Here is a 111,792-nt window from a genome sequence, read left to right on the forward strand (position 1 = left end):
GTGGCCCTAAGCGTTTCTTGCCCCTCTCAGAGCCTATGCAGGCGCACCGGGCTGCCTTTGGCGCGGGCGATGACCTTTTTTGATTCCAGGTCCAGGTGAACTGCCTTGAGCCACCAGCCGGCCTTGTCGCCGCCCGGGAAGAGATCCGGGGAGAGGTGCGGCAGCAGTGCTTCCTTGGCCTCGGCGACGGTCAAGCCCGGCGGTTCGGTGGGCAGGATGGCCATCAGCGCGTCGTGCATGGCCATATATTTGGCGCGGTCCACCCGTTCGCTGTGGTCGGGGTGGTTCACATTGCCGATGGTGATCTTGTCGCCGGCGTCAGGCATTGATCTTCTCCTCGATGGTGATCCTGGGGGATTTGAAGCCCATGGCGATCCATTCGCCGAGCAGCCTTGCGTAAAAGCCGGCGGTTGTCATGGTTCCGGCGGGCAGGGAATCGTCGAGCGTCACGCCGTCTGGAACATCGCCGGTCTGGGTGCGGATCTGCGGGGTAGGCCGCAGGGACTCTGGCCAGAGGCCGGTAAAAAAGCTGACCCAGTGACCGCCTTCGAACTCCAGAAAGACAGGGGTGTTGCAGCAGGTGGTGAGGACCCGGCGCGTTGGCGCGGTGTCGCTGAGCCGAAATTCGGCGAGATTGGCTGTCCCGTCAGGGAAGCCAATCCGATCCTTGCGGTAGAGCGCATAGGGCACACCGCCATTTCCGGCGGCGATAGGAAAGGCCGGGGGCAGGATCGACAAACGCTGCGCGGCGCTGCGGCAGGACCTGCAATGACATTCCGATGCGCTGAACGGATCTCCGATCAGTTCGAGGTGGAACTGGCCGCAGTCGCAGCTCAGCGTCGTGGTCGTTTTTGGCATGGTGGGTTGGTCCCTTCTGCGTCTGGCTCTTTCCGGTGCCACATGCGGTCCAATTGAACCAGACCATCGGCTCCGGGTGTCGTCGTCGCAACGTCCAGCAAGGCGCTGGTGTGTCGATTCTTTCCCGTTGCTCTGACCACGACGAGAGGGCGCAGGCCATTTCGACATGGTGACGAGATGAAAATGATTTGCGGGAGCGAGGGCGATTGTGCGTTCAAACGAACTTTTTGCCCATCAATGTGAACCGTCATCCAAGCGTCATCAAAGCTTCAAGTGAACGTCAAGCAAGCTCAATAGAGGGGACGGGCAGGTCGGTGCCCGAGGGCGGACGGCCTGTGCGCCGAGCCTTTCGGTTTGTTTCGTATTGTTTCGAACATTCGGGCCGGTGCTCACACACACAATACAGGTCTGGCTGGAGCCGGGCGGCCCGATGCGGTCGCACCGGCCCATTGGGAGACAACCATGAAGACTCTGAACCGCGTGGGCCTTGCTGCCCTTTCGCTGATGCTTTCCACCTCCGTGGCTTTTGCGCAAACCGAAGTGACCTGGTGGCACGCCATGGGTGGCGAGCTGGGCGAAAAGCTCGAAGAAATCGTGGCCGGCTACAATGCCAGCCAGTCCGACTATGTCGTGACCCCGGTCTATAAGGGCTCCTATGCCGAAACCATGACCGCTGCCATTGCCGCCTTCCGCGCTGGCGAGCAGCCCGAAATCGTGCAGGTGTTCGAAGTCGGCACCGGCACCATGATGGCCGCCAAGGGCGCCGTCTACCCCGTTTATCAGCTCATGGCCGACATGGGCGCCGATTTTGACCCGAGCGCATTCCTGCCGACCGTTGTGGGCTACTACACCGACACCGAAGGCAATATGCTTTCGATGCCGTTCAACTCCTCCACCCCGATCATGTACTACAACAAGGACGTGTTCGCGGCCGCTGGTCTTGATCCTGAAATGCCGCCCAAGACCTGGGAAGAGCTGGAAGCCTTCTCGCGCCAGATCATGGAATCGGGCGCTGCCACCTGTGGTTTCACCTCCGGCTGGATCTCCTGGGCACAGCTTGAAAACTTCTCGGCCTGGCACAACCAGCCGATCGGCACGCTGGAAAACGGCTTTGGCGGTCTGGATACCGAATTCGTCGTCAATGGCCCGCTCCAGGCCAAGCACTGGGAAAACCTCAAGAACTGGCAGGATGAAGGCGTCTTCCAGTATGGTGGCCCGGGCGGCGGTGCGGATGCTCCGTCCAAGTTCTACACCGGCGAATGCGCCATCTACATGAACTCCTCGGCCTCGCGTGCCGGCGTTCTGGCCAATGCCGAAGGCTTTGAAGTCGGCTTCGGCATGCTGCCGCACTATGAAGAAGTCGAGCCGCAGAACTCGATCATCGGCGGCGCGACCCTGTGGGTCCTGCAGGGCGCCGACGAAGCCCAGTATCAGGGCGTTGCGGATTTCTTCTCTTACCTCTCCTCGGCTGAGGTTCAGGCTGATTGGCACCAGTTCTCGGGCTATCTGCCAATCACCCAGGCTGCCTACGAGCTGGGTCAGGAGCAGGGCTATTACGAAGCCAATCCGGGTTCGGACGTGGCCATCAAGCAGATGACCCTGAACGCCCCGACCGAAAACTCCAAGGGCCTGCGTTTCGGCAACTACGTCCAGATCCGTGACGTGATCGACCAGGAATTCCAGGCTCTGCTGACCGGCGACAAGTCGGCCCAGCAGGCGCTCGACGATCTGGTCAGCCGCGGCAACCAGATGCTGCGCGACTTCCAGGCTGCCAATCAGTAAGGCGGACTGACACTACCGGGCGGTGGCAGCTTGTCTGCCCCGCCCATTCGTCTTTTTCGGAGTAGCTGTTCTCGGCGCTTCCGCGGATCGGGTCGATGGATACCAAACGCACAATCTTTCCCTCGCAGGGCCTGCCATATCTCCTGGTAGCGCCGCAGTTGATCATTACGATCATCTTTTTCATCTGGCCGGCCGGACAGGCGGTCAAATCGTCTTTCGAGCGGGAAGATCCGTTCGGGCTTTCGACCAGTTTCGTGGGCCTGCTGCATTATCTGCGCCTGTTCCAGGAGCCTGACTATCTGGCCTCGGTTGGCCGTACGGCCCTGTTTGCCCTGGCGGTCACGATCATCTCGATGGGCCTGGCGCTGGTGCTGGCAGTGGCGGTGAACCGGCTGATCCGCGCGGGCACGGCCTATTCGACCATGCTGCTCTGGCCCTATGCGGTCTCGCCCGTGGTGGCCGGCATATTGTGGTGGTTCATCTTCAATTCCTCGACCGGCATCCTGCCCTATATGCTCGAATTCTTCGGGCTGGACTGGAACCACCAGCTCAATGGCACGCATGCGATGATCCTGATCATCGTTGCGGCGAGCTGGAAGCAGATTTCCTATAACTTCCTGTTTTTCCTGGCCGGACTGCAGTCCGTGCCGCAATCGCTCAATGAAGCGGCGGCCATCGACGGGGCAGGGCCATTCAAGCGCTTCTGGACCATCGTGTTTCCGCTGCTCTCGCCGACCACGTTCTTCCTGATGATCGTCAATCTCAACTACACCATGTTCGACACCTTTGGCGTGATCGACGCGACCACAGCGGGCGGCCCGAACCAGGCCACCAATACGCTGGTCTACAAGGTCTATACCGACGGCTATCTGGGCCTGAACCTGGGCTCCAGCTCGGCCCAGTCGGTCATTCTCATGCTCTTCGTCATCGTGCTCACCGTGATCCAGTTCCGCTATGTGGAACGCCGGGTCCAGTATTAGGAGGGCGGGTCAATGGTCGAAAATCGTCCCTGGCTGACATTTCTCACCCATTTCGTGCTGATCTGCGGCGTAGTGATCGTGGTGTTCCCGGTCTATATCGCGCTCATTGCCTCGACCCATGGTCCCACGGCGCTTTCGTCAGGCATGATGCCGCTGCTGCCCGGTGCCGAGTTGTGGAACAATGTGGTGCAGGTGCTGACCGAAGAGCGCCGCGGCGTCGCGCCGTTCTGGCTGATGGCCTGGAACTCGCTCTGGATGGCGATCATCATCACGGTGGGCAAGATCGCCATTTCCATCATCTCTGCCTATGCCATTGTCTATTTCCGGTTTCCCGGACGAGTGCTGGCGTTCTGGCTGATCTTCATCACGCTGATGCTGCCCGTCGAAGTGCGTATCATCCCCACCTTCGCGGTGGTGGCGAACCTGGGCATGCTCAATTCCTATCTCGGCCTGACCATTCCGCTGATCGCCTCGGCGACGGCAACGTTCCTGTTCCGCCAGTTCTTCATGACGGTGCCTGATGAAATGATGGAAGCGGCGCGCGTCGACGGGGCCGGTCCGATCAAATTCTTCCGCGATATCCTGTTGCCGCTCTCGCGGACCAATATCGCGGCGCTCTGTGTCATCCTCTTCATCTATGGCTGGATGCAGTATCTGTGGCCGCTGCTGGTGACCACCGACCCGAAATACTACACATTGATGATGGGCGTGAAACGCATGGCCGCCGTGGCCGACGCCGATCCGCAATGGAACACCATCATGGCGGCCGTGGTCATGGCCATGCTGCCGCCGGTCCTCATTGTCATCTTCATGCAGCGCCTGTTCGTTAAAGGCCTGGTCGAAACGGAGAAGTAAGAAAAATGGCAAGTATCGATCTCAAGGGCGTTCGCAAGGTCTATCAGGGCAATGTCACGGCCATCCATGCGCTGGATCTTTCGATCGCCGATGGCGAACTGGTTGTGCTGGTCGGGCCGTCAGGCTGCGGCAAGTCCACCCTGCTGCGCATGATTGCCGGGCTCGAAACCATCACCGATGGCACGATTTCCATCGGCGACGACGTGGTCAACAAGAAGGAGCCGGCCGAGCGCGACATCGCCATGGTGTTCCAGAACTACGCGCTTTACCCGCATATGAGCGTGCGTCAGAACCTGGAATATGGCCTGAAGAACCGGGGCACGCCGCGTGACGAAATTGATCGCCGCGTCAATGAGGCGGCCCGGATCCTGGAAATCACGCCATTCCTGGATCGCAAGCCGCGCCAGCTTTCGGGTGGCCAGCGCCAGCGCGTGGCCATGGGCCGGGCGATTGTGCGCCAGCCCAAGGCATTCCTGTTTGATGAACCGCTGTCGAACCTGGACGCCAAGCTGCGCGGGCAGATGCGCATCGAAATCCGCCGTCTGCAGCGTTCGCTCAAGACCACCAGTGTCTATGTGACCCATGACCAGCTCGAAGCCATGACCCTGGCCGACCGGCTGGTGGTGATGAATGGCGGGCGGATCGAGCAGGTCGGCAAGCCGATCGAGCTGTATGACAAGCCGGCCTCCCTGTTCGTGGCCGGCTTCATCGGCTCGCCGCCGATGAACCTGCTGCCCATTGCGGCGCTGCAGGCGATCGCGGGCGGCACCATGCCCAGCCTGCCGGCGGGCACGGACATAGTCGGTATTCGTCCCGACCAGGTGGTTGTCGGGTCCGGCGAGGGCATTGCGCTTTCCGGAACGGTCGAGCTGATCGAACCGGTGGGCGGCGAAAGCCATCTCTACGTCCGGGTCGAGGGCCTCGATCAGACGCTGATCCTGGTGCAGCAGGGCCGCGCCAGTGTCGGCGAAGCCGACAAGGTCGACTTCGTGCTGCCGCTGGCGGCGCTGCATGGCTTCAACAAGGAAAGCGGGCTGCGGGTGGACTGACCACTGGCGTCCGGCTAACGGAAATTTTTCAAGCCGCCCCTGGCCAGCAGCCGGGGGCGGTTTCGTCTTTTTGGCGCGGCGCTAATCGACATATTTGCGCAGATTGTCCGGCGCGACATATTCCCAGGCATCATGCAGGCGCAAGGAGAGCTCCTCGTCATCGATCCTGTCGAGATGGACCAAGACGATGTTCTGGCCAATCTGCTGATCGGTCTCGAAATAGACTTTTGGCGAGATGTCCATGAGCAGCACTTTCTGGTGCCGGGGGCAGGCCAGCGCGAGCACGGTTTCGTCTTGCAATTCTGCCAGGGTCGCATCCGCAACCAGCAGGGCCGGGGAGGCGCCGCTTGATCGGGACACACCGGGCAGGCCGCGTTGATCGACAAGCTGGACAATTCGGGCAAAGGCGCGTTCGAGGTCTCTGGCTTCGGTCATTCGCGCATCGTCTCCGCAATTGCTGAAAAAGCCTCGCTTGCACTCTGGCGCATCACAGGGTGATTGGCTACAGCTTTACTTGCCCCTGAAACCCCCAGAAACACAAAGGGCTCCCGATGAGCGAAGAATTTGATCCGGCGCCCGGTTTCGACACCGGGAATGACAGCAATGTGTTCCGCGATGCGGACGGCCGGATCAGTGCGCTCTGGCTTGAGCGGCTGCGCGCCTTTCTGGAGGCGGGCAGAAATGACGATGTCGCGCTGGTCATGGAGCCGCTGCATCATTCCGAGGTCGGCGACGTGCTCGAGCAGCTCTATGCTGCCGAGCGCCTGGCGCTGGTCCACGCGCTGGGCGAGAAGTTCGATTTCTCGGCCCTGACCGAGGTGGATGAGAGCATCCGCCTCGAAATCATGGAAGCCCTGCCCAATGCGGCGATTGCCCGCGGCGTGGCCGAACTCGACAATGACGACGCGGTCTATCTGCTGGAGGACCTCGAACAGGTCGACCGCGACGAAATCCTTTCGGCGCTGCCGACTTTCGAGCGGCTGACGCTGAAGCGGAGCCTCGATTTTCCCGAGGATTCGGCCGGACGCCGGATGCAGACCGATTTCATCGCCATTCCACCGTTCTGGACGGTGGGGCAGGTGATCGACTATCTGCGCTCCGAAAAGGACCTGCCGGACGAGTTCTACCAGCTCTATGTGGTCGATGCGTCCTATACCGTGCTGGGCACCCTGCCGCTGGACAAGTTCCTGCGCACGCCACGCGCGACCAAGATCGACAGCATCATGAATACCAATTTCGTGCTGGTGAATGCTGAAGAAGACCAGGAAGAGGCGGCGCGCAGCTTCGAGCGCTACGATCTTGTCGAAGTCGGTGTCGTGGATGAGAGCGGCCGGCTGGTCGGCGTCTTGACCATCGACGACATTGTCGACGTGATCCAGGAAGAAGCGGAAGAAGACATTCGCCTGATGGCCGGCGTGGGCGATGAGGACGTGTCCGACACGACCCTTGATACGGTGAAGAGCCGCGTGCCCTGGCTGGTGGTCAATCTGGTCACCGCCGTGCTGGTGTCCCTGGTCATCGGGCTGTTCAACGCCACGATCGAACAGATGGTGGCGCTAGCCGTGCTGATGCCCATCGTTGCCTCGATGGGGGGCAATGCCGGGGCGCAGACCATGACTGTGACGGTGCGGGCCCTGGCGATGCGCGAACTGGATGGCGGGCGCCTGAGACGCCTGATCCGCCGCGAAATGGTGGTGGGCGTGGTCAATGGGGTGATCTTTGCCGTGCTGATCGGCATCGTCACGGCGTTCCGCTATGGCGATGTGCAGCTTGGAATCGTCATCGGGCTGGCCATGGTCATCAACATGATCGTGGCCGGGACGTTCGGAATTCTTATTCCGCTGACCCTGGACAAGCTCAAGGCCGACCCGGCCATCGCCTCGGCGGTGTTTGTCACTACAATCACCGATGTCATTGGTTTCTTTGCGTTTTTGGGAATCGCGGGGCTCTGGTTCGGCCTGTTCTGACACCGAAGTGTCATTTTCCACAGGGCCGGAGTGTTGCAGTTTGGTCGCTTGCTTCCCATCTGCGACACGGCTAACGATTCATTACCGACCCAACCCGGTCGGTGTGGACGACTGACAAGGAGCGATCTATGCGCAGTCAAACCAAGACCTCAGCCTGGCAGACGATGAGCTGGGCGCTGGTATGCCTCGTCTCTGTGGGGCTGGTTTTCTCCGTGGTTGCTAGCGTCTAGAAGGGACGTTGGAGTTATTCACTGGCAAAGAGTTTAGGGGAGGGCGCCCGGCCACTGGGCGCCCTTCTTCTTTGATGGGCTTGGTGAGCGCTCCGCTTGCTTGACTGCTGCGGGTTCGAACCGCAAAACGTTGCGCTCCTGTGTGTGAGGACATTCGATGAAGCTCTTGATCGGGAATCGTAATTACTCGACCTGGTCGCTGCGGCCCTGGCTGGTGCTGCGGCATTTCGAAATTCCGTTCGAGGATGAAGTGCTGCAATTGTCCGGGCCCGGCTGGCGGGAAAACCTTGCCGCGCGGTCTCCGACAGCCAAGGTGCCGGTGTTGTTCGACGGCGAGCTGGTGGTGCCCGAAACCATCGCCATCATCGAATATCTGGCCGACAGCTTTCCGGACAAGGCGATCTGGCCACGCGACCGCGCCGAACGTGCGCTGGCCCGCGCGGCCGCGGCGGAAATGCATGCCGGGTTCGGCGCCTTGCGCAATCACGCACCGATGAATTTGCGCGCCAGCCATCCGGGCAAGGTCGATCTTGATGCCGTGCGTAAGGATCTCCATCGCGTGGAGACGCTGTGGGGTGATTTGCTGGCGCGTTCGGATGGGCCATATCTGTTCGGTGCGTTCTCCGCCGCTGACGCCATGTTTGCGCCGCTGGCGACGCGATTGCGCACCTATGAACTTCCCGTCTCGGATGTGGCCCAATGCTATGTCGAGGCGATCTATGCGCTGCCGGCCTTTCAGGACTGGCGGGCGCTGGCCCTGCAGGAACCCTGGATCGTGGATGATGACGAGATCGACGTCATCCAGGGCCGCGTGGCGCCGGGGACGCTGGCATGATCCATATGGTCAAGCTCTGCGTTGGCGTTTCCAGCGTGGAGGAATTGGAGAGCTACCGGGACCAGCGCGCCCATTGGTGGGGCGCGGACTATGGCGAGGACGTGCATGTGCATCGCACACGCATGATGCCCAAGCGTAGCGCCGAAATGGAGGGGCAGGGCTCGATCTACTGGGTGATGTCTGGCGCGATTTGCTGCCGGCAGCCCATCCTGCGGCTGGCGCCCTATACCGATGCCGAGGGCAAGGATTTTTGCGACATCATCATGTCGCCGGACATTATCCGCACCGTGCCTTACCCCAAACGCCCGTTCCAGGGCTGGCGCTATCTGCGCGTCGAAGATGCGCCGCCGGACCTGGAGGCGGGGGCAAATGAGAACTCAGCCGAGATTGCGGCTGAGTTGGCCCGCATGGGGTTGATTTAGGGACCGGAAAGTCCGCGTTTGTGAAATCACCCCACCCTTAATCCCTCCCCTTGAGGGGGATTAAGGGTGGGGTGACCACCAGGTGGGAACCCGGCTACTCCGCCGCTTTGGTCTCGTAATGCGGGCGGCGTTCCATGACTTGCTTCAAATAAATGCCGGTATGCGAGCGCGGGTTATCCGCGACGGCTTCGGGCGTACCGATGGCCACGATCTCGCCGCCGCCATCGCCGCCTTCCGGGCCGAGATCGATGATCCAGTCGGCGGTCTTGATGACTTCCAGGTTGTGTTCGATGACCACGACCGTATTGCCGCCCTCGACCAGCTCGTGCAGCACTTCAAGCAGCTTGGCGACATCATGGAAATGCAGGCCGGTGGTCGGCTCGTCGAGCATGTAGAGCGTGCGGCCGGTGGCGCGCTTCGAAAGCTCCTTGGAGAGTTTTACACGCTGGGCCTCGCCGCCCGAGAGGGTCGTGGCAGGCTGGCCGATCTTCACATAGCCCAGGCCGACGCGTTGGAGGGTGGCGAACTTGTCGCGAATGGTCGGGACCGCCGAGAAGAACTCGACGCCCTCGTCGATCGTCATGTCGAGCACGTCGGAGATCGACTTGCCCTTGAACTGGACCTCCAGCGTCTCGCGGTTGTAGCGCTTGCCCTTGCAGACGTCGCAGGTGACATAGACATCGGGCAGGAAGTGCATCTCGATCTTGAGAACGCCGTCGCCCTCGCATTTCTCGCAGCGGCCGCCCTTGACGTTGAAGCTGAAGCGGCCCGGGCCATAGCCGCGGGTCTTGGCTTCGGGCAGCCCTGCAAACCATTCGCGCAGCGGGGTGAAGGCGCCGGTATAGGTGGCCGGGTTGGAACGCGGGGTGCGGCCGATGGGTGACTGGTCGATGTCGATGACCTTGTCGAGAAATTCAAGGCCAGTCAGGCTTTCATGCGGGGCGGGGACGACGCGGGCACCGTTCAGCCGCCGGGCGATGGCCTGGTACATGGTGTCGATCATCAGTGTCGACTTGCCGCCGCCCGAAACCCCGGTGATGGCAACGAACATGCCGAGCGGCACATCCACCGACACATTCTTGAGATTGTTGCCGGTGGCGCCCTTGATCGACAGTGCCTTGCCCTTCCTGCCCTCGCGGCGCTCGGCCGGCAGGGGGATGCCCATGCGGCCCGAGAGATATTTGCCGGTCAGGGAATCGGGGTGGTTGAGAATATCCTGGGGCGAGCCCTCGGCCACGATGCGTCCGCCATTGACGCCGGCGCCGGGGCCGATATCGAGCACATAGTCAGCGGTGAGGATCGCGTCCTCATCATGTTCGACCACGATGACGGTATTGCCCAGGTCGCGCAGGCGCTGCAGCGTTTCGAGCAGGCGTGAATTGTCGCGCTGATGCAGGCCGATGGAGGGCTCGTCGAGCACGTAAAGCACGCCGGTCAGGCCCGAGCCGATCTGGCTGGCCAGGCGGATGCGCTGGCTCTCGCCGCCTGACAGGGTGCCGGAATTGCGCGACATGGAGAGATATTCCAGGCCCACATCGTTGAGGAATTTCAGGCGCTCGCGGATTTCCTTGAGGATGCGTTCGCCGATCTGGCTCTGGGTGGGCGTGAGCTTGGCCGAAAGCTCGTTGAACCACTGGCTGGCATTGCGAATGGACATTTCGCTGACCTTGCCGACATGCAGGCCATCGATCTTGACCGCCAGCGCCTCGGGCTTGAGCCGATAGCCGCCACAGGCCACGCAGGGCTTGGCCGACATGTATTTCTCGATCTCCTCGCGCATGCCGGCGCTCTCGGTTTCCCGGTAGCGGCGCTCGAGATTGCCGATCACCCCTTCGAAGGGCTTGGTCGTCTTGTATTGCCGCAGGCCATCGTCATAGACGAAATTGATCGGGGTCTTGTCGGTGCCATAGAGCACGGCATGCTGAACGTCGAAGGGCAGCTCGTTCCAGGCGGTGCCGGTCGAAGCCCCGAAATGCTTCACCACGGCCTGAAGGGTCTGCTGGTAATAGGGAGCGCTGGTTTTGGACCAGGGCAGGATGGCGCCGTCGCGCAGCGACAGGGTGGCGTCCGGCACGATCTGGTCGGGGTCGATCTTCTGTTCCGTCCCCAGGCCATCGCAGACCGGGCAGGCGCCAAAGGGATTGTTGAACGAGAACAGCCGCGGCTCGATTTCGGCGATGGTGAAGCCGGAGACCGGGCAGGCGAATTTTTCCGAAAAGGTGATGCGGCGTGGATCGCCATTATCGTCTTTCTCATCGGCGAATTCGACCAGCGCAATGCCATCGGCCAACTTCAGCGCAGTCTCGAAGCTTTCGGCCAGGCGGCCCATAATATCTTTCGATACAACAAGGCGATCGACGACGACTTCAATGTCATGCTTGAACTTCTTGTCGAGCGCCGGGGCGTCCTCGATCTCGTGATACTCGCCGTCGATTTTGACGCGCTGGAAGCCCTTGCGCATCAGGTCGGCCAACTCCTTCTTGAACTCGCCCTTGCGGCCGCGCGCGATCGGGGCCAGCAAATAGAGGCGGGTGCCTTCGGGCAGTTCAAGCGTGCGATCGACCATCTGGGAGACGGTCTGGCTCTCGATGGGCAGGCCGGTGGCGGGCGAATAGGGCACGCCAACGCGCGCGTAGAGCAGGCGCAGATAGTCGTAGATTTCGGTGACGGTGCCGACCGTGGAGCGCGGATTGCGGCTGGTGGTCTTCTGTTCGATGGAAATGGCGGGCGAAAGCCCCTCGATGTGCTCGACATCGGGCTTCTGCATCATTTCCAGGAACTGGCGCGCATAGGCCGAGAGGCTCTCCACATAGCGGCGCTGCCCTTCGGCATAGATGGTGTCGAAGGCCAGGGACGACTTGCCCGAGCCGCTGAGCCCGGTCATCACGATCAGGCTGTCGCGCGGCAGCTTGACGTCGATACCCTTGAGATTGTGCTCGCGGGCGCCGCGCACAATGATTTCGCGGTTCAGGCTGGGCTTTTCGGTCATATCGGGTCCATAGCAAGTCGCGCCGGCGGTGGGAGGGGGCGGCGAAGGCCAAGAAATAGGCCTTCGTGATGCTGCCCGCAAGTCAACTCGGCCGCTCAAGGTTTTGTGAACGTAACCAGAACAAGGCGGATTCGGTCAAGCGTGGGATAGGGCAGACTGCTGACATAGGCTGTCAGCAGGGGGTGGGGGCTTGACTTCTGCTCGACAAAATAGAACATAACAGGAACACACGCCCGTACCTAGGCCCTGAGCGTCCTGTGCAGAACCGCAATTGTCAGGTGAATGGCGCACAGAAAGGTCTATGGTGCGGCGAAACGGGTTGAAGGCCGCGCGCCGGGCGGCAGCAGGACCCATGAGAGAAAGCGTCCCGTAACCGGGCAGACCGGGACTGAATTGGAAGGATATGCGCCATGGCTGGCAGCGTGAACAAGGTCATTCTGGTGGGCAATCTGGGCAATGACCCGGATGTGCGGAACCTGCCGAGCGGCGGCAAGGTGGTCAATCTGAGTGTGGCGACGTCGGAACGCTGGCGCGACCGCACCAGTGGCGAGCAGCGCGAAAAGACCGAATGGCACCGCGTGGTGATCTTCTCGGAAGGCCTGGCGCGCGTCGCCGAGCAATATCTCAAGAAGGGCTCCAAGGTTTATCTGGAAGGCCAGTTGCAGACCCGCAAGTGGCAGGACCAGTCCGGCCAGGACAAATATTCCACCGAGGTGGTGCTGCAGAACTTCAACTCGTCCATGGTGCTGCTGGACGGCCGGGGCGAGGGGGCCGGTGACAGCGGTGGCTATGGCGGCGGCGACGGCGGTTTCCGCGGCGTGCGCGACAGTTCCGGCGGCGGCGGTGGTGGCGGCGGACGCCGTCCTTCGGCCAATGCCCCGGCCTTTGAGCCGGGCGGCATGGATGACGACATCCCGTTCTGAGCGGGCAGGATATCCAAGGGCGGCCAGGAGCCGCCCTTTTTTGTATCCAGATCAGGCCGCGAAGCGGTCGCGATAGGCTTGCGGGGTGACGCCGAGTTTCCTGAGAAAGGCGCGGCGCAGTGTTTCCTCGCTGCCGAAACCGCAGCGGCCGGCCACGCGGGCGATTGGCAGATCCTGCTCCAGCAGGCGCCTTGCCGTCTCGATCCGCAAGTTCTCGACGGCACGGGCGGGGGTCTGGCCGGTTTCCTGCCGATAGCGACGGGAGAAATTGCGCTCGCTCATGCCGGCGGCGGCGGCCAGGTCCGGCAGGGCCAGCGGGCGGTGCAGATTTTCCATCATCCAGCCGTGCAGGCCATCGAAACGACCGCCTTGATCCTGCAAGGTCAGGGCCGCGCTGAACTGGGACTGGCCGCCGGGGCGCTTGAGGAAAACCACCAATTGCCGCGCGACGGCCAGGGCGAGATCGCGGCCAAGATCGGCTTCGACCAGCGCCAGGGCCAGATCGATCCCGGCGGTGACACCGGCTGAGGTCCAGAACTGGCCATCCTGGATGAAGATCGGATCCGGATCGAGCCGGACGCGCGGGAAGCGCGCGGCAAATTCCTTGCAGCGCCACCAATGGGTGACCGCGCGGCGGCCATCAAGCAGGCCCGTGCTGGCCAATAGAAACGCGCCACTGCACACCGATGCCGTGCGGCGCGCAATGGCGGCGCGTGCCGTGATCCAGTCGGTCAGGCTTGTATCGTCACAGGCGTCGTAGACGCCCCAGCCGCCGGCAATGACCAGCGTGTCCACGGGCTCCGTGGCGGATGAAAGGGTTTGGGCTTCCAGCACCAGGCCGGACGAGGTGACCAGACGCGGCTGCGCGGCGACCACTACGGGCGTGTAAGGCAGCGGCAGACCCTGTGCACGGGACAGGTCATTGGCCGAGGCAAACACCTGCAACGGCCCGGTCACGTCGAGCAATTGGCAATCGGCGAAACCGAGAACTTCGATGCGTCGGGTCATTTGGCGTAAAACGAGGGTTGATTGGCAGTTCGGCCAAACTGTTCTGCCATAGACTGGCCGCCGTCAACCCTGGAGGTGGTCCATGACGCTCAATATCGGATTTCTCGTCTTTCCCAATGTGCAGCAGCTCGACCTGACCGGCCCCTATGAGGTGTTCGCCTCGGCGGCCGACGTAGCGGTGCATCTTTTGTGGAAGGACCTGGCCCCGCTGCGCAGCGCCACCGGGCTAATGCTGTCGCCAACCATGACACTCGGGGATTGCCCGCAACTGGATCTGATCTGCATTCCCGGCGGTGCCGGGGTCAATGCGCTGCTCAACGACCGGCAAGTCCTCGATTTCGTGCGGACCCAGGCGGCCGGGGCGCAATTCGTGACATCGGTCTGCACCGGTTCGCTGGTCCTGGGCATGGCAGGGCTGCTGGAAGGCCGCCGGGCGACGTCGCACTGGAATGCTGTGGACCTCTTGCCACGCCTTGGCGCCATTCCGACTCCGGGCCGGGTGGTACGCGACGGCAATGTCATCACGGCAGGCGGGGTGACCTCGGGAATTGATTTCGGGTTGACGGTATTGGCCGAATTGCAGGGTGAAGTGGCGGCGCGTCGGGTGCAACTGGCGCTCGAATATGCGCCGGCGCCGCCCTTTGACAGCGGGACGCCCGAGGCCTGCGATGCGGACCTGGTGGCAACGGTGCGCCAGGGCATGGCGCGCGCGCGTTCGGAAAGGGAGGTTTTGCTGCCGCCGGTCAGGCCGCAGTAAAATAGCGCCAGGTGCCGCGACCTTCGGATTTTGCCTGATAGAGCGCGCTATCGGCATCGCGGTACAGCGCCTCCGCGTCCTGGCCAGAATTGCGCGCCATGCCGATCGAGGCGCCGATCTGATGGGACTGCCCGCCGAGCACAAAGGGTTCGCGGAACGCCTCGACGATGCTGGCGCAGAGGTTTTCCGGTCCCGGCGCGGCGCCCTGGCTCAGAATGATGGCGAATTCATCGCCGCCGATACGGGCCACCAGCGCCTCAGACGTACAACAGGCCGTCAGCCGGCGTCCGGCCTCGATCAGGCAGGCATCGCCCTGGGCGTGGCCCAGAGTGTCATTGATGGATTTGAAACGGTCCAGATCGATCAGGATCAGCGCGCCGATGGGCCTGGCGTGGCTGTCATCTCGCAGGTCATCCAGCCGGGTCTGGAACAGGCTGCGATTGGCCAGACCGGTCAGGGCATCTGTCTCGGCCATGCGCCGGGTCCGCTCGGCGAGCAGTTTTTCCTCGGTGACGTCCTGTTTCATGCCAAAAATGCGGCGCGCCTGTCCGTCCACGCCATCAACGGTTGCGGTGATCCGCATCCAGCGATGCTTGCCGGTACTGGTGACGATTTCGGCATCGAAATTGAAGTCGCCAAGCGTTTTTATCGCGCGTGCCCGCAGGGCCTGCATGCGGCGGCGCGAGTGGGGCATGTACATTTTCAGGGTCTGAGCCCGGCTGACCGCCGAGCCGCGCGGCAGTTCGAACAGGTCATAGACACCGTCGGACCAGGACAATTGCTCGTCGGGCAGGGAGCAGGACCAGATACCAATACGGGCCGTCGCCGACGCCCGCTCGATCAGGTATTGCCGGTGCTGTTCGGCGGCGCGGCGGCGGTCCATCGCGGCATGACCAACCAGTTCGGTCACCCTTGCGAGCAGGAAACCGGCATCAGCATGGCTTCTCTGGGCCTGGTCCCAGAGCACCAGCCATTGCTGTCGCGCCGCGTCGATTCCGGGCACCGGCACGGTCAATACGAACCTGGCGATGGGGTCGTCGTTCATGCTGACGCGGCCGGTCGGGGCGAGCAAGTGTGCCGCAATCCCCGTGGGTGGCGTGGCCCCGTCCATGTCGATCCAGTGCATGCCGCTGGTCGCAAACCCCGCGCCGGCCATGCCGGTCAGTGCCCGCAAACGGGACAGAAATCCGCCCGCCGACGGCGTGGCGCCGGGCGGAACCATAGGTTGCTCTGCACACGGCCAGCTTTCTGTGAGGGGCTGCACAAACATGCGCGGACCCTAGCAGTGCCTTCTTAAAACATTGTTTTCTTGGAGGGATTTAGTTCGACAAAAAAGAGCGGCGATTTTGATCGCCGCTCTGGAAATGTCTTCTACGTCATTAGCGCGAGAACGGCACTTCGGCGCGCAGGCTGTCGCCGGATTCGACATAGACGACTTCGAATACCACCTGAATGGCGTCGCCATTGAGCTGAATCTGCGCGGAGATGTTGAGGTCCTTGCCTTCCTCGTCCTGGTCGCGTTCGCGCAGGTTGAAAACCAGGCCCGAACCGCGCTTCTGTCCGACGGCGATGCCTGTAAAGGTGGCATTTGAGGTCATGGCGGCTTCAAAGCGCCGGCTGGCGTCGACATAGGCCAGGGTTCCGGCAACCGAGAGATTGGTGCCGGCCAAGGCGCAGCGGCCATTATAGTTGACCTTGTCCTGATTGCCCTGGCTCAGGGACAGGCGACAGACCACGGATTCTTCGCTGGCGCCATAGAGCGTGCCGCGCCCGCGCCATTCGCCGATATAGGACTTGAGCAGGGCAACATCTGCCGGCGCAGCCAGAACGGGCGTGACACCCGCCATGGAAGAAAACAGGAGTCCTGACAGTGCAGCGGCACGGGTCAGGGTTCCGAAACTGGTCATGGCGCTATGCCTCCAACAAGCAAAACAAGCCCCCCGGCATGTCTTCGCAGGCCAAGATTACCGATTGTCGGCCAGGGATGTGGCCGGTTCTCGCGAAAGTGATCGCGCCACAAGCGGTCCGGCCGGAATCACTGCACGCATGGTAGCTTTGGCGACCCATTTGCGGCAAGCGGCTCCCTCAGGGCGTGCGGCCGGCGCCGACGCGGGTGTCGGTGTTGCCGGTCGGATCGTCCGGCGTGGCGACATGGTCGGCTGTCTGGACATGGATGCCGGTGAGGTTTTCCAGCATGCGCGATGCCGCCACCAGCAGCGAGGGCAGCATGAACAGGTCGCCCACCAGGGCCAGCGACAGGGATAGCACGAAGAGCGAGCCGAACAGGGCCACCTGCGGCAATTCGGAGAAGGCCACGATGATGGTACCGGCGCAGAGGATAACGGTGGTCGCGACAATTGCGCCGCCGATACGCCGCAGCGTGTGATGCACGGAATCTAGGTGACTGCGCTGCTCTTCGCGCCGCCCGTGCATGTAATGGGAGAGCATATGGATAGTATCATTGACGGCGATGCCGAAGGCGATGGTCAGCGCCATGACTGTGGTCAACTGCAGACCCGCACCGGTGGCCCAGAGCCAGGCCTGGGTGCCCAGTATGGGGAACATGTTGGGGATGGCGGAGACCAGAGCCATGCGCAGCGAACCAAAGGCAACGCCGATCAGCACCAGGTTGAGCAGCACGCTGGCCGCCAGGGATATCTGCAGCGAGCGCACGATGTCGTCCGTGGCAAATGTCGTCAGGATGCGGAAGCCGCCCAGCTCGGCCTGGGGAATGCCGGCCTCCGCCATGCGGGTCTCGATGCGCGCCACCATGTCCTTGAGCGCCTGGCTCTCCAGGATTGTCGGCATGAAGCCGGTGACCAGGGCCTGGCTGCCATCTTCGGTGATGAAGCGCTTGCGCATGAAGGGGCCGACGGCGTCAAACACTTCTTGGCGGGTGAAACCGCTGTCGGTGTAGTTGGTCAGGCTGGCGGCCGAGATGACCTTGTTTTCACCCAGCTCGGACTCGACGATCTCGTGCACGATGCGGATGGTTTCGAAGTCCTCGGCGGCGACATTGGGATCCATCTGCGTGAGCGGCACGCGCACATAGAGAGGGGCAACTCCGCCCACACCCTCATCGATGCTCTCTGCCGTGCTGAGCGCGGTCGAATCCTTGGCCATGAAGTCTTCGAATGAGAACCGTGGCTGGATGAGGAAGAAGGGGATGATCAGGAGAATGGTGAGCAGGATTGCGAGCACGCTGACCGGGCGGCCGAATCTCATCGCCAGGCCAAGCGCGGCAGGCAGGGGCGCATTGAGCGCGAAGTTCGGCGCCTTGGGCAGTTTGAAGCCGAGCCGCAGGGCCAGCTTGAGCAGAAGCGGCATCACCGTCATCAGGCAGACGAACATGATCGCGCTGCCGGCGGCGCCGGCCAAGGCAAATTCCTGGACGCCCTGGCCTGGCGAGAAATAGAGCGAGGCGAAGGCGACGAGCGTCGTCAGGGTCGTCAGCGCTGTCGCAGGGCCCACCAGCTTGAGCGTGGTATCGACGGCCTTGTTGGGCTCCATCCCGTCGCGCCAATAGGCTAGCCAGTTGAAAATGAAGAACATCGACTCGGCAAAGGCCATGACCAGCACAAGCGTGGTCACGATAATGGTGAGGAAAGAGAAAGAGCCAAACAGCAGCAGCACCGTGCCGATGGACCACATGACCGCCACGAAGGGGGTGGCAGCGACGATGATGGCGCCCCAGAATGAGCGCAGGGCGAACAGGGCGATGAAAGCGCCCAAGCCAAAGCCATAGACCGTGAACTTGATCTGGTCATCGACGGCCGCATTGAGCATTTCCGAGGTCCAGACCGGCGGGCCGGTCAACTCGATCTCAAGGCCGGTATCGTCATAAAAGGCCAGGGTTTCGCGCAGGCTGGCGATCATCGCCTTGGTGCCGTCCTGGTTCACCAGTTCCTGGTTGGGGAACATGATGAGGACCACGCCGGTCAGATCAGGCGTGATGAGGTTGCGCATCATGGGATCGTTCTGTTGCAGATCCATCAGCGCCATGGCGACTTCGTCGGCGTTCAGCATGCCCTCGGGCACGGCCGGCACGGAGCCGCCGCTGCCATTGGGCTTGCGCAGGGTAAAGGGCGACATGGTGCCCACGGCGTATTCATTGAGCTCGAGATCGAAGGCGAGGCTGCGGATGTCCTCGAGAACATCGGGATCGACGAGATTGGGCGAATTGACCATGACATAGATGTCGTTCTCGAAGGTGCCGAAGGTCTTCGAGAGATTGTCATAGGCGTCGTAATAGTGCCCGGAATGGGCGTAGACACGCAGCAGATCGCCGTCGACATTGGCTTTGGGGATCTGCCAGAAACAGAGGATCGTGAACAGCAGCACGATCACGGACATGATGCGCGGATAGCGCAGGGTTGCCACGCCCAGATACTCAAAGCCGAAACCAATGGATCGCCGGTTGGTGAACCAGTCGACGAAACGCGACACCACAGAACCCGAAGACACCAGAACCCGACTCCCCCTTGGGCGGCAATTGGTTCAATTTTCTACGGGTTTGTGGGCAATGCGTCCAGCTTGGGGGCCGGCAAACTGTCTGGGCGGTAAATGCCGGGTCCGGATCAGGCCGGACCCGACGCTGCTTCAGGCGCCCAGGGCGGCCTTGTTGGATGCGAGGAAATCGGCCAAAGCCTCGGGCCGGCGGCCGGAATAACGCTCGACCACATCGGTCACCACGCCATGATGACCGCTGACGGCGTCGCGCTCGAAGGCAGTCAGGGCTTCGGCAAATCCTTCAGGCAGGCCGGCGGCGATCATGCCGGCCTTGAGGTCGGCAGGGGACAGAGTGACAACGGCGACAGGCCGGCCGGTGAGGTCCGAAGCGATCCGGGCGCGCTCGATATTGGTCACCGGGGCTGGCCCGGTGACATCCTCTATTGCCTTGCCCTGGGCGGACAGCAGGGCGCCCGCAGCCGTGCGGGCGGTATCGGCCCGGGTGACATAGCTGGTGCCGCGATCACCGATCAGGCCGTAAAGCTGACCGCTGGCGACGGCCTGGGGCAGGCTCATCAGATTGTTTTCCGAGTACATGTGATTGCGCAGGATGGTGAAGTCGAGGCCCGAGGCCGCGATCGCGACTTCCGTCCAGAAATGTTCCGGATTGAGACCGGCATCGGCATTGGGCCGGGCGGCGGGGGCAGAGGTATAGACGATATGCTTGACCCCGGCAGTCTTGGCGGCCTCGACGGCGGCGGTCTGCTGGGCGATGCGGGTGCCTATGCCATCGGTCGAGACGATCAGCAGGCGATCGACCCCGGCAAAGGCGGCGGGTAGGCCGGCGGGGTCGTTGAAGTCGACCTTGCGGATTTCGACGCCCCTTTCCGCCAGGTCGGCGAGCTTTGCGGGATCGCGGGTGCCGGCGATGACCTTGCTGGCGCCGCGCGCAAGGAGCTCCTCAACCGCCGCGCGGCCGAGATGGCCGGATGCGCCGGTCACGAGAAGGGAGGCATTGGTGAAATCTGTCATGGCACGAACTCCTGAATAGGGCTTCGATCCTTGTCTCTCGCTGTCCTGGAGAGTAAGTATCGAAAAGAGAGTGCCTATCTAGTCTCCTCAAAGCAGGCTGAAAAGGAGGCACTTTTTCGGCCATAGATTACCTGGAGGTAAGTGCGTGCAGCAGGATCAGGACATTGCAGCGGTGTTTGTGGACCGCTGGAACCAGGCGGCAAGCTTTGAGCAGACCGGAACCTGTCCGGTGCGCGATGTGCTCGACAAGATCGGGGACAAATGGAGCATGCTGATCGTGATGTACCTTGCGGCAGGGCCGAAGCGTTTCAACCAGTTGCACCGCGAAGTGCCGGACATCTCGCAGAAAATGCTGACCCAGACACTGCGGGACCTGCAGCGGGACGGGCTGGTATCCCGCCATGTCTTCGACACCAAGCCCCCATCGGTGGAGTATCGCCTGACCGGGCTGGGCCAATCGCTGATCGTGCCCTTCGGTTATCTGATCGACTGGGCCAATCAGAGCATCCCGAGCATTGAGGCGGCGCGGGCCAGTTATGACAAGGCAGCCTGAAATGGCTGACTTCGCAACACCAAATCTGCCATCGCGTAACTTTGATGTTACAGAACAATTCTACGCTGCGTTGGGATTTGAGCGCAGTTGGCGCGACGAAGGCTGGATGATCCTCAAGCGCGGGACGCTGGTGATCGAGTTCTTCCCGCATAAGGACCTTGACCCTGCAAATAGCTGGTTCAGTTGCTGCCTTCGCTTTGATGATGTCGATGGCTTCTTTGCAGTGTGCCAGGCGGCCGGGGTTCCAGAGCGCAAGACCGGGTGGCCACGGCTGATTGCGCCGGAAGAACAGCCCTGGGGTGGACGGCTGGGCTATCTTGTCGATCCCGATTGCACACTGGTGCGGTTGATCCAGGATTGAGCGTCGATCTCTCCACAGCTCAAACCTCCTGAAAATTGGCAATCGGGTGCGGAATCGCCTATCTATCGGGGATCAAGAACCAACGTAGAATCACCCCGTGACAGATACGCCTGATGATGTGAGCGGTGGACCCTCGTCCTCCGACATCGCCCCGATCTTCATTACCGAGGAAATGCGCAAGAGTTATCTCGATTACGCCATGAGCGTGATCGTGAGCCGTGCGCTCCCCGACGTGCGGGACGGGTTGAAGCCGGTGCACCGGCGCATCCTGTTCTCGATGAGCGAGAACGGCTACGAATATAACAAGCCCTATCGCAAATCGGCACGCGTCGTCGGCGACGTTATCGGTAAATACCATCCGCATGGTGACAGCGCCGTCTATATGGCTTTGGTGCGCATGGCCCAGTCGTTTTCGATGGGGCAGATGCTGGTCGAGGGCCAGGGCAATTTCGGCTCGGTGGACGGCGATATGCCGGCCGCCATGCGTTACACCGAAGTGCGCATGCAGCGGATCACCAATTCGCTGCTGGACGATCTGGACAAGGACACGGTCGATTTCCGCGACAATTATGACGGCTCAGAACATGAGCCGACGGTGTTGCCGGCGCGGTTCCCCAACATGCTGGTCAATGGCGGCGGCGGCATTGCCGTGGGCATGGCCACCAATATTCCGACCCATAATCTGACCGAGACCATCAACGCCGCGCTGGCGGTGCTGGACAATCCGTTCGCCACGACCGAGGACTTGCTCGAGCACCTGCCGGGGCCGGACTTCCCGACGGGCGGTATTATCCTGGGGCGCGCCGGTATCCGGCAGGCCTATGAGACGGGCCGTGGCTCGATCATGGTGCGTGGCCGTTCCAGCATCGAGGAAGTGCGCAAGGAACGCGAAGCCATCATCATCACCGAGATTCCCTATCAGGTGAACAAGGCCTCGCTGGTCGAAAAGATCGCCGAGCTGGTGCGCGACAAGCGCATTGAAGGCGTGGCCGATCTGCGCGACGAATCCAGCCGCGAAGGCATGCGCATCGTGGTCGAGGTCAAGCGCGATGCGCTGCCCGACGTGGTGCTGAACCAGCTCTATCGCTTCACGCAGCTGCAAAGCTCGTTCGGGTGCAATTTCGTGGCGCTCAATGGCGGCAAGCCCGAGCTGATGAATCTCAAGCAGATTCTGGATGCCTTCATCGATTTCCGTGAGCAGGTGGTTACGCGTCGCGCCCGGTTCCTGCTCAACAAGGCGCGTGATCGTGCCCATGTGCTGGTGGGTCTGGCCGTCGCCGTGGCCAATATTGACGAGGTCATTGCGCTGATCCGTACCGCGCCCGATCCGGCGACGGCGCGCGAGCAGTTGATGACCCGCCGCTGGCCGGCAGCCGATGTGGCGCCGCTGATCGCGCTGATCGACGATCCGCGCCACCGCATCAATGACGACGGCACCTTCAACCTTTCCGAAGAACAGGCCCGTGCCATTCTCGAATTGCGCCTGGCCCGCCTGACGGCACTTGGCCGGGACGAAATCGGCGAAGAGCTCAACGGTCTTGGCGCAGAGATCGAGGACTATCTCGATATCCTGCGCAGCCGTGATCGCGTTCGGGCGATCATTCGTGAAGAGCTTGAAGCTGTTCGCGAGCAGTTCGGCACGCCGCGCCGGACCGAGATTTCCGATCACGCCGCCGACTTTGACGATGAAGATCTCATCGCGCGCGAGGACATGGTGGTGACCGTCAGCCATGGCGGCTACATCAAGCGCGTGCCGCTCTCGACCTATCGGGCACAGAACCGGGGCGGCAAGGGCCGCTCGGGCATGGCGACGCGTGATGAGGATTTCGTGGCGCGGCTGTTCGTGGCCAATACGCATACGCCGGTGCTGTTCTTCACCAGCCGCGGCATTGCCTACAAGCTCAAGGTCTGGCGTCTGCCGCTGGCGGCTGCCAATGCCCGTGGCAAGGCGCTGATCAACATCCTGCCGCTCGAGCAGGGTGAACGCATCACCTCCATCATGCCGCTCCCCGAGGACGAAAGCTCCTGGGGCAATCTCGACATCATGTTCGCCACGACGCGCGGCACGGTCCGCCGCAATTCGCTGGCTGACTTTGTGGAAGTGCGCCAGAACGGCAAGATCGCCATGAAGCTCGATGAGGGCGATGCGATCGTGGGCGTGGACACCTGCACGGTCAATACCGACGTGCTGATGACCACGGCGCTGGGCCAGGCGATCCGCTTCCGGGCCGATGATGTACGCCTGTTCAAGGGCCGTGACTCCATGGGCGTGCGTGGCATCCAGCTCGCCGAAGGCGACACGGTCATCTCCATGGCCATCATCAACCACTCGGACGCAACATCGGAACAGCGCGCGGCCTATCTCAAGATGAGCCGTGCAGTGCGCGGGGAGGCGGAGGGCGAGGATGCGGGTTCGGACGAGGCCGATGTGGTCGCCGGCGAATTGAGCCCCGAGCTTTATGCGCAGATGAGCGCCACCGAGCAGTTCATTCTGACCATTTCCGAGAATGGCTATGGCAAACGGACCTCAAGCCATGAATACCGGATCACCGGGCGTGGCGGCAAAGGCATTGTCGCCATGGCGGTCAACAAGCGCAATGGCAATCTGGTGGCCAGCTTCCCGGTGGAGGATGACGACCAGATCATGCTGATCAGCGATGGCGGGCAGACCATTCGCCTGCCGGTGGGTGGCGACAAGCCGATCCGCATCGTCGGACGGTCCAGCCAGGGCGTCATCGTGTTCGATACGGCCGAGGACGAGAAGGTGGTTTCGGTGGAACGCATCAGCGAGCCTGAAGCCGAAGAGGATGACCTGCCGCCTGACGCGTCGGCGGACGGCGCTCCCGAAACGCCGCCCGATGGCGACGGTGAGGGCGAAAGCCCCGGCGAGCCGAACGGCGAATGAGATTGAAAGGGGCGCTGCGGCGCCCCTTTTTGCGTCAGATGAAGCGCTGGATGTCGCCCGCGTCGTTTCGGCGGATCCGGTCCCTGGCGGCGCTGCTGCCCATCCGGACCTGTCGCGGAATGGTCGTGCGCGGCGTTCTGGCCCAGCTTGCTTGCGCCCGCGCGCCGCGCGGATCAGGCCCGAAATCATTCTCGCCCCCTTCGGGCGGCCACATCATCCAAATCAGCATCGCTATGCTCCCAATAACGGGCACAAGTGGAATGAAGTACCACCAGCCCGAATGACCGGTATCGTGCAGGCGACGGACGGTTACGGTGATCCCCGGTATGAAGTGGAAAAGCCCGGCAAACAGTGTGAATGGCCCATATTCGCCTTCGGCGAGATTGGCGCCATCAATCGTGTAGTCGGCAAAGAGCCCGACCCCACAGGCGATTGTCGCGAACAAAAAGAAAAGCCAGTATTGACGCCGGGTGCTGCGACCCGAAAACTCGAAATAGCGCAGCATGCTGTCAAAATAGGATATCACGACTTTATTTCCTGCGTTATTGACCTGCAATATTACCACGACTTCAACTGACCTTCGCTGGCAAGTGTTGGCAGGCTTAGCGAATGGTCAACACGCTTGCCAATTCCGGCGGCGCATGGCTTGCTCGGGCCGCAAGGAGCAGCGGTCATGGTCGATCTTTCAGTTCTCATCCCCTATGTCGGCGCCTGCTTTGTGCTGGCGGTGGTACCCGGACCAACGGTGACGGTCATCGTTGCCAATGCGCTGTCGCGCGGCACGGGTGCGGGCCTTGCCATTGTGGCCGGCACCCAGGCCGGCGTGCTGATAATGACGCTGATTGTCGCCCTGGGAATGCAGGCGCTGGTGGCCTTCATGGGCGCGGCCTTCGACTGGATCAAGCTGATCGGGGCGGCTTATCTCATCTGGCTGGGCTACAAGATGCTGCGCAGCGACGGGAACCTCGGGACCGTTCGGGCGGAGCGTGGCAAGTCCAACGGTCGCATTGCGCTTGAGGGGTTCCTTGTCATTCTCTCGAACCCGAAGCTGCTGATTTTCCTGGGCGCGTTCCTGCCTCAATTCGTTGACGTGACCCAGCCGACATTCCCGCAGGTGATGGTGTTGGGACTTGTCTTCATGTTCGTCGCCGGGGCGACAGATGCGGTCTATGCATTGGTGGCCGGTCGCGCACGGGGTCTGCTGAGCGCGGCGCGGGTGCGTGTGGTGTCTCGACTTGCTGGCGTCATTCTGATGGCGGGCGGCGTCTGGCTGGCGCTGCAGCAGCGGGCGTGACGGCGGGTTTGAACATCCGCGACCTGCGCGAAGTTCCGCAGTACTTCGACGAGGTTGCAGATCGAATCTGGCGGGCCTGGTGGGAACCAGACGGGCGGACGCTGGCGGAGGTCGAGGCCGCGTTGCGAGACGTGATCGCCAGACCGGGTTTTCCCTTTTCCCTCGTGGCCACGTATGGGGACCAGTTCGCCGGCACGATCACAAGCATTTCGTCCGATATCGCGGCCCGTCCGGCGTTGGGCCCTTGCCTGGCGGCGCTCTGGGTAGAGCCAGGCGTGCGCGGGCAGGGTGTGGCGGGTCAGCTTTTGGAGACGGCTCAACAAAGGTTGATCGAACAAGGCTTTGAGCGGGTCTATCTCACTGCCAAGCCGCGCTTGCGCGGCTACTACCAGCCACGCGGCTGGACCAGAATCGAGGGCGATATCGACGCGGACCATCTCGACGTCTATGTCCGGACGTTGCGATAGGGGCCGGCTTGGTTTGTTCGATCGGCGATTGTGCGCCTGGCAAAAGTATCTCCGGAACAAAGATATCCCCGCATGAAAATCCTGTTCCATACTCTCCCCATCACTCCCGCGCGGACGGACTGCAGCGAACTTTTGCGGGGGGAGCCGGTTGGGTGCTGGGTCGCTCCAGGGCCTGCCTGCTCGTTGGGTCACCTTGCGACGAGCGATCAATAGGGGCCACGACAGCAGGAGAAACCCGGTGTTCCGAGGCGGCGACGTCTCTATTACTTAGTTTTACCGAGACGCACGTGCCTCGGAACACGTCCACAATGACCGGAGGCCGAACAGGCTGGCCGGATCTTCCGCATGGCTCGGCCTTGCCTCAAGGCGGCCTGCGTGACAAAACCTTTGTAACTACAAGGGGAAGGGGGATGCCATGACGCAACTGGTTGGATTTTATCCGGGGTCGTTCGACCCGCTGACCAATGGGCATCTCGACGTCATCGAGCGGGCCTGCAAGCTGGTGGATACGCTGGTCGTGGCGGTGGGCATCAGCGCCACAAAGAAAAACCCGCTGTTCACCCATGAGGACCGTATCGAAATCCTCAAGCAGGTCTTGCCGGCCGTCGGCACGCGGACCAATACCGAGTTCCGGATTGTCGATTTCTCCGGCTTGATGGTCAATGCGGCGCGGACCAATGGTGCAAAGCTGATCATTCGCGGCCTGCGCGACACCACTGACTACAATTACGAAATGCAGATGGTGGGGATGAACGCCCAGATGGCGCCCGACCTGCAGACCGTGTTCCTGCCTTCCAGCCCGCCGGTGCGGCATATCTCGGCCACATTGGTGCGGCAGATCGCTGAAATGGGCGGGGATATCTCCGCCTTTGTCCCACAAATCGTTCTCAAGGCTCTTAAGAACAAATGATCAAGCTGACCCGCCGCCATTTCGCCGCCCTCGCTCTGGGTGCGACCCTTGTCGCCGCTCCGGCCTTTGCCCAGGAGGGGACACCGCACCTGCTGCTGACGCTTGAGGATGGTGTCGTCGATATCGAGCTGCTCCCCGAGATTGCGCCCAAGCATGTCGAGCGCGTGGTGACGCTGACCGAGGCGGGCGAATATGACGGGGTGGTGTTCCACCGCGTGATTGATGGGTTCATGGCCCAGACCGGCGACGTCGCAAATGGCGACTCGGACGATGCAAGCTACAATTTGGCCATGGCCGGTACCGGTGGTTCGGACCTGCCCGATGTTGAGGCCGAATTCAATTCGGAAAGCTTCGGGCGCGGTGTTCTTGGTGCGGCGCGCTCGCAGGATCCCAATTCGTTCAACTCGCAATTCTTCATCACCACCGCCGATGCCAGCTTCCTTGATGGCCAGTACACCGTGTTCGGCAAGGTCGTTTCCGGCATGGAAGCGGTCGATGCCCTGGAAAAAGGCCCGCAGGAAGCCAATGGCGCCGTAGCCAATCCGGACAAGATCGTTTCGGCGATGATCGAGTATCGCTAACAGGTTCCAATGCCAGGGGCGGGTGGCCGTGAGGCTTGCACCTTGCGCGCATTCGCCCTACACCCCGGCCACATTCTGAACCGAAAGAGACCTCTCATGGCCTATGCAGATCCCGAAAACACCCTCGTCATCGAAACCTCCAAGGGCAAGGTCGTCATTGCCATGAAGCCGGACGTGGCGCCGGGCCATGTCGATCATATCAAGAAGCTGGCCCGTGAAGGCGCCTATGACGGCGTGGTGTTCCATCGTGTGATCGAGGGCTTCATGGCCCAGACCGGTGACGTCAAGTTCGGCAATTCCAATCTGCCTGAGTTCAACCCGTCGCGCGCGGGCACCGGTGGCTCGAAATATCCGAACATCAAGGCCGAGTTCAACGCCGAGCCGCACAAGCGCGGTACCGCCTCGATGGCCCGCGCCCAGGACCCCAACAGCGCCAATTCGCAGTTCTTCATCTGCTTTGCCGACGCCCCGTTCCTCAACCGCCAGTACACTGTCTGGGGTGAGGTGATCGAAGGCATGGAGAATGTCGACCAGATCAAGCGCGGCGAGCCGGTGACCGATCCGGACAAGATGGTCTCGGTCAAGGTTGCGGCCGACATCACCGAGTAAGACTTCAAACCGGCGGCTTCGACCGCCGGTTTTCTTTTGGGTGATCGGTTGACGCGAGGGGCCGGGTCGGGATGACTTCGCGCATTCTCCCGGGCTCAATCGAGTCGTCATTCGGATCGTTACTTTGAAAATGGATAGTCTTCTCTGGGCGCTGATGGGCGTCATCGCCGGCGCTTGTATCGCTGCCCAAGCCCCGATCAATGCCAGCCTGGGCAGGGCGCTCGAAGTGCCGATTGCAGCGGCGGCGGTGTCGTTCCTGGCGGGTGGCGTGGTGCTGTGGGCATTGGCATTCCTGTTCAGCCACCTCACCAGCACGCCGATCAATTACGGCGCGCCTGCGCCCTGGACCTTCATTGCCGGTGGATTGCTCGGCGCGTTTTATGTGTTCTCCAACATCACCCTGACCCCCCTGATGGGCGCGGCCGCCGTGATGGCGCTGTCTGTGACCGGGCAATTGATCGGCGGTCTGTTTCTCGACAAGATCGGTTTCATGGGCATGGCGGTGCGGGAAATTTCTGTCGGACGGATCGCCGGCGCCGTGTTGCTGGTGGCCGGTGCGGTGATGATCCGCGTTCTTTAGGGCACACTGGGGAGGCGTTCTGGCGGCCCGGAGCAACCGGTATGCGTTTTGGCCCGTTCCCGACAACACAGACCCATGCTAACGAGCGGCTATGCGCGTTACAGAATTTGACTTCTACCTGCCCGAGAACCTGATCGCCCTGCATCCGGCAGAGCCGCGCGACAGCGCGCGCCTGCTGGTGGTGCGTCCTGGCGAGCCTTTTGCCGATCAACATATTCCCGACCTCAAGACGCTGTTGCGGCCAGGCGATGTGCTGGTCGTCAACGACACGCGGGTCTTGCCCGCAGAGCTCAAGGGCGTTCGGCTGCGCGGCGATGTGCGCGCCAATGTCTCGTTCAACCTGCACAAGCGCGTTGATGCGAAGACCTGGCGGGCTTTTGCGCGGCCAGCCAAGAAGCTGCACCTCCTCGACCGGCTGGAACTGGGCAATGGCGAAGCTGAACCGCTGGTGGCACGGGTCGCTGGCAAGGGCGAGACGGGGGAGGTCACGCTGGAGTTCGAGTTGGGCGGGGCACAACTGGACGAAGCGATCAAATCGCATGGCGCCATGCCCCTGCCGCCCTATATCGGGGCCAAGCGTCCGGTCGAAGAGCGTGACAAGATCGACTATCAGACCGTCTATGCGGCCGAGGACGGCGCTGTTGCCGCACCAACGGCTGGCCTGCATTTCACCGAGAAATTGCTGCAAGAGCTGGCCAATATGGACGTCGCAATGGAGCGCGTGACGCTGCATGTCGGCGCGGGCACCTTCCTGCCGATGAAGGCGGACGACACCGACGACCATGTGATGCATTCGGAATGGGGTGAGATCGACCAGGCGACGGTCGAGCGCATCAATGCGCGACGCGCGGCCGGGGGCAGGGTGATCGCGGTGGGAACAACCAGCCTGAGGCTTTTGGAAACGGCTTCGCGGGCAACTGGCGAGCTGAAGCCGTTCATGGGTGACACCGATATCTTCATCACACCAGGGTTCCGGTTCCGCACGGTCGATGTGCTGATGACCAATTTCCACCTGCCCAAGTCCACGCTGTTCATGCTGGTCAGTGCCTTTTCGGGGCTAGACACGATGAAGGCGGCCTATGCCCATGCCATTGCCAATGGCTATCGCTTCTATTCCTACGGCGACTCCTCGCTGCTGCACCGCGTGCCACATCCTGAGGATGATGCGTGAGCGCGCGGCCGGCGCCAATCACCCGCTATACGCGCCGCATTGCCGCTTCACTGAAGCGGGCGGCTGAACAGGACCAGTCGCATCTGACGCTGTCGCGCCTGGTTGAAATATTGGGGCCGCGGGCGCATCGACTGCTGCTCCTGGTGGTATCGCTGTTCAACATGATCCCAGGTCCACCGGGCTATGGCGGCACTATCGCCTGGACGACCTGCGCCATTGCCGTGGGCATGCTGACCGGTCGTCCAATCCAGCTGCCGCGTATTATCGGCAAACGCAAGCTGCCGCTCGATTTGATGGTCAAGGCGAGCAACCAAGTGGTGAAGGTGGCCGGTATCCTGGCGCGGTTTTCCAGGCCGCGTATGCGCTGGCTGACCGGGGCAGCCGCGAACAGGCCCTACGCCGTTCTCGTGATTTGCGTCAGCGTCGTGATGTCGCTGCCCATCCCCTTCATCAATGCCATTCCCAATGTGGGGCTGTGCATCATTGCCTTTTCAATGCTTAACAGGGATGGGGCCGGGGTGATTGTTGGACTGGTGGCGACGGCCATCGGGCTGGCGATTGCCATTGCGATTTTTATCGGCGCGTTCCATCTGGGCATGGCCGCAGTCAATTCAATGGCCGCCTGATCGGGCCACTTTCGCAAGCGCTCACAACCGGCTAGAACCCGCGCCATGAAGCAAGTCAATTTCTCCCTTATCGCCAGCGATGGCATGGCGCGCCGCGGCCGGATCGATACGCCGCGCGGCGAAATCAACACACCTGCCTTCATGCCCGTGGGCACGGCCGGCACCGTCAAGGCGATGTATCCTGAGCAGGTGCGCGAGACCGGCGCAGATATCCTATTGGGCAATACCTATCACTTGATGCTGCGGCCAGGCGCCGAACGCGTCGCCTCGCTCGGTGGGCTGCACGAATTCATGGACTGGCAAAGGCCGATCCTGACCGATAGCGGCGGTTTCCAGGTGATGTCGCTGGCCAAGTTGCGCAAGCTCACTGAGAAGGGTGTGACCTTCAAATCGCATATCGACGGCTCGAGCCATGAGCTGACGCCGGAGCGCTCCATCGAGATCCAGACGCTGCTGGATAGCGACATCATCATGCAGCTCGACGAGTGCATTGCCTTGCCGGCGGAGCGCAAGGAGATGGAACGGGCCATGGAGCTCTCCATTCGGTGGGCCGACCGTTCCAAGACGGCGTTCAACAACCAGCAGAACCGGGCGCTGTTCGGGATTGTGCAGGGTGGGGACGACGCCGAATTGCGCGGGCGCTCGGCCGACGGGCTCAAAGGCATAGGGTTTGATGGTTATGCGGTGGGAGGGCTCGCTGTCGGTGAGCCGCAGGAGGTGATGTTCCGCGTGCTCAACGAGATCACGCCGGAACTGCCGACCGATCGGCCGCGCTATCTGATGGGCGTGGGCAAGCCCGACGACATCCTGGGCGGGATTGAGCGGGGCATCGACATGTTCGATTGCGTGCATCCCACGCGGGCGGGACGCCATGGCCACGCCTATACGCGGTTCGGCGTCATCAACCTGAAGAATGCCCGGCATAAGGACGATTATCGACCTTTGGACGAGGCGTCGCCCAACCCCAATTGCCGCCGCTGGAGCAGGGCCTACCTGCACCATCTGGTTCGGACCGAAGAGATATTGGGCGCCATGGTGCTTTCGCAGATCAACCTGGCCTACTATCAGGAACTGACGGCGGGGTGCCGGGCGGCGATTGAAGCGGGCCGGATGAAGGATTTTGCGGCAGAGACGCGCGCGGCATGGGCCGCTGGCGACCTGCCGGTTTTGTAAGGGGACAAGGAATGGCCAAGGACGCGGGTTTCAAAGCGCTGAGCAAACATCGCAAGCGCATTGCAGAAACCGATATGCGCGCGATGTTCGCACTCGATCCGAACCGCTTCCAACGGTTTTCGGCGACCGGGGCAGATATTCTGCTCGATTATTCCAAGAACCGGATCGACGAAGAGGTGATGGGCGCGCTGTTTGAGCTGGCGCGCGCCGCCGGCGTCGAGGAACGTCGCACTCAGATGTGCGAGGGCGAGCACATCAATATGACCGAAGACCGCGCCGTCATGCACATGGCGCTGCGTTATCAAGGTGAGCACCCGGTCGAGGTCGATGGCAAGGATGTGATGCCGGACGTGCGTGCGGTGCTCAAGGCCATCGAGACCTATTCCAACGCCGTGCGTTCAGGTGAAATCCGTGGCCACGGCGGCGAGCAGATCACCGATGTGGTCAATATCGGCATTGGCGGCTCGGATCTCGGCCCCGCCATGGTGACGCTGGCGCTGGAGCCCTATACCCGCGCTGATCTGCGCGCGCATTACGTCTCCAATGTCGATGGCGCGCATATTCACGATGTGCTTAAGCGCCTCGATCCGAAAAAGACCCTGTTCATCGTCGCTTCGAAGACCTTCACGACTGACGAGACCATGACCAACGCCAATTCGGCGCGGGCCTGGATCGCCGAGGCGCTGGGTGAAGAGGCGGTGCCAAACCACTTCGCGGCGGTTTCGACCAATATCGAGGCCTGCGCCGGTTTCGGCATTCGCGAAGACCGAATCTTTGGCTTCTGGGACTGGGTGGGTGGCCGCTATTCGGTGTGGTCGGCCATCGGTCTGCCCATTGCCCTGGCCGTTGGCTATGACAATTTTGCCAAGTTCCTGGCCGGGGCCGATGCCATGGACAGACATTTCCTGGAAACACCGCTCGAGCGCAATCTGCCAGTGATCATGGCGCTGCTCGGCGTCTGGTATCGCAATGCCTGGGGGTTCTCTACCCATGCGGTGCTACCCTATGACCAGCGGATGAGCCGTTTTGCTGCCTATCTACAGCAGCAGGACATGGAATCGAACGGCAAGTCGGTGACGCTGGACGGCAAGAAGGTCGACTGGCCGACCGGGCCGATCGTCTGGGGCGAACCGGGGACCAACGGTCAACACGCCTTCTACCAGCTCATCCACCAGGGCACCGATGTCATTCCGTGCGATTTCCTGATTGCTGCGCGGCCGCATGAGAGCCTGCCGCCGCATCACGACAAGCTAGTGGCCAATGTGCTGGCGCAATCCGAAGCGCTGATGCTGGGCAAGACCAAGGACGAGGTTGTGGCCGAACTCAGGGCACAGGGTCTCGAAAAGGCCGAGATCAAGGCGCTGGCGCCGCACAAGGTGTTCCCGGGCAATCGCCCGTCCAACACGCTATTCTACAAGCAGCTTACGCCCGAGACGCTGGGTTCGCTGATTGCGCTCTACGAGCACAAGGTGTTCGTGCAGGGGGTGATCTGGAACGTCAATTCCTATGATCAATGGGGCGTGGAACTGGGCAAGCAACTGGCCAAGGCGCTGCTACCAAAGGTGAAGGGCGAACAGGGTGGCGAGGGGCATGATGCCTCGACGCAGGGCTTGCTCGGCTACTACCTCGCCAACAAGGCCTGACGCTTGATTATCACGACAGACGAGCAACTCGGGAAGCTCAAGGAAATCGGACGCATTTGTGCCATGGCTCGCGAGGTCATGGCAGAAGCGATGCGACCGGGCATGACCACGCTTGAGCTGGATGATATTGGCGCCAAGTTCCTTGCCGACCATGGCGCGGTATCAGCGCCGATCATCACCTATGAGTTTCCCGGAGCCACCTGCATTTCGGTCAATGAGGAAATTGCCCACGGCATTCCAGGGGACCGGGTGCTCAGGGATGGCGACCTGGTCAATATCGATGTGTCGGCGGCCAAGGATGGCGTTTATGCCGATTGCGGGGCGTCCTATATTCTGGGCAAGGGCGACCCGCGGCTGGAAAAGCTGTGCCGCGACGGCAAGAAGGCGATGTGGGCCGGGATCAAGGCGGTCAAGGCCGGGGCACCGCTGGCCGATATCGGCATGGCCATCGGCAAGGTCGCCAAGAAAGGCGGCTATACGCTGATCCGCAACCTTGCCAGCCACGGGGTCGGCGACAGCCTGCATGACGAGCCGGGCGAGGTGCCGACCTGGCCGGACAAGACGGAGCGGCGAAGAATCGGCAACGGGCTGGTTTTCACCATTGAACCGTTCCTCTCGCTGGGCGGGCAGATGGCCGAGCAGATGTATGATGACGATGAATGGACGCTGACGGCCGAGCCGCTGGCGCCAACGGTGCAGTATGAACATACGATTGTTGCGACGCCACGTGGGCCTGTGGTGGTGACGCTGGCAGGGTAGGGCGCGTCAGCGCTGCGCAGTGGTTCAGGCTAGAGCCAGACCAGCAGAAGCGGGCCGAGAATGATCAGGCCAATGCCCACCGCGTAGCGTAGATTGCCCAAACGTCGCAGGGCGGGCACGCTGAGCACAGTGGACAGTACCAGGAAGCCGATCAGGCCAACCAGCGCGGGCAGCAGCGGATTGAGGTTCAGCGCCGCGTTCTCGGTGATTTGCAAATAGACCATATGCCCGCCGGCAAAGCCGAGCAGGGCCATGATGACCACGGTGACAGCCTTGGCGGTGATGAGCAGTGCCATGTCGATTGTGGTGCTGGTGAGCAGCAGCGCGATGCCGGAGCCGGTAACGTGAACGGCGGCCAGGGTTGCGAACACGCCGCTGCCGGTCAGGACAGGGACCAGTTCAGGCGGCGCATTAAGGGGCAGGGATCCGACCATGGGCAGGTCGGCGCCATATTGGGCCAGAAGCAAAATGCCATAGAGCATGACAAATGTGCTGGCCGCAAAGACCAGCAAAGTGACCGCCAGGACCTTGAGCAGGTCTGTCGTCTCCTGAGACATGTGTATCCCCCAAACGCTGTGCCTGTTGCCGATAGTACGGCATAGCGCTGATTCTCAAACGGGAATGCGGCGTCCAGGAGCGCCCAGGCGCGTCTGGGTGGTGCGGGACGCGGGCCCGCGGGCGCGATGGATCCGCGTAGGCTTGCGAAAATCCTCGGATAGCTCGAAGGCATCGGCCCGGTTGTCGAGCTCGGCATATGGGTCGGGATCTATGCAGGTCTGGGACATGGCCGCGCACTGGTTGAGACGTGCATCAATATGCCTTCATACCGGGGCGGTTTCGCGACGATAGCGTGATGCATTGAGGAAAAGTGGTACGCCGGGTGGGGGTCGAACCCACGACCATTCGATTAAAAGTCGAATGCTCTACCACTGAGCTACCGGCGCCTACATTTTTGAATGTCACGTTTCAGATCAAGCGGGATAGCCCAAATTTCCGGAAACGCTCCGTGAACGCCCTTCGGCATCGCGGCGGAACATAGCCAGACTTGTCGGCCTGTCAACCGAATTTGGTCGCTAACGCGACATGTCCAGGGGAGTGCCGGAATACGGCATCGGGATGCAGGCAATTGAAACCCGTTCGAAGCGCTGACAAAGGGAGCGCGCTTCAGCCAGTTCCTCGATGGGGCCCACAACGATGCGCTTGCCCTCGCCATTGGCCTCATCCACCACCAGCGGAGACAGGCCAAACAGCAGCGGGCCCAGCTTGAGGGTCAAGTCGCTCCAGAGGGCCGGCGTCTGCTCAAAGGGCACGGCCGCGCCGACAGCGATGCCATAGGCATTCTCATTTGGCATCGCCAAGGCCGCGGTCTGCTCAGTCGCCACGGGTGCGGGCAGGGGCTGATTGACTGGGGCAGGCACTGAAGCCTGGGGCAAGGCGGACTGCCGAACGGCGACCGTGCCGCCTTCGGCCTCGAAGGTCAGCGTCTGATTGCTGCCGATGGAGGCCGTAACGTTAGCGCGGTCAACGGAGGTGCCGTTGGGCAGGTTTTCGAGAATTTGCGGCACGGTGGTCTCAAGGGCCCCGACCCGGCGGGTAATGTCGTTGCCAGAGCGCTCCTGCATGGAGAAACGTGTCACCAGAAGCTCGTTTTCGCGCTTGAGCCGTGTGGTCTCGTCGCGAAGATCGGATACCTGCAGGCGCAGTGTCTCGATCGACGCGCCTGCCACACGTGGCTGATGCAGGCCGCCAATGATGGATTGCGGCACAAGCAAAGAGATATTGGAGCCAAAAACCGCCAGAGCGACACAGACGAGAGCAACCACGCCCCAGACCGTTACGTCGGATTGCCGGAACTGTTCGGATGCTTTAGCCAAGCGAGGATCCTCTGAGACGCCCGAATCGCCGGGTGTATCGTGGTTAGAGTGGTCCCAATGTTATCGGTTCGCCAACTGTTGGCTGCCATAAATTTGTGTAAATGCCGGGGGAAAACCGGTGGGTCGGGGAGAGCGTGATGGCCGAACTGCTTTCGATCATTCTTGCAGCGGGCGAAGGCACGCGGATGAAGTCCGCCCTGCCCAAGGTGTTGCATCCGGTCGGGGGCTTGCCCGTGGTCAGCCATGTGCTGCGGACGGTGCAGGGATTTGGCTCGAAAGTCGCGGTTGTCGTCGGGCCCGGCCACGAAGCGGTCGAGGCAGCGGTAACCCGATTTGAGGCGATGGCGCATATCGCGCGACAGGAGCATCGGCTGGGGACGGCCCATGCGGTGCAGCAGGCGCGCGGGGCCTATGAGGCGGCGCCCGGACATGTGCTGGTGCTCTATGCCGACACGCCGCTTGTGACCGCACAAACCATCAGCAGCATCGTTGCCAAGCTCGATGATGGCGCCGACATGGTGGTTGTGGGGTTCCGCCCTGGTGATCCGACAGGCTATGGTCGATTGCTGACGGAGGGCGGCCAGGTGCGCGCCATTCGGGAGCACAAGGATGCGACCGAGGCCGAGCGGGAGATCGGCTTGTGCAATTCGGGGATTATCGGTTTTCGGGGCGATGCGCTGCGCGGCGTGATCGACCGCATCGGCAACCAAAATGCCAAGGGCGAATATTATCTGACCGACGCTGTCGAACTGGCAACGGGTGATGGCAAGCGCGTCGACTTTATCGAGGCGGATGCCGCCGAACTGGTCGGTGTGGACAATCGCGAGAAACTGGCCGAGGCCGAAGCAACCTTCCAGCAGTTCAAGCGCAAGGAAATCATGGCGGCTGGTGTCACGCTGCGCGATCCGAACAGCGTGTGGTTCTCCTGGGATACCGAGATCGGGCGCGATGTGACGATTTTTCCCAATGTAGTGTTCGGGCCAGGTGTGAAAATTGCCGATAATGTCGAGATCCGCGCTTTTTGCGACATTGAGGATGCCGTAATCGGCGAAGGGTCGAGCATTGGGCCGTTTGCGCGCATTCGCGGCGGGGCCGAACTGGGGCCTGAAGTGCACTTGGGCAATTTCGTCGAGGTCAAAAAAAGCAAAATCGGGGCCGGCACCAAGGCGGGGCATCTGAGCTATCTCGGCGACGCCGAAATCGGGACCAAGACCAATATCGGGGCGGGAACCATCACCTGCAATTATGATGGCGTGAACAAGGACAAGACGATCATTGGGGACAATGTGTTCATTGGCTCCAATGCGTCGCTGGTGGCGCCGGTCAATATTGGCGATGGCGCCTACACCGCATCGGGCAGCGTGATTACCCAGGATGTGCCTGCAGATGCGCTGGCGCTGGGGCGGGCACGGCAGGAAAATAAGCCGGGTTATGCGCCGAAATTGCGGGAACGAGCCCTGGCCAAGAAGGCGGCGAAAGGAAAATAGCATGTGCGGAATCGTTGGAATTGTCGGCGATGCGCCGGTGGCCGGTCGCCTTGTGGATGCGCTGAAGCGCCTCGAATATCGCGGCTATGACAGCGCTGGCGTGGCGACGCTGGAGGATGGCGCGATTGCCCGCCGCCGCGCTGAGGGCAAGCTGGGCAATCTGGCCAGCAAGCTGGGCATGGAACCGCTCGAGGGGCATATCGGCATCGGCCACACACGATGGGCAACGCATGGCGCACCCACCGAAACCAATGCGCATCCGCATGCCACCGAGCGCGTCGCTATCGTGCACAATGGCATTATCGAGAATTTCCGGGAATTGCTGGAAGATCTCGCCAGGGATGGGTATCGGCCCCAGACGCAGACCGACACTGAATCGGTGGCGCTTTGGGTTAGCCGTGAGCTTGAAAATGGCGCCGAGCCGGAGCTGGCGGTGGCGCGGACGCTCAAAAAGCTCAAAGGTGCCTTTGCCCTGGCTTTCATGTTCAAGGGCGAGGACGGGCTGCTGATTGCCGCGCGCCATGGTGCGCCGCTGGCCGTCGGCTATGGCGCGACCGAGATGTATCTGGGCTCCGACGCGATGGCCCTGGCGCCGTTCACCTCGCGCCTGACTTATCTCGAGGATGGCGACTGGGCCGTCATTACCCCCCAGGGCGTGACTATCCGCGACGGCAAGGATGCGCTGGTGGAACGCGAGCAGATGGTCTCGCAAGCTTCGGCCCTGCTGGTGGACAAGGGCAATCATCGCCATTTCATGGCCAAGGAAATCTATGAGCAGCCCGAGACCATTTCGCATACGCTGAGCCACTATGTGGACATGGGTGCCGAGAAGGTGGCCGTTCGCGAGACGCTGCCATTTGACTTCGCCGACCTGTCGCGCCTGACCATGAGCGCTTGCGGGACGGCCTACTATGCGGGCGCCATCGCAAAATACTGGTTCGAGCGTTATGCACGGCTGCCTGTGGATATCGATGTTGCCAGCGAGTTTCGCTATCGCGAGCCACCGCTGGAAAAGGGCGGGTTGTCGCTGTTCATTTCGCAATCAGGTGAGACGGCCGATACGCTGGCGGCACTGCGCTATTGCGCCGGGCAGGGACAGCATGTGGCGAGCCTGGTCAATACGGTGGAATCGACCATTGCGCGCGAATCCGGCGTGGTCTTTCCGATCCTGTGCGGGCCGGAAATCGGGGTGGCTTCCACCAAGGCTCTGACAGCACAGCTTACGGCACTGGCCAGCCTGGCGATTGCTGCCGGGCGGGCGCGCGGGGTGGTGTCTGCCGAGCAGGAGACGGAGCTGGTGCGGGCGATGACCGCGTTGCCTTCGGCGGTCTCGGCGGCCCTAGCTGCCGAAGAGCAGATCATGGACATTTCCAAGCGGCTCTCCAAGGCCAAGGATGTGCTTTATCTCGGGCGCGGTGCGATGTTCCCTGTGGCGATGGAGGGCGCGCTAAAGCTCAAGGAAATCAGCTATATCCATGCCGAAGGTTATGCAGCGGGTGAGCTAAAGCATGGCCCCATCGCTCTGGTGGACGAGGCCATGCCGGTGATCGTGGTGGCGCCGTCCGATGAGCTGGTCGACAAGACGCTCTCCAATATGCAGGAAGTGGCGGCGCGCGGCGGGAACATCATCCTGATCACCGACCCAGAAGGGGCGCGGACAGTTGGGCGCGGCGTTGCCGACATTATCGAGATCCCGCATGTGCATAATTTCGTCGCGCCGATCCTGGCGACCATTCCGGTGCAATTGTTGGCCTATCATACCGCCGTATTCATGGGCACCGACGTGGATCAGCCGCGAAACCTGGCGAAGTCGGTAACGGTGGAGTAGGGCGGTCTACCCCGCCCGGATCAGCGGGATCGCGAGGTCCTTGCGGAACAGATAGAGCAGGGTACGAGCGGCCTCTCCTTCGGGACCCGTCAGCGCGGGGTTGCGCTGCATCAGTTCTTTTGCCTCGTCATGGGCAAATTCGAGCAGGTGCCGGTGCACATCCGGCACGGCCAGACGGTAGCCGGGCATGCCGGACTGGCGCGTACCCAGCACATCGCCCTGGCCGCGCAGTTCAAGGTCGCGCTCGGCAATCAAGAACCCGTCCTCGGTGGATTTGATGGTTTCGAGGCGTGCCTTGGCGGTTTCGGAAAGCGGGTCCTTGTAGAGTAGCAGGCAGGCCGAACGCTGGGAGCCACGGCCGACTCGGCCACGCAACTGGTGCAGTTGGGCCAGTCCGAAGCGTTCGGCATGCTCAATTATCATGATGGTGGCGTTGGGAACGTCGACACCGACTTCGATGACCGTGGTGGCTACCAGCAGCTTTATTTCGTTGTCCTTGAAGCGCTGCATGACGTCCTGTTTGGCGGCGGCGGACATGCGGCCATGAACCAGAGCAACCTGTTCGCCGAAGACGTTCTTGAGCTCCGCGAAGCGATCTTCGGCTGAAACCACTTCCAGCGTCTCGCTTTCTTCCACCAACGGGCAGACCCAATAGGCCTGGGCGCCTTCGGCAAGGCGCGACTGCAGACGGGAGACAACACGGTCATAGTCGCCAATCGACATGACGGCGGTGTCGATCGGCTGGCGGCCGCGCGGCTTCTCGCGGAGCACGCTGACCGCCATGTCACCGAAGTGGGTCAGTACCAGGGTGCGTGGAATGGGGGTGGCGGTCATCACCAGCAGATCGGTGTGGCGACCCTTGTCAGACAGGGCGAGACGCTGGTGCACGCCGAAGCGATGCTGTTCATCCACCACTGTCAGGCCCAGATCGTGAAAGACAATATCGGACTGGAACAGGGCGTGGGTACCAACAGCAATGGATATGGATCCATCTTCCAACCCGGCACGGATAGTGCGCCGCTCGGCTGCCGGCATTTTTCCAGTGAGGAGGGCACATTTCAGTCCCGCAGACTCGCAAAGGGGCTGGATGGTCCGGTAGTGCTGCGAGGCCAGAAGTTCGGTGGGGGCCATCAGGGCGGACTGGGCACCGCTTTCGGCAATGGCCGCCATGGCCATGAGGGCGACGACGGTCTTGCCGGAGCCGACATCCCCCTGCAAAAGGCGCGACATGCGCTCGGGCGCTGCGAGGTCGGCATGGATTTCCACCAGGGCTTGTTGCTGGCCGTCGGTGAGAGAGAAGGGCAGGGCGGCGGCGATCTTGTCCGAGATTGCGCCGGTGAAGCTGCGAGCGACACCGCGGGCCGAGACCATGCTTGAGCGGACCAATTGCAGCGTGATCTGGCCGGCCAGATATTCGTCATAGGCCAGGCGCTGTCGAGCTGGCGACCAGAGCTCGGCTTGGTCGGGACTTTCGGGGAGGTGCACCGTGCGCATTGCTCGGGCAAAGCCGGGCCAGTTCCGCTTCTCCATGGTTTCAGCTGCAATCCATTCGGGCAGGTCGGGCACCGAGTCGACGGCCTGCCGCACCAGCTTGGCAAGGGCCTTTGAGCTCAGGCCATTGGTGAGCGGATAGACTGGTTCGACCAGCGGCAGGGTTTCGAATTTGTCCGGTTCGACCACGTAGTCGGGGTGGGTGATCTGCTTTTCGCCATTGAAGAAGCCGATTTGGCCGGAGACGTAGCGCTCCTCGCCGATGGGTAAAGCGCGTTCGACCCAACCGCCCTGGGCGCGAAAAAAGACAAGCTGCATGTCTCCGCTGTCGTCATGGGCGAACACCCGGTGCGGGACATGCGGCTTGCCGCGTGGCGGTGGCTGGTGCCGGTCGATGTGGAGGCGGAGCGTGACGATCTGGTTGAGGTAGGCTTCAGCAATACCAACTTGCCGCCGACGGTCGACAACACCGGACGGCATGTGCATGAGCACATCGAGAACGATGGCCTCCTGTCCATCCGGCGCGCCGAAATAGCGGGTCAGCAGCGCGGCCAGCTTGTCGCCGACACCCTTGATGGTGTGCAGCGACCGGAACAGTGGCAAAAGGTTCTGTGGGCGGGACATGGCACCTATCTTGCCTCGATTCCTGGCAATGGGGCAGTCGTCGGCCATCTGGGAGCGAGAATAGTGTGGAGGAAAGCGAGAAAGTTAAGATTGCCTCTATCCAAGCAAGGGTCAGTTAGTGTGGTGCATGATCAATGCCGGTCAGGAGGCCGCATGGATCGCGTATTATCCTTTTTGCTCACCATTGGTATGCCAAGCCGCCTGATTGACGGGCTGCGCCAACGCCCCTTTCTGGTGATCCTGCTGCTTGGCATTTTGGCCTGGGTGCCTGTGCTCCTACTGGTCTGGTTGTTCCTGCGCTTGCTGGGCTGACAAGCCAGGACTTTGCGCGTAAAGAACCTGTCCAAATCGCGAACATTTTTCAATCATGGGTGTCCAGATGACGGCCGGTGAGGACATTGCTATTCGGCGCAAGCGCCTGCGCTACAGGGCCTGGCATCGTGGCACAAAGGAAATGGACCTGATTCTAGGGCCGTTTGCCGACGCCAATGTCGAGGCCTTCGACGGCCCAGCCCTGGATCGGCTCGAATCTCTGATGAGCGAGGAAGACCCTCCGCTACTCAAATGGGTGATGCGGCAGGAAGAACCGCCGGCCCACATCGACATAGATTTTCTCAATCTGGTGATAGCCGACCACCAGTCCCGGATCGAAAAATGAACGACATTGCTGGGGTGGCACCAGATGTGCGCACCATCTCCAATGTGCCAGACGGCATGCAACCCATGGTGCTGGCGCGGTTGGTTGAGCAACGCCTGAAGGATGCGCCGCAGGATCCCGCCAGCCTCGTCTTTGTGGCGCGAGACGGCCGGCGCATGCAGCGCATGGCGGAAATTCTGGGCGCGATACTGCCCGGGCACACCGTCCTGACGCTGCCGGCCTGGGACTGTCTGCCATACGACCGTGTCTCGCCCAATACGGTGACCATCGCAGCGCGCATGAACGCGCTTGCAGCCCTCACCAGCGGCGCAAGCGGGGCCATTGTGCTTACCGCAGTCAATGCGCTGATCCAGAAGCTGCCGCCGCGCGATCTGGTCGAAACGATGAGCTTTTCGGCCGCCGTCGGCCGCATGGTCGACAGCGACAGGCTGATCGCCTGGGCGGCCAATAATGGCTATCTGCGCGTGCCGACAGTTCGCGAAAGTGGCGAATTTGCCGTCCGTGGTGGCCTGGTCGACCTGTTTCCGGCCGGATCAGACGCGCCCTTGCGGTTCGATTTCTTCGGCAGCCAGCTCGAATCGATCCGGACGTTCGATCCTGACAGCCAACGCACCACTGGTACACTCAAGCGCATCGACCTGACACCGATGAGTGAAGTGGTGCTCAATGAAGAGACCATACGGCGGTTTCGGCAGAATTATACTGCGGCCTTTGGCGGCAATACCGTGGACGACACGCTCTATGCCTCGGTCAGCGGCGGGTCGCGCTATTCGGGCACCGAGCATTGGCTTCCGTTCTTCTACGATCACATGGACCGCCTCGCCGATTATGTCGGGGATGCGCCATTTGTGTTCGACGATCAGGTGGCTGAGGCCTTTGCCGAACGGGCCGAGCAGATTCGAGACTATTACGAGGCGCGCGAAACGGCCCGGCAGGAGCCCAAAGTCGCGGGGGGCGGGGCGCCCTACAAGCCGATCAAGCCAGAGCTGCTCTATGATCTTGAGGCCGTGCCAACCGAATTGGCGGGCGCTTCAGTGGTGCGGCTTTCGCCGTTCCTAGCACCTGACACGGCGCGTGGCGACGATGCGGGCGGGCATATCGCGCCGAGCTTTGCGGCGGAACGGGCGGCATCCGACGTCAATCTGTTCCAGGCGGTGGTCGACCGGTTGCTGGCCGAACGGCGCCAAGGGCGCAGGGTGATCGTAGCGTGCTGGAGCATGGGCACGCGCGATCGCATGGTGCAGGTCCTCAAGGACCATGGCCTGACCAATCCGCGGTTGGCCGAAAACTGGCGTGATGCCGAGACCACGAGCGCGGCAACCACCTCGCTGGTGGTGCTGCCGCTTGAAACCGGGTTCGAGACCAAGGATCTGCTGGTCCTTTCCGAACAAGACATTCTGGGCGAACGCATTCTCCGGCCGCAGCGGCGGAAGAAAGCATCCGACGCTCTGACCGAGGCGGCAAGTCTGAGCGCAGGCGACTTGGTGGTGCACGTCGACCATGGTATCGGGCGGTTCCTGGGGCTCAAGGTTATAGAGGCGGGTGGGGCGCCGCATGAATGCGTGGAGCTGCAATATGCCGGTGACACCAAGCTGTACCTGCCGGTCGAAAATATCGAGCTACTGACCCGCTATGGCTCCGATGATGCTTCGGTAGCGCTGGACAAGCTGGGCGGCGTTGCCTGGCAGGCCAAGAAGGGCAAGCTCAAGAAACGTATCCGCGAGATGGCGGAGCAGCTGATCAAGCTGGCGGCACAGCGGCTGCTTACCAAGGCCGACGTAGTCGATATCAATACCGGCGCCTATGACGAGTTCGCGGCGCGTTTCCCGTATGAGGAGACTGAAGACCAGCTCAATGCCATCGAGGCGGTGTTTGACGACATCTCCTCGGGCAAGGTCATGGACCGGCTGGTCTGCGGCGATGTGGGCTTTGGCAAGACCGAAGTGGCCCTCAGAGCGGCCTTTGCGGTGGCTTTGAGCGGCAAGCAAGTGGCCGTGGTTGTGCCGACGACTCTGTTGGCTCGGCAGCATTTCAAGACCTTCTCCGAACGCTTCAACGGCCTGCCGGTGAGGGTGCGCCATGCCTCGCGCATGGTGTCCTCGGCCGAGTTGAAGTCCACCAAGGAGGGATTGGCGGACGGCCAGGTCGACATCGTGGTAGGCACTCATGCCCTGCTGTCGAAATCGATCAAGTTCAACGATCTGGGGCTTCTCATCATCGATGAGGAGCAGCATTTCGGCGTGGGCCACAAGGAGCGCCTGAAGGAGCTCAAGGCCAATGTGCATGTGCTTACGCTGACCGCGACGCCGATTCCGCGGACGCTGCAGCTTGCACTGACGGGTGTACGCGACCTCTCTCTGTTGGCGACGCCGCCCGTGGATCGCCTGGCCATTCGCACCTTTATTTCGCCGTTCGATCCTCTCTCGATCCGGGAAGCGCTGCTGCGCGAGAAGTATCGCGGTGGGCAGAGCTTCTATGTCGTTCCGCGGATCAAGGACCAGCCCGATATTGCCGAGTTCCTGCGCCAACAGGTGCCGGAGGTGAGCTTCGTGGTCGCCAATGGGCAGATGCCGCCGGGTGAACTCGATGACATCATGAATGCGTTCTACGACAACAAGTTCGATGTGCTGCTGGCAACGACAATCGTGGAATCGGGGCTCGATATCCCCAATGCCAATACCCTGATCGTACATCGTGCCGATCAGTTCGGGCTGGCGCAGCTTTACCAAATCCGGGGCCGCATTGGCCGGGCCAAGCAGCGCGCCTATGCACTGTTCACCGTGCCGCCTGACCGCAAGCTGACCGATACGGCCGAGCGGCGCCTTGGTGTGCTGCAATCGCTCGAAAGTCTGGGCGCCGGCTTCCAGCTTGCCAGCCACGACCTCGACATCCGCGGGGCAGGGAACTTGCTTGGTGACGAGCAGTCCGGCCATATCCGCGAGGTCGGTTTCGAACTCTACCAGGCAATGCTGGAGGAAGCCGTCGCCAACCTCAAGAGCGGCGAGGAAGAATACGAAGACCGCAACGAGTGGAGCCCGCAAATCTCGCTGGGCATGCCGGTGATGATTCCGGAGAGCTATGTGCCCGATCTGCAATTGCGTATGCAGCTCTATCGCAAACTCGGCGATCTGAACGAGGTGCGCGATATCGACGCGGCAGGTGCAGAGCTGATCGACAGGTTTGGTCCTTTGCCCGAGGAGGTGGAGGCCTTGCTCAAGGTGATCCTGGTCAAGTCGCTGTGCCGCCAGGCCAATGTCGAGAAGGTCGATGCCGGCCCAAAAGGTGCGGTCATCAGCTTGCGCAACAATGAGTTTCCCAATCCGGCCGGTCTGGTGAAGCTGGTGAGCGATCCGGGTAATCAGGTCCGGATCAAGCCTGATCAGAAACTCGTGTTCGCCCGTAATTGGCCCAGCGCCGAGCAGCGGCTCAAGGGGGCGGCAGCAATCCTGTCAAAGCTTGCAAAACTGGCGGAAACCGGCGCTTGAGGGCCACAGTGTCAACGATATAACTCATAATGTTTTGGCAAGGCTGATCGGTCATGTTATTGCCCGATTTGAGCCCTTGAAGGGCAGTTCGAATTTACGGGCGGTTTTGCGCCGCCGGGACCGCCAAGGAAGGCAAGGACATTCTATGACTTTCAGGAAACCCCTCGTCGCCAGTGTTGCGGTAGCTGCACTGATGCTCTCCCCGATTGCTTCGATTGCGCAGGAGACGACGACCGAGGCGCCGGCTGCCGAAGCAGCGCCTGCCGACGACTCCGCGAGTGAAGGCGTGGCCGCCGCCGTTGATGAGCTGGCCTCGCAAAACTGGCTGAAGGTCTGTGATCCGCTGCCCGACGGGCAGAAGGCCTGTCTGATGCGTCAGGTAGTGCTGGCCAATGGCCAGTTCCTTGGTTCGTTCCTGCTGCGCGACGATCCCGGTCAGGAAAGCCGCCTGTTGGCAGTGGCTGCTGTCCCGCTTGGCGTCTTGCTACCGTTTGGCCTGACCTGGCAGATCGACAATGCCGACCCGGTTCGCGTGCCCTACATGCTGTGCGACGTGCAGTCGTGCTCAACCCAGCTCGTGATCAATGAGCAGTATGTTAATTCGCTCAAGCGCGGCGCCAAGCTGACCCTGACCGCGAAGAACCGGCAGAATCAGGACCTATCGGTCGAGATCGACCTGGCCGGCTTCACCGCCACATATGATGGAGATGCCGCGCTGACGTTTGAGCAGTTGCAGCAGCAGGAATCGGGCCAGAACGCCCTTGAGCAGGTGCTGCAGGATCGGGCCGAACAGCTTCGCCAGGAATTGTCCGGTGAGGGTGCCGCGGCTCCTGCCGATGGGGATGCCGTCACGGAAGAGGCACCGGCGCAATAAGCCAGTCAAGATCCGGTTTCAGGAGGGCGCGGGTGACCGCGCCCTTTTTTCGCGCTCAGTTCCGCGCGCCCATGCCCAGCGCGAAGGCTTGCCGACGGAGTGGTGGCAGCAGCTTGAGGGCCCAGAGACCGCCGGCACGCATGGCCTGGCTGGGTAGCATATCGGCCAGCAGCGAGCGAAAGAGGGTATCAACCATGCCGCCGGTGCGGGCCAGATCGGGCGCGCGGCTAACGGCATAGCTGTGGCTTGCCTCAATCCCCCAATTGGACCGGGTGCGATCGGCAGTGCGGATAGATGCGAGCAGGTCGGCGACATCCCGCAACCCGAGATTGAGCCCTTGGGCGCCAATTGGCGGGAAAGCGTGGGCCGCTTCGCCAATTAGGGCGAGTCCGTCGCGTCCGGCGGTTTCAACAGTCAATGTCGAGAGCGGAAAAACGAAGCTGGGGGAAGAAAGCACTATCGCGCCGAACAGGTGTTGGGAGCGTTGAGAAATTGCGGATGCCAGCGCCTCGGGCCCGCCTGACTGGACTTGTCGCAGAACCGGTTCTTCATCGATCCATACCAGATTGACCTTGTTCCCGCCGGCTGGAACAAGGGTGAAAGGGCCGTGGGTATAGTGAAACTCGATAGACGTTTCATCGATAGGACGACCCAACTCCAGGTCACATACCAGGGCGGCCTGGGAAAAGTGGTGTTCTCGGGTGGTAATTTTGGCGGCTGCGCGAAGCAGTGATTTCTTGCCATCCGCCCCGACGACGAGTGGGGCACCGAGGATTGTGCCGTCTGCAAGCGTGACCACGCCGAGATCTCCGTCGCGGCGATAATCAGCAACGGCGGCATTGCGAATATCGGGGGCGTTCACTGGCGCGGCCGCCTGAAAGCGGTTGAGCAGGGCAGCATTGGGAAAGTTCCAGCCGAATGCGGGGAGCCCGGCTTCCCTGGCTTCGAACAGGGTTTCGGGTGCTCGGATCAGACGGGGCGTTGCATCGATGATCCGGATCGCAGTGAGCGGGTGTCCAATTTCTCCTGGGTCCGCAATCAGGCCGGCTTGGCGCATGAAATCCACGCTAGGTATCATCAGGGCCGACGTGCGGCGGTCAGGCGGCGCTGTCGGGGCAAGGTGGATGACCTTGAGATTGTTGCGGGCGAGGGAAACTGCGGCTGCGGAGCCGGCAAGTCCACCCCCGACCACGATAATGTCTGCATCCTGTTTCAAACTGCTCTCCAAACCTTGCGGCATGTCAACTGTCCAGTGGCTGGATGCATGTCGCCATAGCAGGGGCGGCGCGGGAGAGGGAGCCGGTTTGATGCCGCACGCTCGCAGAATCCGCATTTACGCCCTTCACCGCAAGCCGGGCGGCCCATAGATTGAACCGCGCGACGACTCGCAATTGCGGAGCTAATGATGCTTGAACTGCTTGCCGACCCCAATGTCTGGATCGCCTTTGCCACGCTCACCGTGATGGAGATCGTGCTGGGCATCGACAACATCGTGTTTATCTCGGTTCTGGTATCGCGCCTGCCGCGTGAGCAGGCCGAGTTCGCCCGCAAGCTCGGCATCGGGCTGGCATTGGTGTTCCGGATCATTTTGCTGCTGCTGATCAGTGTGATCGTGCAGTTGCAGGACCCGGTATTCGAAGCCTTCGGACACGGCTTTTCCTGGAAAGATATCATCCTGATCGCCGGTGGCGGGTTCCTGATCTACAAAGCCACCCACGAAATGCATGCGGCCATCGAAGAGCCGCACGAAGTGGGGTTGGCCGATGCTGCCAAGGCGAGCCTGCAGGCCATTCTGGTGCAGATTGTTATCATCGACATGGTGTTTTCCATCGACTCGATCATTACGGCAGTGGGGATGGTCCCGGCCGATCAGGTGATCGTGATGATCGCGGCGGTGCTGGTGGCTGTTGCGGTGATGTTCTTTGCTTCCGGGCCGATCGCCAAGTTCGTGGCTGACCATCCCACCACCAAGATGCTGGCCCTGGCCTTCCTTCTGCTGATCGGCGTGACGCTGGTGGCTGACGGCCTCGGCTTCCACATTCCCAAGGGCTACATCTATTCGGCGATGGCATTCTCTGTGCTGGTCGAGGCCATCAATATCTTTGCCAAGGGGCGCAGGGCGCGGGCCGGCGGAGACAAGGGCGGCAAGGTAGAGTTCACGCCATTTACCGGTGATACCGGATCGGTGTCGGCTCAGGTTGCCATTGCGGCGATTGACGGGACGGCGGCCGTGACGGTAACGCCAAGCGTGGAAACCGCGTCGGCCAGGCCGCGCACCAAATCGAGCAATGCCAGTCGGTCGCAGTCGCGACCAAAGTCGGCACCGCGCAAGCCAAGGACGCCCAAATGACCAGAGTAGTCGCCGTCAATACAGTCGGTGGACCCGAGCAATTGTCCATTGAAGAGTGGGATGTAGGCGCCCCGGGACCGGGCCAGGTTCGCCTGCGCCAGACAGCCATTGGACTCAATTTCATCGATACCTATCAGCGTTCGGGACTTTATCCGCTGCCGCTGCCCTTTGTGGCCGGCAATGAGGCTGCTGGCGAGGTGGTGGCGGTCGGAGAAGACGTGACGGTTGTCAAGGTCGGCGACCGCGTTTGCTATCAGGGCTCGCCCGGCTCTTATGCCGACGAGCGCCTGATGCCGGTGGAAAAGCTGGTGCCCATTCCCGATGGTGTCGACGACCAGACGGCGGCAGCGGTTCTGCTCAAGGGGCTGACGGCCTATTACCTATTGTTCAAGACTTGGCCAGTGCAGGCAGGTCAAACTATCCTCTGGCATGCGGCGGCGGGCGGCACGGGGCTGATCGCCACCCAGTGGGCGCGGGCCCTGGGGGCAACCGTGATTGGCACAGCCGGTGGACCGGACAAGGTGCAGAAGGCGCTCGATCATGGCTGTCATCATGTCATTGACTACAGCATTGAGGACTTTCCGCGTCTGGTGAAGGAATTCACCGGGGGCAGGGGTGTCGATGTCGTTTATGACGGTGTCGGCAAAGCCACCTTCGAAGGATCGCTCGATTGTTTGCGCCCACGCGGCCTGCTGGCCAGTTTCGGCAATGCTTCGGGCGTGGTCAGCGTCCCTGATCTTGGCATCTTGGCGCGCAAGGGCTCGCTGTTCGTTACGCGTCCGACAGGCGTGCATTACTTTGCAAAGCGGGACGATCTGCTCGAGGGTGCCAAGGCGCTGTTCGATGCGGTGCTGGCCGGTGATATCAAGGTGGAAATTGGCCGGACCTATCCGCTGGCCGATGTGGCCGAGGCGCATCGGGCCCTTGAAGGCCGTGAAACCACCGGGTCGGTGGTGCTGCTGCCATAAGGTGCGATTGGGCGGCGCTAGCCTCTAGACAGGTGGCGCCGCCGCCGCTAAACGCACAGGCAATGGGCAGGTGGCAGAGTGGTCGATTGCTCCGGTCTTGAAAACCGGCGAGGGTGCAAGCCTTCCGGGGGTTCGAATCCCTCCCTGCCCGCCACTCGACCGGGACCACGCAGATGAGCCGCAAGGAACTGGACAATTCGCGCATGCGGCGCATGAAGCGGGCGGCGGCACGCCGCGGATTGACGATTCTGACCTCGGAAAAGGCCAAAGTGCTCGGACAGCCGGGCGGCCATGCCGTGCGCGACGATGAGAGCTTCAAGATTGTCTACGGGGATGAGCCCAAGCCATTTTCGGCGACGCTGGACGATATCGAGTCCTGGCTAGATGGGCTTGATGACGAATCGGAATAGCGCGGCGAAGGCCGCATTGGGTCCCAAGTCGTTGCGGAAAATGGTGTTTCCCGCTCGTACGACAAAATTGTGAAAGCGCGCGAAGCGTAAGCGAGGCTGACCTTGTCGGCAAGACCGGTTCTGCCCCATCAGGGTGGTTTCCGTTATTTAAGCGGTAACGGAATCGACGCACACTCATATTCGTAGGCTCGTCTGGAGCCAGTCTGGTTCCAGACTATTGTGGTCGCGGGCTCCTGCGGAAACCGTCTCCCTACTTCCGCATCCCGCTCCAGTGTGGAGGCGCGTTCCTCATGTTTACCCTGATCAACGCCGACGCCGACGAAGACGACGCCGAAATCACCGATCCCCAGGAAATCGCGGAGCTGTTTGCAGCCATTGCCGCCGTGGCCATCGAGGCCATCGGGGCAGGGCAGGCCCGCACCCTGTTCGAGGCGGTGATCGAGCAGGAGGGGCGCGACCCAAACTGACCGATTGGACCACCCCGATCTCGCATCAAAGATCTTTGGCATTCTGCTGACGCAGGGCTGCTGATGACTATCCTCTTGACGGCATGCAGTTCCATCTGAACGACTGCATGTCCCATGGAACAGCCATCAAACCAGTCCCTGCCCGGCGATGACCGCCACTGGCCAACTTTGCCCCAAATCGTGCTGCTGGGCGATTCCGCCTTGCTGGTCCGCTTCGGTCAAAGCCTTGATGATGCCGCCAACCGGGCCGCGCTGGTGTTTGCAGCACGGTTAGAGGCTGATGGCATTGTCGGCGTTGTCGAGATCGTGCCGAGCCTTGTTTCGGTATTGGTGCGCTATGACCCTGCACAGGTCGGTGTGGCGCGCCTTTCCGGTGAGCTGGCTTTGCGCCTGAGTGGCGATGGTGCGTTCGGCGAGAGCCGAACGCATCGCATCGCGGTGCGCTTTGACGGTCCGGATATCGGTGAAGTTGCGGCCTTGCTAGGCCTGTCGATCGACGGATTCGTCGAAGCGCATAATCGCGGCGGCATGCGCGTGCTTGCGACAGGCTTTGCACCTGGCTTCGTTTATTGCGGGTTTCACGAACAGGCGCTGGCGGTGCCGCGGCGCACTCTCGTGCGGCCCCAGGTGTCGGCCGGGAGTGTATTGTTTGCTGCCGGGCAAACGGCCATTGCGGCGACCGACATACCCACCGGCTGGCACGTTATCGGGCACACTCAGTTTCGCAATTTCGACCCGACGGTCAATCCGCCGACGCAGTTGCGCGCTGGGGACCAGATCATCTTTGAGGTGGTCCTTTGAGCAGCAGCTTGAGAGTAGAACGGGCGGGACCGCTGTGCACAGTGCAGGATGGTGGGCGACAGGGTTTGCTCGCACACGGGATCAGCGCCTCCGGGCCAATGGATATTGATGCACACCGGCTGGCCGGTGCATTGGCGGGTGCAAGTGACAAGACCGGGATCGAGCTGACCCGGGCGGGGCTCGACTTGCTGGTGGAGTCCGGGGGCCTGACTGTGGGCTGGGCGGGTGGCGCGTTCGATGTGCAATTGAACGGAGAACGACGGCCTTGGCCTGGCAGCGCCAGCATTGCGGCCGGTGACCGGCTGTGCATAGCGCCAGGCGCCGCTGGAAATTATGGCTATCTGCGCTTTGGCAAGAAGTTGGACTTGCCGATGGTGCTGGGAAGCAGGGCGACCAGCACAAGGGCAAGGCTGGGTGGCCTGGAGGGGCGCGCCCTGCGCGCGGGCGATGTTCTGAATTTTTCGGAGGAAGGCGGAACGGTGCAATCGGTGTGTTCGCCGGATCCGCCGGAGGCCGGACCTGTCCGGTTCGTCTGGGGAATCCATGCTGATAAGTTTGCGGCGGGCATTCGCCGCAAGTTTGTCGAGACACCGTTTCGCGTGACCAGTGCCATGGACAGGATGGGGGTGCGGCTGGCCGATGAAGGTGGGGTGTTCGCCGGGTCCAGCATATTGTCGCTGATTTCTGATCCGATCCTGCCGGGCGACATCCAGATCCTGGGGGATGGCACGCCGATCGTCCTGATGCGCGATCACCAGCCGACCGGTGGCTATCCGCGGATCGGCACTATCGTGAGCGCGGATCTCGGCCGGTTTGCACAAATCCGTTCCGGTGAGGCCGTTGTATTTGCGCCTGTCAGTGTGGACCATGCGCACCAACTGATGCGGAGCGGCAGGCCATGACTTCTATCGACCTCAACGCGGATCTGGGCGAAGGCATGGGCTCTGATGATGCCTTGTTGCGGATCGTTTCGAGCGCTTCGATCGCTTGTGGCGGACATGCCGGGGATGCTGCTACGATTCGGAGAATTCTCGAGCTATGCAAGGCGAATGGCGTGCGTGCGGGTGCGCATCCAGGTTATGTCGATCCCAAGCGCTTCGGACGGTTTCGCATCGTGATGCCGCTTGAGCAATTGCTTGGCCAGATCAGGGGGCAGCTCCTGTTGGCGCGGCACATTGCCGATGATGTCGGCGTGGCGCTTTCCTATGTCAAACTGCATGGAGCACTCGCCAACCAGACAGCAGAAGAACTGGCCTTTGCCGTGGGCATTTTCGCCAGCATTCAGGCCATGGATCCGCAGATTGCGGTGCTGGCACTGGACAACAGCCAACAGGTGCGCGCCGCCAAGGCGGTTGGCTTGCCGCTGATCCGCGAGGCCTATGCCGACCGGGCCTATACGGCAGAGGGACTATTGGTGTCCCGCAAGGAAGAGGGTGCAGTGATCCACGATGCCGGGGCGGTTATTGCGCGGTGCCTGCGACTGGCTGAGGCAGGCGAGATCGTCGCTATTGACGGCACTGTGCTGAAATCCTCTGCGCGATCCATCTGCCTGCATGGCGACACGCCCGGGGCGGTCGAGCTAGCCCGCGGTGTGCGTTCGGCGCTGGAAGATGCGGGTGTCGAGATTACGCCAACGGCGCCGGAGACGGATGCGATCACCCAACTTTGAAGGCGGGCGACTTGTGGTGCGGGGTAAGTGATAGCTTCTGCCACTCAAGCGTAGCGTTCGTGGCCTTCTCACCTAGAATGGCTCCACTGGAGCGACTTTGCGGCTGCGCCGCCGGCTCGAAGTACCCTGGGCCCCGTGAGGGGGAGAGGGTGAGATCGGCATCATGCCTTGGTTCTCACAGGACCCAGGGTAGCTGGTGCGCCGGTTCAGATTGCCAGATACTCGTGGCGGAGGTCGGCGTTCTCGAGGACCTCCTTGGCTGAACCGGCAAAGGCGACTTCGCCTGTATCCAGAATGACCGCGCGATCTGCCAGCTTGAGCGCCGCCACCGCGTTCTGCTCAACAATCACTGTCGTGATACCCATTGGCTTGATCGAATGAAGAATGCGTTCGATTTCCTGCACGATTACCGGCGCCAGCCCTTCATAGGGCTCGTCGAGCAGCAAGAGTTTGAGGTCGCGCGCCAAGGCCCTTGCGATCGCCAGCATCTGCTGTTCGCCACCCGACAAGGTGACCCCTTCCTGGGTGCGGCGTTCGGCGAGACGCGGGAAGCTTTCATAGATCTGTTCAAGGCTCCACCCATTGCCGGGCGCGACCTTGGCCAGAGTGATGTTCTCCTCGACAGTCAGACCCTGGATGATCCGGCGATCTTCGGGAACGAGCTGAATGCCGGCGCGCGCGGCCTGAAAGCTGCTCATCTGGTGGATCGGCATGCCATCGAGCCAGATTTCGCCCTGCCGCATCTGCGGATTGTCGGTGCGGGCGATGGTGCGCAATGTGGACGTCTTGCCCGCGCCGTTGCGGCCGAGCAAGGCGAGGATTTCGCCCTTTCGGACATCAAGTGAGATTCCCTGCACGATGTAGCTCTCGCCGTAATAGGCGTGCATGTCGCGCACCGAAAAGAAGGGGCGGGTGGTTTCCAGTTCTGCGGCATTGCTGCCGATGGCCGTTTCAGATTGCATGGCGACTGAACTCATCAGTGAGCTCCTCCGAGATAGGCTTCCTGGACCTTGGGGTTGCCGCGCACTTCGTCCGGGGTGCCGTCGGCGATGATGCGACCCTGGGCGAGTACGGAGATCTTGTCGGCAAGCGAGAACACCACATGCATATCATGCTCGATGATCACCTTGGTCATGCCACGGCTTTTGATCTTCTTGAGAAGCTCGATGGTGGTATTGGTGTCATGGCGGCTCATACCGGCCGTTGGTTCGTCGAGCAACAGCAGGCGCGGGTGCTGGATCAGGCACATGGCCAGTTCCATGCGGCGTTTGTCACCGCGGCTGAGGCTGCCAGCCTGCATGTCCCGGCGGTTAAGCATGCCCACATCCTCAAGCATGTGTTCGGCCTCCTCACGGATGGTCGTTTCGCTGTCCAGGGCGCGCAGCATGTTGAGTGTGAAGGTACCATCGCGCTTGGCAAAGGCAGGGATCATGACATTGTGCAAGACTGACAGATCGGAGAAGATTTCCGGCGTCTGGAAGACGCGGGCAATGCCGAGCTGGTTGATCTGGTAGGGCTTGCGACCGGTCAGAATGGCGCCGTCGAATACCACCTGGCCGCTGGACGGCGCCAGCTTGCCGATGATGACGTTGAGCAGGGTCGACTTGCCCGCTCCGTTGGGGCCGATGATGGCGTGGGTCTTGCCCTCCTCGACCTGCAGGTCGATGTCTGCCAGCGCATGAAGACCCCCGAACCGCTTGTGAACGTCCGCCACGTGCAGGACAATATTGGAATTTGCCATATCGCTTGTCCTTATTCTGCGGGCTGATGCTGATGTGACTTGGCGCCAGGCGGGTCGGAGCGGCGGGCGGTCGCCGCCATGCGGCGCACGCCTTCCATGATCCCGCCGGGCAGGAAGATCACGATGATCACAAAGACCAGGCCAAGGGTGAGGTGCCAGCCATCACCTACGAACTTGCTGGTCACCTTGACCACGATTTCGGCGAGCCCTTCGGGCAAGAAGCTCCAGAACTGGGTCAGGATGTTATCATTGAGGGCCGAAAGAATGTTCTCGAAGTATTTTATGATCCAGGCCCCGATCACCGGGCCGACCAGCGTTCCCACGCCGCCCAGAATAGTCATCAGCACGACTTCGCCCGAGGCTGTCCATTGCATGCGTTCGGCACCAGCCAACGGGTCGGTAACGGCGAGCAGGGCGCCGGCCAGGCCAGCATACATTCCCGAAATCACGAACGCAGACAGGGCATAGGGCCGCGTGTTGAACCCGGTGAACTGCATGCGCGTCTGATTGGACTTGATGGATTTGAGCATCATGCCGAATGGCGAGCCAGCAACACGTTGTGCGAAAAAGAACGAGAGGATCAGGAAGCCGGCGCAGAAGTAGAAGCCAGCATAGCCGCCCAGTTGTTGACCCAGCAAGGTGGGGACAGGTTGGCCGACAAATGTTTGCCCGATCGCCGCGTCAAGGACGCGGGGGTCGTTCAGGGTGAGTTGGAGCCCGGTTTCGCCATTGGTAATCGGGGTGAGCACCGAATAGGCCAGATTGTAGCTCATCTGGGCGAAGGCAAGGGTCAGGATCGAGAAGTAGATGCCCGAGCGTCGCAGCGAGAGGAAGCCGATGATCAGGGCGAACAGGCCCGAGATCAGAACGGCAAAGATCATGGCGGGAATGGCGTCCAGTGTCAGCAGCTTGAATGACCAGACTGCCGCATATGAGCCGACGCCGAAGAAAGCGGCGTGGCCGAAGCTGAGATAGCCGGTGAGACCAAACAGGATATTGAAGCCGACGGCGAAGATGCCGAAGATCATGAAGCGCTGCAGCAGGTCCGGATAGCCGGCGCCGAAAGGCGTGAGCCAGATCGGCATGGTCAGCACCACGACGGTGAAGCCCAGAAGAAGCAACAGATCATTGCGGGACATGAAGTTGGCCATGTCAGCTCTCCATCACACCGCGGCGGCCCATCAGACCACGCGGGCGAACCAGTAGAATAACGACGGCAACGAGATAGATGATGATCTGATCGATGCCGGGAATGACGTCCTTGACCTGGGTCATGGACGCAAAGGACTGCAGAATGCCCAGCAGGAAGCCAGCGGCGACGGCGCCGGGCAGGGAGCCCATGCCGCCCACGACCACCACCACAAAGGAAAGGACCAGGAAATCCATGCCGAGATGGTAATTGGGTGGGAGCAGGGGCGTGTACATCACGCCCGCCATGCCTGCGACGACCGCAGCCAGGCCGAACATGATGGTGAAGCGCCGATCAATATTGATCCCCAGTAGCCCCACTGTCTCACGATCCGCCATGCCGGCGCGCACCACCATGCCGAAGGTCGTGAACTGGAGGAAGGCAAAGACGCCGCCAATGACAATGGCCGAGAAGAGGAAATAGATCAGGCGCCAAAGCGGGTAGGTGATGACGTTGGCCTGGAACCCAATCCAGGAGCCGATGTCAGCCGCGCCGCGCAGATCGGTGGGCATGGGCTGGGGGATGGGGTTGGGTCCGAAGATTGACTTGATCACTTCCTGCGCCACGATGGCCAGGCCGAAGGTCACCAGGATCTGCTCGGCGTGGGGGCGCTTGTAGAAGTGCTTGATGATGCCGCGTTCCAGCGCGATGCCGAGAAGCAGCATGATCGGGATGGTGATCAGGATCGAGAAGGGTACGGAGTAATTGACCAGTACCGCGCCGAAATCTCCAAACCAAGCCTGCACCAGCGGGGTGCGGATTTCCAGTGGGGCGCCCCAGGGTGATGTCTGGGTCGGGTCGATGGTGACGGTTTCAAGGGTCAGGAACTGACGGAACATAACGGCACAAAAGGCACCAAGCATGAACAAGGCGCCATGGGCAAAATTCACGACCCCAAGCGTGCCGAACACCAGGGTGAGACCAAGGGCGATCAGCGCATATGCGGCGCCTTTGTCGAGCCCGTTGAGAAATTGCAGAAAGATGACTTCGAACATTTGATGCTCCGCTAGTGGCGAGGTCCTCACGATCCCCGCGCGACGCCGTCACCGGATGCTCCGAAGACCCCGTTCTGCAGGTGTGCAGGCGGGAGCACCCGGCGGACCGGGCACTGGCGGACCTGAAGGGGCAAGGATCGCTCCCTGCCCCCTTGCTGGTTTAGGCGCAGACAGGGGCCGGTTCTGCCGGGCCGAGTTCGCCGCCGAAGATGGAGGGGTCGTAGTCGACGGTTGCAGCGTCGACTTCCTCGACCACGTTGAGCACGTCGTATTCGCTGGTGGGGGCATCATTGCCCTGCACCACGAGCACGGACTTCATGCATTGGTGATCTTCGGCGCGATAGAGCGTGCGGCCATTGCCCATGCCGTCGAACTCGTGGCCTTCCAGCGCCTTGATGACTTCGGGCGGATAGAAGGTGCCTGCGCGTTCCACTGCGTCTGCATAGAGCAGCGTCTGCACGTAGCACGTGTGCGCGGCCTGCGAGGGCGGGGAGCCATAGGCAGCACCGAACGACTTGGTAAAGGCGATGGAGCCAGGGTCCTGCAGGTTCCAGTGCCAGTTCGACGTGCCAAAGATGCCCTTGATGTTCTCACCGGCGCCCTTGGCCATCAGTTCGGAGAACAGCGGCACGACGATCTGGAAATCCTTTCCGTTGGCCTGACGATCGCGCATGCCGAACTGGACCGCCTGGGTCAGCGAATTCACCATGTCATTGCCGTAGTGGTTCAGGATCAGGACATCCGCACCGGAGTTGAGAACCGGGGTGAGGAACTGCGAGAAGTCGCCTGCACCAAGCGGGGTGCGCACGGCCTCCACAGTGTCCCAACCAAGGGCCTCGGTGGTGTTCTTGATCGATTCTTCCTGGGTCCAGCCCCAAGTGTAGTCGGCAGTCAGGTGATAGGCGCGACGGTCATTGCCATAGGCATTGCTTAGCACCGGACCCAACGCCGTGCCGGACTGATAAGCATTGAAGAAATGACGGAAGCCGTAGCGCCGCTTGTCCTTGCCGGTGGTGTCATTGGAATGGGTCAGGCCCGCCATGAAGATGACGCCCATTTCCTGGCACAGGCCCTGCACGGCAACGGCTTCGCCCGAGGACGAACCGCCGGTGATCATGATGGCGCCATCGCGTTCGATCATGCGAGTGGCACCGGCACGGGCCACGTCGGACTTGGTCTGGCTGTCGGATGTGACATAGCCGACCTTCTTGCCCAGGATACCATTGCCTGTCAGTGCAGATGGGGTCAGGACGTTGAGCAGACCACCGTCGCCTTCACCATTGAGATGGGCAATGGCCAGCTCATAGGCTTTCTGTTCGTCTGCGCCTTCTTCTGCGTAGGCACCTGTCAAAGGCAGATTGAGGCCAAGGGTAACCGTGTCGCCAGTCGGATTGTTGCAGAATTCCTGCGCCCAGGCGCCTTTGGTGAACATCATGGGGGCCACGCCCGAACCGATAATGCCGGCCATACCTGTCTGCAGAAGCCTGCGGCGGGACATCCCGCTCTTCAGAATTGTCATCGATCTCCTCCTTATGGCGCGGGGCGACCGATACTTTGCCAGTCACTCACCGCCTGCCCAGTATTCGACATATTTGAAAACGCCTGCAATAGAGCATTGTAATTCCTATGGAAAATTGTAAATTGTTGTTCTTGTGATTGGGTCTTGTTGTCAATTCGTTGACAACTTGGTGGATCAAGGGAGGTTGGCCATGCGTGCACCAATCGGGTTCCGGATCAGCAACAGGCGGAAATCACTCAAGATTTCCCAGGCGGCGCTGGCCCGATTGGTGGGCATATCGCCGAGCTATCTCAATCTAATTGAAAACAACAAACGCGACGTTGGCGGAGCGCTATTGCAGCGCGTGGCACTGCATCTGAACATCGACATCGACGATCTGACAGGGCAGGCCGAACAGAAACTGTTACAAGACCTGGAAGAGGCCTATGCCGAACCTATGGTCGAGTCGCTGCCATTTCAGCCCGACGAGCGGCGGCAAATGGTTGCGCAGTATCCCGCCAGCGCGCAGGCTATGGCGCGATTGCATCGTGCCTATGCCGAGGCGGTGGCCAGTGCTGACGCCTTTGCCGACCGTTTGCGTTCTGATCCCTTGCTGAGCCAATTGCTGCACCAGGTGCTTTCCGGGGTTACCGCAGTGCGCTCGAGCGCGGAAATTCTTGAAGAGGTGGTCGACCTGGACGAGGGCGAGCGCGGGCGGTTTCTTGCCTCGATCGGGCGGGAGACCCGCAATCTTGGCGCGGTAGCGCGCAATCTGATCGGCCATTTCGAGAATGCCAGCGCCAGCCGGCGCAGCGTTTCGGCGGCGCGCGAGATCGATGACCTGCTCATCGAGCGGACGAATTATTTTCCAGCACTGGAAGTCGCCGCAGAAGGCCTGCGGCTGGACGTTGAGCGACACGGAATATTTGGGCCGGAAAGCCTTGTGGCGGCGCTCGAGACGCAGTTCGGCGTGCGGATCGCCATCGGCGGGCCGCCGCCATCAGGTCCGGCAGATTTTCCGGGGCAGTATCGCTATTTTCCTGAGCTGGCGACCATGTGGCTGCAGGGCGCGACGACGCTGGCTACGCGACAGTTCCAGCTTTCCCGGCTCTACGGCGAGCTGGCCGCCGGATCGACTATTGATGCGGAGCTGGCCGAGTCCAACCTAGCGTCTCCTGCGGCTCTGCGGTTAGCGCGACGGGCGCTTGGATCTTATCTGGCCGGCGCGATGGTGTTTCCCTATTCCCGTTTCCTGGAGCAGGCAGAGACGACGCGCTATGACATCGACCAGCTTCGTCAAGTTTATTATGCCAGCTACGAACAGGTTGCCCATCGTCTGGTCTCGCTTCGCCGCCCCGGTGAGGAGGGTGTCCCGTTCGGCTTTCTGCGCTCAGATCCAGCCGGCCGGCTGACCAAACATTTTCCGTTGCCCGGCTTGCTGCTGCCCTATTCGGGGCACGCCTGCCCCCTATGGGCGATCTATGGCGCTTTTCGTACGCCTGACATGCCGGTGCGCCAGGTGGTGCGGTTCTCGGACGGCTCGCGTTATCTCTTTGTCGCCCGTACGGTGCAGCGCCGGGCTGCGGCATTTCACGAACCACCTGTGATGGCCTCGGTCATGCTGGCCTGCAATGTGTTGCATGCGGACAAGACGGTCTATGCGCAAGGCCTGGACCTGGGCAATACCGGTGCCGATGTGGAAGTTGGCCCAACCTGCCGGCTGTGCACGCGTTCGAACTGTGCCAGCCGGCAGGAAGAGCCCTTGGCGCCGGCTCCGGGCCGCGAAAATCTGCGCACCGCCCTGGTCCCCAATGGTTTTGCCCTTGGCGAGGGCGGGTGATTGCGATTTAGTAGCGCCATTCGCGGAGGGGAGACCGCGAATAATGGGGGGAACATTGGCCATCGATATTTTGATCGCCGAAGATGAGCCTAGCATTCTGGAGTCGCTCGACTTTATTCTGCGCCGGGCAGGGTGGAGCGTGGAATCGGTCACCGATGGCGAGGCTGTGCTTGAGCATGTGCGCCGAGAGTCGCCGCGCATCCTGGTTCTTGATGTCATGCTGCCCAAGCGCAGCGGCTTCGACGTGCTCAAACAATTGCGCTCCGAAGAGCTGACCAGGGTCTTGCCGGTCTTGATCCTGACCGCCAAAGGGCAGCAGCAAGACCGGCGCATAGCCGAGGAATTGGGAGCCGATGGTTTTGTGACCAAGCCCTATTCCAACGCTGAAGTAGTGGGAGCAGTACGCCAATTGCTGGGTGATGATGACCGCGCGGCGTAAGCTGGAGAGCGGTGTTTTCGTCTTTGCGGTGTTCGGTGCGCTGCTGATTATTCCGCCGTTGGTATATATCTTCAATCACCCGATCCTGTTTTTCGGGATTCCACAGATCGTCGTTTATCTGTTCGGGGTCTGGGCGCTGATGGTCATCGGCGCCGGCATTCTGACGCATTATCTGCCCCATGCCTCTGACGAGGATAGCCACGAAGGGGACGAGTGATGCTTTCGGCCGACTTCGTCATTGTGACAGCTATCGTCTATGTGGGGCTGCTGTTCATTCTGGCCTATTTCGGCGACCGGCATACGCGCGCCAACAAGTCGTCTTTCCTGCGCTCGCCGGCAGTCTACACACTCTCGATTTCGGTCTATTGCACGAGTTGGACCTTTTACGGAGCCGTCGGCAATGCCGCGCGTGGCGGGCTCGAGTTCCTGACCATCTATCTTGGGCCCACTATTGTTTTTGTCGGCTGGTGGTTCATATTGCGCAAGCTGGTCCGGATTGGACGCATGCAGGCCATTACCTCGATCGCCGATCTGTTGTCGTCGCGCTATGGCAAGTCGAGCCGGTTGGCCGTGCTGGTGACGCTGATCGCCGTGATTGGCATCACTCCTTATATTGCGCTGCAGCTCAAGGCCATTACGGCCTCTATCCAGGTGGTGGCAGAATCAGCCGAGGGAGCGCGTGGCAGTCTTGTGGGTGTGGACGATGGTGCCCTGGCGTTCGGTATCGCTGCGGGCATGGCGCTGTTCACCATTCTGTTCGGCACGCGGAATGTCGATGCTAAGGAGCAGCACCATGGCGTGGTTGCCGCCATTGCGTTCGAGGCAGTGGTCAAACTCGCGGCGCTGCTGGCTGTCGGCGTATTCGTCACTTTCGGGCTGGGTGGCGGCTTTGAGTCGATCTATCGCGGCGCTGAGGCGGCAGGTATCGCGATCTATGAAGACGACCCTTTCGGCCCGCGCTGGGTGGCGATGACGGTGCTGTCGGCCGCTGCGATCATCTGCCTGCCGCGCCAGTTCCAGATCACCGTGGTCGAAAACGCCAATGAGGATCACCTGCGCGTCGCAGGCTGGGCCTTCCCCGCCTATTTGCTGCTGATGAGCGTGTTTACGCTGCCCATTGCGCTTTATGGCATGACCGTCATGCCAGAGGGTGCCAATCCGGACATGTTCGTGCTGACGTTGCCACTGTCCGAAGGGCAATCCGGTATTGCATTGCTTGCCTTTATCGGCGGTTTCTCATCTGCGACATCAATGATTATCGTGGCCTCGATCGCCTTGTCGATCATGGTGTCGAACCACATCATCATGCCGATCATCCTGCGCTCGTCCAATGTTGGGCAGGGCGACGGGCAGGGCGTGCGCCGCCTGCTGCTGCTGAGCCGCCGAGTGTCGATCGGGGTGATCCTGACCCTGGGCTTTCTCTATTTCTCGCTGACTGGCGATGATGCGCTGGCGCCAATCGGACTTATTTCCTTTGCTGGTGTCGCGCAGTTTCTGCCGGCTATCCTGGCAGGTCTCTACTGGCGCGAGGCCGCACAACGCGGGGCGGCGAGTGGTATCCTGGTTGGATTTGTTGTCTGGGCCTGGACTATGTTTCTGCCCAGTTTTGAAACGGTGTTGCCCTGGGTGTCGGACGTCATGGAAAGTGGCCCATGGGGCATTGGTTTCCTGCGGCCGGAAAACCTGTTCGGTCTGAATGGACTCGATCCTCTGGTGCACTCGGTGTTCTGGAGCCTGCTGCTCAACAGCGTCTTTCTGGTCATCGGTTCGCTTGTATCAAACCAGTCTGCGCTCGAGCGGATCCAGGCGGCTGCCTTTGTCGATGTGTTCCGCCGCCGCCCCTTTGCCCATCGCGGATTTATGCCCGGATCGGCGACGGCGAATGACCTCTATTTCGTGGCCGAGCGCGTGCTGGGTGAAAAGCGGGCCGCGACGCTGTTCGAGACTGCAGCGCAGGAACGGGGTGTCGAACCGGCGATGCTGGAGCCCACGCCCGAGTTCATCTCCCGGCTTGAGCGCGAGTTGGCCGGATCCATCGGTTCGGCCTCGGCGCATGTGATGCTGGCAAAAGTGGTGGCTGGCGGCGACGTGTCGCTCGAAGAGATGATGCAGATGGCCGATGAAACCCAGCAGGTGATCGAGTACTCCCAGGAGTTGGAAAAGACCTCCGCGGAGTTGCGGGTCACTGCACGCAAGCTGGAAGACGCCAATGCGCAATTGCGCGAGCTGGACAGCCAGAAGGACGAGTTTCTCAGCCAGGTGAGCCACGAAGTGCGCACACCGATGACCTCAATCCGTTCGTTCTCCGAAATCCTGATGGAGCCGGGGGAGCTCAATGACGGGCAGCGGCAAAGGTTTATCTCCACGATTCACAATGAGAGCCTGCGCCTGACCAGGCTTCTCGACGAAATACTGGACCTTAGTGCACTTGAGCGAGGAGAGCGTAGCTGGCAGAACGCGCCGGTGGATGCAGAGGAGGCCCTGGATCGGGCTGTCGCCGTCTGTGACGCCTTGCTGCGGCAGAAGGGCATGCGGGTGGAGTTTGGCGACAGGGCGCACACCACCATGGTCGACGGTGACAGCGACCGGCTCTGTCAGGTGTTCATCAACCTGATATCTAATGCGGTAAAGTACAATGATGCCGATCATCCCATCGTTCGGGTGAGTTCGGCGGTGCGAGCAGGTCAGTTCGTGGTCGAGGTGGCCGATAATGGCCCGGGTATTTCCAAGACGGATAGGAAGCTCATTTTCGAGAAGTTCTGGCGTGGCGTAGAAGGCGGCGGAGATCAAGGTGGTGCTGGCCTAGGCCTGGCCATCAGCCGGCAGATAGTGGCCCGGATGAACGGGACGCTGGAACTGGTGCCCGGACCCCTGCCAGGGGCGTGTTTCCGGGTGCGGCTGCCGGTCATTAAATAGGGGCGGTCAGCCCTGGCCTTCGTCCGGAATGTTAAGTAGGTGGCCGCAGGCCTTGCAGTGAACAGCGTCTGGCTCATGGCGATGCAAACCGCATTGGGGGCAAGAGAAATTCACCTTGGCCGGACGGAAGATGAGCTGGGCAAGCCGAACAAACAACGAAATTCCGACGATCATGACAACAACCGAGACCAGCTTGCCGAAGGTGCCCGGCAGAACGATGTCGCCAAAGCCGGTCGTGGTCATGGTGGTGACGGTGAAATAGAGTGCATCGACATAGCCGGCGATGCCGGAATCGCGGCGTGCAAAGGCGGTATAGACGAAGCCGGTGACCACGAAGATAAAGACCAGCAGGTTGATGACGGCCTGCACGGTGTCGCGATATGCGCCCAAGCCCCGTTTTTCGAGAGGCCGCCAAACCATGCTGGAGCGGGACAATGTCCAGAGGCGCAGGATGCGCAAGAATCCCAAGTTGAACAGCCAAGTGGGTGCAAGCAGTGTGATCAGGATGAAGACGTCAATGATCACCGGCAATTGCCTTAGCCAGCGCATGGGATGGGTCGCGGCGAGGCCCCTCGCGATCAGATCAAGGGCCAGGATCGCGGCGATCGAATAATCGATCCAGAGAAAAGTTTCGGTTTCCCGAAGCAGCGGCGTGGCGATGAAAAAGGCAATTATGGCCAAGTCGACAAGCAGGATGATGCTCTGAAAGCGCAAGGCTTTGGCCGACTGGCCATGATAGAGGAGCCGCAATCTGGAGCGGAGCCGGTCAAAGCGAGATTCTTCAGCGTCTTCTATGGGGGATCGTTCGGAGGAGGCCACTCTGGCTCACTTCTTGTCGGCCGGTCGAGCAGACAAGAAAGGATGTTTTGCCCGACAGTTCAAGTGGCTGCGTTCTGCCGGTGCAGGTTGGGCGTCAGCAGTTTTGTGGATCTGTGCAAGGCTGGTTCTGGGCCGGAGCAGGGCGGCCGGTTGATCCGTCCACCAGCGAGTCGGAGGCAGATTGCGGCGGTGGAGCCAGGCAGGCCTGGCCACCGGAAACCCGGAAGGGGGGCAGAAAGCTCGATTGAACATTGGACAGCGGGAAATTGGGCGACACACGGTCGCGCTCGTCATCCTGCCAAGTCAGAAGATTGGCGCCGCCGCCGGCCACGGCGCCGATATCACAGCGATTGGTGAGATCGACGCAATTGGAGCCCCGGCAAATGGTCAGGGCGCCGTCATAGAGCAGGACGAAGCTCTGGCCACCACCGACCGTCAGATCGAATTCGGTCCCCCGCACGGCGATTGAGGCCGTGGGTGTGTCGATGGAGTAAGCCGATTTTGGACTAGTGCCGGAAATGAAGCGGAAGGTCCCGGCCAAGGCGTTCACGGCGAATGTGTCGGCGCCTGATCCAGCTAACAGGTAGGTTTCGATTTCCAGCGTGCTACCCGGTCCGACGACCAGCCTGGTCTGGTCGTCAAACAACAGTTGGACATTGCCCCTGGGGCCGGTGACGATGGTCTCGCCCACCGATACATCGGCACCGACAACGAGAACGCGCTCGTCCGACGCGGCGCGGGCCAGGGCATCTGGCCTGACGCCAACGGCAGTGCCCTCAGCGGCGGCAAGTGCCGTGCCGTTCAGGCAGAGTGAAGAAATGGCGAAATATGCAGCAAGTCTGTTCATGGTGGTATCCATTCAACTTTGCCGCTGAACGGGACATGAACCGTTCAGGCCTGAGAACATCTTAGCAGATTAGAGGACCTGGCGGAACGGGCGAGGTCTCAACCGGCTGATTGACGCAGGATTGGTGCCATTGGTTGCCGCAGGCGGCGTTGCGCGCTATGTGCAGCACAAACAAGAACCGGCGCGAGGCCGGGCAAAGGGGATCCCCATGAAGCTGGCCTTCGTCATTCCCGCCTATAATGAAGAAGCGCTGATCGGCAAATGCCTTGAATCGGTGCTGGCGGAAATCAAGCGCTCCGGCGCAGATGCCGACGTGATCGTCGTCAACAATGCCTCGACCGACCGGACCGGAGAAATCGCGCGCAGCTATGAGGGTGTGCGGGTAGTGGATGAGCCCAAAAAGGGACTGGTGAATGCCCGCGACGCCGGCTTTGCGGCGAGCGAAGGCTATGAGCTGGTGGCCAATATCGATAGCGACACCATTGTGCCCGAAGGGTGGCTCGATGTCGTGCTGCGCGAATTCGGCAAGGATAGCAAGCTGGTCTGCCTTTCCGGCCCCTATGTCTATTATGACATGGCCATGCACAATCGCTTCCTGATTAGTCTGTTCTATGGGTTGACCTACCTGATCTACATTCTCAACCGCTTCATTCTGCGTGTTGGATCGGTCGTGCAGGGCGGAAATTTCGTGTTCAAGCGCGCGGCCTGGGCCGCTGTTGGCGGATATGATCGCAGCATCGAATTCTTTGGCGAGGATACTGACGTTGCGGTGCGTCTGTCCAAGGTCGGCGGGGTCAAATGGACCTATGCGCTCAAGATGAAAACCTCAGGCAGGCGGTTGGAAAAGGAAGGTGTGTTCCGTACCGCCGGTACCTATACGCTGAATTTTTTCTGGGTGACCTTCAAGGGCAAGCCCATGACCAAGGACTATACGGACATCCGGCCGCAATAGGTTGATCACCAAGCCAAGCGTCGATGGCTGGCGCTGAACCCGCAATGCGCTAAACTCGGCGTAGCCACATGACGTGGCTGGAGTCGCCAGGCCGATGAGCATATCGTCCCAGCTTCCGCCGATCCCGCTGGCCATGGCCGGTGCCAGTCTGCGCGCCCTGGCCCAGGCGGCCGGCCAAACCGTGGAAGCCCGTGTGCTGTCGCAGGCCGGCAATGGCGCAACACAGGTGCAGATCGGGCGGCAGGTCTTGACCCTCAACTTACCGCAAAGTCAGCCGGTAGGTGCAACGCTGACCCTTGCGGTGCAGCGGGCCGATGGGCATTTGCAGCTTACGCTTGAAGGCGTGCGTCCACCGGCTGGGGGGACAACGCCGATATCCGGTGCAGGCCAGAATGCGCCGGCAACAAAGGTTCAGCTTTCTGCAATCGCGCTTTCCGGGGGGCAGGTCGATCTGGCTCCAGCGAACAGACCAGCGCAGCAAGGGGCGGCGCCAGCGTCTGCGAGTAATTTGAGCATGCCGTCGGCGTCCGTTTCGGCGCCTTCCATGGCGCCGCTGGCAGCATATGGGGCAAGTGCAGTTCTGCAGACCAGTCCTGCCAGCACGGCACCTGTTACCTCTGTCGTCGGCAATGCGACATCTGCTCCAGTCACAGTCGCACCGGCGGCGCCGGGTGCATCTGCACCGCCGCAGGCTGTGACCGTGGCATCACCCTCCTCGCCGGTTGCTGCAGAAAATGGACCGGCGACGCAGGTGGCGAGTGGCAATCCAACAGCTCTGGCAGCGGGCAATGTTGGGCCGGAGGCGACAGACGCTGGTCTTCGCGTGTCCCGGCAACCTACCGCTCCCCCGCCGTCTACAACGGCAGCTGCAGGCATTTCAACACCTTCTACGGCGGCATTGGCAACGCCGCTGGCACCCGCGGCGTCGCATGTGTCCCGACCCGAGATTCCCTATGCGGTTGCGGCGCCTGTGAGCGCGACCGGGCGACCGATGGTGGGCGTTGCCGCGTCGGCAAGCACGGCCCTCCCGCCTGTGGGGCAGGCGCTTTCATCGAGCGTTGTGGGGCAGCATGCGCCACCGCTAAATATGGCTGGCGCGGCGGCAGCACAGGCGAGCCAAGCGCGTCCTGTTCCGGTACAGCCGCAATCCCCGGTACCGGCAAATCCGCAGGCTGCTCTGGCGCAGATGGTGCAGCAGGCGCTGCCGCGACAAGATAGTGTGGTCGGGCTGACGACCGCGCTCGGTGCTGCCATTGGAAAATTTGCGCTGCCCGAGCCGGTTACCAAGGCTGCCCAGAAAGTGTTGGCGGCGCGGGTTCCATTGGATAGTCCGCAAGTCAGCGGTGCTATCCTGAAAAATGCCGTGCTGAAGTCCGGAGTATTTCAGGAGGCCTTGCTGGCGTCGGGGCAGGGCGCCCAGGCGGCGGGCGATGCCAAATCTGCCTTGTTGGGATTGCGACAGAGCCTGGGGGCGTGGTTGGGACAGCAGGCGCCAGTAGCACAGGTCGCAGCCGTGGCGCCGCCATTGCGCGGTCTGCCCCCACGCGCCAGGGCAGGCGATGTCAGCACGTCAAACTTGCCTGATGACCTGCTGGAGGTGGGAAGGATGCTGCTGGAGCGGACCGAAGCGGCGCTGTCGCGGGTGCGGCTGCACCAAAGTGCGTCCTTGCCCGACCAGAACGTGGCGCGGCACGACGCACAGTGGAGCCTTGACCTTCCCGTGGTGGTGGCGGGCCAGCAGCACTTGCTGCAGATGCAGATACACAAGGACCCCGACAGCGAGGATGAGCGGACAGAGGAGCGCGGCTGGCAGATCCGGTTTGCCATTAATCTTTCCGACGCGGGTGAAATCGGCGCGCAAATTTCACTGCGAACCGGAAGTGCGGGCGTTCTGCTCTGGGCGGAACGGCCTGAAACGAGTGCCGCTTTGTCGGCGGATGTCGAAGCTCTCAAGTCGGATCTTGCTGCGCTCGGGTTGAAACCGGGTGCGGTGGTGATCCGAACGGGTGCGCCGGCCCCTCCACCCAAGTCGCCGTCCGCTTCTGGGCAGCATCTGGATGCCACGCGATGAGCTCTGATGAAGCCAAGGCCCGCGCTCTAGCCGTCGCGTTGCATTATGAGGAAGGGTCACGGGAAGCGCCGCGCGTCGTCGCCAAGGGGCGCGGGCTGGTGGCCGAAAAGATTGTCGCTTTGGCGCAAGAGAACGGGGTGGTGATCGAGGCCAATCCTGTTCTTGCCGAGGCGCTGAGCGGTGTGGAACTCGACGATAGCATCCCGATCGAACTCTATGACGCAATGGCCGTGGTGATCGGCTATGTGCTGCGTCAGACCCGGCAGTGACCTTGCGGGAGTGAGGCAAGCTTCCCATGTCTGTGACCGACGATGATGGGAGAATGTCATGCTGCGAGACGAAGACAAACACGCCATTGAAGACTTGTTTGAGCGCCTGCGCCGGGTGGAGCGCAATAGCGGGCCGCGCGATCTGGATGCTGAAGCGCTGATCAGCCAGCGCTTGTCCGAGAATCCCGCGGCTGCTTACTACATGGCCCAAACGATAATCGTGCAGGAAGCGGCCTTGCGGGACCAGCAGGCCAGGATCGAAGCGCTGGAGGCCGACGACAAACGCGGTTCGTCAGGGTTCCTGGGCAGCATTTTTGGTGATGTTCCTGAAGAGCGACGGTCGCCGTCAGCGCCCGAGCAACGGCAAAGAGGGCCTTGGGACCGGCCGGCCTCAGGCGGGTTTCTGGCTGGTGCCGCGCAGACCGCGCTGGGCGTGACCGGCGGCGTGCTTCTGGGGTCGGCAATTGCCGGCGTGTTCAGCGCCCCGGCCCAGGCCGCCGAGGCCCCGGCAGCACCTGAAGAACCGCCGGCCGATGATGGTTTTGACGGCGGAGACGATTGGGGTGGGTTCGATATTGGCGGCGACTTCTAGGCGCTAGCGTACACGGCGCTTTTCATAGAATTCGTTGCCGCCTGCTTCGAGGACGTAGAACATATTGTTGTATGGGAACCGCAGGCCTGCGGTGTGGAAATGCTGGGCGGCCTGAACGCCCGGATGTCGGGCGCCGGACAGAACCTGGTCAGCGACCTGTGACGCAAGCATTGCGCCGCTATCGGTCATTGGCCTTGTAAGAACGCCTTGGGCGAATTGATTTTTCTGGCCCACGACGCCGCAAACCGATTTCGGATAGCGCGGATCGTTGAGACGATTCATCACCACAGTGCCAACGGCCAGCATGCCCTCGGCGCTGGATCGGTTGGATTCGAAATACATGGCGCGCATCATGCATTCCTTCTCGCTCAACCGCGCCATGCCGAAATTCATCCCGGCAACGCCGCAGGCTGCAAGACTGACAACGGCCACAGCCGCTACCGACAGACGCAGAAGGGCTTTGCAGAACTGGCGCATTAGGGCGCTCCGGGATGGTGACGAAATGGTCGATTAATCCCGAAAATGCGCGCGCAGGCTTAAGGAAACGCTGTCTGGGAAGGTTAATCAGTGCTTAGCGTCGGCTGAGCAGTCGCATAAGCAGCAGAGCCGTGCCCGCCAGAGCAAGGGCTGGCAAAGGATCTCTCCGGATCATTCTGGCGCCTTTTCGGGCCTCTTGGCCGGCCAGTTGGGCGAACTCACCAGTCTGGGTGGCGACGGCCGAGCCAATTTCGTGCAACTGGTCACCCCAATGGTGCGTAGCCTGACCGGTCTGTCGGGACAGTGATTGCCTAAGATGCTGGACGTCGCGCCGCATAGCGTGCAATTGGGCTTCCAGACTATGCGGGTCGTGCCGCTGGAGGCCGATTTGGGTCAGCAAAGTATTGAGGGACATGGTCAGCTCCGTAATTGCTGGTCAACGGTTGGACTATTCGGGCGGTTCCATGCCCTTGAACCGCCGGATGTCAGCGCCATCTTGTTGAGATGGAAGGGAACCGCATGAGCAAGAGCACAGATCGCCTGAATCGACTGTTTGATCGCCTGGAACGGCGTATCCCCAGTCTGGCCGCTGGCTGGCTATCACGGCTGCGACGCCCGGGCGCGCGTTGGGTGCGCATTCCACTCGGTATTGTTCTGGTGCTGGGCGGTATCTTCAGCTTCTTGCCGGTGCTTGGCATCTGGATGCTGCCACTCGGCCTGTTGCTGTTGGCGGTTGATTTGATCTTCCTGCAGGGGCCGGTGAACACGGCTGTGCTGCGTGGTAGCCGCTGGTGGACGAACTGGCAGCGTTCGCGGCGCGATAAGAAGCGCGATGGAAAGTAGCCGTCAGGCCTTCAGGGCGTAGTGGGCCTCGATGAGCTCCACCGCAGCGGCAAGGCGCTCATCGACGATATGCAGATATTGCGTCCAGTCCGCCATGCCGGAAACCTCCGCCTTGCCGTCGGAAATCCCTCGCAGTGCCAATAGGGGGATACCAAATGCCTGGCAGGCCCGTAATATGGCAAAGGTTTCCATGTCGACCATGTCTTCAGGCACAGAATCATAGGCCGCGCCAGAGACGACATTGGCGCCAGTGGACAGTGTGGCGGGCACCAGCCCAGGCACAAGTGGCTCCAGCGGCAGTGTCGCCGGCAGGTCGAGAAATGGTGTTACGCCCGTGGGAAAACCGAGAGCCGAGGCGTCCATATCGCGGTACGACACCGAGATGGCCTGATAGACCTCACATTGCTCAAGGCGGCGTGAGCCAGCGGAACCGAGCGACACCACTATGTCAGGCAGATCGTCCACCATGGACGCCAGGATGCGGGTGGCGTTAACGGCAGCCTCTACCGGACCCACACCAATCATCTGCGGCTTGATGCGGGCACGCAGGTGTGGGCCGTATTCCGGCTCCGCGGCCATGAGGTAAAGGATCGTCATGGCTCAATTTCTAGCACGGTATTAGGTTTCGCCAAGCCAGTTCGCCTTGTCATCGGCACCTCGTCATTGGCTGGGCGCGATTGGCCGCGAGATGCGTAGACCCGCGGCCACCCGAAACGGCAATCAAGCGGCCTTGCTGGTTTTGGCCGCTCTTGTTGTGCGTTTGCGCGGCGGCTTAATTGTCTTGGCGGCCTCGGAAGCGATCTCTGAAACGGCCTTGAACCAATAGGCCTGGTCCTGACCTTCGGGGCGGCCATCGGCCTCCCACATCGCATAGGCTCGGCGTTGGACTTGCTCGTGCATTTCAGCACTCCTTGATGGATTGGGCGAGAGAAGCGTGCGCGTGCATGGTTTATGAATGGTAAACGCGCTTGTTGCGCGGATGCATGGCGCCTGTGCCGACAGCGCGTGCTAGGACTTGTTCTTGAGGTGTCGAAGTTGCCCGCGATGGCTCGTCGGTGATGTGCCGATGCTGAGCTGGGTTGCTGACAGTAGTGGTCAGCGGACACTGCTAAGCATCGCACCAGGATCCGGGCCTGCCCCTATGGTGGGTCGGACTTCAGCATGGATGGGTCGAAAATGAAGCCGTTTCACCAGATTCTCGCCAATAATCTTGTGGCCAATGTCACCAATTTCACGGTGTGGTTTGCCATAACCTTCTGGGTGTTTCTCGAAACCAAGTCGGTTTTCGCCACGGGCATGATCGCTGGATTCTACCTGGTATTCACGGCCGGGTTCGGCTTCTGGTTCGGCTCGATTGTGGATCATAACGCCAAGAAGCACGCCATGCTGGCCTCCAGCGTAGCTTCGGCCTTCTTCTACCTGCTGGCGCTGGGGATTTTGCTGGCCGAGCCGGAAGGGGCGTTCCGGGACCCCTATGGCTGGTATCTGTGGGGCTTTGTCCTGCTGGTCATGCTGGGTGTTATCGCGGGTAACATCCGATCAATCGCATTGCCGACGCTGGTGACCATCCTGATCGCCGAGGACCAGCGCGACAAGGCAAACGGGTTGGTTGGCATGGTGACCGGCATCGGTTTTCTGACGACTTCGGTGATATCGGGGTTCCTGGTGGCCTATGCCGGCATGTTCGGGGTAATGGTGCTGGCCCTTGTCGCGACGGGGCTGGTGTTCCTGCATCTGAGCCTGGTTCAGATCGATGAGGGCAGGGTGGCGCCCAATCCCGATGTGCCGGCAGAGCCCAAGCGGGTCGACATTGCCGGAACCATAAAAGTTGTGGCCGCTGTGCCGGGGCTGTTCGCCCTGATCTTTTTTGCCTGCTTCAACAATTTCCTGGGTGGCATCTTCATGGCGCTGCTTGACGCCTATGGCCTGTCGCTGGTGCCGGTGGAAGTGTGGGGGCTGACCTTCGGCGTGCTGTCGATCGCCTTCATCCTGAGCGGAATCATCATTTCCAGAACAGGCCTGGGCAAAAATCCACTGCGCACGCTGCTCATGGTCAATGCCATCACCTGGGCGGTGTGTAGCGTGTTCACCATTCAGTCCTCGTTCTGGCTGCTGGCCGCTGGATGCTTCGTATGGATGCTGCTTGGCCCTTATGCCGAAGCGGCCGAACATACGACGCTGCAAAAGGTGGTGCCGCTGGAGCGACAGGGGCGGGTGTTCGGCTTTGCCCAATCGGTCGAACAGTCCGCTTCACCGCTGACGGCGTTCCTCATTGGTCCGCTGACGCAGTTCGTGGTCATTCCCTTCATGACGGACGGCGCCGGGGCCGAAGCGATTGGAGGGTGGTTCGGCACCGGTCCGGAGCGTGGCATGGCGCTGGTATTTACCATTGCTGGCCTGGTTGGCCTGCTGGTCACCATCATCGCGTTCAACTCCCGCTATTACCGGGACCTCTCTGCCGCTTATGCGCGGGGCAAGGATGATGACGGGGAAGGCGGCGGGGCGACCGTGGCCAGCCTTGCCTGATCGGTAAGGGCCCCGTTACGCGGGCAGGGCGTCCTTGGGTGCCGCATCCTCGGTCTTTGGTGGGAAGGCCAGGGCAAGCATGGCTGCGGCCAGACCAATGGCGGCCGAAGCGATATAGAGCCAGTGATAGTCACCAAAAGTATCGAAGAGATAGCCGCCACCGACAGGTCCAAAGGCCATTCCGATTGCCGAGGTCATGGTAATGCCACCAAGGACGGTGCCCATGACCTGGGGGCCGAAATAGTCACGCGCCAGCACGGAATAGAGGGGCATTACGCCGCCATAGACAAGGCCCAGCACGACGGCCAGCAGGTAGAAGTGGGTCAACTCGGAGACATAGATATAGGCATAGATGCCGGCTGCCTGCAGCAGCAACCCGCCGATAATGACCCGCTTGACCCCGATGCGGTCGGCTAACAGGCCGAAGATGACACGGCCAAAAAGCCCGGCAAGGCCCTCCACACTATAGATACTGGCGGCCGCCAGCGCAGATGCACCGCCAGCATGGCATAGCTGACCGTGTGAAAGATCGGGCCGGAATGGGCGCCGCAGCACAGGAAGAATACGGCGGCCAGAACGATGAATTGCGGTGTGCGCAGGAGGATCCCGATGCTGGTGGGTGGCTTGGCAGACGGTACGACGTCGCTCCCCGGCGTCGGCGCTTCGGCCAGAACCTCTGGCGCCCTGCGGATTAGAAAAGCTGCCGGAATGATGAACATCGTTGCCGCGAATGCCGTCATCATCATGGCGGCGCGCCAGCCAAAATTCTCGATCAACACGGTGGCCAGTGGGGTCATGGTCATTGGCGCGACACCGGCACCCAGCGAGACAAGCGAGACTGCCAGGCTGCGATGTTTGTCGAACCAACCCAACGTCGTGGCGATCAAGGGAGCAAAGAAAGCACCACCGGAAGCACCGACCAAGCCGCCATATGCTAGCTGGAAGACCAGAAGGTCATTGGCCCGGCTCGCGATGAACAGTCCAACGCCGAGCATTGCCGCTGCCGCCAGGATGACCGGGCGTGCGCCAATACGGTCGGTCAAGGTGCCCCACAAGAAACCGGCAACACCCATGACGATGAAGCCCACGGTCATGGCGCCGGATATGCCGGCTCGGGTCCAGCCGGTTTCTGCGGCGATGGGTTGGAGATAGACCGGCAGCGCGAACATGGCGCCCATTGCCAGACAGGTGATCACTGCGCCCGCAGCCACGATCACCCAGCCATAGTGTCGTTCCATTTGGTAAGTCCCTTCTTGCAGGAATTCACCTTTGCGACGGATGAGGCGCCGGTGTTTCGACCCAAACAAGCGAAATTTATCCGCAGTTCGGCTGCCCGCCTTGCCGGGGCGTTTGCGGGGCCACATATTCAAGCCATGAGTGAGAAAAATCCGGCCCGCCGTGCCGATGCGGTGACGCCCAAGACGCAAGTTCGGGACGAAGTGTCTGTCTTTGTGCAGAAGGTTGGGCTAATGGCCCGCCCCAATGCGGCTGAGGATGGGCGGCTCTTGTTCGGCATGGATGCGACCATGAGCCGGCAGCCCACCTGGGACATGGCGATTTCCCTGCAGGCAGGCATGTTCGAGGCCATCCCCAAGGATGCGCATCTGCAGGTGCAATTGATCTATTTCCGGGGGCTGGGGGAATGCCGGGCCTCGAAATGGGTGCTCGATTCCAACGCCTTGGCTCGCCTGATGAGCACGATTTCCTGTCAGGGTGGCAATACGCAGATCGGGCGGGTGTTTTCGCATGCCAGGGACGAGCACAAGAGTCGACGCATCAATGCGGTGATCTATGTCGGCGACGCCATGGAGGAGAACGTCGATGCGCTCTGCGCCAAGGCAGGGGAGCTTGGCGTGATGGGGCTGCCGCTGTTTGTGTTTCAGGAAGGCCATGACAGCCGGGTGGAGGCGGCCTTTCGGGAGTTTGCACGCCTCTCCAAGGGCGCCTATGCGCGGTTTGACAGCTCAGCGCCGCAACAGCTCGCCGATTTGCTAAAGGCCGTGGCGGCCTATGCCAGCGGCGGACGGGCCCATCTCAGGTTGCAATCAAGCGGTGCCGCGCGTGCCCTGCTAACCCAGATCGAGAAACGATGAGCTGGGTTTTTCTCGGTGCATTGGTCCTGATCGGCATTCTGTGGCTGGTCTACGCACTGCGCAACATGGATCGTCGTCTGGTGATGCAGGGCTTGCGCTGGATCATCGGCGGTGGCGCGGGCCTCATTGCCGCGGCGGCGCTCCTCTTTCGGCGCATTGATATAGCCATGATTCTGGGCGCGGTCGCTGCGTCAGTGCTGATCCGCGGCCGGCTGGGGCAGTTCTCATTCGACAGCATCGGCCCCGGGCCCGCAAATGTGTCAAAGGTGCGCAGCCGGTATCTGGCCATGGAGCTGGACCACGATACGGGTGAGCTGACGGGCAGGGTGCTGGATGGTCAGTTTGCCGGCTGGGACCTGATGGATCTGGGCGAAGCGGAGACGCGGGCCCTCATCGATGAGATCGGGCACGACGCCGAGAGCGTGAACCTGCTCGAAAGTTGGCTCGATACCAACCGCGCCGGCTGGCGCGAGTATTTTGCCGAGAATGGCGCTTCTGGGACGGAGGGTGCGCGGTCAAACGGCGCTGCCGGTGACCCGGTGGCCGAAGCCTATGCCGTACTGGGCCTGAAGCCCGGGGCCAGCGACGAGGAGATCAAGGCGGCGCATCGTGAATTGATGAAGGGTGTACATCCAGACAGGGGGGGGTCGGAGTTCCTTGCCGCAAAGATCAATGAGGCGCGAGACTTCCTGCTCGGACGATGACCCAGACGGCGCGGGCGCACTTGCTTAGTCCGTTGCCCGGAGGCCACGGCGCTGGCCATGAGCAACCCATATTGCCAAGGGCACCATGACCAGTCCGGCCCAACCATAGGCCGGCAGGATGCCGATACGCTCTGCCAAAAAGCCGAACGCCAGTGTGCCAAGAATGCCCGAGACGTTTTCCGCCATAACCAGGGCGGAGGTCGTGGTGGCGCGGCTCTTGCCTTCCATAACGCGATGAAAGCGCGCTTCAGCGAGCACCCCAAGTGGCGCCATCAGGACATAGGCCAAGGACAGCAGCAAAACGTACCAGGGCGTGGTGCCGCTCGACGCGAGGATGAGCAGGGTCCCGCCAAGTAGTGGGAGGAGCCAGGCCAGCCATGGCCGCCCGGCCAGACGATGGGCGTAAATGCTGGCCGCAGCATAAATGAACTCGACCGCGGCGCCCACAATGCCCCAGGCCCACACTGGAAGATTGACCGCAAGAAAGTAAATCTGGTCGAACTCCTCGATCAACTCGAAAACGACAAGACCGACCGCGATATAGGTGGTGACGAAACGCAGGTCGGCGTGGTGGCGAAACTCCATCACGGCATCGGCAAAGTGCGAGAAGTAGCTGGCAGGCGCTTCTGCCGTCTCAGAGGTCGCTGCACCGCGTCGGGTATCGTGCAACCAGAGGGCGAGAAAGGACGCGAGCAATAGCGGCGGTATGGAGAGCCACAGGCCCCAGTCGAAACTGTAATAGGCGACGAAGCCGCCCAGGAGCGCGCCAGCGCCGATGCCGAGCTCTTCGGCAGCATTGTCGCGGCCCAGAACCTTGTCGAATTCCTCAACGCGACCTTCGTGTTGCATGCGCTCAAAAAGCAGGGCTTCTCGCGAGCCCGATTGCAGGGCCTGAGCCAGGCTCCAGAACAGGAAGCCAAGCGCATAGAGCCAGAAATGGCCCGCAGCAACGATCCAGAGCAGGAAGGTCAGCGCCTTGAACAGCGGCGCGGCGACCAGCAACCAACGCCGGTCAAAGTGGTCCGAGAGCGCGCCTGACGGCATCTCCAGGACGATTGCCGTTGCCGACCAGAACGCCAGCAAAAGGCCTATCTCGGTCAGCGACAGGCCTTCGAGCTCGAACAAGGCGGTATAGAAGGCGTAGGCGAGGATGAAATCGAACAGGAATGCGTAGGCGTAATAGAGCCAGAGGAAGCGACGGAGGTCTGAGGAAGGGCTGGACATCGAGGCATTCCTGTTTCAGAACAACACGTGAATAACCCTGTGCAGAGGCGGGGTCAATTGATAACAGAACGATTGGTTTGAAATGGCGCGACCGCGTGGCTATGTCCGGGAAGATGTGCTCGACAAGGCAATGGAGTTGTTCTGGCGCCTTGGATATGAAGGGGCGCATCTGGCCGCACTGGTTGATCAGACGGGGTTGAACCGTTTCAGTCTCTACAAGGAATTCGGCGGCAAGGCGGGTTTGTTCGAAGCCGCCTTGGAGCGGTTTCTTGGCTATCTGATCGCAGAGTACCGGGACGTCATGACCCGTCAGCCAATGGGGCTTGAAAATATCGAAGCGAACCTCAAGGGCCTGGAGTATGGCAGCCAGTATTATGGCTGCTTTATGCTCAACACCTTGACGCAAAAGGACACGGTGCCAGAAGGGGCATATCAGAAGGCGGTGGAAGCAGCCGGCGAAATAGAAGCCCTGTACCAGGCCAATCTTGTGAGCGCGGCGGCGCGTGGCCAGATCGGCGGCAAAGCCAATGTGGCCGGTTTGGGAAAGATGCTGCAGACGTTGGACCAGGGACTGCACATACAAGGACTGGCGGGCACCAGCGACGCGCAGAAAGATCGGGTCATTGCGGCCATGATGGCGATGCTTCGGAATGAGCAGGTATGACTGGATTTCGGCTTGTTCGGTCTAGGCTCTGCTTGCGAGCCATGCTAAACCGACCGCAAAATCGACGCCAAATATGCGGAATCGAAAATTGGCCCAGACCGGTATCAAGCAGTTCCTGACCGAAATTTTCTCGTGGTGGGGTGGCAACACCTGGGGCACGCGTCTTTGGATCCGTCGTTTCGGCGACTATGTCGGGTCAGATGAATTCGGCAATCGTTACTATCAGGACCGCAAGGCCAAGCGTCGCTACGTGACATATGCTGGCGGTTTTGCCGATGCCTCGGCCATCCCGCCGGGCTGGCACGGCTGGATGCATCATCGTTCCGATGTGGCACCTGCCAATGCCAAATATGAGCCGCACCCCTGGGAAAAGGCGCATCAGCCCAACCTGACCGGTACAGCCGCTGCCTATCGCCCCGATGGCAGCCTGCTCAACAAGGGTGAGCGCCCGCGCGTGACTGGCGATTACCAGGCCTGGTCGCCCGAATAAGGGTTCGCAGTTTGCGGCAATGCATGAAATTTCTGGCTCGGCCGCTGCTGACAGCGGCCGTTCTGGCCTATACGCCTGCCGTGTACGCGCAACCGGTCGCACATCCGGTGGCAACCTTTGCCGGGCTCGACAAGATCACCGGGCGTATCACGCGCTTTGACGTCTATGTGGACGAAACTGTGCTGTTTGGGGCGCTTGAGATAACGCCGCGTGCCTGCTACGACCGTCCGAGCAGCGATACGCTACAACGCACGTCGGCGTTTCTTGAGGTCAACCAGATTGGCCTGGACGGCGTCGGAGAGCGGATCTTTACGGGCTGGATGTTCGCCGACAGCCCGGCGCTCAATGCGGTGGATCACGCCGTGTATGATGTCTGGCTGATCGAGTGTAAAACCTCCACCAATGTGCCGCCGCCGGACGCGCGCTAAATTTCTCCCGAGTATGTTCAACACGCCTGACTTCCTTCGTCGTGATGGGAGTGCACTGTGACGCTGGCCTGTGGCCGCGCACTTGACCACGATATTGGCCAATGCCGACGGTGGTGCACAGCGTGACTGCAACCGGAACAGGAGGATTACCCGATGATGACGCTGCCAGAGATTACAGAGCGCCCGGTGCAGGACTATGTCTATGTGCCATTCATGGTCACAATGCAGCAGATGCAGCGGCCCGCCAATGAAGGCTTCCCGCAAATTTTCGACTATGTCGAGCGGCACGGCCTGACCCCGATCGGCGCTGCCTTCTACAATTACCGGCGTATCAACATGGCCGAAACGCTTGATGTCGAGGCCGGGATCGCGGTCGAAAGGGCTGGTCCGGAAGAAGGTGTGGTCAAAACTGGCAGATTGCCGGCGGGGCGTTATCTCGGTGTGACCTGGCACGGTCATCCGGATGCCCTGGTGACAGTAACCGGCGTGCTGATCGGCTGGTCAAAGCTGACGCAGCAGCCGTTCGACCAGCATACAGAGGGCAATGATGAGTTCTTTGCCTGCCGGCTGGAGCTCTATGAGAGCGACCCGGCGGAGGTACCCGATATGGATGAGTGGGTGACAACGCTCGCGTTCAAACTGCGGGACTAGAACATCTCGTCTAGGGTGCAATAGAAGCGAAATTTGGCTTCGTCCCACACCGCGCCATAGGCTGCGAGGAAGGGTGCGATGTGCTCCTTGCCGATATTGTCCCTGATGCTGCGGCAGGCGATGGCCAGATCCTGCCAGACATCGGCCGTACCAAGGCGTCCACAATCGACAATGCCCGAAAAGCGACCGTCGACTGCGAGGATGTTGGGTGTGCATGCGTCGCCATGGGTGACGATGGTGTCGCCGGTTTCCGGGAGGTTGGCGTGGAGCCATTCCAGCACCTGTACGCCTGTCCAGCCCAGGCGCTCGGCGTCGAAATCAGTCTCGTCGACCAGGCCGGCGGCGAGGCGCTGTTCAGCTAGGGTCAATCGCGCGTCAATACTATGGTCGAATGGGCAGGTCGTCGGGTCAAGCGCATGCAGACGTTTGAGGGCCTGGGCGTAGGCTCGGACCACGATTTCCGGTTCTTTGTCATAATGAGTGAGATCCGCCCCGGGAACCGCACTCATCAGGAGCCAGAGGCGATTGCTGCCTTGTTCGGCATCTACGACGCGTGGGGCCTTGAAACCCATGCGCGTCAGCCAATTCAGGCGCTCGATTTCTCCTGGCAATTCGCCAAGTGGATGAACGGTTTCGGCCTTGAGGAACACCGCGTTACCGTCACCAAGGGCAATGCGCCAGACGTCGCAGGTCGATCTGCCAATGGTAATCTGCGTCCAGGGTAGATCGCGTAGTGGGCCCAGGCTTTCGGGCAGGTCTTCAGGCTTGATCATTGCTGTCCCAGGCGCTCCAATTGCCTTCGCGCTGCAGGGCCAGGCTCAAGCGGTCTTCATATTCGGTTCGGGGAATTTCGATGCCGCCAAGCGAGGCGAGATGGTCGGTCAGGAACTGGGTGTCGAGCAGTTCATAACCACCTGCCTTCAGGCGGTCGACCAGGTGCGCCATGGCCATCTTGGACGCATTGGTGCGTCGGTGAAACATGGATTCGCCGAAAAAAGCTGCGCCTATCGCAAGGCCATAGAGACCGCCAACTAGATTGTCGCCGTCCCACACTTCCACCGTATGGGCCACGCCACGCCGAAACAGCTCGCCATAGACGGAGCGGATCGTGCCATTGATCCAAGTGGTCTGGCGGTCTTCGCCTACGGTAGCACAGCCCTCGACGATACCATCCCAGTTGGTATCGACGCGAATGGTCCAGCGAGAATTACGCATGGCCTTGCGCAGGCTCTTGCTGGCGTGAAAGCCATCTAGCGGGATGATGCCGCGCAGATCAGGGCTTACCCAGAAAAGGTCTGTGTCGGCTGCATCTTCTGCCATGGGAAAGATGCCCGCCTGATAGGCGCGGACGATCAGCTCGGGGGTGATCTCGACTGTAAAGGGGTCTGTCTGGCGGGCCATGCTACTAAAGATAAGGGGCGCTCGCGCGCCCCTCAAGCTCATGCCTTGTTCTCGGCCAGGAATTTTTCCAGCCAGTGGATGTCGTAATTGCCGGCCAGGATGTCGGGCTCCTTGATCAGGCGCTGGAACAGGGGCAGGGTGGTTTTGACGCCATCCACCACGAACTCGTCCACCGCGCGGCTGAGGCGCTTGAGGCATTCCTCGCGCGTGCGGCCATAAACGATCAGCTTGCCGATCAGCGAGTCGTAATAGGGCGGGATCTTGTAGCCCTGATACACTGCCGAATCGACGCGCACACCAACGCCCCCCGCGGGGTGGTAGAATGTGATGGTACCGGGCGACGGCGCAAAGGTCTGCGGGTCCTCGGCGTTGATGCGCACTTCAATGGCGTGGCCATAGAACTGTACCTGATCCTGGGTCATCGAGAGCTTTTCCCCCGAGGCAACCTTGATCTGTTCATAGACAATGTCGATACCGGTAATGCGCTCGGTAACCGGGTGCTCAACCTGCAGGCGCGTGTTCATTTCAATGAAATAGAACTCGCCATTCTCATAGAGAAACTCGATGGTGCCGGCGCCGGAATATTTCAGCTTGCGCATGGCCGCGGCACAGATCTCGCCGATCTCGTCGCGTTCCTGGGGAGAGATGGTAGGACCACCGGCCTCTTCCCAAACCTTCTGGTGCCGACGCTGTAACGAACAGTCGCGGACACCAAGATGGACCGCATTGCCCTGGCCATCACCCAGCACCTGCACCTCGATGTGGCGCGGCTTGCCCAGGTATTTTTCCATATAGACCGAGTCATTGCCAAACGCGGCCTTGGCCTCAGTGCGGGCTGTCGACCAAGCCTCAAGCAATTCCTTCTCGGATTTTGCAACTTTCATGCCGCGGCCACCACCACCAGCGGTGGCCTTGATCAGCACGGGATAGCCGATTTCCTTGGCAGTCTTCTTGGCGTCTGCATCGGTCTCAACGGCGCCGGCAGAGCCGGGGACTACGGGAATGCCCAGTTCCACCGCCGTCTTCTTGGCGGTGATCTTGTCGCCCATGATTTCAATGTGGTGCGCCGAGGGACCAATGAAGGTCACATTGTGCTCGGTCAGGATCTTTGCGAAACGGGCATTTTCGGAGAGGAAGCCGTAGCCGGGATGCACTGCATCAGCGCCGGTAATCTCGCACGCCGCCATGATGGAGGGAATGTTGAGATAGCTGTCCTTGGCCGCATTGGGGCCGATACACACACTTTCGTCGGCCAGGCGCACATGCATGGCATTGGCGTCGGCTGTTGAATGCACGGCAACGGTCTGGATACCCATTTCCTTGCACGCTCGCAGGATGCGCAGGGCGATTTCGCCGCGATTAGCGATCAGAACCTTATGGAACATGGTCGTCCCCTTACTCGATGACGACGAGCGGCTCGCCATATTCTACCGGCTGTGCATCTTCCACAAGGATACGCGTGATAGTGCCAGAGCGGTGCGCCGGAATCTGGTTCATGGTCTTCATTGCTTCGATGATCAGGATAGTCTGACCCTCGGACACCTTGGTCCCGACATCCACAAAGGCCGGCTTGCCGGGCTCAGGAGAGCGGTAGGCTGTGCCGACCATGGGCGAAGTCAACGTGCCCGGATTGGATGCCAGATCCTCGGTCGCAGCGGGCGCTGCGGCAGGTACAGAACCGGATGGTGCGCTCGGTGCGGCTGGTGCAGCAGCGGCCGCTGGCGGCGCCATGTACTGCATGGGAGCGTGCGCATAGGTCGGCGCCTCGCTGGGGTAGGAGCGGGTGACGCGAACCCTCAGATCTTCCTGCTCGATTTCAATCTCGGCAAGGTCTTCCTTGTTGAGCAGTTCGGCGATGGCGCGGATCAGATCCTGATCCACCGATGACTTGGTCATTCTGTCGGTCTCCCGGCTTCTCGTCTTGAAGCGTTATTTGAGTTTATCGGCCAAGGCCATGAGGGCCAGTCTATATCCAAGCGTGCCAAAGCCGCAAATGACGCCGAAGGCGACCGACGACACATAGGAATGGTGCCGGAAGGCCTCGCGCTGATGGATATTGGTCAGATGCACTTCCGCCACCGGCAGGCTCACGGCCCTCAGGGCGTCATGTATGGCAACAGAAGTGTGCGAATATGCGGCAGGATTGATCAGGATGCCGTCGGCCGTCTTGCGGGCATCCTGGATCCAGGTGACCAGCTCACCTTCGTAATTTGACTGCCGGAAATCGAGGCTTAGCCCCAAATCCTCGGCGGCCGCATGACAAAGGGCTTCGATGTCCTTGAGCGTTTCGGCGCCATAGGTCCCCGGCTCGCGCGTACCGAGCAGGTTGAGGTTCGGGCCATTGAGGACGAGAACGCGTTTGGTCATGATCCATGCCTTGTGCACCGGCCCTTTTGGCCAGCGCAAGGGCGGTTACACGAAATGCACCGAAAAGACTAGAGCCACCCGCACTGCGCCACGGTCTGAGAGAGCTGCAGGTGGGCTCCGGGGTCTTAGCGGTTTTCGGGTGCTCAGCTACACTGGGTCTTTCCGCATTCGCGCATGTCGGCGATGCGGGCGCGCAATTCGTCGGCCCCGATAGCGCCGGGAATGATCTCATTTCCGATGATATAAGTCGGGGTGCCGGTGATACCCAGGGCCTGGGCGATCTCATAGGACGACTGAATGGTCTGGGCGACTCGGGGATCGCCCATTTGCAGTTCCAGCTCAACAGGCGAAAGGCCGAGATCCTGCGCGGCGGCGAGGGCCACGGATTTGTCGACCTTGCCGCGGCTGGTGAACAGGGCGGAGTGAAAATCCCAGTAATTCGCTTCGCTCTCGCCCACCAGGACACCGATTCGAGCGGCATCGATGGACTCGTTAGAGAGTATCGGAAATTCCTTGAGGATGATCTTGAGATCGGGATCTTCTGCTAACAGGGCTGCCATATCGGGCAGGGCAGCGCGGCAATAGCCACAATTGTAATCGAAGAACTCGACTAAGGTGACATCGCCATCGGGATTGCCCAGCACAATCTGGCCTGGCGCGTTGAATATCTGGTCGCGGAACTCCGCCAGGGCGGTCGCCGAACGTTCAGCTTCTTCAGCGCGCAGGGTTTGTTCGAGGGCGGTGGAGACGCGCTGCAGAACCTTGGGATCGTCGAGCAGGAACTGTTCGATCATGGGATTGAGAACCGCAGGGTCGATGCTGGCGACATCCGATTCGGCTTGTGCCGGCTCTGACAGGGCCATCTGTTCTTCCAGCATTTGCTCGACAATGGCGCGCACCGCGACTTCGTCGATCTGCGGCGTGGGCTGATTGAAATATCCATAGCCCAGCGCGCCGGCGAGAATACCGGCGACAGCAGCGAGAAGGATAGTCAGGCGGTTCATCATTGGGCTCCAGGCGAGTCGGTCGCGCCTTGTCTAGCAGACCTTCTGATATACTGGCACGGGACGATCGCCCACGGATTTACGAGACTATCAATTGTTGTTGAGAAACCGGGCACTTCGCGCTAGGCCCGATGCAGAAGTGGGGTTCGCATGACCAATTCTCCAGACGGCCTGATGCCGTTTTTCGCCATGGATATTCTCAAGCGCGCCAAGGCGTTGGAAGCGCTGGGGCGCGCGGTGTGCCATCTGGAAGTTGGTGAGCCGGGCGCGCCGCCGGCGCCGCGAGTGCTTGAGGCGGTGGCGCGGGCTTTGCCGGAGCCGCAGGGCTATACCAATGCGAAGGGCATGAACGCGCTGCGCGAGGGCCTGGAGGGTTATTATGAACGCCAGCACGGCGTGCAAATCGATCCGGAGCTGATCGTTGCAACGATGGGGTCGTCTGCGGGTTTCATCCTGGCATTTCATACTGCATTCAAGCCGGGGGCCCGGATCGCCATTACCCGTCCGGGCTACCCGGCCTATGTGAACACATTGCTCGGATTGGGCTTCGGCGTCGTCGAAATTCCCGTTTCGGCCGGAAATGGCTGGCGGCTGACCGGGGCGGGTATCGAAGCCGCGCATGCGCGCCAGCCATTCGATGGGCTGCTCTTTGCCAGCCCGGCCAATCCGACCGGGGCGTCGGTGAGCCGCGAGCAGCTCGCCGACATCGTTGATAGCTGTGCGCGGCTGGGCGTCACGCTGATTTCCGACGAGATCTATCACGGCCTCGACTATGCGGGGCCGTCGGTCAGTGCCCTGGAGCTCACCCGTGATGCCATCATTATCAACAGCTTCTCGAAATATTACTGCATGACCGGATGGCGTATCGGCTGGATGGTATTGCCGGAGGAAATGATCCGGCGGGCGGAGATTTTACAGCAGAACCTGTTCATCTCAGCGCCGACTCTGAGCCAGATCGCGGCCAGTGTGGCCTTGGGGGAGCGCGACTACGCTGAAGAGCAGAAGGCGCGCTATGCCCAGAATCGGCTTTTGTTGGGGCAGGGGTTGCGCGAGCTTGGTTTCGAGCTGCCAGAAGATGGCGATGGGGCGTTTTACGCCTATGCCGGAATCGGTCAGTTTTCCAATGATGCCATGAATTTTTGCCTGACCATGCTGGACCAGGCTGGTGTCGCGGCGACGCCGGGCATTGATTTCGACCGGACCGATGGCAATGGTTTTGTGCGGTTCAGCTATGCTGGTAAATCGGAGACTGTCGACAGTGCTTTGGAGCGAATGCGGGATTTCCTGAGGGCAGGCGGTTAAGCATGAGCGCCATTCCGACCTTGCACACAGAGCGTTTGGTGCTTCGGCCTCCGGTGATGGCGGATTATCCTGCCTATGCCGCGTTCATGGCGTCGGACCGGTCACGGATGATGGGCGGGCCGCATGTCCGATGGGCGGCATGGGGCATGTTCTCCAGCGATGTTGCAATGTGGGAACTCTATGGCCATGGCGCCTTGATGATCGAGCTCAGGGCCAGCGGCGATTGCGTCGGTCAGGTCGGGATCAATCACGGACCGATGTTCCCGGAAAAGGAACTGGGCTGGATACTCTATGCGGGCCACGAGGGCCAGGGCTTTGCAACCGAGGCCGGGGGTGCCCTGAAGGACTGGGCATTTGAAGCGCTCGGCCTTGATACCCTGGTGAGCTATTTCGATCCGGAGAACTATAAATCCATGGCGGTTTCAGCGCGGCTGGGTGGCGTGCGGGATAACAGTGCCGTGCCTCAGGATGAGGGCGATGTCGTGTACCGGTATTTTGCTGGCCAGTGAGGGACTTAGCCGCGGAGCGCATTGCATGGCAGAGCCTTGCAATGGCTGATACGCGGAAAAAAAGGGCGGCCCGGAGGCCGCCCTTTCTCACTTAGCCAAGGCCAAGGCGGCGCTGCCACCAACCGACCTTCTTTTTCTTTCCGGGCTCAGATTCACCCTCAGCCTCGCCCTCGCCCTCGGCAGGCGCGTTGGTTTCCTCGGCCGGTGCGGCGCTTGAGGTGACAACCACGCCCTCAGGCGGCAGATCCTTTTTCACGCGACGGCTGCGTGCTGGCTTCTTTTCTTCCGGCGCGCTGTCATCGGCCTTGGGGGCCTCGGCGGGCGCGGCTTCCGTGACCGCCGGCTCGGTTGCTGCCGCGGTCGCTTCAGCCTTGGGCTTACGCGCACGGGGCTTGCGCTTGGGCTTTTCGGCCAGCTTGTCTTCGGCGACCGGCTCAGTGGGTTCTTCTTCGGAACTTGCCGCAACCGGAGTAGTTTCAGCCGGCGCCGAATCCTCGGTTTCGGTAACCTTCTTGCGACGGGTGCGCCGAGGCTTTTCGGTCGGCTTTTCCTCGGCAACGGGTGCTTGTTCGGCCACCGGCTCGGCGTCTACCTCGACATGGTCGACAACCGCTTCTTCAGGCGCTGAAACGGCGGCCTCTGCAGTATCGGCTCCGGTATCGCCATTCTGATCGCGCCGATTGCGGCGCCCGCCCCGACGACCGCGGCGGCGGCGGCGGCGTGTTTCGCCATCGCTATCGCCCTCAACGGCATGGCGGGCGTCTGCATCCTCACCACCGGTCTCGTCATCTTCGGCAACACTGTCGGTGTCGCTATCCTGATCGGAACTGCCCTCGGATGCCTGCTGGTTTTGCTGGTCACCATTGCGGCCACCGCGGCGGCGGCGGCGGCGCCGGCGGCGTCCGGACCCTTCGCCTTCTCCGGCATCTGCTGACCGCGACTCGGTTTCTTCAACCTCGACTTCGATTTCGACCTCGACGTCGTCTTCGGCCGCATCGTCGATCACGGCGCTGTCCACCCGCACATGGGCGGCGGTGCGCTGGTCGGCATAGGCCGAAACGCGGGTTTCGCCCTTTTCGATGGCGAATTGCTGGCCCGTCATCTTGCTGTCTGCGGTGATCGTGATCGAGAGCTTGTTGCGCGCTTCGAGCCCCGAAAGCGTGTCACGCTTGAAATTCAGGATGTAGAGCGCAACCTCAACCGGGACGCGAACATTGATCGACTGCCCCTGCTTGCGCAGCACGTGATCCTCGATGTGGCGCATGATCATCAGCGCCAGGCTTTCGGTGGAGCGCACAAGACCGGTGCCATCGCAGATCGGACACTTGTGGGTCGAGCTTTCCACGACGCCAAAGCGGATACGCTGGCGGCTCATCTCCATCAGACCGAAATGGGAGATGCGACCCACCTGAATGCGGGCGCGGTCGTCCTTCAGGCAATCCTTGAGCTTGCGCTCGACGGCCCGGTTGGACCGGTTCTCCATCATGTCGATAAAGTCGATGACGATGAGGCCGGCCAGGTCACGCAGGCGAAGCTGGCGCGCGACTTCCTCGGCTGCTTCCAGATTGGTCTGGAGGGCAGTGTCCTCGATATTGTGCTCCTTGGTGGAGCGGCCCGAGTTTACGTCGATGGAGACCAGCGCTTCTGTCGGATTGATGACGATGTAGCCGCCGGAGGGCAGGGTAACCGTCGGCGAGAACATCTGATCGAGCTGGGCTTCAACGCTATACTTGGAGAACAGCGGCTGCTCTTCGGCATATGGCTTCACGTTCTTGGCGTGGGACGGCATGATCATCTTCATGAAGTCCTTGGCCTCGCGATAGGCGTTGTCGCCAGCCACCAGAACTTCGTCGATGTCCTTGTTGTAGAGGTCGCGGATGGTACGCTTGATGAGCGAGCCTTCCTCATAAACCAGGCACGGCGCCGAGCTTTCCAGCGTCAGCGTGCGCACGCTTTCCCAGAGGCGCATCAGGTATTCGAAGTCGCGCTTGACCTCGGCCTTGGTGCGCGAGGCACCGGCCGTACGCAGGATTACGCCCATGCCCTGGGGCACTTCCAGATCGGCGGTGATTTCCTTGAGGCGCTTGCGGTCGGCAGCATTGGTGATCTTGCGCGAGATGCCGCCACCGCGGGCGGTATTTGGCATCAGGACAGAATAGCGGCCGGCAAGAGACAGATAGGTGGTCAGGGCCGCGCCCTTGTTGCCACGTTCTTCCTTGACGACCTGCACCAGCATCACCTGACGGCGCTTGATGACTTCCTGGATCTTGTACTGGTGACGGCGCTGCTGGCTCGACCGACGGCGCTCCGGCACTTCTTCCAGGGCATCGCCACCACCAATCGACTCGACCGGCTCGCTGTCGGCGGGCGCCTGTTCGATGTGTTCGGCATCGCCGGGTTCCTGCGGATCGGCCTCTGCGTCCGGCTCGGTTACCCCTGTGGGCAGCGAGATTGCTTCATCGGCGTCATCACCATGATCGTCCTCGTGTTCCTCGTCGCGCAGCAGAGCTTCGCGGTCGGCAACGGGGATCTGGTAGTAATCGGGGTGAATTTCCGAAAAGGCGAGAAAGCCATGGCGATTGCCGCCATATTCGACAAAGGCCGCCTGCAGGCTGGGCTCAACCCGCGTGACTTTTGCGAGGTAGATGTTGCCCCGCAACTGGCGGCGGGTCGCTGATTCGAAATCGAACTCCTCGAGCCGGTTACCGGCGGTAACGACAATCCGTGTTTCTTCCGGGTGGATGGCATCCACCAGCATTCTTTTGGTCGCCATAATGAACTCCGCGCACCCGCGCGCCGACAAGTGGACGCCGGGAGGCCGACTTCCTGTTCGTGGCGCATTGCGGGGCGAATAGGTTTGATACTGGGTGGCGCGAACCTCTCACGTTCAGCGCCGAAGACTGTGCGGTCTGGGCCGGCAAACAGGGCGAAGCAAAGCGGCAATCGTTCATATCGATCGCGTCGCGCTCTGTTCGCCAGCGGGCCATATGACCTCTTCCTATTGGGCATCAGGCCTTTGGGCCTGCTGCCGTCCGGCCCGGTCTGGGCCGAAATTCGTTGGTGCAGGGCGTTGAAACCGCAACTTCCGTTCCGGATCATAGAGGGCAATCCATTGCCCTGAACACGACCGCGGAACACACGCACCTACACATTGATCGTGTAGAAAAGTTGCGCCGCAATGGCAACAAGAAAGTCAAATCTGCCCCTGATGCCCAGAATTGATGCCTGTCATGTTGGCCACAGGTGCAAATCATCGCATAAGGCGGGGTCTGCCGAAGAATCGCCGCATCGAGGCGGCACGCAGATGCTCGGAATATGGGAGCCCGGCCACAATCTTGACCCGACAATCACTGATTGGCCTCGTATTTGGCCTGTTTGCCCTGCTGGGCCTGTCCACAATTGCTGCTGCACAGGACGCGGCGGCATTGCCGCCCTTGCCCAATGTGATCGATGCGCGCGTCACGATCGCGCCGGAGCGCGCACGGCTGGTGGTCGACCTGGCGGACCGTACCGCGTTTTCCTTTGTCTCCCTGGATGATCCGCGCCGCCTGGCCATTGACGTCCGGGCAGGGACGTTTTCCGTTCCCGCGCCCGAGGGTGATTTGGCCGATGGCGGGCTGGTCTCAGCTTATGCCATTGAGCAGGCGGCAGCAGACAGGGTGCGCACAACGCTGACACTGGCCGGCCCCGCCCAGGTGCAGCAGGCCTATGTGCTGGACGCTTTCGAAGATCAGCCGGCGCGGCTGGTCGTCGATATCATTCCTGCAACCGAGGAAGAGTTTGCCGCCAATGTCGAGCGGGACCTTGCCGCGTCTGAAACGGCGGCGCCTGCAGCATCGACGCCGGCCGGCGGTTCGGAACTGCCCATAGCGACGCGGCCTCTGGTGGTCATTGACCCAGGGCATGGAGGCATCGACAGCGGCGCGGAGACCGCCGACGGGGTCAAGGAAAAGGACATCGTGCTGGCCTTCTCCTTGCGCCTGCAGGAGCTGCTCGTTGAATCTGGACGGTTTGATGTAGCGCTGACCCGCGAGGACGATTCCTATTTACGCCTCGAAGAGCGGGTAGATCTGGCGCGGGCCAACAAGGCGGATCTGTTTATTTCAATTCACGCGGACAGTTTTCAGCAGCCGGAAATCCGAGGGGCCAGCGTTTATACGCGGGACGAGAACGCCACTGATGTGCTCGACAAGGTGCTGGCGGACAATGAAAATGCGTCCGATGTGATTGCCGGCTTTGCCATGCCACAGACTATGGCGCCTGAGGTGGTCGACATTCTGCTTGACCTGATGCGGCGTGAGATGCGCGTGCAGTCCTACATGGCCGCGCAATCCATCGTGCATCAGCTTGAGCCCAGCGTTGCGCTTCGCCGGTTCCCGGTGCGGCAGGCAGACTTCTTTGTGCTGCAGGCCCCCGACGTGCCTTCGGTGCTGGTGGAACTGGGCTTTTTGTCCAATGCCAATGACATAGCCAATCTGATGCAGTCGGATTGGCGGGACCGCACGGCAGAGGCCATCGCACGCGGCATCTCGACCTATTTTGATAGTCTTGAGGAAGAGCTGTGATGCCCAAGACGACGCGACTCTGCTATGTTTCCACGCTCACCGCCCCAACGGCACCGGGTAGATAATCCAGATGCTTCGACTGCTTGGCTGGCTCTTTGGATTTGGCATGTTCCTCGCTCTTGGCGGGGTCGCCGCTGGCGCTGTCTATCTGGCGACGGTCAGCGCGCAATTGCCGGATTACACCGTGCTGCAGGATTACCAGCCGCCGGTGACGACCCGGGTGCATGCCGCCGATGGCACCCTGCTGGCCGAATATGCCCGTGAGCGACGCCTTTTCCAGCCGGTGGAGACCGTTCCGCCTCTGGTGGTTCAGGCGTTTCTCTCGGCGGAGGACAAGGATTTCTTCAATCACAACGGCATTGCGATCGATGGCGTGGTGCGTGCCGTGCGGGACAATGTGCTGGCGCGGCTGGATGGCAACAACGCCATCCAGGGCGGCGGGTCATCAATTACCCAGCAAGTGGCCAAGAACTTCCTGCTGACCTCCGAGCAGACTTGGGACCGCAAGATCCAGGAGGCCATACTGGCGCTGCGGATCGAATCGACTTTTACCAAGAACAAGATCCTCGAACTTTATCTCAATGAGATTTTTCTCGGGCTGAACTCCTATGGGGTGGCGGCGGCGGCGCTGAACTATTTCGACAAGGCACTGTACCAGCTCACCCTGCCGGAGGCGGCCTATATCGCGGCCTTGCCCAAAGGTCCCAATAACTACCATCCGTTCCGCCGGACCGAAGCGGCCATCGAGCGGCGTAACTGGGTGATCGATCGCATGGTCGAGAACGGCTATGTGAGCTATGAAGAGGCATCGCTGGCCAAGCAGGAGCCGCTCAACGTCATTCCGCGCGCAGCGGGCAGCCAGCTCTATTCGGCGGAGTATTTTACCGAGGAGGTGCGGCGCGAGCTGGCCAAGCTTTATGGCGAGGACCAGCTTTATGGCGGTGGCCTGTCCGTGCGTACCACGCTCGAGCCCCGTTTGCAGGAATATGCCCGGCGGGCGCTGATGGACGGGCTGATCGAATTCGATCATCAGCGCGGCTTTCGTGGTCCCGTCGCCAGCGTGGAGATCGGTGAGGACTGGGGAGTAGCGGTCGCTGCGATCGAACCGTTGAGCGATGTGCCGGAATGGCAGCTTGCCGTCGTGCTGGAGGTGGGGAACAACGAGGCGCGAATAGGCCTCAGGCCCGATGATGATGTGGATGGCGCGGTGGCGACCAATCGCATCGAGGGCGTTCTGTCCGGGCCGGAGATCCGGTGGGTTTCACAGGCTGTCCAGAACATTCTCAATGTCGGTGACGTTGTGTATGTCTCGCCGGTACCGGGCAAGGACGGTATCTACACGCTCGAGCAGGTGCCGGAAATCGAGGGCGCGCTGGTGGCGATGGATCCGCGGACCGGCCGGGTATTGGCGATGGTCGGCGGTTTCTCCTTTGCCGAGAGTGAGTTCAATCGCGCCACGCAGGCCCTGCGGCAGCCGGGGTCGTCTTTCAAGCCAATCGTTTATGCGGCTGCGCTCGACAATGGCTATACGCCGGCCTCCGTGGTGCTGGATGCGCCAGTGGAAGTGCGCATGGGCGATGGCTCGGTGTGGCGGCCGGAAAACTATTCGCAAGAGTTCTATGGCCCGCAGACATTGCGGCGCGGCATCGAGCGCAGCCGAAACGTGATGACGGTGCGGCTGGCGCGCGATATCGGCATGCCGCTGATCGCCGATTATGCGCAGCTCTTCGGCATCTACGACAATATGCAGCCGGTCCTGGCGATGGCGCTGGGGGCAGGGGAAACCACGGCGCTGCGCATGACGGCGGCCTATGCAACCATCGCCAATGGCGGGCGCAAGATCGTGCCGACGCTGATCGACCGCATCCAGGATCGCTATGGCGCGACGGTGTTCCGTCACGATCAGCGGCTTTGCGACGGGTGCGCATCGCAAGACTGGCATGGGCAGGGCGAGCCACGCATTGTCGACAATCGACCCCAGGTGCTCGATCCGATGACGGCCTATCAGATCACCTCGATGATGGAAGGGGTGGTCCTGCGTGGTACCGGGACGGCCGCTCGTGCCCTCAACCGTCCGGTGGCCGGCAAGACCGGCACGACCAACGACTACAAGGATGCCTGGTTCGTCGGGTTCACTCCCGAACTGGCAGTGGGCGTCTATGTCGGCTATGACCAACCGCGCTCCATGGGGTCTTCTTCGACTGGCGGCGGCATGGCCGTGCCGATCTTCACCGATTTCATGGCCAATGCCCTGCAGGGAAAACCAGCGACACCGTTCAATGTGCCGACCGGCATGAGCACGGCGTGGATCAATCCCAGTACCGGGGTAAAGGCGTTCGAAGGGGAGGCGGCCATTGCGGAGGCGTTCAAGCCGGGGACCGGTCCCAATCTGATGACTTCGGTGATTGGTCTGGATGTGCAGGCATTCGACGCCATCCAGCGCGAGCAACTGATGCAGCAGCAGTATGGCAGTTCATTCAGGTCCACACGGCCGAGCGGTAGCGGTACGTTTCTCGATCCGAGCCTGAGTTCGCCGACAAGCCTGTCTGACTGAATGCGGTTTGTGTGCATGGGCAACAAATGGGCGCCAGGAGTTATTGCACTGTCGCAGCTTGTGAGCTAGGAACCCAGCCCGTGCCCCTCTGGCGGAATGGTAGACGCAGAGGACTCAAAATCCTCCGCCGCGAGGCGTGCCGGTTCGAGTCCGGCGGGGGGCACCACTTCCGATCATGGATTGACTTCAGCTAGCCAGCAGCAGGCGGGCCAGATAGACCGCAAGCACGCCAGCGGCCATGGCTGCGAAGAGATTCCTCGTCAGGATGTATATGCCACCAGCCGCGATTGCCGCGATCATTTCGGCGGGACTGCCGGTGACCAGGGCGGGTGCCACGAGAGCGGCAAGCACGGCGCCAGGAATATGACGCAGCCAGGCCGCGGCGAACCCCTGGCGCGGTAGGCGGTCGGCCAGGAGCAGGCCGCCTGCCTTGATGGCAATTGTGACCAGAGCCATGCCGAGAATGGCGATGAATGCCTCAGGACTGGTCTGCATGCTTGCGCACCTCCAGGATGGCGCCGGCGAAGCTTCCTGCCAGGCCGCCGGCCAGGATGTGCCAACTGCCTTCAAGCGAACTCGCCGTGGCTATAGCGACCAGGGCGGCCACCAGCCAGGGCAGAAGGTCGGCTTTGCTGCGCCACATGCCGAGCAGCAGCGCCAAAAAGGTCGCTGTGAAGGCAAAATCCAACCCCCAGCGGGAGGGGTCATCAATTGCCGAGCCGAGCCCATACCCGGTGACGTTTGTGGTCATCCAACTGAGCCAGGCCATGACGCCGCCGCCCATGAGAAAGGCGACGCTGCCACCGCCGTGCGACATTGCCGCAACCGTCATGGCCCAGTTCTCGTCTGTGACCAAATACATGCTGAGCGCGCCGCGCCCAAGATTGGAGGACGGATAGAGCGGCCGAAGGGTGGCAGTGAGCAGGAGATAACGCAGGTTCACGATCAGCGCGGACAGAACCAGCGGCCCGACGGGAAGCGATGATGGTGTGGCCGTCCAGAGATCGAGTGCAACAAATTGGGCTGAACCGGCAAACACCAGACCGCTCATCATCATCACTTCAAGCAGGCTGAGCCCGGCCGTGCGGGCCAGCATGCCCCAGACCATGCCGTAGGCGGCGACGGAAACAGCAACGGGAATACAGGCACGGGCTCCGGCAAGAAACTGATCAATGGTGGCGCTGGATAGAGCGGATGGCTGCGGCATGGATGGTTTCTAGCACAGGGTTGTGGGGCGACGCCGATGGTTATGGGGCACAGTGCGAGCAGTAGCAGGAATGATTCCGCCAACAGCAATTGACGCCTCCGGGCCTGCGGCGTAAAGCAGCGCCAGTCATTGCCCAGTCTCCAGCGCCCGTCCAGCCGGCACCGTGAAAGCGGTGTGAAATGGTCCCCCCGGCGGTCTGAATATTGCTCAGTCCCAGTCGGCTTCGGGGTTCCAGGCCGTGACCCGGATTGCAAAATTGAAGCTGGAGTAACTTCATGAACCCGTTGTCGACCAGACCGCTCTGGCAGCGTTTCAGCCTGTTCCTGATTCCGTTGATGGCCTCGAATATCTTGCAGGCCCTGTCAGGCACCATCAACTCGATCTATGTCGGGCAACTGATCGGCGTGGAGGCCCTGGCGGCTATCGCAACCTTCTTTCCGCTCATGTTCTTCCTGATGAGCTTCATCATCGGGCTATCGGCGGGCTCCACGGTTTTGATCGGCCAAGCTTGGGGTGCAAAAAATGTCGACAAGGTGAAACAAGTGGCCGGCACAACTTTGGGTGCGGCAATTGCCCTGGGCCTGCTGGTCGCCATTTGTGGCGGGGTCTGGGCCGAACAGATTCTGGTCCTCCTGGGTGCGCCAGACAACATCCTGCCCCTTTCTGTGGGCTACTCGCGTATTGCCCTGATCGGGATGCCGGGATTCTTCGTTTTTCTGGTGGTCACGTCCGTGCTTCGCGGAGTTGGAGATACCATCACGCCGCTGCTTTCGTTGATCATGTCGCTGTTGGTGGGGCTCGTGGTCACACCTGCTCTGATCCTGGGATGGTTCGGCCTGCCGCAGATCGGGGTCGATGCGGCTGCGATTGCAATGATCGCAGGCTTTGTTTCAGTTCTGGTGTTCCTGTTCTTTTACATGCGCGCACGCAACATGCCCCTGGCGCCGGACAGGCTTTTGCTGGCGGCCATGCTTCGGCCGGATTTCAAGCTGCTGGGTCTGATCCTGCGGCTGGGCGTTCCGGCTGGGCTGCAAATGGTGATCGCGTCCAGTGCCGGTATCGTCGTGGTGGGCCTTGTCAATCGCTTCGGATCAGACGCAACGGCAGCCTATGGGGCGCTGGGGCAGGTGATGAGCTATGTGCAATTCCCGGCCATGTCGATCGGTATCGCAGCTTCGATATTTGCCGCCCAGGCGATCGGTGCGCGGCAGAACGAACAATTGGGTGCAATTGCGCGGACGGCCCTGACGCTGAACCTGATTGTCACGGGGGGACTGATCCTGCTGGCCTATCTGTTCAGCCAGCATGTGGTGGCCCTGTTCATCACGGACCCTGCGGTGGTGGACCTGACAGAGTCGCTGCTGCATGTCGTGCTGTGGAGCATTGTCTGCTTTGGCTGGAGCATGGTGTTTTCTGGGATCATGCGTGCCAGCGGCACGGTGTATGTCCCCATGATGCTCTCTGTGGCGTGCATTTTGCTGGTCGAATTGCCCGGCGCAATCTGGCTGAGCCAGACCAGTCTTGGGCTGACCGGCATCTGGGTGGCCTATGCGGCCTCCTTCACCACCATGATGGTGCTGCAGGGCTGCTGGTACCAGTTTGTCTGGAAACGCAAAGAAATCGTGGCGCTGGTTTAGAGCGCCACGAGTCCTTCCTCAGTCATTGCCAAGCGTCATACGCAGGGCGCGCAAACCATCGGGTGAGAACACATCGATTTCGACACGGGCGGGCTCGTGGGCCATGCGGCGCGTCCGCGCGGACAGGGCCATGACCACGCCAAGCAGGTCGCCGACCGAGCGCTTCTGGCGCGGCAGCATGCGATCCGTCATGCCGCTGAGTGCCTTGTTGCGCACTTTCATGTCGGGTGAGGCGAGGGGTGAACGGCCAATGAAGTTGGCCAGTTCGACAAGAGCACTGCGTTCACTCATTGGGCTACTCCATACACAAGCACCAATTGCTTCCCCGTGGGCCGGAACTTTCCGATCCGCTAGCCCGACCGGCGGTTGGTCCGCCGTGCCGGTTTATCTTAAGTCACGCATCGGCTGAGCCCGGAAACCGCATAGCGCTTTTCGGTCCGATGGCTGTTTCAGCCCTGCATTGCCAAGCAGGCCAAGTCCTGGTCTTTGAGGCGATTGCACATATCAGTCGCCGCGTCGCGATCACCGAAGCCGACGAAGCGAGCGCGGTAAAAGACCTGACCGTTCTTTTCGAACCGCTCGACATAGGAGCGGAAGTCGCCGAGCGAACCGACCTTGCCGGCGGCGTCGGACAACATTGATCGGGCGCTGTCTTCAGACGGACCGGCACCGATCTGCACGATCCAGCCGCTGATTGGGGCTGCGTCGGCAACCGAGCCGGAATGCATGAGGTCAACCGGCTGTCCTGCGCCACCAGACACATTGGCAGGTGGCAAAAGAGGCGCGGAAGCGGGCGTCTGGCCAAGAGCTGCTGGCGGTGCACCCAGATTGTAAGTCTCGCTGAGCCATGCGCCGATCACATCCTGGCTGGGATAGGCCGGTGCTGCCTGCGTTGGGGCAGCCAGCACATTGGCCGCCTGGACTGCTGGCGAGAGCGCGAGATCGGCCGGGACCGGGGTCGGCAGCGTTACCGGGGCTGCCGCGGCTACTGCTACCTGCGGGTTCGGCTGAGGCTGCGCGCCATTGGCGGCAACCAGCGCGGCAAGGCGAAAGTCCGGCATTGGCGTGGGCATGGCAAAGGTCGGCTTGCGCGGCTGGGCAAGAGCAAACTGGGTGTTGCCCTGGCGACCCGGTACGGGAACCATTGCGGTCTGCAGATAGTCCCCACGACGACCCTTGGAGAGATAGCTCGAGACGAGCTGGCGGACCTTCTCGTCGCGCGACGCAGCCGAATTGAAGCCGAAGGCAACAACAATGATGTGGCGGTTGTCCTTGCGGGCAGCGGTCAGCAGGTTCGATCCTGCCGCGTTGATATAGCCGGTCTTGATCCCGTCGACAGCGCCCATATAGCCGAGTACGCGATTGTGGTTGCCATAGGTCTTGCCGCCATAACGGAAAGCGGTGGTCTGGAACAGATCATAGTACTGAGGGAAGTGCTGATAGACCGCCATGCCGAGAATGGCCTGATCGCGCACGGTGGTGATCTGGCGGCCATCGGGCAGACCTGAGGCGTTGCGGTATGTGGTGCTGCTCATACCCATGGCGCGCGCGGTTGCGGTCATGCGTTCGGCGAATTCGGATTCAGTACCCGAGATGTGCTCTGCGATGACACGGGCCATGTCATTGGCCGAAAGCGTCACCAGAGATTTCATCGCGTCTTCGACCGAAATGGTGGAACCAGCACGCAGGCCCAACTTGGTGGGCACTGCTGAGGCGGCGTGGCGGGACACCGTCATCTTGGTCGAAAGGCTCAGATTGCCGGCCTGCAGTTCCTGAAACAGGATGTAGAGCGTCATGACCTTGGCGACCGAGGCGGGATAACGTCGCGAGTCGGCTTCATGCTCATAGAGCACCTTGCCGGACTTGGCATCGACAACGACACCGGCATATTTGCGCAGGTTCTCGATGGCCTGGACGGGCGCCGTGGCTGACAAGCCAAGGGCGAAGGTCACTAGAATGGCGGCGACAGCACGCAAAAAGGCGATGCGCCAGGGGGTCTTTGCCAGGAAAATCACCCGGTACTCCAATTACTCAATCGGGCAACTGGCCCGTACGCTACTCGTTTGACGCTGGACGAATTCGCGTGTCCCCAAACCGCTAAAACTCATCCTTCACAGAGGTTAGGGGGCCGCCGTTACGAATCCGTAAAATGCAATCTTTTTTTGGCAGGGTGTCTGTTTGGGGCAACAATCGGGTGGCAAAAGTCCCTTCGGGCAGTGGGGATTTGCCTGGCTGAGGGGTGTCGCCAGAAGCGCTCACATTTTCGGGAAGCGATTGCCCTTAACACGGGGCCGATTTTGCCTACATAATGGGTCCAACCAACTGCTTCGTTTCCTCTGGCGACAGAGCGACTGCCATGACTGTGACCCCCATGCTGCCCAAAGAAAATGTGCCGTCCGCAAGCTGGCTTTTGACGCAATCGCGCGTTCATGCCGGGCCCAAGGATGGCGAGCCTGGCCGCCCGGGCGGGAACGACGCCGATTTCGAAACCGGGACGGTAACCAAGACGCGTCCCAAAACCAAAAGGCCGAACCTGTATCGGGTTCTGTTGCTCAACGACGACTACACGCCGATGGAATTCGTCGTTCTGGTGCTGCAGGACGTCTTCAACAAGTCACGCGAAGACGCCATGCGCATCATGCTGCACGTTCACCAGAAGGGGGTCGGTGAGTGCGGCGTATATCCATACGAGGTTGCCGAGACCAAGGTGACCCGCGTGATGGATACGGCACGCAAGAACCAGCATCCGCTGCAATGCGTGATGGAAAAACAGTAGGAACATCATATGCCCTCATTTTCGCGCGGACTCGAAAAGGCCCTGCACCAGGCGATGAACCTGGCCCGTGAGCGCAACCATGAGTTTGCCACGCTCGAGCACCTGCTACTGGCCCTGACAGACGACCGCGATACGCTGGCCGTGCTGACTGGGTGCGACGTCGACATAGACGCGCTCAAAAGCGACCTCGAAGATTTCATCAATGAAGAACTGGACAGCCTGGTCGTGCAGAACGGTCAGGATGCCCGGCCCACCGCGGCTTTCCAGCGCGTCATCCAGCGCGCCGTGATTCACGTCCAGTCGTCCGGTCGCGAGGAGGTTACGGGTGCCAATGTGCTCGTGGCCATCTTTGCAGAGCGCGAAAGCCATGCGGCCTATTTCCTGGAACAGCAGGACATGAGCCGGCTCGATGCAGTCAATTTCATCTCTCACGGCATTACCAAATCCGGCCCGAGCGAAGAGCGTAAGGTGCACGGCGCCGAGGAGGGTGAGGCGCATTCCGAAGGTGGCGCGGACGCCAAGAAAAGTTCGGCGCTGGCCGATTTCTGCGTCAACCTCAACGAGAAGGCCCGGGCCGGCAAGATTGACCCGCTGATTGGGCGCGACACCGAATTGCGCCGGACCATTCAGGTGCTCTGCCGCCGGTCCAAGAACAATCCGCTCTATGTCGGTGACGCGGGTGTCGGCAAGACGGCTATCGCTGAAGGGCTGGCACGCAAGATCATCGAAGGCGACGTACCTGAAGTGCTCAAGGAAGCGGTCATCTATGCGCTCGACATGGGTGCGCTGCTGGCCGGTACCCGCTATCGCGGTGACTTCGAAGAGCGGCTAAAGGCGGTGATGAAGGAACTCGAGAAGATGCCCAATGCGGTGCTCTTCATTGACGAGATCCACACCATGATCGGTGCCGGCGCCACGTCCGGTGGTGCGCTCGATGCTTCGAACCTTCTGAAGCCAGCCTTGGCTTCGGGTGCGATCCGCTGCATCGGCTCGACCACCTACAAGGAATACCGGCAGTTCTTCGAGAAGGACCGGGCCCTGGTCCGCCGCTTCCAGAAGATTGACGTCAATGAGCCGACCGTTCCAGATGCCATCGAGATCGTCAAAGGGCTGCGGCCGTATTTTGAAGAGTTCCACAAGCTCAAATATACCGATGAGGCCCTCAAGGCTGCAGTGGAGCTGAGTGCACGCTACATCACAGACCGCAAGTTGCCGGATAAGGCGATCGATGTGATCGACGAGACCGGGGCCAGCCAGATGCTGCTGCCTGAGGACAAGCGCAAGAAGACCATCGATGTCGAGGATATCGAGACAACGATTGCCTCGATTGCGCGCATTCCGCCCAAATCGGTGTCCAAGTCTGATGCCGAACTGCTTTCGGGGCTGCAGCAGAGCCTGAAGACCGTCGTGTTCGGGCAGGATGACGCCATCACCGCGCTGTCTTCGGCGATCAAGCTGGCGCGTGCTGGACTGAGAGAACCGGAGAAGCCCATCGGTTCGTACCTGTTTACCGGTCCGACCGGTGTCGGCAAGACCGAGGTTGCCAAGCAGTTGGCCGATACGCTCGGCGTGGAGCTGCTGCGTTTCGACATGTCCGAATATATGGAACGCCACACGATCAGCCGGTTGCTGGGTGCGCCTCCGGGCTATGTCGGGTTCGATCAGGGCGGGTTGCTGACCGATGGCGTCGACCAGCATCCGCACTGCGTGGTGTTGCTCGACGAGATCGAGAAGGCCCATCCGGACCTCTACAACGTGCTGCTGCAGGTCATGGACCACGGCAAGCTGACTGATCACAATGGCAAGGCGGTAGATTTCCGCAATGTCATCCTGATCATGACGTCAAATGTCGGCGCGGCAGAACTGGCTCGTGCTCCGATCGGTTTCGGCCGCAAGCGCGAACAGGGGGATGATGAAGAGGCGATCAACCGCACCTTCAGCCCCGAGTTCCGCAACCGCCTGGATGCCATCATCTCGTTTGCGCCGCTGCCACGTGAAGTGGTGCGCCGGGTGGTCGAGAAGTTCGTGCTGCAGCTCGAAGGCCAGTTGGCTGAACGCGGCGTGACCATCAACCTCACGCCGGAAGCTGCCGACTGGCTGGCCGAGCATGGCTATGACGAGCGCATGGGTGCCCGCCCGCTGGGCCGGGTGATCCAAGAGCACGTCAAGAAACCGCTGGCCGATCAGGTGCTGTTCGGCGAGCTGGTCAATGGCGGCACGGTGACTGTTGCCGTCGTGGGCGAAGGCACGGAAGCCAAGCTAGAGCTGGTGGCGGTGCCGCCCCGGCCGGCCAAGCCCAAGGCATTGCCGAAGCCGAAAAAGCCAAAGGCGACTGCGGACAAGAACTGAGGCTTGCGCTTCGATCAAGAACTGGAAGGGCCGGAAGCAATTCCGGCCCTTCCTTGTGCCTGGCGGCGAGCGTTGCACACAACCTGCGGCGAAAGTGAAGACCAAATGCCGCGTTGCTCATATGCATAGCGGTCGGTTGTGCCATGTTGCGTCCCGGCCTAAGAACTGAGGGCCGAAAAGAAGTTGCCGGTTGGTATCCCGGCCCCGCACATAGCGGTTTCGTCGCTTCAGCGTCCCATCGGCACCATATCTTCAATCCCGAAGATGGTGCTGACGTAGAGCGATACCGTCAGAGCCTCTTCCTGACGGAGCATTCATGACCAAGAGAACTCTTTTCGTCGCCCAGCTACTTATTACCTTCATGATGGCCTTCTCTATGTCCGGCATTATGGGGCTGATTTCGGCCGGACCGGCATTTTTGCCGCATTGGCCGATCAGCGGCCTGACGGCCTGGCCGATCGCTTTTGTCCTGACGCAGATCGTTACGCCGATTGCCTTCGGCCTCGCCAAGATGTTGTCACCGGCCAAGTCCGACGTGGCATAGCCGGTCTGCAGCCAAGATACGGGATGCTCACAGCGTCCTGCTGACTGGTCTTTGAGAAACGGAAGAGGCCCGGTGTAATACCGGGTTCTTCATGAAGCCGATTTACCGCCGGCCCAAAGATGGCCGAGCGCAAAGGCCATGTAGATTGCCACGGGCAGAAAAAGAGCGTGAATGCCGACGATGCGATAGAGCAGGGCGCCCAAGGCTGCGCCGCCGAACAAGCCAAACCAAATCGCCAAATGCTGCAGCCAGCGCAGCTTGGGGGCGGCGCCCCTTAGGGCAAGTGCCAGATCCTGACCGGCCATATAGAGGGTGCCGGTGACGAAGGTGGCGCCAAGTCGGACGGCGCCGCGCATGGGTAGAATAGCGTTCTGTGCCCCGGCGGTTGCGGCGAGCACAAGCATGGCCTGACTGGCCGGAAAGCCGCCCAAGGCAAGGGCCAAGGTCAGCGCGACGCCAAGCAGGACAGCGAAGCTGACCGATGCCGGTCCCCAGCGTGGAGTGGAGATGGCCAGCAGATTGCCAAGGACACTGCCAATGAAAAACAGCACAATGAGCGAGGCCGTGAGCAGGACGATCGGCCAGGAGCGGTCAACCAGCGCTGCGCCGCCCTGGGTGGTGTTACCGCTCATGAAGGAGGTGAAATATCCGCCCAGTTCAATGAACCCCACCGCGTCAACAAGCCCTGCCGAGGCCGTCAGCACCATACCAAGGGCGAGATGACGGGCTGGGGTCATGGCGCGTCAGAGATGGGCCGCAATGTCTTTGGCGAGCGCGGCCAATTCTGCGTCATCGGCTTTGCCGCCGGCATGGGTGCTCAACGCCACGCCTTCATAGACCGGGATGATGTGGAAGTGCAGGTGGAAGACGGTTTGTCCTGCCGGAGCCTCGTTGAACTGGACGAGGCGAACCCCATCGGCTTTAGTGGCCGCCTTGACGGCCCTGGCAACGCGCTGAACCAGCGGCATGACCGAGGACAAGGTGGCCGGATCGGCGTCGAGCAGGTTGCGCGAGGCGGCCTTGGGGATGACGAGGGTATGTCCCTTGGACTGGGGAAAGATATCCATCATCACCAACGCGTTTTCGTCCTCATGGACCTTGTGGCAGGGCAGCTCGCCCTTGAGGATTTTTGCGAAGATGTTTGCGGGATCATAGGTCATGCGATGTACTCCTGCTGCCCGCTAGGCATTGCAATGGAGTGGCTCCCCGGTCAAGGGCGAGAATGGCTGGAAACTAGCGTTCTTGCCGCTCGCCCTTGCGGAACGGCGTGAAACCCTCAAGCAGCTCCTGCTGCTGTTCGATCGCTGGGCGCTCGTCCTCGAGATAGTCAGCAACAGCGTTCCGTAGACCCGGATGGGCAATCCAATGGATGGAGTGGGTCAAGACCGGTTCGTAGCCGCGCGCCAGCTTGTGTTCACCCTGCGCACCAGCTTCGACAACTGCAAGCTTGTGGGCAATGGCATAGTCGATGGCCTGATAGTAGCAGACCTCGAAATGCAGGAATGGCACGTCGCGCGTCGCACCCCAGTTGCGGCCATAAAGTGTGTCCCTGCCAAGAAAGTTGATGGCGCCGGCAATTGGGGTATCGCCATCATAGGCCAGCATAAGTACGACGCGATCGGCCATGTACTGGCCGAGCAGCGAGAAGAAGGGGCGGTTCAGATAGGGACGGCCCCATTTGCGGGCGCCGGTATCTTCATAGAAGGCATAGAAGGCGTCCCAGTGGTGCTCCTGGATGTCGCTGCCCGAAAGCCAGCGGACCGTCAGGCCATCGGCCAATGCGTCGCGGCGCTCCCGACGAATCGTCTTGCGTTTGCGGGAAGAAAGGGTTTCGAGGAATTCTTCGAAACTTCCATAATTCCGATTGTGCCAATGGAACTGGGTATCGACGCGGCGCAGCCAATCGAGCGATCCCGCAAATTCAGCCTCCATCTCCGGCACGAAGGTAAGGTGGATCGACGATGCATCGTGCCGACCGGCCAGTTGCTGTGCCGTCGAAAGGAGCGCGGCCTGTGCTTCCAGACTGTGTGAAGGCACCAGCAGTTTGGGTGCGGTCGCCGGTGTGAACGGCACCGAGCCTTGCAGTTTTGGGTAGTAGCGGCCGCCGGCCCGCTCCAGCGCATTGGCCCAGCCATGGTCAAAGACATATTCGCCCATGGAATGCGATTTCAGGAACAGCGGCAGGAGACCGACAGGTGTGTCCGTTCCGTCGCTGAGCAAGATGTGCTGGGCCTGCCAGCCAGTCTGGCCGGTGGCGCAACCGGATTCCTCAAGCGCCAGGAAGAAGGCGTGATCAAGAAAAGGGTTGTCGACCACGCCATCGGTAGCTGGCGCCAGACCATTCCATACGGAAGCGGGAATGGATGCCGTGCTTGGGTGGATGGTGGCAGTGTATCGGATTTCGGACACTTCGCTGGCAGGCCTTGGAATGTGTCTGAGCGATATGGGGAGGAGGTGCCCCGGCCGCAACCGGGGCAAAGTTGCTAAACCTCGACGACGGCCTCGATTTCGACCGCAGCGCCCATAGGCAAGGCAGCCACGCCAAAGGCGGCACGGGCGTGCTTGCCCTTATCGCCCAGCACGCCAACCAGAAGATTGGAGGCGCCATTGGCCACCAGATGCTGCTCGAAGAAATCGGGGGTCGAGGCCACAAGGACTGTCAACTTGACGATTTTCTTGACCTCGTGCAGAGGCACGCCGGCCATATGGACGATCTGGGCCAGAATGTTGACGGCACATAACTCTGCGGCATTACCGCCCTGAACGACGTTCATGGTGTCACCCAAAAGGCCCTGCACCACGCCATTCTCATTGCTGGAAAGCTGGCCGGAGACGTAGAGAAGATTGCCGCTGCGGTTGACGGGCACATAGCTGGCAACGGGCGCCTTTGGTGCGGGCAGCTCATAGCCATATTCGCGGAGCTTTTCGATCGGGTCGGTCATCTGGTCTTGCCTTCGAGGTCGTCTGCTTCTTCTTCGGATATCGAGCCTACGGGATTCGTGGGCCTTGGCGTATATAGCTTGCCGCGCACGACTGCGGTACGGCCAAATCGGGTGCGAACCTTGTCCATAGCCCGTTCGGCGGCGGCTCTTCTAGCCACCTGGGGTTCCAGCAGGTCGCGAGGGTCAGATCCGTCTGCCGCTTCCAGGCCAGAAACCCCTACGCCGATCAGGCGAAAGGGCGTGCCATCCACCTCCCGCGTCAAAAGGCTCATGCCGGTTTCATAAAGAACATTGGCAAGCTGTGTTGGCATCATCAAGTGTCGGGCCCGAGTGCGCAACTTAAATCCGGCCGTCTTGAGCTTGATTGTGACCGTGTCACCAACCAAACCCTTGGCTTTGAGGCGTTCGGAGAGGCGCTCCGAACATTGCAGCAATTCGGTGGACAGCTCCTCCAGCCCGGTCAGGTCGCGAGAAAAGGTGGTTTCGGAGGAGACTGTCTTCATGTCTCCGTCATTAGAGACGCGCCGGGCATCCTGGCCCTGTGCCAGCCGCGCAAGCCGGGCGCCCGATTCTCCATAGAGCCGGATGAGGCGGGTCGGGTCCTCCTGCTGGAGCTGGCCGATGGTGTGGTAGCCATCCTTCTTGAGCGTTTCGTAAAAGACCTTGCCGACGCCAAAAATCAGGTTGATGGGCTTGGGGGCGAGGAATTCCAGCGTTTCAGCGGCGCCGATGACAGCAAAACCGCGAGGTTTATCGAGATCGGACGCAACCTTGGCGAGAAACTTATTGTGGCTGAGGCCGACCGAAATGGTGACGCCGATGTCCTGCTCGATGGTCCGTGCAAAGCGGGCGAGACTCAGGGCAGGGGGCGCCCGGTGGAGGCGTTCGGTGCCGGTCATATCAAGGAAGGCCTCGTCAATAGAGATCGGCTCTACCAAGGGCGTCAATGCATCCATATGCCGCCTGATCTGGCGGCTGACATCGACATATTTGGCCATGTTGGGCTTGATGACGACAGCGTCGGGACAAAGCTCAAGCGCCTTGAACATGGGCATGGCCGAGCGCACACCCGATTGGCGAGCGATATAGCAACAAGTGGACACCACGCCGCGCTGGCCGCCCCCGATGATCAGCGGCTTGTCGCGCAGGGAAGGGTCGTCCCGCTTCTCGACGGAAGCGTAAAAGGCATCGCAATCGACATGGGCTATCGAGAGCGCAAAAAGCTCATGATGGCTGCGCAAACGTGGCGAACCGCAGGCTGAGCAACGGCCTGGAACAGGAGTTGAGGATCCGGCCTGCAGACAATCGCGGCAAAACCAATCGGTCGCCATCTTATTCTACTTGGTTCAGGCGATGCCAGGCGCGCATGAACTGCTCCGGTGTGGTGCCCGAATTTGCGCACAAGGCGAGCAGAATCGGTTCATTTGCGGCAAAGTAGTCGATGAGGCCGTGCTGCAGCCGATCCGAGCCAATAGCGGCGCGCAGAGCGTCGGGAGTGAGGCCGGCATGCTGCATGAAGCCAAGCAGTTCTTCCGGATTTTCCGCAAGAAAGCCCAGGCACATGTCTGCCAAGGCAGAAATATTGGGCGCGGAGCGGTCGGATGCTGGCACGAGGCGGTCTCACTTGGTGTTTTGTTAGAGTTTGAATGCTAGCCCAGAATGCAGGTGAATGCGAAGGTCTGTCCAAGGGCTGACCAGAGTTTTCCGGCCCCGGGCGCCCAGCGGCGCCCAAGCGAGGTAGAATGCCCAAGACAGTGATGATCGTAGAAGACAACGAGCTGAACATGAAGCTCTTCAACGATCTGCTGGAATCTCGCGGATACGCGGTTATCCAGACGCGCAACGGCATGGAGGCGCTGGATCTTGCCCGAGCGCATATGCCGGATCTTATCCTGATGGATATCCAACTGCCGGAAGTGTCGGGGCTGGTGGTCACCAAATGGCTCAAGGACGATGATGAGCTTGCCCATATTCCTGTGGTCGCCGTGACGGCCTTTGCCATGAAGGGTGATGAAGAACGCATCCTGCAGGGCGGCTGCGAGGGATACATTTCCAAACCGATCTCGGTGTCTCACTTTCTGGAAACCATTGCGCACTACATTGGGCCTGCCTGATCGGCGCCATGGGATGGATGACCGGTTGCGGTGAGCTTGAAGCCAGCGAGGACATGCTGGCAGGCCGTTCCAATCCGGGGTAGTGCAGTGACCGCGCGTGTTCTTATCGTCGACGATATTCCAACCAATGTTCGCCTGCTCGAGGCGCGGCTGAGCGCGGAATATTATGAGGTTCTTACTGCCAGTTCCGGCGCCCAGGCGCTGGAAATCTGCAATAGCCAGGATGTCGACATCGTCCTGCTCGACGTGATGATGCCGGAAATGGACGGGTTCGAGGTCTGCCGGCGTCTCAAGGCCAATCCCAAGACACATCATCTGCCCGTGCTCATGATCACGGCGCTCGACCAGTCCTCGGACCGGGTTCAGGGTCTGGAAGCGGGCGCCGATGATTTCCTGACCAAGCCGGTGGACGACACCCAGCTCATGGCGCGGGTCAAGAGCCTGGTCCGGCTCAAGTCGCTGACTGATGAATTGCGCGCGCGCGCCTTGACGGGTCAGCAAATCGCCATTGAAGACGCGCTGCGCGCCATGGATAGCATATCGGCCAGCGAAGGTTCGGTGCTGATCATTGACACCGACAGGCGGCACGCAGAACGCATCCAGAGCTATCTTACGCCAGATCACAAGGTGGATATTCTGACAGAACCGGCTGACGCCGTGTTTCAGGTTGCCGGGGGCGGCTATGAGCTGGCCCTGGTCAGCATGAGTCTGGACGATTTTGATCCGCTGCGCGTCAGCTCGCAGATCCGCACCGTGGACCATGCAAGAAATCTTCCCATCATTCTGATGGCTGATAGTGCCGACAAACCGCGCGTGGTGCGGGCGCTCGATCTGGGCGTCAACGACTATATCAGCCGTCCGGTGGAGCGAAACGAGCTGCAGGCGCGGGTGCGAACCCAAATTCGCCGGCACCGCTATGCGATGGAGCTGCGCGAGAGCGTCAACAACACCATGGCCCTGGCGGTTACGGATGAACTGACCGGTCTTTACAACCGGCGTTATTTCGATCGGCACCTGAATGTCATGCTGAGCAAGGCTCAGGAGCAGGATCGAGACATTGCGCTGATGATCCTGGATATCGATCACTTCAAGGCGGTGAACGACAATCACGGCCACGATGTGGGCGATGCGGTGCTGCGGGAATTTGCTGCCCGCCTCAGGCGCAATATCCGGGGTGTGGATCTAGCCTGCCGGTTTGGTGGTGAAGAGTTTGTGGTTCTGATGCCCGACACAGATACTGGGCAGGCAGAGGCAGTTGCCGAGCGCGTGCGCCAATCGATGGTAGAAAAGCCGTTCGAGGTTGGGCCGACCCGTCCGTTGTCGGTTACGGTTTCTGCCGGCGTGGCGCTCAAGGAGAGCCAGGCCGATACGCCTGAGACCCTCGTCAAGCGCGCGGACGTGGCGCTATACCGGGCCAAGCGCGAGGGCCGGAACCGGGTCATTTTCGACGCGGCATGACGTCGGTTCGCTAAAATGCGGCCCGTTAGGGTTATTTGTTATAATTAACAAGTGGTTGATGGCGTACCGATGCGGGATTCGCTTGGCCTTTGACCGTCTTGGGACTAGGTTCGCTTCAGACGGTCTTGGGAGAAATCCCAATACCGCTCGCTCCCTACGGCCCATCTCAGGTCCGCCGCAACTCCTGAGTTCCGTAGGGCGGTTGGTCCGGACGCGGACAGAGTGGCCTCTTCGACATGCCGCTCCGGACCAGCCACTCTTTCTATTAGAGTTGGACGCGTTGTGCACAGTCACCTGTGGACGCAGTGACGCCCCATTCCTTGTGCATTGGCCGACAGGCGCTTGTATGAGGAGTGGGGATGCAAACGCGCGTGCAGCTTGAAGTGCACAAAACAAAACCCCCGCAATCGCTTGCGGGGGCTTATTCATTCAGAGTCGAAAGCCAGATTACTTGATCTTGGCTTCCTTGAATTCAACATGCTTGCGCACGACCGGGTCGTACTTCTTGAACGCCAGCTTCTCAGTCTGGGTGCGGGCGTTCTTCTTCGTCACGTAGAAAAAGCCGGTATCGGCCGTCGAGACGAGCTTGATCTTGATGGTGGCGGCCTTGGCCATTTCTGAAGTCCTTCACAAAGCGAAAGGCGCTGCAGCGGGGCAGCGCCGGAATTTGGGCGCAAACTACGGATTTGCGGCGGGATGTCAAGTCGATAACAGCATAGCGGCAAGGATCAGGATGTCCGGGCCATTGCGGATCTCTATCCTAGTTCAGTCGCGCTGTCCGGTGCCGAATCCATACATGCGATTGGCCCATTGCAGGCCGACAATGGCGCCCTTGATCGAGGGCAACATGGCCAGTGGCAGCACAATGGCCAGCGGCAGCATGGTCACCACATAGGTTATGGGCTGGACATGATAGGTCATGTCCAGATGCAGCATCAGAAAGATGATGATGTGGCCCACAATGGTGATGGCAATATAGGGTGGAAAATCGTCGGCCCGGTGGTGGCTGAGTTCCTCGCCGCACACATCGCATTGTTCAGCGGTTTTGAGATAGGCACGGAACATCTTGCCCTGACCACAATGGGGACAGCGGCAAAGGGTGCCGCGCCACATGGCCTGTGGCACACTGCGCTCGTCGAGAAGACGGGTCTGATCAGTCATCAGTTACCTCTTTCTCCGGCCTTTGGGGCCGAAGCTCCTTGGTGCGCCTTTGCGCAGGCGTTTGCCAGATGGCGGATTGCCGCGCTTGCCTTCGGACAATAGCTCAAAGCGCAGGGCGCCGGCCACCGGTGCAGCTTCGAGCAGACGCACTTCAACGCGGTCCCCCAAAGTGAAGGTTTCGCCTGTGCGCTCGCCAATCATCGCCTGGCGCTCCTGGACAAAGCGGTAATAGTCCTGGCCGAGAGTCGAAGCGGGGATGAAGCCGTCTGCGCCGGTTTCAAGCAGGCGTATGAAGAGGCCCGAACGGGTAATGCCGGAGACCCGACCCATGAACCGGGCGCCAATGCGTTCAGCCAGGAACTGGGCGAGAAGGCGGTCAGAGGTTTCCCGTTCGGCCAGCATGGCACGGCGCTCGGTGGCCGAGATGTGCTGGCCGATGCCGGTGAGCTTGCCTGCTTCCTGATCGGTCAGCCCGTCGTCGCCCAAACCCAGGGCGCTAACCAGGGCGCGATGCACGATAAGGTCGGCATAGCGACGGATAGGCGAGGTGAAATGAGCGTAGCGATCAAGATTGAGGCCAAAATGCCCGTAGTTCTCGGCAGAGTATTCCGCCTGGGCCTGGCTGCGCAGCACCATCTCGCTGACCTGCTCGATATTCCCGGCCTTGCGCGCCTGGTGGAGAATGCCGTTGAAATCGGCCGCGCGCACGCTGTCGGATTTCTTGACCGCTATATCGAGACTGCCGAGGAACTCGCGCAGGGCCTGGAGCTTTTCGGAAGAAGGTTCGTCGTGTACGCGATAGAGCAGTTCGCTGCGCTTCTGCTCCAGCGTCTCGGCCGCCGCCACATTTGCGGCAATCATCATTTCCTCGATTAGCCGGTGGGCCTCCAGGCGTTCTGGCACGTGAATGTCTCGCACCAGCCCCTTTTCATCGAGCAGGATCTTGCGTTCTGGAAGGTCGAGGTCGAGCGGGCCGCGCTGGTCGCGGGCCGAGGCCATAGCCGCATAGGCATCCCAAAGAGGTCTCAGGATGGGATCGAGCAACGGGCCGGTCTGATCATCGGGATTGCCGTCGATTGCCGCCTGGGCCTGTTGGTAGGACAGTTTGGCGGCCGAGCGCATGAGGATGCGGTGGAAGCTGTGGCTCTTCTTGCGGCCGTCAGCGCCGAGCACCATGCGAACGGCAAGGGCCGCACGCGGCACGCCTTCCTTGAGCGAACACAGCTCGTTGGAGATGCGCTCGGGCAGCATGGGGACGACACGGTCTGGAAAATAGACCGAGTTGCCGCGCAAATAGGCCTCGCGATCGAGCGCCGTACCGGACCTCACATAGGCCGCCACGTCGGCAATGGCGACTGTAACGACATAGCCACCCTGATTTTTCTCGTCATCGTCCGGGGCGGCGTGGACCGCGTCGTCGTGGTCCTTTGCGTCTGCCGGATCTATGGTGATGAGGGGCAGGTCGCGCCAGTCCTCGCGGCCCTTGAGGGTGGCTTCCCTTGCTTCTTCCGCTTCGCGGATCACGCTTTGCGGGAAGACATGGGGAATTTCGAGGTTGTGGATGGCGATCAGCGAGATGGCGCCTTCCGAATGCGGATTGCCGATGACTGCGGTGACGCGGGCACGCGGGATCATCAGGCGGCCGGAGAACTTCACCTCCACTTCCACCAGATCGCCATCTGCGGCCTCACCGAGGTCGCCCATGGCGATGCGCATTTCCTTCTGCTTGCGGTCCACCGGGATCAGGCGGGCGCCGTCTTCATCCTTGCGGACGATACCGATATGGGCGCGACGTGGCTTGTCGAGCACCTTCATCGGCTTGGCCGTGTAGTCCGGAACCGCGTCCTCCCCCGCATCGATCCTGGCCAGAATGCGGTCTCCGGGGGCAGGGACAACGCGGGCATGCGGGCCAACCAGCACCCGAACGCGCGGCATTTCGCCTTCTTCCGGGTTCCATTGCGCCGGGAAGGCGTGCAAGTCGTCAGGGTCGGCGTCGCCGGGAATATCGAGCACGGTGACATGGGGCAGGGCGGCAGTTCGACGGAGCGCCTTGCGAGTGCGTGTGATGACGCCTTCGCCTTCAAGCTCAGCCAACATGGCCTTGAAGGGACGTCTGAGGTCCCCGCGTATGCCGAAGACCTTGGCCAGGTCGCGCTTGCCCTTGATATTGTCTTCGTGGGCCAGTGCTTCGAGCAATTGTCCGCGCGTGGGGAGCCGCTCGGCCACGGGCAGGCGCGGGCGTTTGGGACCGGAGGTGTTCTTTGGTTTTGGGGATTTGGCCATGAATGGGGTGTTTCTGAAAATTGCCCCCTATGTAGGGGATCGGCGTCACTTTGCCAAACCAGGCAAGCCATGCGGCGGTGCGCAAATCGGTTCACCCTCTTGTGACAACGGGTATTGAGAGGCTAGACCTTGGCGCAACGCCATGAGGAGGGGGTCGCTTCATGCCCGCCGAAATACTGCCGCTGATCTACGCACTGGTGCTGGGCTATCTTTCAGGCTCGATCCCGTTTGGCCTGATCCTGACCCAGGCGGCCGGCATGGGCGATATCCGTTCCATTGGTTCGGGCAATATCGGCGCGACCAATGTGCTGCGCACGGGCAATCGCCCCATTGCGGCAGCGACGCTGGTGCTCGACGCGCTCAAGGCCGTCGCGCCCATTCTGATCGCGCGCTATTTCTGGGGCGAAGACGCGGCGCGGTTTGCCGCGCTGGGTGCCTTCCTTGGCCATTGCTTTCCTGTTTGGATCGGTTTCAAAGGCGGCAAGGGTGTGGCCGTGATGATCGGCTCCCTGCTGGCGCTGAGCTGGCCCGCCGGGCTGATCTTCTGCGCGGTTTGGCTGTTGATCGCTTTTACCCGCAAGATCTCGTCGCTGGCCG

108 protein-coding genes, 3 tRNA genes and 2 pseudogenes (1 of these 113 only partly in view) are annotated in these 111,792 nt (G+C 61.2%); 65 read left to right on the forward strand and 48 right to left on the reverse strand.

The window, feature by feature from the left end; all coding sequences use genetic code 11:
• Window positions 1–26: 26 nt before the first annotated feature.
• Both DDE76_RS05435 and DDE76_RS05440 read right to left on the reverse strand, forming a co-directional pair.
• Entirely contained in the window at window positions 27–326 is a 300-nt protein-coding gene (locus tag DDE76_RS05435; protein ID WP_104894217.1) for a DUF6958 family protein, read from the reverse strand.
• Window positions 319–858, reverse strand: a complete 540-nt coding sequence (locus DDE76_RS05440; protein WP_104894218.1) for a GFA family protein — start codon at window positions 856–858, stop codon at window positions 319–321. The genes DDE76_RS05435 and DDE76_RS05440 overlap by 8 nt, the downstream gene beginning before the upstream one ends.
• A 462-nt stretch (window positions 859–1,320) precedes the next feature.
• Between DDE76_RS05440 and ugpB the strand changes: the two genes are divergently transcribed.
• The 4 genes from ugpB (at window position 1,321) to DDE76_RS05460 (ending at window position 5,524) form a co-directional block, all read left to right on the forward strand.
• Window positions 1,321–2,640 (forward strand): sn-glycerol-3-phosphate ABC transporter substrate-binding protein UgpB, encoded by a 1,320-nt coding sequence (ugpB, locus tag DDE76_RS05445; protein WP_104894219.1) that lies wholly within the window; start codon window positions 1,321–1,323, stop codon window positions 2,638–2,640.
• A gap of 95 nt (window positions 2,641–2,735) precedes the next feature.
• Complete coding sequence (ugpA, locus tag DDE76_RS05450; RefSeq protein WP_104894220.1) at window positions 2,736–3,620, forward strand: sn-glycerol-3-phosphate ABC transporter permease UgpA; 885 nt, start codon at window positions 2,736–2,738, stop codon at window positions 3,618–3,620.
• A 12-nt stretch (window positions 3,621–3,632) separates the two neighbouring features.
• A complete protein-coding gene (ugpE, locus tag DDE76_RS05455) occupies window positions 3,633–4,475 on the forward strand; it encodes a sn-glycerol-3-phosphate ABC transporter permease UgpE (protein WP_104894221.1) in 843 nt (280 codons plus the stop codon).
• A gap of 5 nt (window positions 4,476–4,480) precedes the next feature.
• Window positions 4,481–5,524 (forward strand): sn-glycerol-3-phosphate import ATP-binding protein UgpC, encoded by a 1,044-nt coding sequence (locus DDE76_RS05460; RefSeq protein WP_104894222.1) that lies wholly within the window; start codon window positions 4,481–4,483, stop codon window positions 5,522–5,524.
• Between the two features lie 81 nt (window positions 5,525–5,605).
• On the opposite strand, the gene DDE76_RS05465 is transcribed toward DDE76_RS05460, so the two are convergent.
• Window positions 5,606–5,959 (reverse strand): hypothetical protein, encoded by a 354-nt coding sequence (locus DDE76_RS05465; RefSeq protein ID WP_104894223.1) that lies wholly within the window; start codon window positions 5,957–5,959, stop codon window positions 5,606–5,608.
• Window positions 5,960–6,075: 116 nt separating this feature from the next.
• Between DDE76_RS05465 and mgtE the strand changes: the two genes are divergently transcribed.
• The 3 genes from mgtE to DDE76_RS05480 all read left to right on the forward strand — a co-directional run bounded on the left by mgtE (window position 6,076) and on the right by DDE76_RS05480 (window position 8,978).
• Window positions 6,076–7,491 (forward strand): magnesium transporter, encoded by a 1,416-nt coding sequence (mgtE, locus tag DDE76_RS05470; protein WP_104894224.1) that lies wholly within the window; start codon window positions 6,076–6,078, stop codon window positions 7,489–7,491.
• A 387-nt stretch (window positions 7,492–7,878) separates the two neighbouring features.
• Complete coding sequence (locus DDE76_RS05475) at window positions 7,879–8,556, forward strand: glutathione S-transferase family protein (protein ID WP_104894225.1); 678 nt, start codon at window positions 7,879–7,881, stop codon at window positions 8,554–8,556.
• On the forward strand, window positions 8,553–8,978 hold the full coding sequence (locus DDE76_RS05480) for a DUF1489 family protein (protein WP_245891810.1): 426 nt from the start codon (window positions 8,553–8,555) through the stop codon (window positions 8,976–8,978). Before DDE76_RS05475 ends, DDE76_RS05480 begins: the two co-directional genes overlap by 4 nt.
• Before the next feature lie 94 nt (window positions 8,979–9,072).
• Here DDE76_RS05480 and uvrA read toward each other — a convergent pair whose 3' ends face one another.
• Window positions 9,073–11,967, reverse strand: a complete 2,895-nt coding sequence (gene uvrA / locus DDE76_RS05485; RefSeq protein ID WP_104894226.1) for an excinuclease ABC subunit UvrA — start codon at window positions 11,965–11,967, stop codon at window positions 9,073–9,075.
• Window positions 11,968–12,377: 410 nt separating this feature from the next.
• On the opposite strand from uvrA, the gene ssb reads away from it, so the two are divergent.
• Complete coding sequence (gene ssb / locus DDE76_RS05490; protein ID WP_104894227.1) at window positions 12,378–12,890, forward strand: single-stranded DNA-binding protein; 513 nt, start codon at window positions 12,378–12,380, stop codon at window positions 12,888–12,890.
• Window positions 12,891–12,941: 51 nt separating this feature from the next.
• Here ssb and DDE76_RS05495 read toward each other — a convergent pair whose 3' ends face one another.
• A complete protein-coding gene (locus DDE76_RS05495) occupies window positions 12,942–13,898 on the reverse strand; it encodes a GlxA family transcriptional regulator (RefSeq protein ID WP_104894228.1) in 957 nt (318 codons plus the stop codon).
• Window positions 13,899–13,980: 82 nt separating this feature from the next.
• Here DDE76_RS05495 and DDE76_RS05500 point away from each other — a divergent pair, with 82 nt between their 5' ends.
• Window positions 13,981–14,655 (forward strand): DJ-1/PfpI family protein, encoded by a 675-nt coding sequence (locus tag DDE76_RS05500; protein WP_104894229.1) that lies wholly within the window; start codon window positions 13,981–13,983, stop codon window positions 14,653–14,655.
• Here DDE76_RS05500 and DDE76_RS05505 read toward each other — a convergent pair.
• From DDE76_RS05505 to DDE76_RS05520, 4 genes are all read right to left on the reverse strand, one after another.
• On the reverse strand, window positions 14,642–15,877 hold the full coding sequence (locus DDE76_RS05505) for a diguanylate cyclase domain-containing protein (protein ID WP_157955669.1): 1,236 nt from the start codon (window positions 15,875–15,877) through the stop codon (window positions 14,642–14,644). The two genes, DDE76_RS05500 and DDE76_RS05505, sit on opposite strands and share 14 nt — an antisense overlap.
• A 157-nt stretch (window positions 15,878–16,034) precedes the next feature.
• Window positions 16,035–16,562, reverse strand: coding sequence for a hypothetical protein (locus DDE76_RS05510; RefSeq protein ID WP_104894231.1), 528 nt, complete (start codon window positions 16,560–16,562; stop codon window positions 16,035–16,037).
• 178 nt (window positions 16,563–16,740) lie between these two features.
• Window positions 16,741–19,119 (reverse strand): efflux RND transporter permease subunit, encoded by a 2,379-nt coding sequence (locus tag DDE76_RS05515; RefSeq protein WP_104894232.1) that lies wholly within the window; start codon window positions 19,117–19,119, stop codon window positions 16,741–16,743.
• A gap of 135 nt (window positions 19,120–19,254) precedes the next feature.
• Window positions 19,255–20,136, reverse strand: coding sequence for an SDR family oxidoreductase (locus DDE76_RS05520; protein WP_104894233.1), 882 nt, complete (start codon window positions 20,134–20,136; stop codon window positions 19,255–19,257).
• A gap of 145 nt (window positions 20,137–20,281) precedes the next feature.
• Between DDE76_RS05520 and DDE76_RS05525 the strand changes: the two genes are divergently transcribed.
• From DDE76_RS05525 to gyrA, 3 genes are all read left to right on the forward strand, one after another.
• Window positions 20,282–20,689, forward strand: a complete 408-nt coding sequence (locus DDE76_RS05525; protein ID WP_425430617.1) for a winged helix-turn-helix transcriptional regulator — start codon at window positions 20,282–20,284, stop codon at window positions 20,687–20,689.
• A gap of 1 nt (window position 20,690) precedes the next feature.
• A complete protein-coding gene (locus DDE76_RS05530; protein WP_104894235.1) occupies window positions 20,691–21,050 on the forward strand; it encodes a bleomycin resistance protein in 360 nt (119 codons plus the stop codon).
• A gap of 97 nt (window positions 21,051–21,147) precedes the next feature.
• A complete protein-coding gene (gene gyrA / locus DDE76_RS05535) occupies window positions 21,148–23,955 on the forward strand; it encodes a DNA gyrase subunit A (protein WP_104894236.1) in 2,808 nt (935 codons plus the stop codon).
• A gap of 34 nt (window positions 23,956–23,989) precedes the next feature.
• On the opposite strand, the gene DDE76_RS05540 is transcribed toward gyrA, so the two are convergent.
• Complete coding sequence (locus DDE76_RS05540; RefSeq protein WP_104894237.1) at window positions 23,990–24,481, reverse strand: DUF805 domain-containing protein; 492 nt, start codon at window positions 24,479–24,481, stop codon at window positions 23,990–23,992.
• A 147-nt stretch (window positions 24,482–24,628) separates the two neighbouring features.
• Between DDE76_RS05540 and DDE76_RS05545 the strand changes: the two genes are divergently transcribed.
• The 11 genes from DDE76_RS05545 to map all read left to right on the forward strand — a co-directional run bounded on the left by DDE76_RS05545 (window position 24,629) and on the right by map (window position 33,768).
• Window positions 24,629–25,249 (forward strand): LysE family translocator, encoded by a 621-nt coding sequence (locus DDE76_RS05545; protein WP_104894238.1) that lies wholly within the window; start codon window positions 24,629–24,631, stop codon window positions 25,247–25,249.
• An 8-nt stretch (window positions 25,250–25,257) separates the two neighbouring features.
• Entirely contained in the window at window positions 25,258–25,716 is a 459-nt protein-coding gene (locus DDE76_RS05550; RefSeq protein WP_157955670.1) for a GNAT family N-acetyltransferase, read from the forward strand.
• 415 nt (window positions 25,717–26,131) lie between these two features.
• A complete protein-coding gene (gene coaD / locus DDE76_RS05555) occupies window positions 26,132–26,626 on the forward strand; it encodes a pantetheine-phosphate adenylyltransferase (RefSeq protein ID WP_104894240.1) in 495 nt (164 codons plus the stop codon).
• The gene (locus tag DDE76_RS05560; protein WP_104894241.1) at window positions 26,623–27,207 is read left to right on the forward strand and encodes a peptidylprolyl isomerase; all 585 of its coding nucleotides are present in this window, start codon (window positions 26,623–26,625) and stop codon (window positions 27,205–27,207) included. The genes coaD and DDE76_RS05560 overlap by 4 nt, the downstream gene beginning before the upstream one ends.
• A gap of 96 nt (window positions 27,208–27,303) precedes the next feature.
• Complete coding sequence (locus tag DDE76_RS05565; RefSeq protein WP_104894242.1) at window positions 27,304–27,816, forward strand: peptidylprolyl isomerase; 513 nt, start codon at window positions 27,304–27,306, stop codon at window positions 27,814–27,816.
• Window positions 27,817–27,946: 130 nt separating this feature from the next.
• Entirely contained in the window at window positions 27,947–28,396 is a 450-nt protein-coding gene (locus DDE76_RS05570; RefSeq protein ID WP_104894243.1) for a DMT family transporter, read from the forward strand.
• A gap of 91 nt (window positions 28,397–28,487) precedes the next feature.
• Window positions 28,488–29,567, forward strand: a complete 1,080-nt coding sequence (queA, locus tag DDE76_RS05575; protein ID WP_104894244.1) for a tRNA preQ1(34) S-adenosylmethionine ribosyltransferase-isomerase QueA — start codon at window positions 28,488–28,490, stop codon at window positions 29,565–29,567.
• Window positions 29,564–30,193: an exopolysaccharide biosynthesis protein gene (locus DDE76_RS05580; RefSeq protein WP_104894245.1), complete on the forward strand. Its 630-nt coding sequence runs from the start codon at window positions 29,564–29,566 to the stop codon at window positions 30,191–30,193. The genes queA and DDE76_RS05580 overlap by 4 nt, the downstream gene beginning before the upstream one ends.
• A gap of 45 nt (window positions 30,194–30,238) precedes the next feature.
• The gene (tgt, locus tag DDE76_RS05585) at window positions 30,239–31,366 is read left to right on the forward strand and encodes a tRNA guanosine(34) transglycosylase Tgt (RefSeq protein ID WP_104894246.1); all 1,128 of its coding nucleotides are present in this window, start codon (window positions 30,239–30,241) and stop codon (window positions 31,364–31,366) included.
• Between the two features lie 11 nt (window positions 31,367–31,377).
• Complete coding sequence (gene pgi, locus DDE76_RS05590; RefSeq protein WP_104894247.1) at window positions 31,378–33,009, forward strand: glucose-6-phosphate isomerase; 1,632 nt, start codon at window positions 31,378–31,380, stop codon at window positions 33,007–33,009.
• Window positions 33,010–33,012: 3 nt separating this feature from the next.
• Entirely contained in the window at window positions 33,013–33,768 is a 756-nt protein-coding gene (map, locus tag DDE76_RS05595) for a type I methionyl aminopeptidase (protein WP_104894248.1), read from the forward strand.
• Window positions 33,769–33,797: 29 nt separating this feature from the next.
• Here the strand turns inward: map and DDE76_RS05600 are convergent, their stop codons facing one another.
• The 4 genes from DDE76_RS05600 to DDE76_RS05610 form a co-directional block, all read right to left on the reverse strand.
• Window positions 33,798–34,325 carry a hypothetical protein gene (locus DDE76_RS05600; RefSeq protein ID WP_104894249.1) on the reverse strand — a complete coding sequence of 176 codons (528 nt, stop codon included), beginning with the start codon at window positions 34,323–34,325 and terminating at the stop codon, window positions 33,798–33,800.
• Window positions 34,326–34,379: 54 nt separating this feature from the next.
• Entirely contained in the window at window positions 34,380–34,553 is a 174-nt protein-coding gene (locus DDE76_RS19495) for a hypothetical protein (RefSeq protein WP_157955671.1), read from the reverse strand.
• A gap of 84 nt (window positions 34,554–34,637) precedes the next feature.
• Window positions 34,638–34,712 (reverse strand) — tRNA-Lys (locus tag DDE76_RS05605).
• Between the two features lie 129 nt (window positions 34,713–34,841).
• On the reverse strand, window positions 34,842–35,642 hold the full coding sequence (locus DDE76_RS05610) for a coiled-coil domain-containing protein (RefSeq protein WP_157955672.1): 801 nt from the start codon (window positions 35,640–35,642) through the stop codon (window positions 34,842–34,844).
• Between the two features lie 137 nt (window positions 35,643–35,779).
• Between DDE76_RS05610 and glmU the strand changes: the two genes are divergently transcribed.
• Window positions 35,780–37,129, forward strand: a complete 1,350-nt coding sequence (glmU, locus tag DDE76_RS05615; protein ID WP_104894251.1) for a bifunctional UDP-N-acetylglucosamine diphosphorylase/glucosamine-1-phosphate N-acetyltransferase GlmU — start codon at window positions 35,780–35,782, stop codon at window positions 37,127–37,129.
• A 1-nt stretch (window position 37,130) separates the two neighbouring features.
• Window positions 37,131–38,957 (forward strand): glutamine--fructose-6-phosphate transaminase (isomerizing), encoded by a 1,827-nt coding sequence (glmS, locus tag DDE76_RS05620; RefSeq protein ID WP_104894252.1) that lies wholly within the window; start codon window positions 37,131–37,133, stop codon window positions 38,955–38,957.
• Between the two features lie 6 nt (window positions 38,958–38,963).
• Here glmS and recG read toward each other — a convergent pair whose 3' ends face one another.
• Complete coding sequence (gene recG / locus DDE76_RS05625; protein ID WP_104894253.1) at window positions 38,964–41,072, reverse strand: ATP-dependent DNA helicase RecG; 2,109 nt, start codon at window positions 41,070–41,072, stop codon at window positions 38,964–38,966.
• Window positions 41,073–41,225: 153 nt separating this feature from the next.
• On the opposite strand from recG, the gene DDE76_RS19500 reads away from it, so the two are divergent.
• The 4 genes from DDE76_RS19500 (at window position 41,226) to DDE76_RS05640 (ending at window position 46,089) form a co-directional block, all read left to right on the forward strand.
• Window positions 41,226–41,384: a hypothetical protein gene (locus DDE76_RS19500; RefSeq protein ID WP_157955673.1), complete on the forward strand. Its 159-nt coding sequence runs from the start codon at window positions 41,226–41,228 to the stop codon at window positions 41,382–41,384.
• A gap of 55 nt (window positions 41,385–41,439) precedes the next feature.
• Window positions 41,440–41,730 (forward strand): FAD assembly factor SdhE, encoded by a 291-nt coding sequence (locus tag DDE76_RS05630; protein WP_198650846.1) that lies wholly within the window; start codon window positions 41,440–41,442, stop codon window positions 41,728–41,730.
• Window positions 41,727–45,215 (forward strand): transcription-repair coupling factor, encoded by a 3,489-nt coding sequence (mfd, locus tag DDE76_RS05635; protein WP_104894254.1) that lies wholly within the window; start codon window positions 41,727–41,729, stop codon window positions 45,213–45,215. The genes DDE76_RS05630 and mfd overlap by 4 nt, the downstream gene beginning before the upstream one ends.
• Before the next feature lie 145 nt (window positions 45,216–45,360).
• Window positions 45,361–46,089 (forward strand): invasion associated locus B family protein, encoded by a 729-nt coding sequence (locus DDE76_RS05640; RefSeq protein WP_104894255.1) that lies wholly within the window; start codon window positions 45,361–45,363, stop codon window positions 46,087–46,089.
• 55 nt (window positions 46,090–46,144) lie between these two features.
• Here the strand turns inward: DDE76_RS05640 and DDE76_RS05645 are convergent, their stop codons facing one another.
• Entirely contained in the window at window positions 46,145–47,305 is a 1,161-nt protein-coding gene (locus DDE76_RS05645; protein WP_157955674.1) for an FAD-dependent monooxygenase, read from the reverse strand.
• A gap of 189 nt (window positions 47,306–47,494) precedes the next feature.
• Between DDE76_RS05645 and DDE76_RS05650 the strand changes: the two genes are divergently transcribed.
• The 8 genes from DDE76_RS05650 (at window position 47,495) to DDE76_RS05680 (ending at window position 52,754) form a co-directional block, all read left to right on the forward strand.
• Window positions 47,495–48,439, forward strand: a complete 945-nt coding sequence (locus DDE76_RS05650; protein WP_104895023.1) for a TerC family protein — start codon at window positions 47,495–47,497, stop codon at window positions 48,437–48,439.
• Entirely contained in the window at window positions 48,436–49,407 is a 972-nt protein-coding gene (locus DDE76_RS05655) for a quinone oxidoreductase family protein (protein WP_104894257.1), read from the forward strand. Before DDE76_RS05650 ends, DDE76_RS05655 begins: the two co-directional genes overlap by 4 nt.
• 64 nt (window positions 49,408–49,471) lie before the next feature.
• A tRNA-Ser gene (locus DDE76_RS05660) sits at window positions 49,472–49,561 on the forward strand.
• 19 nt (window positions 49,562–49,580) lie between these two features.
• Window positions 49,581–49,817 carry a hypothetical protein gene (locus DDE76_RS05665; RefSeq protein WP_104894258.1) on the forward strand — a complete coding sequence of 79 codons (237 nt, stop codon included), beginning with the start codon at window positions 49,581–49,583 and terminating at the stop codon, window positions 49,815–49,817.
• A 290-nt stretch (window positions 49,818–50,107) separates the two neighbouring features.
• A complete protein-coding gene (locus DDE76_RS19505) occupies window positions 50,108–50,284 on the forward strand; it encodes a hypothetical protein (RefSeq protein ID WP_157289253.1) in 177 nt (58 codons plus the stop codon).
• 114 nt (window positions 50,285–50,398) lie between these two features.
• Window positions 50,399–51,085 (forward strand): 5-oxoprolinase subunit B family protein, encoded by a 687-nt coding sequence (locus tag DDE76_RS05670; protein ID WP_104894259.1) that lies wholly within the window; start codon window positions 50,399–50,401, stop codon window positions 51,083–51,085.
• A gap of 41 nt (window positions 51,086–51,126) precedes the next feature.
• A complete protein-coding gene (locus DDE76_RS05675; protein ID WP_281261856.1) occupies window positions 51,127–51,987 on the forward strand; it encodes a 5-oxoprolinase subunit C family protein in 861 nt (286 codons plus the stop codon).
• Entirely contained in the window at window positions 51,984–52,754 is a 771-nt protein-coding gene (locus tag DDE76_RS05680) for a LamB/YcsF family protein (RefSeq protein ID WP_104894261.1), read from the forward strand. The genes DDE76_RS05675 and DDE76_RS05680 overlap by 4 nt, the downstream gene beginning before the upstream one ends.
• Window positions 52,755–52,960: 206 nt before the next feature.
• Here DDE76_RS05680 and DDE76_RS05685 read toward each other — a convergent pair whose 3' ends face one another.
• From DDE76_RS05685 to DDE76_RS05705, 5 genes are all read right to left on the reverse strand, one after another.
• Entirely contained in the window at window positions 52,961–53,716 is a 756-nt protein-coding gene (locus DDE76_RS05685) for an ABC transporter ATP-binding protein (protein WP_245891821.1), read from the reverse strand.
• A 14-nt stretch (window positions 53,717–53,730) separates the two neighbouring features.
• Window positions 53,731–54,495 (reverse strand): ABC transporter ATP-binding protein, encoded by a 765-nt coding sequence (locus tag DDE76_RS05690; protein ID WP_104894263.1) that lies wholly within the window; start codon window positions 54,493–54,495, stop codon window positions 53,731–53,733.
• Between the two features lie 11 nt (window positions 54,496–54,506).
• The gene (locus DDE76_RS05695; protein WP_198650847.1) at window positions 54,507–55,646 is read right to left on the reverse strand and encodes a branched-chain amino acid ABC transporter permease; all 1,140 of its coding nucleotides are present in this window, start codon (window positions 55,644–55,646) and stop codon (window positions 54,507–54,509) included.
• 1 nt (window position 55,647) lies between these two features.
• Entirely contained in the window at window positions 55,648–56,679 is a 1,032-nt protein-coding gene (locus DDE76_RS05700; RefSeq protein ID WP_104894264.1) for a branched-chain amino acid ABC transporter permease, read from the reverse strand.
• Between the two features lie 160 nt (window positions 56,680–56,839).
• Entirely contained in the window at window positions 56,840–58,198 is a 1,359-nt protein-coding gene (locus DDE76_RS05705) for a substrate-binding protein (RefSeq protein WP_104894265.1), read from the reverse strand.
• A gap of 190 nt (window positions 58,199–58,388) precedes the next feature.
• Here DDE76_RS05705 and DDE76_RS05710 point away from each other — a divergent pair, with 190 nt between their 5' ends.
• The 4 genes from DDE76_RS05710 to DDE76_RS05725 are packed head-to-tail and all read left to right on the forward strand — an operon-like array spanning window position 58,389 to window position 63,372.
• A complete protein-coding gene (locus DDE76_RS05710; RefSeq protein ID WP_104894266.1) occupies window positions 58,389–60,017 on the forward strand; it encodes a helix-turn-helix domain-containing protein in 1,629 nt (542 codons plus the stop codon).
• Between the two features lie 55 nt (window positions 60,018–60,072).
• Window positions 60,073–60,456: a response regulator transcription factor gene (locus tag DDE76_RS05715; RefSeq protein WP_104894267.1), complete on the forward strand. Its 384-nt coding sequence runs from the start codon at window positions 60,073–60,075 to the stop codon at window positions 60,454–60,456.
• Window positions 60,440–60,673: a hypothetical protein gene (locus DDE76_RS05720; protein ID WP_104894268.1), complete on the forward strand. Its 234-nt coding sequence runs from the start codon at window positions 60,440–60,442 to the stop codon at window positions 60,671–60,673. Before DDE76_RS05715 ends, DDE76_RS05720 begins: the two co-directional genes overlap by 17 nt.
• Window positions 60,673–63,372, forward strand: a complete 2,700-nt coding sequence (locus DDE76_RS05725) for a sensor histidine kinase (protein WP_104894269.1) — start codon at window positions 60,673–60,675, stop codon at window positions 63,370–63,372. Before DDE76_RS05720 ends, DDE76_RS05725 begins: the two co-directional genes overlap by 1 nt.
• Window positions 63,373–63,378: 6 nt before the next feature.
• Here the strand turns inward: DDE76_RS05725 and DDE76_RS05730 are convergent, their stop codons facing one another.
• Window positions 63,379–64,191 carry a potassium channel family protein gene (locus DDE76_RS05730; protein ID WP_104894270.1) on the reverse strand — a complete coding sequence of 271 codons (813 nt, stop codon included), beginning with the start codon at window positions 64,189–64,191 and terminating at the stop codon, window positions 63,379–63,381.
• Window positions 64,192–64,285: 94 nt separating this feature from the next.
• Complete coding sequence (locus DDE76_RS05735; protein WP_157955675.1) at window positions 64,286–65,038, reverse strand: FecR family protein; 753 nt, start codon at window positions 65,036–65,038, stop codon at window positions 64,286–64,288.
• 208 nt (window positions 65,039–65,246) lie between these two features.
• Here DDE76_RS05735 and DDE76_RS05740 point away from each other — a divergent pair, with 208 nt between their 5' ends.
• From DDE76_RS05740 to DDE76_RS05755, 4 genes are all read left to right on the forward strand, one after another.
• Window positions 65,247–65,990, forward strand: a complete 744-nt coding sequence (locus DDE76_RS05740) for a glycosyltransferase family 2 protein (protein ID WP_104895025.1) — start codon at window positions 65,247–65,249, stop codon at window positions 65,988–65,990.
• A 1,189-nt stretch (window positions 65,991–67,179) separates the two neighbouring features.
• Window positions 67,180–68,061: a flagellar hook-length control protein FliK gene (gene fliK / locus DDE76_RS19510; RefSeq protein ID WP_157955676.1), complete on the forward strand. Its 882-nt coding sequence runs from the start codon at window positions 67,180–67,182 to the stop codon at window positions 68,059–68,061.
• Complete coding sequence (locus DDE76_RS05750; protein WP_104894273.1) at window positions 68,058–68,330, forward strand: EscU/YscU/HrcU family type III secretion system export apparatus switch protein; 273 nt, start codon at window positions 68,058–68,060, stop codon at window positions 68,328–68,330. The genes fliK and DDE76_RS05750 overlap by 4 nt, the downstream gene beginning before the upstream one ends.
• A gap of 58 nt (window positions 68,331–68,388) precedes the next feature.
• Window positions 68,389–68,922, forward strand: a complete 534-nt coding sequence (locus DDE76_RS05755; RefSeq protein WP_245891811.1) for a DUF2076 domain-containing protein — start codon at window positions 68,389–68,391, stop codon at window positions 68,920–68,922.
• A 15-nt stretch (window positions 68,923–68,937) separates the two neighbouring features.
• Here the strand turns inward: DDE76_RS05755 and DDE76_RS05760 are convergent.
• A pseudogene (locus tag DDE76_RS05760) lies at window positions 68,938–69,288 on the reverse strand (cell wall hydrolase); the annotation flags it as partial.
• Between the two features lie 630 nt (window positions 69,289–69,918).
• Here DDE76_RS05760 and DDE76_RS05770 point away from each other — a divergent pair.
• Entirely contained in the window at window positions 69,919–70,242 is a 324-nt protein-coding gene (locus tag DDE76_RS05770) for a hypothetical protein (RefSeq protein ID WP_104895027.1), read from the forward strand.
• A gap of 3 nt (window positions 70,243–70,245) precedes the next feature.
• Here the strand turns inward: DDE76_RS05770 and DDE76_RS05775 are convergent, their stop codons facing one another.
• Window positions 70,246–70,839 carry a 5'-methylthioadenosine/S-adenosylhomocysteine nucleosidase gene (locus DDE76_RS05775; protein WP_104894276.1) on the reverse strand — a complete coding sequence of 198 codons (594 nt, stop codon included), beginning with the start codon at window positions 70,837–70,839 and terminating at the stop codon, window positions 70,246–70,248.
• Window positions 70,840–70,962: 123 nt separating this feature from the next.
• A complete protein-coding gene (locus tag DDE76_RS05780; protein WP_104894277.1) occupies window positions 70,963–71,142 on the reverse strand; it encodes a DUF2934 domain-containing protein in 180 nt (59 codons plus the stop codon).
• Between the two features lie 276 nt (window positions 71,143–71,418).
• Here DDE76_RS05780 and DDE76_RS05785 point away from each other — a divergent pair, with 276 nt between their 5' ends.
• Window positions 71,419–72,768: an MFS transporter gene (locus tag DDE76_RS05785; protein ID WP_104894278.1), complete on the forward strand. Its 1,350-nt coding sequence runs from the start codon at window positions 71,419–71,421 to the stop codon at window positions 72,766–72,768.
• A gap of 15 nt (window positions 72,769–72,783) precedes the next feature.
• Here the strand turns inward: DDE76_RS05785 and DDE76_RS05790 are convergent.
• Window positions 72,784–74,006 (reverse strand): annotated as a pseudogene (locus tag DDE76_RS05790) (MFS transporter).
• A gap of 135 nt (window positions 74,007–74,141) precedes the next feature.
• On the opposite strand from DDE76_RS05790, the gene DDE76_RS05795 reads away from it, so the two are divergent.
• Both DDE76_RS05795 and DDE76_RS05800 read left to right on the forward strand, forming a co-directional pair.
• Window positions 74,142–74,861: a VWA domain-containing protein gene (locus DDE76_RS05795; protein WP_157955677.1), complete on the forward strand. Its 720-nt coding sequence runs from the start codon at window positions 74,142–74,144 to the stop codon at window positions 74,859–74,861.
• Window positions 74,858–75,565 (forward strand): DnaJ domain-containing protein, encoded by a 708-nt coding sequence (locus DDE76_RS05800; RefSeq protein ID WP_104894280.1) that lies wholly within the window; start codon window positions 74,858–74,860, stop codon window positions 75,563–75,565. The genes DDE76_RS05795 and DDE76_RS05800 overlap by 4 nt, the downstream gene beginning before the upstream one ends.
• Window positions 75,566–75,589: 24 nt before the next feature.
• Here DDE76_RS05800 and DDE76_RS05805 read toward each other — a convergent pair whose 3' ends face one another.
• Window positions 75,590–76,789 carry an MFS transporter gene (locus DDE76_RS05805; RefSeq protein ID WP_104894281.1) on the reverse strand — a complete coding sequence of 400 codons (1,200 nt, stop codon included), beginning with the start codon at window positions 76,787–76,789 and terminating at the stop codon, window positions 75,590–75,592.
• A gap of 82 nt (window positions 76,790–76,871) precedes the next feature.
• Between DDE76_RS05805 and DDE76_RS05810 the strand changes: the two genes are divergently transcribed.
• The 4 genes from DDE76_RS05810 to DDE76_RS05825 all read left to right on the forward strand — a co-directional run bounded on the left by DDE76_RS05810 (window position 76,872) and on the right by DDE76_RS05825 (window position 79,022).
• On the forward strand, window positions 76,872–77,453 hold the full coding sequence (locus DDE76_RS05810; RefSeq protein ID WP_104894282.1) for a TetR/AcrR family transcriptional regulator: 582 nt from the start codon (window positions 76,872–76,874) through the stop codon (window positions 77,451–77,453).
• A 103-nt stretch (window positions 77,454–77,556) separates the two neighbouring features.
• A complete protein-coding gene (locus DDE76_RS05815; protein WP_104895028.1) occupies window positions 77,557–77,943 on the forward strand; it encodes an NADH:ubiquinone oxidoreductase subunit NDUFA12 in 387 nt (128 codons plus the stop codon).
• 23 nt (window positions 77,944–77,966) lie between these two features.
• Window positions 77,967–78,371: a DUF2155 domain-containing protein gene (locus DDE76_RS05820; RefSeq protein ID WP_104894283.1), complete on the forward strand. Its 405-nt coding sequence runs from the start codon at window positions 77,967–77,969 to the stop codon at window positions 78,369–78,371.
• 153 nt (window positions 78,372–78,524) lie between these two features.
• Window positions 78,525–79,022, forward strand: a complete 498-nt coding sequence (locus DDE76_RS05825; RefSeq protein WP_104894284.1) for a GyrI-like domain-containing protein — start codon at window positions 78,525–78,527, stop codon at window positions 79,020–79,022.
• Here DDE76_RS05825 and DDE76_RS05830 read toward each other — a convergent pair.
• The 6 genes from DDE76_RS05830 to DDE76_RS05855 form a co-directional block, all read right to left on the reverse strand.
• Complete coding sequence (locus tag DDE76_RS05830; RefSeq protein ID WP_104894285.1) at window positions 79,019–79,795, reverse strand: APH(3') family aminoglycoside O-phosphotransferase; 777 nt, start codon at window positions 79,793–79,795, stop codon at window positions 79,019–79,021. The two genes, DDE76_RS05825 and DDE76_RS05830, sit on opposite strands and share 4 nt — an antisense overlap.
• A complete protein-coding gene (aat, locus tag DDE76_RS05835; RefSeq protein ID WP_198650848.1) occupies window positions 79,782–80,423 on the reverse strand; it encodes a leucyl/phenylalanyl-tRNA--protein transferase in 642 nt (213 codons plus the stop codon). Before aat ends, DDE76_RS05830 begins: the two co-directional genes overlap by 14 nt.
• Before the next feature lie 38 nt (window positions 80,424–80,461).
• Window positions 80,462–81,808: an acetyl-CoA carboxylase biotin carboxylase subunit gene (accC, locus tag DDE76_RS05840; RefSeq protein WP_104894287.1), complete on the reverse strand. Its 1,347-nt coding sequence runs from the start codon at window positions 81,806–81,808 to the stop codon at window positions 80,462–80,464.
• A gap of 10 nt (window positions 81,809–81,818) precedes the next feature.
• The gene (gene accB, locus DDE76_RS05845; protein ID WP_104894288.1) at window positions 81,819–82,319 is read right to left on the reverse strand and encodes an acetyl-CoA carboxylase biotin carboxyl carrier protein; all 501 of its coding nucleotides are present in this window, start codon (window positions 82,317–82,319) and stop codon (window positions 81,819–81,821) included.
• A 33-nt stretch (window positions 82,320–82,352) separates the two neighbouring features.
• A complete protein-coding gene (aroQ, locus tag DDE76_RS05850; protein ID WP_104895029.1) occupies window positions 82,353–82,790 on the reverse strand; it encodes a type II 3-dehydroquinate dehydratase in 438 nt (145 codons plus the stop codon).
• 143 nt (window positions 82,791–82,933) lie between these two features.
• Window positions 82,934–83,794, reverse strand: a complete 861-nt coding sequence (locus tag DDE76_RS05855; RefSeq protein WP_157955678.1) for a DsbA family protein — start codon at window positions 83,792–83,794, stop codon at window positions 82,934–82,936.
• A gap of 150 nt (window positions 83,795–83,944) precedes the next feature.
• On the opposite strand from DDE76_RS05855, the gene DDE76_RS05860 reads away from it, so the two are divergent.
• Together DDE76_RS05860 and DDE76_RS05865 are read left to right on the forward strand one after the other, a co-directional pair.
• Window positions 83,945–85,096, forward strand: a complete 1,152-nt coding sequence (locus DDE76_RS05860; protein ID WP_198650849.1) for a pyridoxal phosphate-dependent aminotransferase — start codon at window positions 83,945–83,947, stop codon at window positions 85,094–85,096.
• 2 nt (window positions 85,097–85,098) lie between these two features.
• Entirely contained in the window at window positions 85,099–85,605 is a 507-nt protein-coding gene (locus tag DDE76_RS05865; RefSeq protein WP_104894290.1) for a GNAT family N-acetyltransferase, read from the forward strand.
• 91 nt (window positions 85,606–85,696) lie between these two features.
• Here DDE76_RS05865 and DDE76_RS05870 read toward each other — a convergent pair whose 3' ends face one another.
• Window positions 85,697–88,378 carry an Rne/Rng family ribonuclease gene (locus DDE76_RS05870; protein WP_104894291.1) on the reverse strand — a complete coding sequence of 894 codons (2,682 nt, stop codon included), beginning with the start codon at window positions 88,376–88,378 and terminating at the stop codon, window positions 85,697–85,699.
• 562 nt (window positions 88,379–88,940) lie between these two features.
• Here DDE76_RS05870 and DDE76_RS05875 point away from each other — a divergent pair.
• From DDE76_RS05875 to DDE76_RS05885, 3 genes are all read left to right on the forward strand, one after another.
• Window positions 88,941–90,170 (forward strand): N-acetylmuramoyl-L-alanine amidase, encoded by a 1,230-nt coding sequence (locus DDE76_RS05875; RefSeq protein ID WP_158672421.1) that lies wholly within the window; start codon window positions 88,941–88,943, stop codon window positions 90,168–90,170.
• A gap of 70 nt (window positions 90,171–90,240) precedes the next feature.
• Window positions 90,241–92,724, forward strand: a complete 2,484-nt coding sequence (locus DDE76_RS05880) for a penicillin-binding protein 1A (protein ID WP_104894293.1) — start codon at window positions 90,241–90,243, stop codon at window positions 92,722–92,724.
• A gap of 82 nt (window positions 92,725–92,806) precedes the next feature.
• Window positions 92,807–92,890, forward strand: a tRNA-Leu gene (locus DDE76_RS05885).
• Between the two features lie 20 nt (window positions 92,891–92,910).
• On the opposite strand, the gene DDE76_RS05890 is transcribed toward DDE76_RS05885, so the two are convergent.
• Window positions 92,911–93,219: an AzlD family protein gene (locus DDE76_RS05890; protein WP_104894294.1), complete on the reverse strand. Its 309-nt coding sequence runs from the start codon at window positions 93,217–93,219 to the stop codon at window positions 92,911–92,913.
• Entirely contained in the window at window positions 93,203–93,931 is a 729-nt protein-coding gene (locus tag DDE76_RS05895) for an AzlC family ABC transporter permease (RefSeq protein WP_104894295.1), read from the reverse strand. Before DDE76_RS05895 ends, DDE76_RS05890 begins: the two co-directional genes overlap by 17 nt.
• 275 nt (window positions 93,932–94,206) lie before the next feature.
• On the opposite strand from DDE76_RS05895, the gene DDE76_RS05900 reads away from it, so the two are divergent.
• Complete coding sequence (locus tag DDE76_RS05900) at window positions 94,207–95,568, forward strand: MATE family efflux transporter (protein ID WP_104894296.1); 1,362 nt, start codon at window positions 94,207–94,209, stop codon at window positions 95,566–95,568.
• An 18-nt stretch (window positions 95,569–95,586) separates the two neighbouring features.
• Here the strand turns inward: DDE76_RS05900 and DDE76_RS05905 are convergent, their stop codons facing one another.
• A complete protein-coding gene (locus DDE76_RS05905) occupies window positions 95,587–95,859 on the reverse strand; it encodes a hypothetical protein (RefSeq protein WP_104894297.1) in 273 nt (90 codons plus the stop codon).
• A 158-nt stretch (window positions 95,860–96,017) separates the two neighbouring features.
• On the reverse strand, window positions 96,018–97,583 hold the full coding sequence (locus DDE76_RS05910) for a serine hydrolase (RefSeq protein WP_158672422.1): 1,566 nt from the start codon (window positions 97,581–97,583) through the stop codon (window positions 96,018–96,020).
• Between the two features lie 341 nt (window positions 97,584–97,924).
• On the opposite strand from DDE76_RS05910, the gene clpS reads away from it, so the two are divergent.
• From clpS to DDE76_RS05925, 3 genes are all read left to right on the forward strand, one after another.
• Entirely contained in the window at window positions 97,925–98,344 is a 420-nt protein-coding gene (gene clpS / locus DDE76_RS05915) for an ATP-dependent Clp protease adapter ClpS (RefSeq protein WP_245891812.1), read from the forward strand.
• A 9-nt stretch (window positions 98,345–98,353) separates the two neighbouring features.
• On the forward strand, window positions 98,354–100,693 hold the full coding sequence (gene clpA, locus DDE76_RS05920) for an ATP-dependent Clp protease ATP-binding subunit ClpA (protein ID WP_104894300.1): 2,340 nt from the start codon (window positions 98,354–98,356) through the stop codon (window positions 100,691–100,693).
• Window positions 100,694–101,009: 316 nt separating this feature from the next.
• A complete protein-coding gene (locus tag DDE76_RS05925; protein WP_104894301.1) occupies window positions 101,010–101,237 on the forward strand; it encodes a DUF2798 domain-containing protein in 228 nt (75 codons plus the stop codon).
• A gap of 89 nt (window positions 101,238–101,326) precedes the next feature.
• Here the strand turns inward: DDE76_RS05925 and DDE76_RS05930 are convergent, their stop codons facing one another.
• The 6 genes from DDE76_RS05930 to DDE76_RS05955 all read right to left on the reverse strand — a co-directional run bounded on the left by DDE76_RS05930 (window position 101,327) and on the right by DDE76_RS05955 (window position 105,790).
• Window positions 101,327–101,974: a YoaK family protein gene (locus DDE76_RS05930; protein WP_104894302.1), complete on the reverse strand. Its 648-nt coding sequence runs from the start codon at window positions 101,972–101,974 to the stop codon at window positions 101,327–101,329.
• Between the two features lie 6 nt (window positions 101,975–101,980).
• The gene (locus DDE76_RS05935; RefSeq protein ID WP_104894303.1) at window positions 101,981–102,397 is read right to left on the reverse strand and encodes an HIT family protein; all 417 of its coding nucleotides are present in this window, start codon (window positions 102,395–102,397) and stop codon (window positions 101,981–101,983) included.
• Between the two features lie 73 nt (window positions 102,398–102,470).
• Window positions 102,471–103,646, reverse strand: coding sequence for a GNAT family N-acetyltransferase (locus DDE76_RS05940; protein WP_425430618.1), 1,176 nt, complete (start codon window positions 103,644–103,646; stop codon window positions 102,471–102,473).
• Between the two features lie 74 nt (window positions 103,647–103,720).
• Window positions 103,721–104,179, reverse strand: a complete 459-nt coding sequence (locus DDE76_RS05945; RefSeq protein ID WP_104894304.1) for a RidA family protein — start codon at window positions 104,177–104,179, stop codon at window positions 103,721–103,723.
• On the reverse strand, window positions 104,176–105,510 hold the full coding sequence (locus DDE76_RS05950; protein ID WP_104894305.1) for a DNA polymerase IV: 1,335 nt from the start codon (window positions 105,508–105,510) through the stop codon (window positions 104,176–104,178). The genes DDE76_RS05945 and DDE76_RS05950 overlap by 4 nt, the downstream gene beginning before the upstream one ends.
• 1 nt (window position 105,511) lies before the next feature.
• Window positions 105,512–105,790, reverse strand: coding sequence for a DUF3572 family protein (locus DDE76_RS05955; protein ID WP_157955679.1), 279 nt, complete (start codon window positions 105,788–105,790; stop codon window positions 105,512–105,514).
• A 131-nt stretch (window positions 105,791–105,921) separates the two neighbouring features.
• On the opposite strand from DDE76_RS05955, the gene DDE76_RS05960 reads away from it, so the two are divergent.
• The gene (locus DDE76_RS05960; RefSeq protein ID WP_104894307.1) at window positions 105,922–106,293 is read left to right on the forward strand and encodes a response regulator; all 372 of its coding nucleotides are present in this window, start codon (window positions 105,922–105,924) and stop codon (window positions 106,291–106,293) included.
• Window positions 106,294–106,380: 87 nt separating this feature from the next.
• Window positions 106,381–107,751, forward strand: coding sequence for a PleD family two-component system response regulator (locus DDE76_RS05965; RefSeq protein WP_104894308.1), 1,371 nt, complete (start codon window positions 106,381–106,383; stop codon window positions 107,749–107,751).
• A 447-nt stretch (window positions 107,752–108,198) separates the two neighbouring features.
• On the opposite strand, the gene rpmG is transcribed toward DDE76_RS05965, so the two are convergent.
• The 3 genes from rpmG to rnr form a co-directional block, all read right to left on the reverse strand.
• A complete protein-coding gene (gene rpmG / locus DDE76_RS05970) occupies window positions 108,199–108,366 on the reverse strand; it encodes a 50S ribosomal protein L33 (protein ID WP_046104197.1) in 168 nt (55 codons plus the stop codon).
• Window positions 108,367–108,516: 150 nt separating this feature from the next.
• Complete coding sequence (locus DDE76_RS05975; RefSeq protein WP_104894309.1) at window positions 108,517–108,912, reverse strand: DUF983 domain-containing protein; 396 nt, start codon at window positions 108,910–108,912, stop codon at window positions 108,517–108,519.
• Between the two features lie 3 nt (window positions 108,913–108,915).
• Entirely contained in the window at window positions 108,916–111,195 is a 2,280-nt protein-coding gene (gene rnr / locus DDE76_RS05980) for a ribonuclease R (protein ID WP_104894310.1), read from the reverse strand.
• 161 nt (window positions 111,196–111,356) lie between these two features.
• Here rnr and plsY point away from each other — a divergent pair, with 161 nt between their 5' ends.
• Window positions 111,357–111,792, forward strand: the 5' portion of a protein-coding gene (gene plsY, locus DDE76_RS05985) for a glycerol-3-phosphate 1-O-acyltransferase PlsY (RefSeq protein WP_104894311.1). 173 nt of this gene lie beyond the right edge of the window; only the first 436 of its 609 coding nucleotides appear in the window; it begins with the start codon at window positions 111,357–111,359; its stop codon lies off the right edge, out of view.

The sequence above is a fragment of the Devosia indica genome, assembly GCF_003056405.1.
Lineage (GTDB): Bacteria > Pseudomonadota > Alphaproteobacteria > Rhizobiales > Devosiaceae > Devosia > Devosia indica.

Excerpts from the sequence above, each read along its gene's own strand:
- DDE76_RS05750 (WP_104894273.1), top strand. The coding sequence starts at position 68,058 with ATGAGCTCTGATGAAGCCAAGGCCCGCGCTCTAGCCGTCGCGTTGCAT.
- glmU (WP_104894251.1), top strand. The coding sequence starts at position 35,780 with ATGGCCGAACTGCTTTCGATCATTCTTGCAGCGGGCGAAGGCACGCGG.
- DDE76_RS05700 (WP_104894264.1), bottom strand. The coding sequence starts at position 56,679 with ATGTTCGAAGTCATCTTTCTGCAATTTCTCAACGGGCTCGACAAAGGC.
- tgt (WP_104894246.1), top strand. The coding sequence starts at position 30,239 with ATGAAGCAAGTCAATTTCTCCCTTATCGCCAGCGATGGCATGGCGCGC.
- DDE76_RS05905 (WP_104894297.1), bottom strand. The coding sequence starts at position 95,859 with ATGAGTGAACGCAGTGCTCTTGTCGAACTGGCCAACTTCATTGGCCGT.
- DDE76_RS05890 (WP_104894294.1), bottom strand. The coding sequence starts at position 93,219 with ATGCAGACCAGTCCTGAGGCATTCATCGCCATTCTCGGCATGGCTCTG.
- DDE76_RS19500 (WP_157955673.1), top strand. The coding sequence starts at position 41,226 with ATGGATCGCGTATTATCCTTTTTGCTCACCATTGGTATGCCAAGCCGC.
- DDE76_RS05860 (WP_198650849.1), top strand. The coding sequence starts at position 83,945 with ATGACCAATTCTCCAGACGGCCTGATGCCGTTTTTCGCCATGGATATT.
- glmS (WP_104894252.1), top strand. The coding sequence starts at position 37,131 with ATGTGCGGAATCGTTGGAATTGTCGGCGATGCGCCGGTGGCCGGTCGC.
- DDE76_RS05855 (WP_157955678.1), bottom strand. The coding sequence starts at position 83,794 with ATGAACCGCCTGACTATCCTTCTCGCTGCTGTCGCCGGTATTCTCGCC.
- DDE76_RS05870 (WP_104894291.1), bottom strand. The coding sequence starts at position 88,378 with ATGGCGACCAAAAGAATGCTGGTGGATGCCATCCACCCGGAAGAAACA.
- DDE76_RS05820 (WP_104894283.1), top strand. The coding sequence starts at position 77,967 with ATGAAATTTCTGGCTCGGCCGCTGCTGACAGCGGCCGTTCTGGCCTAT.
- DDE76_RS05755 (WP_245891811.1), top strand. The coding sequence starts at position 68,389 with ATGCTGCGAGACGAAGACAAACACGCCATTGAAGACTTGTTTGAGCGC.
- DDE76_RS05895 (WP_104894295.1), bottom strand. The coding sequence starts at position 93,931 with ATGCCGCAGCCATCCGCTCTATCCAGCGCCACCATTGATCAGTTTCTT.
- DDE76_RS05510 (WP_104894231.1), bottom strand. The coding sequence starts at position 16,562 with ATGACCAGTTTCGGAACCCTGACCCGTGCCGCTGCACTGTCAGGACTC.
- mfd (WP_104894254.1), top strand. The coding sequence starts at position 41,727 with ATGAACGACATTGCTGGGGTGGCACCAGATGTGCGCACCATCTCCAAT.
- DDE76_RS05865 (WP_104894290.1), top strand. The coding sequence starts at position 85,099 with ATGAGCGCCATTCCGACCTTGCACACAGAGCGTTTGGTGCTTCGGCCT.
- DDE76_RS05520 (WP_104894233.1), bottom strand. The coding sequence starts at position 20,136 with ATGACAGATTTCACCAATGCCTCCCTTCTCGTGACCGGCGCATCCGGC.
- DDE76_RS05705 (WP_104894265.1), bottom strand. The coding sequence starts at position 58,198 with ATGACAATTCTGAAGAGCGGGATGTCCCGCCGCAGGCTTCTGCAGACA.
- accC (WP_104894287.1), bottom strand. The coding sequence starts at position 81,808 with ATGTTCCATAAGGTTCTGATCGCTAATCGCGGCGAAATCGCCCTGCGC.
- DDE76_RS05785 (WP_104894278.1), top strand. The coding sequence starts at position 71,419 with ATGAAGCCGTTTCACCAGATTCTCGCCAATAATCTTGTGGCCAATGTC.
- DDE76_RS05505 (WP_157955669.1), bottom strand. The coding sequence starts at position 15,877 with ATGGTTCCGCCCGGCGCCACGCCGTCGGCGGGCGGATTTCTGTCCCGT.
- DDE76_RS05695 (WP_198650847.1), bottom strand. The coding sequence starts at position 55,646 with ATGGCCAACTTCATGTCCCGCAATGATCTGTTGCTTCTTCTGGGCTTC.
- DDE76_RS05560 (WP_104894241.1), top strand. The coding sequence starts at position 26,623 with ATGATCAAGCTGACCCGCCGCCATTTCGCCGCCCTCGCTCTGGGTGCG.
- DDE76_RS05710 (WP_104894266.1), top strand. The coding sequence starts at position 58,389 with ATGCGTGCACCAATCGGGTTCCGGATCAGCAACAGGCGGAAATCACTC.
- DDE76_RS05600 (WP_104894249.1), bottom strand. The coding sequence starts at position 34,325 with ATGTCTCAGGAGACGACAGACCTGCTCAAGGTCCTGGCGGTCACTTTG.
- DDE76_RS05805 (WP_104894281.1), bottom strand. The coding sequence starts at position 76,789 with ATGTCCAGCCCTTCCTCAGACCTCCGTCGCTTCCTCTGGCTCTATTAC.
- DDE76_RS05570 (WP_104894243.1), top strand. The coding sequence starts at position 27,947 with ATGGATAGTCTTCTCTGGGCGCTGATGGGCGTCATCGCCGGCGCTTGT.
- DDE76_RS05530 (WP_104894235.1), top strand. The coding sequence starts at position 20,691 with ATGGCTGACTTCGCAACACCAAATCTGCCATCGCGTAACTTTGATGTT.
- DDE76_RS05655 (WP_104894257.1), top strand. The coding sequence starts at position 48,436 with ATGACCAGAGTAGTCGCCGTCAATACAGTCGGTGGACCCGAGCAATTG.
- ugpE (WP_104894221.1), top strand. The coding sequence starts at position 3,633 with ATGGTCGAAAATCGTCCCTGGCTGACATTTCTCACCCATTTCGTGCTG.
- DDE76_RS05720 (WP_104894268.1), top strand. The coding sequence starts at position 60,440 with ATGACCGCGCGGCGTAAGCTGGAGAGCGGTGTTTTCGTCTTTGCGGTG.
- DDE76_RS05460 (WP_104894222.1), top strand. The coding sequence starts at position 4,481 with ATGGCAAGTATCGATCTCAAGGGCGTTCGCAAGGTCTATCAGGGCAAT.
- DDE76_RS05825 (WP_104894284.1), top strand. The coding sequence starts at position 78,525 with ATGATGACGCTGCCAGAGATTACAGAGCGCCCGGTGCAGGACTATGTC.
- DDE76_RS05685 (WP_245891821.1), bottom strand. The coding sequence starts at position 53,716 with ATGCAATCTGAAACGGCCATCGGCAGCAATGCCGCAGAACTGGAAACC.
- DDE76_RS05650 (WP_104895023.1), top strand. The coding sequence starts at position 47,495 with ATGCTTGAACTGCTTGCCGACCCCAATGTCTGGATCGCCTTTGCCACG.
- DDE76_RS05950 (WP_104894305.1), bottom strand. The coding sequence starts at position 105,510 with ATGGCGACCGATTGGTTTTGCCGCGATTGTCTGCAGGCCGGATCCTCA.
- DDE76_RS05930 (WP_104894302.1), bottom strand. The coding sequence starts at position 101,974 with ATGACCCCAGCCCGTCATCTCGCCCTTGGTATGGTGCTGACGGCCTCG.
- aroQ (WP_104895029.1), bottom strand. The coding sequence starts at position 82,790 with ATGACCAAACGCGTTCTCGTCCTCAATGGCCCGAACCTCAACCTGCTC.
- accB (WP_104894288.1), bottom strand. The coding sequence starts at position 82,319 with ATGACCAAGTCATCGGTGGATCAGGATCTGATCCGCGCCATCGCCGAA.
- ugpA (WP_104894220.1), top strand. The coding sequence starts at position 2,736 with ATGGATACCAAACGCACAATCTTTCCCTCGCAGGGCCTGCCATATCTC.
- DDE76_RS05770 (WP_104895027.1), top strand. The coding sequence starts at position 69,919 with ATGAGCAAGAGCACAGATCGCCTGAATCGACTGTTTGATCGCCTGGAA.
- ssb (WP_104894227.1), top strand. The coding sequence starts at position 12,378 with ATGGCTGGCAGCGTGAACAAGGTCATTCTGGTGGGCAATCTGGGCAAT.
- mgtE (WP_104894224.1), top strand. The coding sequence starts at position 6,076 with ATGAGCGAAGAATTTGATCCGGCGCCCGGTTTCGACACCGGGAATGAC.
- DDE76_RS05545 (WP_104894238.1), top strand. The coding sequence starts at position 24,629 with ATGGTCGATCTTTCAGTTCTCATCCCCTATGTCGGCGCCTGCTTTGTG.
- DDE76_RS05495 (WP_104894228.1), bottom strand. The coding sequence starts at position 13,898 with ATGACCCGACGCATCGAAGTTCTCGGTTTCGCCGATTGCCAATTGCTC.
- DDE76_RS05880 (WP_104894293.1), top strand. The coding sequence starts at position 90,241 with ATGCTTCGACTGCTTGGCTGGCTCTTTGGATTTGGCATGTTCCTCGCT.
- DDE76_RS05440 (WP_104894218.1), bottom strand. The coding sequence starts at position 858 with ATGCCAAAAACGACCACGACGCTGAGCTGCGACTGCGGCCAGTTCCAC.
- DDE76_RS05830 (WP_104894285.1), bottom strand. The coding sequence starts at position 79,795 with ATGATCAAGCCTGAAGACCTGCCCGAAAGCCTGGGCCCACTACGCGAT.
- DDE76_RS19495 (WP_157955671.1), bottom strand. The coding sequence starts at position 34,553 with ATGTCCCAGACCTGCATAGATCCCGACCCATATGCCGAGCTCGACAAC.
- DDE76_RS05680 (WP_104894261.1), top strand. The coding sequence starts at position 51,984 with ATGACTTCTATCGACCTCAACGCGGATCTGGGCGAAGGCATGGGCTCT.
- DDE76_RS05735 (WP_157955675.1), bottom strand. The coding sequence starts at position 65,038 with ATGAACAGACTTGCTGCATATTTCGCCATTTCTTCACTCTGCCTGAAC.
- DDE76_RS05795 (WP_157955677.1), top strand. The coding sequence starts at position 74,142 with ATGAGTGAGAAAAATCCGGCCCGCCGTGCCGATGCGGTGACGCCCAAG.
- queA (WP_104894244.1), top strand. The coding sequence starts at position 28,488 with ATGCGCGTTACAGAATTTGACTTCTACCTGCCCGAGAACCTGATCGCC.
- rnr (WP_104894310.1), bottom strand. The coding sequence starts at position 111,195 with ATGGCCAAATCCCCAAAACCAAAGAACACCTCCGGTCCCAAACGCCCG.
- DDE76_RS05900 (WP_104894296.1), top strand. The coding sequence starts at position 94,207 with ATGAACCCGTTGTCGACCAGACCGCTCTGGCAGCGTTTCAGCCTGTTC.
- DDE76_RS05435 (WP_104894217.1), bottom strand. The coding sequence starts at position 326 with ATGCCTGACGCCGGCGACAAGATCACCATCGGCAATGTGAACCACCCC.
- uvrA (WP_104894226.1), bottom strand. The coding sequence starts at position 11,967 with ATGACCGAAAAGCCCAGCCTGAACCGCGAAATCATTGTGCGCGGCGCC.
- DDE76_RS05665 (WP_104894258.1), top strand. The coding sequence starts at position 49,581 with ATGAGCCGCAAGGAACTGGACAATTCGCGCATGCGGCGCATGAAGCGG.
- clpS (WP_245891812.1), top strand. The coding sequence starts at position 97,925 with ATGACTGTGACCCCCATGCTGCCCAAAGAAAATGTGCCGTCCGCAAGC.
- DDE76_RS05465 (WP_104894223.1), bottom strand. The coding sequence starts at position 5,959 with ATGACCGAAGCCAGAGACCTCGAACGCGCCTTTGCCCGAATTGTCCAG.
- DDE76_RS05740 (WP_104895025.1), top strand. The coding sequence starts at position 65,247 with ATGAAGCTGGCCTTCGTCATTCCCGCCTATAATGAAGAAGCGCTGATC.
- DDE76_RS05670 (WP_104894259.1), top strand. The coding sequence starts at position 50,399 with ATGGAACAGCCATCAAACCAGTCCCTGCCCGGCGATGACCGCCACTGG.
- DDE76_RS05475 (WP_104894225.1), top strand. The coding sequence starts at position 7,879 with ATGAAGCTCTTGATCGGGAATCGTAATTACTCGACCTGGTCGCTGCGG.
- DDE76_RS05960 (WP_104894307.1), top strand. The coding sequence starts at position 105,922 with ATGCCCAAGACAGTGATGATCGTAGAAGACAACGAGCTGAACATGAAG.
- DDE76_RS05925 (WP_104894301.1), top strand. The coding sequence starts at position 101,010 with ATGACCAAGAGAACTCTTTTCGTCGCCCAGCTACTTATTACCTTCATG.
- DDE76_RS05975 (WP_104894309.1), bottom strand. The coding sequence starts at position 108,912 with ATGACTGATCAGACCCGTCTTCTCGACGAGCGCAGTGTGCCACAGGCC.
- coaD (WP_104894240.1), top strand. The coding sequence starts at position 26,132 with ATGACGCAACTGGTTGGATTTTATCCGGGGTCGTTCGACCCGCTGACC.
- DDE76_RS05945 (WP_104894304.1), bottom strand. The coding sequence starts at position 104,179 with ATGACCGACCCGATCGAAAAGCTCCGCGAATATGGCTATGAGCTGCCC.
- DDE76_RS05780 (WP_104894277.1), bottom strand. The coding sequence starts at position 71,142 with ATGCACGAGCAAGTCCAACGCCGAGCCTATGCGATGTGGGAGGCCGAT.
- DDE76_RS05775 (WP_104894276.1), bottom strand. The coding sequence starts at position 70,839 with ATGACGATCCTTTACCTCATGGCCGCGGAGCCGGAATACGGCCCACAC.
- DDE76_RS05690 (WP_104894263.1), bottom strand. The coding sequence starts at position 54,495 with ATGGCAAATTCCAATATTGTCCTGCACGTGGCGGACGTTCACAAGCGG.
- DDE76_RS05480 (WP_245891810.1), top strand. The coding sequence starts at position 8,553 with ATGATCCATATGGTCAAGCTCTGCGTTGGCGTTTCCAGCGTGGAGGAA.
- DDE76_RS05500 (WP_104894229.1), top strand. The coding sequence starts at position 13,981 with ATGACGCTCAATATCGGATTTCTCGTCTTTCCCAATGTGCAGCAGCTC.
- pgi (WP_104894247.1), top strand. The coding sequence starts at position 31,378 with ATGGCCAAGGACGCGGGTTTCAAAGCGCTGAGCAAACATCGCAAGCGC.
- clpA (WP_104894300.1), top strand. The coding sequence starts at position 98,354 with ATGCCCTCATTTTCGCGCGGACTCGAAAAGGCCCTGCACCAGGCGATG.
- DDE76_RS05565 (WP_104894242.1), top strand. The coding sequence starts at position 27,304 with ATGGCCTATGCAGATCCCGAAAACACCCTCGTCATCGAAACCTCCAAG.
- DDE76_RS05810 (WP_104894282.1), top strand. The coding sequence starts at position 76,872 with ATGGCGCGACCGCGTGGCTATGTCCGGGAAGATGTGCTCGACAAGGCA.
- DDE76_RS05640 (WP_104894255.1), top strand. The coding sequence starts at position 45,361 with ATGACTTTCAGGAAACCCCTCGTCGCCAGTGTTGCGGTAGCTGCACTG.
- aat (WP_198650848.1), bottom strand. The coding sequence starts at position 80,423 with ATGGCCCGCCAGACAGACCCCTTTACAGTCGAGATCACCCCCGAGCTG.
- ugpB (WP_104894219.1), top strand. The coding sequence starts at position 1,321 with ATGAAGACTCTGAACCGCGTGGGCCTTGCTGCCCTTTCGCTGATGCTT.
- DDE76_RS05630 (WP_198650846.1), top strand. The coding sequence starts at position 41,440 with ATGGGTGTCCAGATGACGGCCGGTGAGGACATTGCTATTCGGCGCAAG.
- DDE76_RS05800 (WP_104894280.1), top strand. The coding sequence starts at position 74,858 with ATGAGCTGGGTTTTTCTCGGTGCATTGGTCCTGATCGGCATTCTGTGG.
- DDE76_RS05725 (WP_104894269.1), top strand. The coding sequence starts at position 60,673 with ATGCTTTCGGCCGACTTCGTCATTGTGACAGCTATCGTCTATGTGGGG.
- recG (WP_104894253.1), bottom strand. The coding sequence starts at position 41,072 with ATGTCCCGCCCACAGAACCTTTTGCCACTGTTCCGGTCGCTGCACACC.
- DDE76_RS19505 (WP_157289253.1), top strand. The coding sequence starts at position 50,108 with ATGTTTACCCTGATCAACGCCGACGCCGACGAAGACGACGCCGAAATC.
- rpmG (WP_046104197.1), bottom strand. The coding sequence starts at position 108,366 with ATGGCCAAGGCCGCCACCATCAAGATCAAGCTCGTCTCGACGGCCGAT.
- DDE76_RS05935 (WP_104894303.1), bottom strand. The coding sequence starts at position 102,397 with ATGACCTATGATCCCGCAAACATCTTCGCAAAAATCCTCAAGGGCGAG.